Source organism: Gluconacetobacter aggeris, from assembly GCF_014174395.1.
Classification (GTDB): Bacteria; Pseudomonadota; Alphaproteobacteria; order Acetobacterales; family Acetobacteraceae; genus Gluconacetobacter; species Gluconacetobacter aggeris.
Genome location: NZ_JABEQD010000001.1, coordinates 1 through 114607, shown reverse-complemented (window position 1 = coordinate 114607; position 114607 = coordinate 1). Strand labels below are relative to the sequence as shown.

98 protein-coding genes and 6 pseudogenes (1 of these 104 cut by a window edge) are annotated in these 114607 nt (G+C 64.6%); 52 read left to right on the top strand and 52 right to left on the bottom strand.

Features of this window, described 5'->3' with window-relative positions:
- A protein-coding gene (locus HLH36_RS00520) for a LysR family transcriptional regulator (protein WP_182984577.1) crosses the window boundary here: on the top strand, positions 1-352 show its 3' end. It extends 557 nt beyond the left edge of the window; the window shows 352 of its 909 coding nt (coding positions 558-909); the start codon falls outside the window, past its left edge; its stop codon occupies positions 350-352.
- Between the two features lie 95 nt (positions 353-447).
- On the opposite strand, the gene HLH36_RS19980 is transcribed toward HLH36_RS00520, so the two are convergent.
- Genes HLH36_RS19980 through HLH36_RS00510 form a run of 3 tightly spaced genes read right to left on the bottom strand, consistent with a single transcriptional unit; the run spans position 448 to position 1738 of the window.
- On the bottom strand, positions 448-579 hold the full coding sequence (locus HLH36_RS19980) for a hypothetical protein (RefSeq protein ID WP_275943739.1): 132 nt from the start codon (positions 577-579) through the stop codon (positions 448-450).
- Between the two features lie 18 nt (positions 580-597).
- On the bottom strand, positions 598-741 hold the full coding sequence (locus tag HLH36_RS19590; protein WP_220792646.1) for a hypothetical protein: 144 nt from the start codon (positions 739-741) through the stop codon (positions 598-600).
- 52 nt (positions 742-793) lie between these two features.
- The gene (locus tag HLH36_RS00510; protein ID WP_246376257.1) at positions 794-1738 is read right to left on the bottom strand and encodes a LysR family transcriptional regulator; all 945 of its coding nucleotides are present in this window, start codon (positions 1736-1738) and stop codon (positions 794-796) included.
- Positions 1739-1808: 70 nt separating this feature from the next.
- Between HLH36_RS00510 and HLH36_RS00505 the strand changes: the two genes are divergently transcribed.
- Positions 1809-2774: a carbon-nitrogen hydrolase family protein gene (locus HLH36_RS00505; protein WP_182984576.1), complete on the top strand. Its 966-nt coding sequence runs from the start codon at positions 1809-1811 to the stop codon at positions 2772-2774.
- 48 nt (positions 2775-2822) lie between these two features.
- On the opposite strand, the gene HLH36_RS00500 is transcribed toward HLH36_RS00505, so the two are convergent.
- The gene (locus tag HLH36_RS00500) at positions 2823-4403 is read right to left on the bottom strand and encodes a Na+/H+ antiporter (RefSeq protein WP_182984575.1); all 1581 of its coding nucleotides are present in this window, start codon (positions 4401-4403) and stop codon (positions 2823-2825) included.
- Positions 4404-4707: 304 nt separating this feature from the next.
- On the opposite strand from HLH36_RS00500, the gene HLH36_RS00495 reads away from it, so the two are divergent.
- The 3 genes from HLH36_RS00495 to HLH36_RS00485 all read left to right on the top strand — a co-directional run bounded on the left by HLH36_RS00495 (position 4708) and on the right by HLH36_RS00485 (position 9298).
- Positions 4708-7161: a membrane-bound PQQ-dependent dehydrogenase, glucose/quinate/shikimate family gene (locus HLH36_RS00495; RefSeq protein ID WP_182984574.1), complete on the top strand. Its 2454-nt coding sequence runs from the start codon at positions 4708-4710 to the stop codon at positions 7159-7161.
- 73 nt (positions 7162-7234) lie between these two features.
- Positions 7235-8128, top strand: coding sequence for a transporter (locus HLH36_RS00490; RefSeq protein ID WP_182984573.1), 894 nt, complete (start codon positions 7235-7237; stop codon positions 8126-8128).
- A 228-nt stretch (positions 8129-8356) separates the two neighbouring features.
- Positions 8357-9298: a helix-turn-helix domain-containing protein gene (locus tag HLH36_RS00485; protein ID WP_182984572.1), complete on the top strand. Its 942-nt coding sequence runs from the start codon at positions 8357-8359 to the stop codon at positions 9296-9298.
- 85 nt (positions 9299-9383) lie between these two features.
- Here the strand turns inward: HLH36_RS00485 and HLH36_RS00480 are convergent, their stop codons facing one another.
- From HLH36_RS00480 to HLH36_RS00465, 4 genes are all read right to left on the bottom strand, one after another.
- A complete protein-coding gene (locus tag HLH36_RS00480; protein WP_182984571.1) occupies positions 9384-11027 on the bottom strand; it encodes a GTPase in 1644 nt (547 codons plus the stop codon).
- Entirely contained in the window at positions 11014-12795 is a 1782-nt protein-coding gene (locus HLH36_RS00475; RefSeq protein WP_182984570.1) for a dynamin family protein, read from the bottom strand. Before HLH36_RS00475 ends, HLH36_RS00480 begins: the two co-directional genes overlap by 14 nt.
- A gap of 455 nt (positions 12796-13250) precedes the next feature.
- Entirely contained in the window at positions 13251-13715 is a 465-nt protein-coding gene (locus HLH36_RS00470; RefSeq protein WP_182984569.1) for a nuclear transport factor 2 family protein, read from the bottom strand.
- A 16-nt stretch (positions 13716-13731) separates the two neighbouring features.
- Entirely contained in the window at positions 13732-13932 is a 201-nt protein-coding gene (locus HLH36_RS00465; RefSeq protein WP_182984568.1) for a hypothetical protein, read from the bottom strand.
- A 255-nt stretch (positions 13933-14187) separates the two neighbouring features.
- Between HLH36_RS00465 and HLH36_RS00460 the strand changes: the two genes are divergently transcribed.
- The gene (locus HLH36_RS00460; RefSeq protein WP_182984567.1) at positions 14188-15372 is read left to right on the top strand and encodes a PepSY domain-containing protein; all 1185 of its coding nucleotides are present in this window, start codon (positions 14188-14190) and stop codon (positions 15370-15372) included.
- A 237-nt stretch (positions 15373-15609) separates the two neighbouring features.
- On the opposite strand, the gene HLH36_RS00450 is transcribed toward HLH36_RS00460, so the two are convergent.
- Together HLH36_RS00450 and HLH36_RS00445 are read right to left on the bottom strand one after the other, a co-directional pair.
- Positions 15610-16671, bottom strand: coding sequence for an acyltransferase family protein (locus HLH36_RS00450; RefSeq protein WP_246376255.1), 1062 nt, complete (start codon positions 16669-16671; stop codon positions 15610-15612).
- Positions 16672-17041: 370 nt separating this feature from the next.
- Complete coding sequence (locus HLH36_RS00445; RefSeq protein WP_220792645.1) at positions 17042-17875, bottom strand: aldo/keto reductase; 834 nt, start codon at positions 17873-17875, stop codon at positions 17042-17044.
- 404 nt (positions 17876-18279) lie between these two features.
- On the opposite strand from HLH36_RS00445, the gene HLH36_RS00440 reads away from it, so the two are divergent.
- Positions 18280-18654 (top strand): PRC-barrel domain-containing protein, encoded by a 375-nt coding sequence (locus HLH36_RS00440; RefSeq protein WP_182984566.1) that lies wholly within the window; start codon positions 18280-18282, stop codon positions 18652-18654.
- Between the two features lie 93 nt (positions 18655-18747).
- On the opposite strand, the gene HLH36_RS00435 is transcribed toward HLH36_RS00440, so the two are convergent.
- From HLH36_RS00435 to HLH36_RS00425, 3 genes are all read right to left on the bottom strand, one after another.
- Positions 18748-22095, bottom strand: coding sequence for a GH92 family glycosyl hydrolase (locus HLH36_RS00435; RefSeq protein ID WP_246376253.1), 3348 nt, complete (start codon positions 22093-22095; stop codon positions 18748-18750).
- 223 nt (positions 22096-22318) lie between these two features.
- The gene (locus tag HLH36_RS00430; protein ID WP_220792644.1) at positions 22319-22816 is read right to left on the bottom strand and encodes a DUF523 domain-containing protein; all 498 of its coding nucleotides are present in this window, start codon (positions 22814-22816) and stop codon (positions 22319-22321) included.
- 39 nt (positions 22817-22855) lie between these two features.
- A complete protein-coding gene (locus HLH36_RS00425) occupies positions 22856-23974 on the bottom strand; it encodes an NADH:flavin oxidoreductase (RefSeq protein ID WP_182984563.1) in 1119 nt (372 codons plus the stop codon).
- A 100-nt stretch (positions 23975-24074) separates the two neighbouring features.
- Between HLH36_RS00425 and HLH36_RS00420 the strand changes: the two genes are divergently transcribed.
- On the top strand, positions 24075-24449 hold the full coding sequence (locus tag HLH36_RS00420) for a winged helix-turn-helix transcriptional regulator (RefSeq protein WP_182984562.1): 375 nt from the start codon (positions 24075-24077) through the stop codon (positions 24447-24449).
- Between the two features lie 130 nt (positions 24450-24579).
- Here the strand turns inward: HLH36_RS00420 and HLH36_RS00415 are convergent, their stop codons facing one another.
- The 3 genes from HLH36_RS00415 to HLH36_RS00405 form a co-directional block, all read right to left on the bottom strand.
- A complete protein-coding gene (locus HLH36_RS00415) occupies positions 24580-24873 on the bottom strand; it encodes a hypothetical protein (RefSeq protein ID WP_182984561.1) in 294 nt (97 codons plus the stop codon).
- A 332-nt stretch (positions 24874-25205) separates the two neighbouring features.
- A complete protein-coding gene (locus HLH36_RS00410; RefSeq protein WP_182984560.1) occupies positions 25206-25571 on the bottom strand; it encodes a hypothetical protein in 366 nt (121 codons plus the stop codon).
- A 108-nt stretch (positions 25572-25679) separates the two neighbouring features.
- The gene (locus HLH36_RS00405; protein WP_182984559.1) at positions 25680-27041 is read right to left on the bottom strand and encodes an aminotransferase-like domain-containing protein; all 1362 of its coding nucleotides are present in this window, start codon (positions 27039-27041) and stop codon (positions 25680-25682) included.
- On the opposite strand from HLH36_RS00405, the gene HLH36_RS00400 reads away from it, so the two are divergent.
- Positions 27024-27599 carry a DMT family transporter gene (locus tag HLH36_RS00400; RefSeq protein ID WP_338030359.1) on the top strand — a complete coding sequence of 192 codons (576 nt, stop codon included), beginning with the start codon at positions 27024-27026 and terminating at the stop codon, positions 27597-27599. The two genes, HLH36_RS00405 and HLH36_RS00400, sit on opposite strands and share 18 nt — an antisense overlap.
- Before the next feature lie 28 nt (positions 27600-27627).
- Here HLH36_RS00400 and HLH36_RS00395 read toward each other — a convergent pair whose 3' ends face one another.
- The gene (locus tag HLH36_RS00395) at positions 27628-28338 is read right to left on the bottom strand and encodes a CBS domain-containing protein (protein WP_182984558.1); all 711 of its coding nucleotides are present in this window, start codon (positions 28336-28338) and stop codon (positions 27628-27630) included.
- Positions 28339-28519: 181 nt separating this feature from the next.
- On the opposite strand from HLH36_RS00395, the gene HLH36_RS00390 reads away from it, so the two are divergent.
- From HLH36_RS00390 to HLH36_RS00375, 4 genes are all read left to right on the top strand, one after another.
- The gene (locus HLH36_RS00390; protein ID WP_182984557.1) at positions 28520-28903 is read left to right on the top strand and encodes a hypothetical protein; all 384 of its coding nucleotides are present in this window, start codon (positions 28520-28522) and stop codon (positions 28901-28903) included.
- Positions 28904-28994: 91 nt separating this feature from the next.
- The gene (locus HLH36_RS00385) at positions 28995-30764 is read left to right on the top strand and encodes a copper resistance system multicopper oxidase (RefSeq protein WP_182984556.1); all 1770 of its coding nucleotides are present in this window, start codon (positions 28995-28997) and stop codon (positions 30762-30764) included.
- Positions 30761-31525, top strand: a complete 765-nt coding sequence (locus HLH36_RS00380; RefSeq protein ID WP_182984555.1) for a copper resistance protein B — start codon at positions 30761-30763, stop codon at positions 31523-31525. Before HLH36_RS00385 ends, HLH36_RS00380 begins: the two co-directional genes overlap by 4 nt.
- Positions 31526-31581: 56 nt before the next feature.
- Positions 31582-31962, top strand: coding sequence for a hypothetical protein (locus HLH36_RS00375; RefSeq protein ID WP_182984554.1), 381 nt, complete (start codon positions 31582-31584; stop codon positions 31960-31962).
- A gap of 77 nt (positions 31963-32039) precedes the next feature.
- Here the strand turns inward: HLH36_RS00375 and HLH36_RS00370 are convergent, their stop codons facing one another.
- Entirely contained in the window at positions 32040-33020 is a 981-nt protein-coding gene (locus HLH36_RS00370) for an SDR family NAD(P)-dependent oxidoreductase (protein WP_182984911.1), read from the bottom strand.
- A gap of 91 nt (positions 33021-33111) precedes the next feature.
- On the opposite strand from HLH36_RS00370, the gene HLH36_RS00365 reads away from it, so the two are divergent.
- Positions 33112-33708: an SbtR family transcriptional regulator gene (locus HLH36_RS00365; RefSeq protein ID WP_182984553.1), complete on the top strand. Its 597-nt coding sequence runs from the start codon at positions 33112-33114 to the stop codon at positions 33706-33708.
- Between the two features lie 5 nt (positions 33709-33713).
- Here HLH36_RS00365 and HLH36_RS00360 read toward each other — a convergent pair whose 3' ends face one another.
- Positions 33714-34010 (bottom strand): hypothetical protein, encoded by a 297-nt coding sequence (locus HLH36_RS00360; RefSeq protein WP_182984552.1) that lies wholly within the window; start codon positions 34008-34010, stop codon positions 33714-33716.
- Positions 34011-34156: 146 nt separating this feature from the next.
- Between HLH36_RS00360 and HLH36_RS00355 the strand changes: the two genes are divergently transcribed.
- Entirely contained in the window at positions 34157-36946 is a 2790-nt protein-coding gene (locus tag HLH36_RS00355) for a bifunctional aconitate hydratase 2/2-methylisocitrate dehydratase (protein WP_182984551.1), read from the top strand.
- A 226-nt stretch (positions 36947-37172) separates the two neighbouring features.
- Here HLH36_RS00355 and HLH36_RS00350 read toward each other — a convergent pair whose 3' ends face one another.
- From HLH36_RS00350 to HLH36_RS00335, 4 genes are all read right to left on the bottom strand, one after another.
- Positions 37173-38411: a type II toxin-antitoxin system HipA family toxin gene (locus HLH36_RS00350; RefSeq protein WP_182984550.1), complete on the bottom strand. Its 1239-nt coding sequence runs from the start codon at positions 38409-38411 to the stop codon at positions 37173-37175.
- On the bottom strand, positions 38408-38722 hold the full coding sequence (locus HLH36_RS00345) for a helix-turn-helix domain-containing protein (RefSeq protein WP_182984549.1): 315 nt from the start codon (positions 38720-38722) through the stop codon (positions 38408-38410). The genes HLH36_RS00350 and HLH36_RS00345 overlap by 4 nt, the downstream gene beginning before the upstream one ends.
- 384 nt (positions 38723-39106) lie before the next feature.
- Entirely contained in the window at positions 39107-39448 is a 342-nt protein-coding gene (locus HLH36_RS00340; protein ID WP_182978299.1) for a HepT-like ribonuclease domain-containing protein, read from the bottom strand.
- The gene (locus HLH36_RS00335; protein ID WP_182978300.1) at positions 39448-39741 is read right to left on the bottom strand and encodes a nucleotidyltransferase family protein; all 294 of its coding nucleotides are present in this window, start codon (positions 39739-39741) and stop codon (positions 39448-39450) included. The genes HLH36_RS00340 and HLH36_RS00335 overlap by 1 nt, the downstream gene beginning before the upstream one ends.
- Before the next feature lie 223 nt (positions 39742-39964).
- Between HLH36_RS00335 and acuR the strand changes: the two genes are divergently transcribed.
- The gene (gene acuR / locus HLH36_RS00330; protein WP_182984548.1) at positions 39965-40579 is read left to right on the top strand and encodes an acrylate utilization transcriptional regulator AcuR; all 615 of its coding nucleotides are present in this window, start codon (positions 39965-39967) and stop codon (positions 40577-40579) included.
- Positions 40580-40598: 19 nt separating this feature from the next.
- Positions 40599-41582, top strand: coding sequence for an acrylyl-CoA reductase (NADPH) (acuI, locus tag HLH36_RS00325; protein WP_182968086.1), 984 nt, complete (start codon positions 40599-40601; stop codon positions 41580-41582).
- A 57-nt stretch (positions 41583-41639) separates the two neighbouring features.
- On the opposite strand, the gene HLH36_RS00320 is transcribed toward acuI, so the two are convergent.
- Positions 41640-42899: an MFS transporter gene (locus tag HLH36_RS00320; protein ID WP_182984547.1), complete on the bottom strand. Its 1260-nt coding sequence runs from the start codon at positions 42897-42899 to the stop codon at positions 41640-41642.
- 299 nt (positions 42900-43198) lie between these two features.
- On the opposite strand from HLH36_RS00320, the gene glgA reads away from it, so the two are divergent.
- The 6 genes from glgA to treY all read left to right on the top strand — a co-directional run bounded on the left by glgA (position 43199) and on the right by treY (position 55907).
- Positions 43199-44839 (top strand): glycogen synthase GlgA, encoded by a 1641-nt coding sequence (glgA, locus tag HLH36_RS00315; RefSeq protein WP_182984546.1) that lies wholly within the window; start codon positions 43199-43201, stop codon positions 44837-44839.
- Positions 44840-44926: 87 nt separating this feature from the next.
- Positions 44927-47134 (top strand): 1,4-alpha-glucan branching protein GlgB, encoded by a 2208-nt coding sequence (gene glgB / locus HLH36_RS00310; protein WP_182984545.1) that lies wholly within the window; start codon positions 44927-44929, stop codon positions 47132-47134.
- Positions 47135-47293: 159 nt separating this feature from the next.
- A complete protein-coding gene (gene glgX, locus HLH36_RS00305) occupies positions 47294-49423 on the top strand; it encodes a glycogen debranching protein GlgX (RefSeq protein WP_182984544.1) in 2130 nt (709 codons plus the stop codon).
- Positions 49416-51209, top strand: a complete 1794-nt coding sequence (treZ, locus tag HLH36_RS00300; protein WP_182984543.1) for a malto-oligosyltrehalose trehalohydrolase — start codon at positions 49416-49418, stop codon at positions 51207-51209. Before glgX ends, treZ begins: the two co-directional genes overlap by 8 nt.
- A complete protein-coding gene (gene malQ, locus HLH36_RS00295) occupies positions 51202-53238 on the top strand; it encodes a 4-alpha-glucanotransferase (RefSeq protein WP_182984542.1) in 2037 nt (678 codons plus the stop codon). Before treZ ends, malQ begins: the two co-directional genes overlap by 8 nt.
- On the top strand, positions 53235-55907 hold the full coding sequence (treY, locus tag HLH36_RS00290) for a malto-oligosyltrehalose synthase (RefSeq protein WP_182984541.1): 2673 nt from the start codon (positions 53235-53237) through the stop codon (positions 55905-55907). The genes malQ and treY overlap by 4 nt, the downstream gene beginning before the upstream one ends.
- Before the next feature lie 4 nt (positions 55908-55911).
- Here treY and HLH36_RS00285 read toward each other — a convergent pair whose 3' ends face one another.
- Positions 55912-56244 carry a GNAT family N-acetyltransferase gene (locus HLH36_RS00285; RefSeq protein WP_182984540.1) on the bottom strand — a complete coding sequence of 111 codons (333 nt, stop codon included), beginning with the start codon at positions 56242-56244 and terminating at the stop codon, positions 55912-55914.
- Between the two features lie 170 nt (positions 56245-56414).
- On the opposite strand from HLH36_RS00285, the gene HLH36_RS00280 reads away from it, so the two are divergent.
- From HLH36_RS00280 to HLH36_RS00265, 4 genes are all read left to right on the top strand, one after another.
- Positions 56415-57980, top strand: coding sequence for an inorganic phosphate transporter (locus tag HLH36_RS00280; RefSeq protein ID WP_182984910.1), 1566 nt, complete (start codon positions 56415-56417; stop codon positions 57978-57980).
- A gap of 9 nt (positions 57981-57989) precedes the next feature.
- Positions 57990-59459 carry a carbohydrate porin gene (locus HLH36_RS00275; RefSeq protein ID WP_182984539.1) on the top strand — a complete coding sequence of 490 codons (1470 nt, stop codon included), beginning with the start codon at positions 57990-57992 and terminating at the stop codon, positions 59457-59459.
- 157 nt (positions 59460-59616) lie between these two features.
- Positions 59617-60480, top strand: coding sequence for a polyphosphate kinase 2 (ppk2, locus tag HLH36_RS00270; protein WP_408871830.1), 864 nt, complete (start codon positions 59617-59619; stop codon positions 60478-60480).
- 352 nt (positions 60481-60832) lie between these two features.
- Positions 60833-62368 carry a globin-coupled sensor protein gene (locus HLH36_RS00265; RefSeq protein ID WP_182984537.1) on the top strand — a complete coding sequence of 512 codons (1536 nt, stop codon included), beginning with the start codon at positions 60833-60835 and terminating at the stop codon, positions 62366-62368.
- Between the two features lie 16 nt (positions 62369-62384).
- Here HLH36_RS00265 and HLH36_RS00260 read toward each other — a convergent pair whose 3' ends face one another.
- The gene (locus HLH36_RS00260; RefSeq protein WP_182984536.1) at positions 62385-63305 is read right to left on the bottom strand and encodes an alpha/beta hydrolase family protein; all 921 of its coding nucleotides are present in this window, start codon (positions 63303-63305) and stop codon (positions 62385-62387) included.
- A gap of 296 nt (positions 63306-63601) precedes the next feature.
- Between HLH36_RS00260 and HLH36_RS00255 the strand changes: the two genes are divergently transcribed.
- The gene (locus HLH36_RS00255; protein WP_182984535.1) at positions 63602-65101 is read left to right on the top strand and encodes a peptide MFS transporter; all 1500 of its coding nucleotides are present in this window, start codon (positions 63602-63604) and stop codon (positions 65099-65101) included.
- A gap of 10 nt (positions 65102-65111) precedes the next feature.
- On the opposite strand, the gene HLH36_RS00250 is transcribed toward HLH36_RS00255, so the two are convergent.
- From HLH36_RS00250 to HLH36_RS00235, 4 genes are all read right to left on the bottom strand, one after another.
- The gene (locus HLH36_RS00250; protein ID WP_182984534.1) at positions 65112-66269 is read right to left on the bottom strand and encodes an iron-containing alcohol dehydrogenase; all 1158 of its coding nucleotides are present in this window, start codon (positions 66267-66269) and stop codon (positions 65112-65114) included.
- Positions 66270-66309: 40 nt separating this feature from the next.
- The gene (locus tag HLH36_RS00245; RefSeq protein ID WP_182984533.1) at positions 66310-66909 is read right to left on the bottom strand and encodes a TetR/AcrR family transcriptional regulator; all 600 of its coding nucleotides are present in this window, start codon (positions 66907-66909) and stop codon (positions 66310-66312) included.
- 96 nt (positions 66910-67005) lie between these two features.
- On the bottom strand, positions 67006-67725 hold the full coding sequence (locus HLH36_RS00240) for an LrgB family protein (protein ID WP_182984532.1): 720 nt from the start codon (positions 67723-67725) through the stop codon (positions 67006-67008).
- Positions 67722-68102 (bottom strand): CidA/LrgA family protein, encoded by a 381-nt coding sequence (locus HLH36_RS00235; RefSeq protein WP_220792643.1) that lies wholly within the window; start codon positions 68100-68102, stop codon positions 67722-67724. Before HLH36_RS00235 ends, HLH36_RS00240 begins: the two co-directional genes overlap by 4 nt.
- Positions 68103-68266: 164 nt before the next feature.
- Here HLH36_RS00235 and HLH36_RS00230 point away from each other — a divergent pair, with 164 nt between their 5' ends.
- The 3 genes from HLH36_RS00230 (at position 68267) to HLH36_RS00220 (ending at position 70900) form a co-directional block, all read left to right on the top strand.
- The gene (locus HLH36_RS00230; protein WP_182984531.1) at positions 68267-68809 is read left to right on the top strand and encodes a flavin reductase family protein; all 543 of its coding nucleotides are present in this window, start codon (positions 68267-68269) and stop codon (positions 68807-68809) included.
- 118 nt (positions 68810-68927) lie between these two features.
- Positions 68928-70517: a flavin monoamine oxidase family protein gene (locus tag HLH36_RS00225; protein WP_182984530.1), complete on the top strand. Its 1590-nt coding sequence runs from the start codon at positions 68928-68930 to the stop codon at positions 70515-70517.
- The gene (locus tag HLH36_RS00220) at positions 70514-70900 is read left to right on the top strand and encodes a c-type cytochrome (RefSeq protein ID WP_182984529.1); all 387 of its coding nucleotides are present in this window, start codon (positions 70514-70516) and stop codon (positions 70898-70900) included. Before HLH36_RS00225 ends, HLH36_RS00220 begins: the two co-directional genes overlap by 4 nt.
- 16 nt (positions 70901-70916) lie before the next feature.
- Here the strand turns inward: HLH36_RS00220 and HLH36_RS00215 are convergent, their stop codons facing one another.
- The gene (locus HLH36_RS00215; protein ID WP_182984528.1) at positions 70917-71714 is read right to left on the bottom strand and encodes a cytochrome c peroxidase; all 798 of its coding nucleotides are present in this window, start codon (positions 71712-71714) and stop codon (positions 70917-70919) included.
- Between the two features lie 276 nt (positions 71715-71990).
- On the opposite strand from HLH36_RS00215, the pseudogene HLH36_RS00210 reads away from it, so the two are divergent.
- A pseudogene (locus HLH36_RS00210) lies at positions 71991-72345 on the top strand (transposase); the annotation flags it as partial.
- Between the two features lie 356 nt (positions 72346-72701).
- Here the strand turns inward: HLH36_RS00210 and HLH36_RS00205 are convergent.
- Positions 72702-73250 (bottom strand): cupin domain-containing protein, encoded by a 549-nt coding sequence (locus tag HLH36_RS00205; protein ID WP_182984527.1) that lies wholly within the window; start codon positions 73248-73250, stop codon positions 72702-72704.
- A 142-nt stretch (positions 73251-73392) separates the two neighbouring features.
- Between HLH36_RS00205 and HLH36_RS00200 the strand changes: the two genes are divergently transcribed.
- Entirely contained in the window at positions 73393-74727 is a 1335-nt protein-coding gene (locus HLH36_RS00200; RefSeq protein ID WP_182984526.1) for an aspartate aminotransferase family protein, read from the top strand.
- Between the two features lie 43 nt (positions 74728-74770).
- Positions 74771-75160 (top strand): tautomerase family protein, encoded by a 390-nt coding sequence (locus tag HLH36_RS00195; protein ID WP_182984525.1) that lies wholly within the window; start codon positions 74771-74773, stop codon positions 75158-75160.
- Positions 75161-75212: 52 nt separating this feature from the next.
- On the opposite strand, the pseudogene HLH36_RS00190 reads toward HLH36_RS00195, so the two are convergent.
- A pseudogene (locus HLH36_RS00190) lies at positions 75213-75413 on the bottom strand (transposase); the annotation flags it as partial.
- Positions 75414-75497: 84 nt separating this feature from the next.
- On the opposite strand from HLH36_RS00190, the pseudogene HLH36_RS00185 reads away from it, so the two are divergent.
- Positions 75498-75593: pseudogene (locus HLH36_RS00185) on the top strand (IS5-like element IS711 family transposase); the annotation flags it as partial.
- 59 nt (positions 75594-75652) lie between these two features.
- Here the strand turns inward: HLH36_RS00185 and HLH36_RS00180 are convergent.
- From HLH36_RS00180 to HLH36_RS00135, 10 genes and pseudogenes are all read right to left on the bottom strand, one after another.
- Complete coding sequence (locus HLH36_RS00180; protein WP_182984524.1) at positions 75653-76570, bottom strand: LysR family transcriptional regulator; 918 nt, start codon at positions 76568-76570, stop codon at positions 75653-75655.
- A gap of 159 nt (positions 76571-76729) precedes the next feature.
- Positions 76730-78172 carry an amidohydrolase gene (locus HLH36_RS00175; RefSeq protein ID WP_182984523.1) on the bottom strand — a complete coding sequence of 481 codons (1443 nt, stop codon included), beginning with the start codon at positions 78170-78172 and terminating at the stop codon, positions 76730-76732.
- Positions 78173-78214: 42 nt separating this feature from the next.
- Positions 78215-80551 (bottom strand): TonB-dependent receptor, encoded by a 2337-nt coding sequence (locus HLH36_RS00170; RefSeq protein WP_246376248.1) that lies wholly within the window; start codon positions 80549-80551, stop codon positions 78215-78217.
- A 96-nt stretch (positions 80552-80647) separates the two neighbouring features.
- Positions 80648-82057, bottom strand: coding sequence for an amidase (locus HLH36_RS00165; RefSeq protein ID WP_182984522.1), 1410 nt, complete (start codon positions 82055-82057; stop codon positions 80648-80650).
- A 48-nt stretch (positions 82058-82105) separates the two neighbouring features.
- The gene (locus HLH36_RS00160) at positions 82106-83398 is read right to left on the bottom strand and encodes an MFS transporter (protein WP_182984521.1); all 1293 of its coding nucleotides are present in this window, start codon (positions 83396-83398) and stop codon (positions 82106-82108) included.
- A 177-nt stretch (positions 83399-83575) separates the two neighbouring features.
- Positions 83576-83938: a hypothetical protein gene (locus HLH36_RS00155; protein WP_456305447.1), complete on the bottom strand. Its 363-nt coding sequence runs from the start codon at positions 83936-83938 to the stop codon at positions 83576-83578.
- 147 nt (positions 83939-84085) lie between these two features.
- Positions 84086-84517, bottom strand: a pseudogene (locus HLH36_RS00150) (IS5 family transposase); the annotation flags it as partial.
- A gap of 342 nt (positions 84518-84859) precedes the next feature.
- Positions 84860-85408, bottom strand: coding sequence for a hypothetical protein (locus tag HLH36_RS00145; protein ID WP_182968048.1), 549 nt, complete (start codon positions 85406-85408; stop codon positions 84860-84862).
- An 869-nt stretch (positions 85409-86277) separates the two neighbouring features.
- On the bottom strand, positions 86278-87471 hold the full coding sequence (locus HLH36_RS00140) for an MFS transporter (protein WP_182984520.1): 1194 nt from the start codon (positions 87469-87471) through the stop codon (positions 86278-86280).
- A gap of 129 nt (positions 87472-87600) precedes the next feature.
- Complete coding sequence (locus tag HLH36_RS00135; protein WP_182984519.1) at positions 87601-88506, bottom strand: LysR substrate-binding domain-containing protein; 906 nt, start codon at positions 88504-88506, stop codon at positions 87601-87603.
- 164 nt (positions 88507-88670) lie between these two features.
- Here HLH36_RS00135 and hglS point away from each other — a divergent pair, with 164 nt between their 5' ends.
- The 3 genes from hglS (at position 88671) to amaB (ending at position 93082) form a co-directional block, all read left to right on the top strand.
- On the top strand, positions 88671-90056 hold the full coding sequence (gene hglS / locus HLH36_RS00130; RefSeq protein ID WP_338030358.1) for a 2-oxoadipate dioxygenase/decarboxylase HglS: 1386 nt from the start codon (positions 88671-88673) through the stop codon (positions 90054-90056).
- A gap of 40 nt (positions 90057-90096) precedes the next feature.
- Positions 90097-91392 carry an NAD(P)/FAD-dependent oxidoreductase gene (locus HLH36_RS00125; RefSeq protein ID WP_182984518.1) on the top strand — a complete coding sequence of 432 codons (1296 nt, stop codon included), beginning with the start codon at positions 90097-90099 and terminating at the stop codon, positions 91390-91392.
- A 169-nt stretch (positions 91393-91561) separates the two neighbouring features.
- The gene (gene amaB, locus HLH36_RS00120) at positions 91562-93082 is read left to right on the top strand and encodes an L-piperidine-6-carboxylate dehydrogenase (RefSeq protein ID WP_182984517.1); all 1521 of its coding nucleotides are present in this window, start codon (positions 91562-91564) and stop codon (positions 93080-93082) included.
- Positions 93083-93153: 71 nt separating this feature from the next.
- Here the strand turns inward: amaB and HLH36_RS00115 are convergent, their stop codons facing one another.
- From HLH36_RS00115 to HLH36_RS00105, 3 genes are all read right to left on the bottom strand, one after another.
- Entirely contained in the window at positions 93154-93570 is a 417-nt protein-coding gene (locus HLH36_RS00115; protein WP_182984516.1) for an alcohol dehydrogenase, read from the bottom strand.
- Between the two features lie 210 nt (positions 93571-93780).
- Positions 93781-96201, bottom strand: a complete 2421-nt coding sequence (locus HLH36_RS00110; protein WP_182984515.1) for an autotransporter outer membrane beta-barrel domain-containing protein — start codon at positions 96199-96201, stop codon at positions 93781-93783.
- Between the two features lie 489 nt (positions 96202-96690).
- Positions 96691-97122, bottom strand: a complete 432-nt coding sequence (locus tag HLH36_RS00105) for an NUDIX hydrolase (protein WP_182984514.1) — start codon at positions 97120-97122, stop codon at positions 96691-96693.
- Between the two features lie 160 nt (positions 97123-97282).
- Between HLH36_RS00105 and HLH36_RS00100 the strand changes: the two genes are divergently transcribed.
- The 4 genes from HLH36_RS00100 (at position 97283) to HLH36_RS00085 (ending at position 99383) form a co-directional block, all read left to right on the top strand.
- Positions 97283-97891: a YceI family protein gene (locus HLH36_RS00100; protein WP_182984513.1), complete on the top strand. Its 609-nt coding sequence runs from the start codon at positions 97283-97285 to the stop codon at positions 97889-97891.
- A gap of 5 nt (positions 97892-97896) precedes the next feature.
- Positions 97897-98505, top strand: a complete 609-nt coding sequence (locus HLH36_RS00095) for a cytochrome b (protein ID WP_182984512.1) — start codon at positions 97897-97899, stop codon at positions 98503-98505.
- 4 nt (positions 98506-98509) lie between these two features.
- Positions 98510-99088, top strand: coding sequence for a YceI family protein (locus tag HLH36_RS00090; protein WP_182984511.1), 579 nt, complete (start codon positions 98510-98512; stop codon positions 99086-99088).
- 109 nt (positions 99089-99197) lie between these two features.
- Positions 99198-99383 carry a hypothetical protein gene (locus tag HLH36_RS00085; protein WP_182978335.1) on the top strand — a complete coding sequence of 62 codons (186 nt, stop codon included), beginning with the start codon at positions 99198-99200 and terminating at the stop codon, positions 99381-99383.
- A 76-nt stretch (positions 99384-99459) separates the two neighbouring features.
- Here the strand turns inward: HLH36_RS00085 and HLH36_RS00080 are convergent, their stop codons facing one another.
- Positions 99460-100059 (bottom strand): TetR/AcrR family transcriptional regulator, encoded by a 600-nt coding sequence (locus tag HLH36_RS00080; protein WP_182984510.1) that lies wholly within the window; start codon positions 100057-100059, stop codon positions 99460-99462.
- 72 nt (positions 100060-100131) lie between these two features.
- Between HLH36_RS00080 and HLH36_RS00075 the strand changes: the two genes are divergently transcribed.
- Positions 100132-101421, top strand: a complete 1290-nt coding sequence (locus HLH36_RS00075; RefSeq protein ID WP_182984509.1) for an MFS transporter — start codon at positions 100132-100134, stop codon at positions 101419-101421.
- A 69-nt stretch (positions 101422-101490) separates the two neighbouring features.
- On the opposite strand, the gene HLH36_RS19655 is transcribed toward HLH36_RS00075, so the two are convergent.
- Complete coding sequence (locus tag HLH36_RS19655; protein WP_246376246.1) at positions 101491-101955, bottom strand: UrcA family protein; 465 nt, start codon at positions 101953-101955, stop codon at positions 101491-101493.
- Between the two features lie 202 nt (positions 101956-102157).
- Positions 102158-103249, bottom strand: a complete 1092-nt coding sequence (locus tag HLH36_RS00065; RefSeq protein WP_182984508.1) for a saccharopine dehydrogenase family protein — start codon at positions 103247-103249, stop codon at positions 102158-102160.
- A gap of 111 nt (positions 103250-103360) precedes the next feature.
- Here HLH36_RS00065 and HLH36_RS00060 point away from each other — a divergent pair, with 111 nt between their 5' ends.
- The 3 genes from HLH36_RS00060 (at position 103361) to poxB (ending at position 106457) form a co-directional block, all read left to right on the top strand.
- Positions 103361-103822: an Lrp/AsnC family transcriptional regulator gene (locus HLH36_RS00060; protein WP_246376244.1), complete on the top strand. Its 462-nt coding sequence runs from the start codon at positions 103361-103363 to the stop codon at positions 103820-103822.
- A 178-nt stretch (positions 103823-104000) separates the two neighbouring features.
- On the top strand, positions 104001-104282 hold the full coding sequence (locus tag HLH36_RS00055) for a hypothetical protein (protein WP_182984506.1): 282 nt from the start codon (positions 104001-104003) through the stop codon (positions 104280-104282).
- Positions 104283-104720: 438 nt separating this feature from the next.
- Complete coding sequence (gene poxB, locus HLH36_RS00050; protein ID WP_182984505.1) at positions 104721-106457, top strand: ubiquinone-dependent pyruvate dehydrogenase; 1737 nt, start codon at positions 104721-104723, stop codon at positions 106455-106457.
- An 18-nt stretch (positions 106458-106475) separates the two neighbouring features.
- On the opposite strand, the gene HLH36_RS00045 is transcribed toward poxB, so the two are convergent.
- Positions 106476-106862 carry an MAPEG family protein gene (locus HLH36_RS00045; RefSeq protein ID WP_182984504.1) on the bottom strand — a complete coding sequence of 129 codons (387 nt, stop codon included), beginning with the start codon at positions 106860-106862 and terminating at the stop codon, positions 106476-106478.
- A 294-nt stretch (positions 106863-107156) separates the two neighbouring features.
- Here HLH36_RS00045 and HLH36_RS19650 point away from each other — a divergent pair, with 294 nt between their 5' ends.
- The 4 genes and pseudogenes from HLH36_RS19650 to HLH36_RS20230 form a co-directional block, all read left to right on the top strand.
- A complete protein-coding gene (locus tag HLH36_RS19650) occupies positions 107157-107810 on the top strand; it encodes a con-10 family general stress protein (protein ID WP_246376242.1) in 654 nt (217 codons plus the stop codon).
- A gap of 459 nt (positions 107811-108269) precedes the next feature.
- Positions 108270-108836: a DUF4142 domain-containing protein gene (locus tag HLH36_RS00035; RefSeq protein ID WP_220792642.1), complete on the top strand. Its 567-nt coding sequence runs from the start codon at positions 108270-108272 to the stop codon at positions 108834-108836.
- Between the two features lie 124 nt (positions 108837-108960).
- Positions 108961-109180, top strand: a pseudogene (locus HLH36_RS20155) (DJ-1/PfpI family protein); the annotation flags it as partial.
- Positions 109181-109285: 105 nt separating this feature from the next.
- Positions 109286-109408 (top strand): annotated as a pseudogene (locus HLH36_RS20230) (cysteine hydrolase family protein); the annotation flags it as partial.
- Between the two features lie 225 nt (positions 109409-109633).
- Here HLH36_RS20230 and HLH36_RS00020 read toward each other — a convergent pair.
- The gene (locus tag HLH36_RS00020; RefSeq protein WP_182984503.1) at positions 109634-110140 is read right to left on the bottom strand and encodes a YciE/YciF ferroxidase family protein; all 507 of its coding nucleotides are present in this window, start codon (positions 110138-110140) and stop codon (positions 109634-109636) included.
- Between the two features lie 591 nt (positions 110141-110731).
- Here HLH36_RS00020 and HLH36_RS00015 point away from each other — a divergent pair.
- Together HLH36_RS00015 and HLH36_RS00010 are read left to right on the top strand one after the other, a co-directional pair.
- Positions 110732-111058, top strand: coding sequence for a hypothetical protein (locus HLH36_RS00015; RefSeq protein ID WP_182984502.1), 327 nt, complete (start codon positions 110732-110734; stop codon positions 111056-111058).
- Positions 111059-111426: 368 nt separating this feature from the next.
- A complete protein-coding gene (locus HLH36_RS00010; RefSeq protein WP_182984501.1) occupies positions 111427-112677 on the top strand; it encodes a tyrosine-type recombinase/integrase in 1251 nt (416 codons plus the stop codon).
- Between the two features lie 674 nt (positions 112678-113351).
- Here the strand turns inward: HLH36_RS00010 and HLH36_RS00005 are convergent.
- Positions 113352-114125 (bottom strand): DUF3800 domain-containing protein, encoded by a 774-nt coding sequence (locus tag HLH36_RS00005; protein WP_182984500.1) that lies wholly within the window; start codon positions 114123-114125, stop codon positions 113352-113354.
- Positions 114126-114607 lie beyond the last annotated feature (482 nt).

Here is a 114607-nt window from a genome sequence, read left to right as displayed (position 1 = left end):
TCACCAGGCCATCCTCTACACACGCGGCGGCACAATCAAACCCACCTTCCGCCGCCCCGACGGCGCGGAAATGACCATCCCCCTCCACGCCCGCCTGCACCTCAGCGCCGCCGAAGGCATCCGCGCCGCCACCCTGGCCCATCTCGGCCTGACCATCGCCGCCGACTGGATGTTCCAGCCCGAACTGGCAAGCGGTACGGTCGTGCGGTGCCTGACAGACTGGGACCTGACACCTGTGGACCTCTGGGCCCTCTACCCAGCCGGAAGGCTGACCAGCGCCCGCGCCCGGGCCTTCTCGGACTTCGTGCAGCACATTGTCGGCACAGCGACGCAACGGCCCGAGCCCGTGTAAGCCGTGAGAGGATAGGCGTGGAAAGTCCACTTTCGAAAAACACGGCTGAAAACCGAGATCCTTTATCTTCCGCGCTGGATGCCCATGCCATTTCGTCAGATCGTCAGAACGATCTTCCCGATACTCTCATTCGTCTCCATCCGCCGATCCTCATGCGCCGTGACGAAGTCTTCCGGAATCGCCGCCGCGTGAACATAATCGAGCCCGTCAGGTATCGGCATCGCCATGCGGTAATCGAGGCGGGCCTATTCCGCATAGGCGCCGCCGCCCGTGATGCTCATCACCCGATCCCCGATCCCGAAGCCCGTTATGGCCATCTCCGATGGCAACCACGTCCCCCGCGATTTCCAGCCCGACAAGACGCGAATCTCCAAAATCAGGCCGTCCATAATGCCCGGTCCGCATCAGCAGATCGGCGCGGTTCACACCACCGCCCGGCCTTCACCCCGCATGCGGTATGCTATCCGTCTCCTCATTCAGCGCGGTCTCGAACGCATCGATCATCATGCGCCGCATCCACGGATTATCCTGCGTGCGCTGCCAGAGCAGCGACACGTTGTAGCGGCCCAGTGCGACGGGGGGTGGGCAGACGCTCAATCCCGAAAAGGCGGCAATCTGGCGGGCGGCATGCGCGGGCAGCGTCGCGACGGCGCGATGGCCGATCAGGAAGGCGGGCAGGGCCGAAAAATGGGTCAGCGCCGACTGGACCCGGCGTTTCAGGCTAAGCGTGCGCAGCGCATCGTCCACGATGCCCTCCCGCCCGGAGAAGGAGACCAGAACATGCGGCAGCGACAGATAATCCTCCAGCGACAATGGCAGCGCCACCCCGCAATGCCGGGCGTCGATCAGGCAGGCATAGCCTGATTGGCCGATATCCTCCCGCGCCAGGCCCGACCGCACGGAGGCGCCGGCCACCATGGCAAAGTCGATCTCTCCGGCCTCGAACAGCGATGTCACCATATGCCGGTTGCTCTGCCTGAACGTGACCGAGACGCCTGGGGCCTCGATGGCCAGGCGGCGCGACAGGATCGGCCCGATGGCAATCTGGAAATCATCAGACATACCAATGGAAAAATGCTGATGGCTGCTCATCGGATCGAACGGCGCAACCGGCATGAACGCCCGGCGGATCAACTCTGCGCCATTGCCCAGCGGCGCGGCCATCGCAATGGCGCGCGCGGTGGGCTGCATGCCGCGTTGCGTCCGCACGAACAACGGGTCGCCCGCGGCCTCGCGCAGCCGCGCCAGCGCGGTGCTGACGGCCGATTGGCTCAACGACAGCCGTTGCGCCGCCTTCGAGACGCTGCGTTCCTCCCACAGTGCCAGAAACGTGACGACCAGGTTGAAATCGAACCGCGCAATATCGACCAAGGTGATAGTCTGCATCAGATCATTCAATTTGTTTGATAATGCAGACAAGCGCACTCTCGCGGGCCGAGCAACAGGAGATCATCCGATGACCCAGCACCGCGTCGCGGTCGTTCAGGCGGGCACCACCCTTTTCGATACCCCGCGCACCCTCGAACGGATGGAGGCCCATTGCCGGGCGGCGGCGCAGCAGGGCGTGGAACTGGCGGTCTTCCCCGAAGCCTATATCGGGGGCTACCCCAAGGGCCTGAATTTCGGCGCCGTGGTCGGCAGCCGCTTCCCCGCCGGGCGCGAAGACTATCTGCGCTACTGGAAGGCCGCGATCACGGTACCGGGGCCGGAGACCGAGCGCATCGGCACGTTCGCCGCCGGCATGAAGGCCCATCTCGTGGTCGGCGTGATCGAACGCGATGGCGCGACCCTCTATTGTTCGGCCCTGTTCTTCGGGCCGGATGGCGCGTTGCTGGGCAGGCATCGCAAATTGATGCCGACAGGCAGCGAACGGCTGATCTGGGGGCAGGGCGACGGCTCCACCCTTCCCGTACTCGATACCCCGATCGGCCGTATCGGCGCCGCGATCTGCTGGGAAAACTATATGCCGGACCTGCGGCAGAGCCTGTACGCCCGGGGCATATCCCTGTGGTGCGCCCCCACGGTGGACGAACGGGAAATCTGGCAAAGTTCGATGCGCCACATCGCCTATGAAGGCCGCACCTTCGTGCTCAGCGCCTGCCAGTTCCTGACACGCGCCGACGCGCCCGACGATTACGACTGCCTGCAAGGCGACGACCCCGCGACGGTACTGATTCGCGGCGGCAGCATCATCGTCAATCCGCTGGGCGAGATCATCGCCGGTCCGATCTACGATCGCGAGGCGATCATCACGGCGGATATCGATCTCGATGACATCATTCGGGGCAAATACGATCTCGACGTGGCCGGTCATTATGCCCGCCCGGACATATTCGGTCTGACAGTCGATACGACCGCACGCCAGCCCGTACGCTTCGCCGCCGACAATGCAGCGCCGGGCGCGCCCGCCGAAGAATCCTGATATCCCCTGGGCGCGGTCACGCCGTCACGGCCTGCGGGGCCGCGCCCGCTACAACCGCGTCCCCGCCGCAATCTCCTGCATATCCAGATCCTGCTCCATCTCCCGCAGCACATGGTCATGGATCTGCCCATGATGATGCAGCGCCAGGATCTCGGCGCGCGCCGCCTGAATGGCCGCCAGCACCGCCTGATAATGCGCAATCTCCTCCGGCCGATGGGTCGCCATGTCCTGAGCATAATCGCGCGTCACGCGCAGGCGGTGCCGATACTGCTCCAGCAGGCGCGGATGCCGCTCGGTACCATCCGGCCGGCGCGATGCCCGCTCGATCGCCCGCAACTGCGCCTCCGCCACCCGCACCCAGGCCGTGTTTTCATCGCTCTGGATACGCGCCGCCTCGTCATCGGTCAGCTTCAGCGCCCGAACCAGCGGCTCCAGCGTGATCCCCTGCAACAGCACCGTCACCAGAATCGCGGCGAAGGCACAGCATAGCGCCAGGTCACGGCCGGGCAGGGCCTCGGGCAGCGACAGCGCCGCCGCCAGCGTGACGACACCGCGCATCCCCGACCACCCCATGACAATCGTCTCGGGCAGGGAAGGGGTGGCGAACTGGCGCGGCCACCAGCGCCGCAGCACCGCCCGCACGCCATCGGCGCCGAACAGCCACACGAAGCGCGAGACGATCATGGTCGCCAGAATGGCGGCCATCGGAATCACCAGCCGGTGCAGCAGGTCCGCCGTGCCCTCCAGCCGATGCAGCACCCCGCGCAGCGACAGGCCGATCAGGATGAACAGCACCGATTGCAGCAGAAACACCATCACCTTCCAGAACGCCTGCGCCCGCACGCGCGTGCCGGCGCTGAAATCGGCATGCTGGTTCCACCCCAGCATCAGCCCGGTGGTCACGGTCGCCAGCACGCCGGAGACATGCAGCCGGTCGGCCCCGATATAGGACGCCGCCGCCAGCAGCACGGTGGCGGTAATGATCAGGTCGCTGTCCCGCAGCCGGCGGATCAGGAACAGCCCGCCCCACCCCAGCACGGCCCCGATCGCCACCCCGCCCACCGAAACGAGACAGAACGCCCCCACCGCCGCCATCGGGTCGAACAGCCCGGTCAGCGCCGCCGCCAGCGCAAAGCGGAACAGCACCAGCCCGGTGGCATCGTTCAGCAGGCTCTCCCCCAACAGCAGCGAGGTGATCCGCCCCGGCAGGCTCAACCGCTCCATCGCCGCCTCGGCCGCCACCGCGTCGGGCGGCGAAACGATGGCCCCCAGCGTGAAGCACACCGCCCAGGGCAGCGACGGCACCGCCAGCCGCGCGGCAACGCCCACCGCCAGCGTGGTGAACAAAGTGGTGCCGACCGCCAGCGCCAGGATGCCCCGCAGGTTGCGGCGGAATTCATGCCAGGCCGTAAACCACGCGCTGCTCATCAGCAGCGGCGGCAGAAACACGACCATGACCAGGTCGGGGTCCAGCGTCAGCTCCGGCGTGCCCGGCAGCAGGGCCAGCCCCGTGCCGCCCAGGATGAAGGCCGCCGCCGGCGGCAGCGCCAGCCGCCGCGCCAGCCGCTCCAGCGCCAGGATCACCAGCAGCAGGAACAGGAAATACTCATAGCGGGCGACATCGGACATGGGGGCAATCCGCAGCGGGAGGACGTATCGATCGCGATACAGCCCCCGCATACATCATATGAAGGGGCAGGGGGAACGGTCCCATGGCCCGGCCCGGCTGGCTCCCCGGCTGGATGGGACTGTCTCAGCTTTGCGACAGTCGCGACGGGCCGGGACACGTTCGTGTGAAAGAGCTTACTGGATCGTAGCGAACCGAAAACCTTCGTGACGATAAGCACGCTGGTCGGCAATAGCCATGGGGCCGCAGCCTCACGAGTTGTTCCGGATCACGGAAACTTCAATAAAGAATAGGAACATACGCGAGATGATTACGAGTGTGTTCTCGATCGTCACCTCGATCCTGATGGCCCTTGTGGGGCTTTTTCTTTTCCTGGGTGGTGGATACCTGCTCGTCCTGGGCGGGTCCTGGTTCTACGCCCTGGCGGGCGCCGTCATGATCGGCTCCGCGCTGGCGGGATTCAAATCGCCCAAACTGGCGCTGCGGCTCTATGCCGGTCTGCTCCTGTTCGCCACCTTGTGGTCGCTCTACGAGGTCGGCTTCAACATCTGGAACCTCGAAGTCCGCCTGCTCACGCTGGTGGGCATCGGTGTGTGGATGCTGCTGCCATGGGTCTGGCGGCAGGGCGGAACCTGGCTGGCCGACAAGCGCGAAATGCTGGGCGCGGTCGGCGTCGGCACCCTGGCGCTGGTGGTCAGTTGCTTCACCGCCTACTCGATCGACGGCACGGTGCCGGCCGACCGCATGGCGGCGCATGAAGCCGCCGATTCCGCCGCCGACGGCATCCCCGCCGGCGATTGGCAGGCCTATGGCCGCACCATGGGCGGTGACCGCTATTCGCCGCTGGACCAGATCACGACCGCCAATGTCGGCCATCTGAAGCGCGCGTGGCTGACGCGGACGGGCGACGTTCGTCAGGATGGCGAGGGCACGGTCGCCGGCCCCGACCAGGGGCATGAGTTCAACCTGGAAGTCACGCCGATCAAGGTCGGCGACACGCTGTACATGTGCACGCCCCATAGCTGGGTGATGGCGCTGGACGCGGCGACCGGCAAGGTCAAATGGAAGTTCGACCCGCACCCGGCGAAGGCCGACCAGGAGAAGAACGTCTATCTCTCCTGCCGTGGCGTGACCTATTACAAGATCCCGGACGAAATCCAGACCAACTGCCGCACGCGCATCTACTCGCCGGTGGCCGATGTGCGCATCGTGGCGCTCGATGCCGAAACCGGCAAGCCGTGCGACGATTTCGGCGATCATGGCTTCATTTCGCTGCGCCAGTATCTGGGCCATGTGCCGCACGGGTTCCATTTCGTCACCTCGCCGCCGCTGGTGGCCAAGAACCGCCTGATCACCGGCGGCTGGATCTTCGACAACCAGGCCAATTTCGAACCCTCGGGCGCCGTGCGCGGCTTCGACGCCACGACGGGCGCGATCGCCTGGGCCTGGGATGCCGGCCACACGCCGGAAACCTGGACACCCGGTCCGGATGACGTGCTGACGCGCGACACGCCGAACGCCTGGGGCGTCTACACGGCCGACCCCGACCTGGGCCTGGTCTATATCCCCACCGGCAATTCGCCGCCGGATAACTGGGGCGGCTCGCGCCGTCCGTTCGACGACGCCACCTCCTCGGCGACGATCGCGCTGGATATCGTGACCGGCGAACGCCGCTGGACCTACCAGACCGTGCATCACGACCTGTGGGACATGGACATCCCGTCCGGCCCGTCGATGGTCGACCTCCCCGGCCCGAATGGCGAGATGATTCCCGCCCTGGTGCAGAGCACCAAGCGCGGCGAATTCTTCGTCCTGGACCGCCGCACCGGCCAGCCGGTCCCCGGCTACCCGGTCGAGGAACGCAAGGTGCCGACCGCCGGCGTCGCCCCCGACGACCATGTCACGCCGACCCAGCCCTACCCGACCGCGATGCCCTCGGTCTCGCCGCCGGACCTGAAAGAGACCGACATGTGGGGTGCCACGCTGCTGGATCAGATGATCTGCCGCATCCAGTACCGCCAGTCGGCCTATGACGGGCAGTTCACCCCGCCGCATATCGGCCAGACCACGATCGTCTACCCGGCCTTCTACGGCATCGTCGACTGGCAGGGCATCACGATCGACCCGCAGCGCAAGATCATGCTGGCGAATGCGAGCTACCTGCCGTTCCGCATCAAGCTCGACCACCGCCAGACGCTGGAAGGGCCGGGCATCCTGCCCAAATGGAACGGCCAGGGCGAAGAGCCCGCGGCCAAGGGTGACGCGCTGTCGGTCTCGCCGGATTACGGCACGCCCTACATCGCCTACACCAACCCGTGGCTGAACCCGCTGCAGATCCCCTGCAAGGGCCCGGTCTGGGGCACGCTGACGGCGATCGACCTGGTGACGAAGAAGATCATCTGGCAGCACCCGGTCGGCACCACCCGCGACACCGGCCCGTTCCGGACGCACGACAACCTGCCTTTGCCCACCGGCATGTATAATATCGGCGGCAACATCGTGACCAAGGGCGGCGTCGTCTTCATGGGCGCCACCGCCGACGACTACCTGCGGGCCTTCGACCTTGCGACGGGCAAGGTGATCTGGCGCGACCGCCTGCCGGCGGGCGGCCAGGCCACCCCGATGTCCTACGAGATCGGCGGCAAGCAGTATGTCCTGATCGCGGCCGGCGGCCATGGCGGCCTGGGCACGCGCAGCGGCGACTACATCATCGCCTATACACTCGACGGCGCGCAGGGAACCGGCGCGACCGCCCAATAATCAATAATAAACAGCAACAGATGCCGGGCGCGCACGATGCGCGCCCGGCATCGCCCCCAACGGAATCAAACCCATGCGTTTGACAGAACGGCCGGAATGGCTTCGGGCCCTGGTCCGGTTTTCCATCCCCGGCATCGCGTTGCTCGGCGCGGCCTCCGCGGCGCAGGCGTCGGACGTCACACTGGGCATCATCGGCCCCCACGAATACGACCTGCCGGTCGATTTCAAGCCCTTCAACGTGCTGGTGCAGTACGGCGACGGCAACGCGGCCGGCTCCTATTACAACGGCTCGGGGCAGCGCACGCCAGGGCAGGGCAGCCACACCTGGTCGGGCCTGACCAAATACGTCCATTTCCGCAGCTTCGAGGCCATTCCCCATGTGGGCTTCGCCTTCGAGATCATCCAGGCCGAAAGCTTCACCCTGGCCAACGGCAAGAACTATGGCGGCCTGGGCCCCACCATCGTCGGCCCCGCCGCCTGGTTCAAGCCGAACGCCCACAGCACTTTCGGCTTCCAGACCTTCATGCAGACCCCGGTGGGCACGCGTGACGCCACCTCGCCCAATTACTGGTCCAACATCTCCAGCTTCATCTTCGACTATGAATGGAAACATTTCAGCTTCGACGGCGACGTGGGTACCGTCGTGGGCTCGACGAAGCATATCAGGGGCCAGAACAGCTATTTCCCCGGCGTGGTCTTCTATTCCAACCTGCGCTGGAGCTGGAAGGCCACCAAACTGCTCGAACCGTTCTTCGCGCTCGACTGGCAGAACGTCACCGGCACCTACAACAACACGCACCGCACCTACGTCAAGGATTCCAGCAGCCGCGAGGTCGCGCTGGGCGTGGGCATGATGTTCAATATCGCGAAGAACTTCTCCTTCACCACCCGCTACACGCATTCGGTCGAAGGCCGCAACACGCCCGAAAGCAACGCCTATTACATCAAGCTGGTCTATCTCTGGTAACCCGCCCGCCGGTAACCCGCCTGTAGCCGGTTCCCATCATCACGACTTCTTGCCGCCGCGCCCCGTGCCGGGCATTGACCTGACGGTGGCCAGAAGATGTATATGTATTATGCGTACATTCAGGACCGGAACGTCCTGGCAGATCTTGTGGGGGCGCCGTCGCCGGCCCGATGCGGCCGGTCCGGCGCTCCATAGCGTGTTGTGAAGAAGCGGGCGCGGCGGCAGGCGATGGAACAGGCAGGTCTCCTGAGAGGCCGCACCGGCACGGTGCGAAACAGCGCCGGCGGCTTCATGGTGGAACGCTCGTGGCAGCGCTGCGCCGCCGCCCACAATGTCGATCCGGCCCAGGGCTGGGCGGCCGACATTCTCAGCGGTGCCGAATTCCGCCAGGTCAGCGGGCGCTCCGTCCCGCTGATGCGGGCGGCCCTGCCCGAAATGCGCCGCCTGTTCGACCTGGTTTATCCCATGGGCCTGCTGGTGCTGCTGGCCGACCCCGACGCCACGCTGCTGGCCCGCTGCGCGGACGAGGCCCAGTCGGCCCATTGCCGCCGGATGGGCCTGCTACAGGGCGCGATGTGGGACGAGGCCCTCGCCGGCACCAACGGCGTGGGCACCTGCGTGCGCGACGGCGATCCGATCTTCCTCGGCCAGGGCGAGCATTGGCGTTTCTGCCTGTCGCTGCTGGCCAGTTTCGCGACCCCGATCTTCGACGCCCAGGGGCAGATGGTCGGGGCGCTCAATCTCGCCGCCTTCCACGGCGATTCGTCCCGCCCCGCCGCCCCCCTGCTGATGGACACGCTCACCCTGGCCGGCCGCCGGATCGAGGAGCAATTGTTCCGCACCCGCTATGACGGGCGCAAGGTGCTGCTGCTGGACGCGGCCGATGGCTGCTCCGCCCCGCTGGTCGCGATCGACGAAGACGGGCAGGTGGTCGGCGCCACCCGTGCCGCGCGTACGCTGATGCACTGGACGGACGAGATGATCCGCGAGCAGCCCAACCTGCTCTCGGCCCTCGAAGGCGACGACTCCCCCAGCTTCCGCAAGGCGGAGGAAAGCGTCCTCCGCACGGCACTCGCCGCCACCCAGGGCAACGTCACCCGCGCGGCCCGCACCCTCGGCATCAGCCGCGCCACCTTCTATCGCAAGATGCGCATGCTCGGCATCGCATAACCGCCTGGCTTGTGGATCACAAACTCTATGTTTGTTTCGTTCCCTCACAAGCTCGATTAATATGTAACAACACCTCGCAAAAGCTTCAGGTGTAGATTTTTTCGAGTTTCCTGGTTCCCTCGGCCAGAATGGTGCGGTCATGCGCCAAAGTTTTATTTTCCTGAAGAATTTCCGCCTTGCTTTCGCGTAGAGACGCATCAATGCCCGAAAAAATCTCGATGATCTGCTCGTTCACCCACTGGGTTGCTGCGTCCTTGAACGTGGAAAGATAGTTGTCAGCAGCATCTTGGATTGCCTGCATGATCCGCTCTTTGGCTTGTCGTTCTGCCCGGTCCTGAGATATAGCGTGGCCTACTGAATACAAAGCGGTGCCAATAGCCAAGGCAGGTCCAACCGCCTTACCGATTTTCTCGGCAGCTAGGCCAATCTTCTTTTCACCAACACCCTTGAAGAGAGATTTCAGAATATTGTGTCCTGGTTTTTTGGAGAGCTCTTTGCCGTAGGTCAGAACGTTCTTCGCCACTCCGGCCATATCCTGGGAAGATATTCCCGACAGATGCTGGCCGAGACTCCTGGTCATCTCTGTAAGTTCGCCTGCCAAGGCCCCGCGGCCGCCGTCCGTACCTATATCCATGTGAATGTGACCTGCTCCAACCCTTCCAATTGAAGAGATCTCGGTCGGTTGATAGTTCTGATCGAGCTCGCGGAAGACCTCTTCGGCTTCCTTCACGAGCGATTCCAAGACTTTCTTCTCCATCTGCTCAGTAATCGCGTTGAGTTCGTCGGGTGGATATCCGACATCTTCCGCCTTCGAACGGCAATAGGCGGCCACGCGAGGCTTATTGTTGACGACCGCTGTATCGAGGGCCGTTCCTGTCCTGGTCCGGATCCTCTCCTTACCTTTGCGAACACCCTGGTCAAGCTCCTCTACATTTTTGCTTTCCCGAGTGCCTTGCTTTTCTTCCAGGCTCCGGCCGGCGGCATCGATCAGGTCTTGGACATCCTTGGCAGCGGAACGGCAGACGGTAGCGAAATCGCAGGTATCAAGAAAGGCCGCCAGCTTTTGCTCAAGCTGCTCCAGCCCACTTCGTTTGATGAGGAGATTCTTATCCTCAAGACGACCTTTGAGTGCTGTGCGGGCGTTTACGACGCTGACAGGCACCGTCTCGAGGATGTCCTGGACCCCTGCCTTGTCTGCTGCCATCTGCATGTGGGCCCGTGCGCCATCAATAACAGTCAGGAAATCCTCACTATCGCGCTCGAGACCCAGCTTGTCGTTGATGACCAGCATGACCCGGCGATTTCTGGCGACAATGTCCACCATAGCTTCCCATGTGGCATTTTCGGCTGCCGTACCTCCTGCTGCGACTACGAACAGAACCACGTCGCTCTGGTTGAGAGAGTCCTCAGTGACTTCTTCATGCTCGATCGGCGCGTCTATGCCAGGGGTATCCAGAAGAGAATATCCTTTCCAGTCATATCCCTTGACTTCTGCGGTTTCCGGGCGATCGGCCATTGAAGCCTTCTCGGCTCCCATCAGAGCATTGAGCAAAGTACTTTTACCTGCATTATAGACTCCATAGACCATGATCCGAGGCCGATCGGTCTTGGATTTGGCTGTCAGATTGGCAGCCATCTCTTCCTCTTTCTCCGGTCCAAGCCAGTATTTGACGACAGGTCTGACTTTCTCGAAAGTGGTCAGGATGTTATCGAAATCAGGGATTTCCATTAACTAGTTCCTCTTGAATGCTCAGTACGCTCTGGTTCACGCTGGCTTCAAGGCCGCGGATTTTATCGATAAAAAAAGACAGTGAGGTCTGATTTCTGTTGGTGATCCACTCGTTGAGTGTTTCCTGCAACTGTGTCCTGGCGGCTTTCGACCATTCTTCGATCTGCCGGTAGGCTCCGTTAAAGACCTCTGCCGTATTGAAACCATGGCTGACGGTAACTTTTCGGGGTCCATCCAGAAGGGAACCAGCCGCCTTGCCTATGAGGCCTCCCACAGGGGCCGTGACAAGGCTGAAAAGACCCACCCCCAAGTAACCACCGATAGCAGTACCGACCGCCGCGGTGATGTTGCTCCCAAGATGGCTCTCATGCGTGGTTGTTTCCTTGATTTCCTTATAGAGCGGTATCCCACTCGGCTTCTTCAGCTTGACCTTGAATGAACTAATTCCTCCGTCACGGCCGAAAATACCAAACAATAGCTTTCCGTTTTCTCCTAGAGAATGTCGAAAGGCCTCACGTAAGTCGTTTTTCAGCATCATATTACGCTGCTCACCGGCGTATTTGCTGACCATCTGATGCGTGATCGGCCTGAGTTCATGGTTCATCGCGGATTCAGTGGCCTGACACTCGATCCGGACTTCCTTTTCTTTCTGACGGATTTCCCTCTCGAAAAGTGCGCAAGGGGACTGATATGCTTTCAGGCTGTCGGATGTCTTGCTGAGGCATGTCTTCAGGTCATTGAGGGTGGCTTTGGACCGGCTGTCCATTCCATGGGATTTGAATTTTTCTATCAGGATCGAGAAGAACTCTTCCATCCCACTCTCACTCCACCTTTCAACTTCCGAGACCTGACCTTCAGATGCGAAACGAACTGACAAGGACAAGACCGAGAAGTCGCATGCTTCAATGCCGCTTTCTCCAACGGCACCCTCGATAAGAGCCCTGACCCTCTCACATTGTTCTCTACGGATGCTGTCGGACTTCATGAGAGTGGCCTGGATGAGTTCACCATCTGGCCCTTCGTCGTCGTCGAGAACATCACTGGCCGTAATGACAATGAGTAGCGGCTTCCCCCGACCAAGAAGCCGGACGATTTCCTCAAGATCTGATCTGCGTTCCGGACTGCTGGAGTTCAGGGTGTAGATGACAAGGTCAGCGGCATCGACGTATCGGGAAGCCAGTTTTCCATTCTCTTCGTTCACAGAATGAACACCTGGAGTATCTACCCAAGTGAAGCCGGGCAATGTGAAGCCCTGGATTGAGGACGTCGTTTCGCCGACGCCTATACCAAAACACTGCTGGCGGGCCATTTTGTCGGTGGACATTGCCTCATTGACACCGCCGCCAGCTTCATAAAAGAACTCTGGCCTTGGAGTTGCCCCTTCTATGTCCTCTTTCGTAGGCGTCGGAACCCCATAGGCGACAAAATTTCCCAATGACGACTTGCCGGCCTTCACTTTTCCAAAAACGCAGACCATGTGGCCGTGACCACGCTTGGTTGTGAACTCGCTGCGTTGCTTCAAAGACGTTAATTCATCAGACCAGATGCACTGAATATCATTTATCGCCTGTAGCCATCTCCCTCGTGCCTCGTTCAAAGGGTGGCTGGGTGGGAGTAACGCTCCCTCTTCTTTCACGCGGTCCAGAGCCTCATGAAGGGTGGACGACACGTGCGCCAGTGCTCCCGTGTAGTTCCTGGAGTTCGAAAGACCTTGAATTTTGACCATTTTGTCGACGAGACTTAAAAAATGGTGGCGGTCATTTATCATTGCAGGGCAGCCAGTTGCATCCATTTCCTGAACTACAAAATATTTTAGAAAGCCTAACAGTAACAGTTCGTTGCGGTCTATTCAAGCTGCCTCTGTTTGTTTCAAGATGACGACTGACAAGCATATCGTCATGCATGTGGACGGTCCGAAACCCTATTCAGACTTCTTCCCCACATGATAGCATCAATAGATTGTGATGTTCACTCAAGCGTGAAAGAGGCGCTTTTTTTCGAACCGTCCATCTCTGGCGATCTATCTTGTTAGTTTTTTATTCTCAGTATCGGACCGTCAGCTTGCCTGCAAAAAACGCCTGTCTGCTATGCGTGTAGACAGGCGGTATCCGCCCTCATGCCGGCCTCTGGTCATAGTCATGTCTGCCCCGCAAAGCGGTCGTTCTTCACGACCCCCGGCCGCTCCAAAGGACGTAGGGCATCGCCCCCACCCGCCCACACGTTCTACAAACCCAGTTCCGAGAGCGAGGGATGGTCGTCCGGGCGTCTCCCTTGCGGCCAGTGGAATAGGCGCTGTTCCGCCGAAATCGGCTGATCGTTGATCGAGGCGACGCGACGGCGCATCAGCCCGGCCTCGTCGAACTCCCAGTTTTCATTGCCGTGGGAACGGAACCACTGGCCCGTCTCGTCATGCCATTCATAGGCGAAGCGTACCGCAATCCGGTTTTCGCGGAACGCCCAGACCTCTTTGATCAGCCGGTACTCCTGCTCCCGCGCCCATTTGCGGGTCAGGAACAGGACGATTTCCTCCCTGCCGCAAAGAAACTCCGTGCGATTGCGCCACTGGCTGTCGGGCGTATAGGCCAGCGCGACCTTCTGCGGGTCGCGACTGTTCCAGGCATCTTCGGCCAGACGCGCCTTCAGCGCGGCGGTTTCGGTATCGAAGGGCGGAAAAGGCGGGCGAGACATGAGCGGACCTCCGGGTTCAGAACCTGATGAACGGACAGGCGGCGGCCCTGCATGCCTGCCTTTCGCGCGTGGCGGGAAGCTGCGCGATCCCCGCATGATAGCACACCAGGATCATCGACGGAGCCGTCTCGGGCCGGCCGGCACCGAACGGCGGTGGCGACGTGTATGCGAACCCGCGTTGAAAGGCCCGTGCCACCCCGGCCGGAACGGTCAGCATGAAATCGATGCCCCGTCACGCCGCCCGCCGGCCATGCTGCCATCAGGCCCGCCATGGGCTTTACCTGCGTCCGCCGCCATGCTCTCGCCAGCGTCACACCCGAATGGACGCTCCGCACCGCTGATTGCCGCATAAACTGCCGACACCAATTGTTACGATTGCACCCGATCCGACAGCCTGCAATCAACCCGCAGATCTTGCACGAACGTTGCCCGTTCGATAACGTGAGAATAATTCGCATTATCGTGGTGGCGCGTGCTTCGGAAAATTCATCGCTGGATCGGGCTGGGCCTGATCCTGCCGTTCGCGTTGCAGGGCCTGACCGGGCTCCTGCTGGTGGTCCTGCCGCTGCTGCTGGCCGGCCGTCCCGCCGTTCCGCCCCCTGGGGCGACGCCCGCGCCGGGCATCGGCGCCGAGGCCATGATCGCCGCCGCCCGCAGCGCGGCCCCCGCCGGCACGCTGCCCCTGCGCTTCGACCCGCCACGCTGGCCGGGCGACAGCGCGGTCGTCGCCTTCGGCCCGGCCGGCGAGCGCCACCCGGAATTCGAGGTGATGGTCGACCCAACCCACGCCGTAATCCTGCGCACCCACATCGTGCCGCATATCCTGCGCGTGCTGCACAATCTGCACGCCGACCTGCTGCTGCTGCCCTACGGCCAGAACGCGACCGGAATCATGGGCGTGCTGCTGAGCGTAATGGCCATCACCGGGCTGATCCTGTGGTGGCCGCATCCGGCCTTGTGGGCATCGGGCAAATGGCGCCGCACGATCACGATCTCCCCCCGCGCCAGGGGCTATCGCCTGTGGCGCGAAACCCATCTCAGCCTGGGCTTCTGGACGTCGGGGATCATGCTGTTCCTGGCCCTCAGCGGCACGGTCCTGGCCTTCCCCTTCGCCCGCCCGCTCTTCGGCATCCAGGGTGGCGACCGCCCGGCCCACACCCACACACACCATGCCGGCCACACGCCCGCCATCCCCGGCGAGCAGGGGCTGGACACCGCCATGGCCGCCGTGCAGGCCCAGATGCCCGACGCAATCCTGACCTCGGCCCGCCTGGGCGCCCGCCCGGCCGAGCAATCCTTCACCATCATCCTGCCCGCCTACGGCCCCAACCGCCCGGCCACCGTGCGCTATGACGCCGATGCCGACACGGTGCGCTTCACCCGCGATCCCGGCCGGCAGCGCACGGGCGAACTGACCTTCATATGGCTGCACACGCTGCACGAGGCCAAGCTGGCCGGCCCCGCCGTCATCGCCGGCCTGTGGCGCACCGCCGTCGGCCTCGCCGGCGCCGCCCTGTTCTTCTTCTCGCTCTCCGGCGGCGTCATGTGGGTCCTGCGCCGCCGCCACACGCAAGACCCGGGTAGCCGCCGTGCCGGACGCCGCCGGCACCCCAGACCGCATGCAGGCGCGCCACGCCCGGTCCCGCGGCGGCAATAAAAGGTGAAACGCAATCTCGAACGGGAGCGCCAGATGCAACTGGCGCGTGAGACGCTGCGGGAACAGGCGGCCGTTCAGGAACTGGCCAAGCGATAAAACGTCCGCTTGACCCGATACCGATCATAAGGCGCACGGTGCGATCGCGTGATCAGGCGGCCAGCGACGGAAATGGCGGGGGAGGGGGAAAGCACGGTTTCCCCAACAAGCGCCCTCCGTCCACAGCCATTCCCGACACATTCAACTCCGCATTTGCTGGCCGCTGTTTTTCTGCAGGCGCGCGATGGCCACACTGGCCGCCAGCAAGCTGCCAAGAACCACGGCGAACTCCGCCAGGCTCCCGGCGAACGATAGCGGCATAGCGACATGTATACCCTCGACGCGCCAGATCATCATGACGGGATAACCGAGCAGATAGACAGCAAGCGCCTTCCGCCCGGCATCGGGGGCAATGGCGTCGAGCCAGGCCGGGCGCGCGCAGGAAGCCCCAAACCAGACCAGCAGCGGCACGCCGACACCCAGCAACGGCCAGCCGATAAAGCGGGTCGTCAGCAGGAGCATGCCCATGAATGACGCGAGAACGCAGACCGGGTGGAGCTTCGGGGTGCGCGCGCCATAGCGGTCATGGAGATGCCACAACAGCGCCCCACCGAAGAACCCCAGGCTCATCCGGGGCCACCCGCCCCAATAATGCACCGTGGACCAGCCTGCATTGGGATCATGCCAGACCGCGGCCAGCACAAGGCAGACCGACACCGCACCGGCCCACACCGCGAACAGCCGTCGCGGAGAACCGGGAACGCGCAGAAACGCCAGAAACGCAAAGCCGAACAGTTCCAGCACGATGGCCCAGCTCGGCGGATTGAGCGGAAAGACCGAGCCATGGACAAGCGTCGAGAAGACCGGCAGCAGGACCAGGCCCGAGAAAAAGGCGCCGATCCAGTTCGCAACCGTCCACCCGTCCGCATTGGCGAATGCAAAGGGCGCGAAGGCGCAGAGGCCCGCGACAAGGGCTATTGCATATATCGGGTAGACATGGGCGATGCGGTCACCGACAACCCGCCACCTGTTCGCAGCCATGACAGCCGGCTGCGACAGATAACGCATCGAGAGAAAGCCCTCGATCATGAAAAAAATGTCGATCGGGATCTGCCCCTGCGGCAACAGCCGCGCAACATAGGGCTCCGACCAATGACCGATGAAAATGCTGATACCGACGAGCAGGCGCAGTATCTGCAACGTCGGATAACCCTCATTCTGTCCGCGCGCGGGCAGCCGCGCCACAGCGATCCTTGTCGTCATGCGTCCGCGTCCTTCATTGTTCCGGAGGGGCGGGCCCGGACGTCGAACATCCGTTGGAACCTGTCAGGAAATGCGCGCCGGCGGCGCGTCCCGTATACGTGTCCCGTGCTTCGTGGCGGGTGATACATTCCGGTCCGATCCTGCTCACCAGGGCATATTTCCAAACAGGTTCCTGGCCGTGCCGCTGAAAGAAGGCCGCGTCACCGGACCATCGCCTCCGCGTCCCGGGCATCCTCTGCCTCTCCAAGCATGTGCAGCAACCTGCCGGCGCGCGCTTCGTTGCGCGCACCCACAATTTCGTGAATGAACGGTTGGCGGCCGCGACTGGCAGGATTGTTCCAAACGAGCCGCCAATATTAAGCTGCTCATATTAATATGTGGACGGGTCCGGCCCGATCCGGCCATCCGCCCGATCCAGACCGGCAATCTGCCGCATATCTTCCGCATCGAGCGCAAAATCGAAGACGGCGATATTCTCGTCGAGCCGCTTCGGCGTGGCCGATTTGGGAATGACGATCAGCCCACTGTCGATATGCCAGCGGATGATCACCTGCGCCGCGGTCCTGCCGTGCTTCGCGGCAATCGTCGCAATCACCGGGTCGTCCAGCATCTGCCCCTGGCCGAGCGGGCTCCAGGATTCGGTCCTGATCCCATGTGCGTCATTGACGGCACGCAGCGCACGCTGCTGAAAACGCGGATGCAGTTCGATCTGGTTGACCGCCGGCACCACGCCGGTCGCATCGATGATACGCGCCAGGTCCTCGGCACGGAAATTCGACACGCCGATCGACGCCACCCGCCCTTCCTGGCGGAGCGCGACCATCGCCTTCCAGGTCTCGACGAACCGGCCCTCGGCGGGCTTGGGCCAGTGGATCAGATAGAGGTCGAGCCTCTCGCGGCGCAGCCTGCGCAGGCTGGCGTCAAACGCCCGCAACGTCGCGTCATAACCCTGCTCATCATTCCGGACCTTGGTCGTCACATAGATATCGGGATGGCCCGCCAGCCCCTCTCCCACGCCCTCTTCATTGCCATAGATCGCGGCCGTGTCCACGGCCAGATAGCCGGCCGCGACCGCATGCCGCACGATCGCAGCCGTCTCCCCGGCCGGCGTCTGCCACACGCCTAGGCCCATCTGGGGCATCGTCGTGCCGTCATTGAGCGGGATATGCGGCTGGGCACGCTTGCTGCCGGGCATATGGGGCATGTCGTTCATCTTCCGTCTCTCACCCTCTCTTCATGATCGTTTCACGACGCCACGGCTCATGACGCCACGGCCACTCGCGAGCCGCCTGAAACCACGTCCTCCATCCATTCTCGAATCATGGCGATTTTGTATCGTTTTATTAAAATAGGAAAACTCTTCCCAGGCAGCGCGGAAGGCCCGGGCGAGAGCGGTTTCACGCGTGCCCACCCCGCAATCCGGCAATGGCGGCGCCTGCCAATGACGATCTCACGTTTTTCAGGAAAACCCAACTCTTTCCTTTTTCTTCCAGAATCCGGTGTGTCCCGCCCCTTCAAGAGATCGTGTAAGAGAAAATCCCCTCTCCCCTTGTCCGGCGCACGATCGTGCCGACCTACCCACCGTGGTCCAAGCAACAGGAGGCCATCATGGCGGATACCACAACCAGAATTGACGAGACGCACGAACTCATCGCTTCCGACAAGGTCGAGGGCACGGCGGTCTATTCACCAGCCAACGAAAAGCTGGGAACGATCAGTCATTTCATGGTCGATAAACAGACCGGCCACGTGGCCTATGCCGTCATGAGTTTCGGCGGCTTTCTCGGAATGGGCAACAGCTACCATCCCCTTCCATGGCGGACCCTGCATTACGACGTAAATCGCCAGGGTTATGTCGTCGACCTGACACCGGATCAACTGAAGGGGGCCCCGAGTTACACCTCGGAAACCATGCCGAACTGGAGCGACCAATTATACGGTCACCAGATCGACCAATATTATGAAGGCACCCTGGGGCATTGACGCCCTTCCGGTCCCGAACGCGCATCCGGCGTGGCAGCCCGCCACGTCGGGATGCCCCTCCCGATTCAAAAAATACCCTGTGAAAGAACAGTATTAACGAATCGGAGAAGGGGACTGCCCGGGGTGCCCCAGCAGCTCGAATTCGCCGATCGTCGCCGGATGCGCCCCCTCAGGCCGCCAGCGATACAGAAGATGCGGGCGCGGGTCCGCGATCAGGAAGGGCCGGGTCTGCCGCTTCCATGCGAAATGCTGGGCCTCGCGACGGTCGATGACCGTCCAGTGTACACCATCATCCGATGCCGCAAGATCCCACGCCTGCGCACCATCGTTCAGGTCGCCGCCCGACGTGACCGTATAGGCCAGCGCGGTCGCCGCATGAGGAAACACCGCCGTCAGGCCGTCGCCCGGCACCGGCGCACTGGTCATCGCATCATTGTCGAACAGCGCGGCAGGTCCCTGTCCACGCGCCTGTTCCCGGTCTATCAGGTCCACGGCCGGTTCGGGCATGGCGCTCCCACGGGTCAGGGAGGGCAGGGCGGCATCCGCCCCCGTCCCCCACGTCGACGGCCGGTCGCCCATCGTGAAATGCAATGTGCCGCCGGCGGCAATTTCGGCATGGGACAACCACCACCGCGTCAGCTTCCTGCCGTTCAGCGTCACGGACTGGATAAATCGCCGGCGATCGCTCACGCCCGGCGCCTCGATCGTCAGGCGCCGCCCATTGTCGAAGGCAAGCTGCATCGTCTCGAAACGCGGCGCGCCGATCGCATAGGTCGGCGTGCCGACCCGCAACGGGTAGAAACCGGCGGCGCTGAACACCCACCAGGCCGACATCTCGCCATTATCCTCGTCGCCCGGATAGCCCTGCCCGATCGCCGTGCCGCGATACAGCCGGTTCATGACATCGCGGATCTTGTCCTGGGCCTTCCACGGCTGCCCCGCGAAATCGTACATATAGAGGATATGATGCGCCGGCTGGTTACTGTGGCTGTATTGTCCCATGCGGATATCGTGCATCTCCCGCATCTCATGGATAACGCCGCCATACGCGCCCACATGATAGACGCCCGGCGTCGCAAAATAGGCATCGAGCTTGCGGGCCAGCCCCGCGCGACCGCCATAGAGGTTCATCAGCCCCTGCGCATCCTGAACCGGATCGAACGCCATGGTCCAGGCATTCGTCTCCGTATAATCTTCCCCCCACGCCAGCGGGTCGAACATGTCCTTGCCGACGCGCCACGCGCCATCCGGCCGCCGCCCGACAAAGAATCCAACATCGCGGTCGAACAGATTGACATAGTTCAGCGCGCGATTCCGCAGATACCAGGCCTCCGCCTCGAAATCCGCCCGTTCCGCCGATCCCGCACGCGCCATCCGCGCCAGATCCGCCGCCATCGTGCCGATCGCGAAATCATTGAGCGTGGAAGCATCGGACCAGGACAGCGCCTCATCCGTGTCGGTGTCCGTGTACCCCCGGAAGATGGAACGCGCCAACCCCTTGCGCCCCACACCCGGATCATCCGGCACCACGGTCGCATCCTTCAACGCCGCATGGTAGAAACTGGAAATATCGAAATTCCGCACACCCTTTCCCCAGGCATCGGCAAAGGCGACATCGGCACTCGTCCCCGTCATCAGGTCCGCATAGCCCGGAGAAGACCAGCGCGCGATCCACCCGCCTTCGCGATATTGCTGCACGAACCCGTCGATCAGCGTCCCCGCCTCGCCGGGGCTCAACAGCGCATAGGCGGGCCACGCCGTCCGATACGTGTCCCAGAACCCGTTATTGACAAAGAGCTTCCCCGTCTCGACCCGCGCCCCCGTATGCGTCTCGCTGTTCGGCCCCGCCGGCGCCACGAACGGGCTGGCATGCACGAAGGACGGCACCTGTGGGCTGCCGGCATTCTCGTACGCTTCGTTCGGATAGAGATAGAGACGGTAAAGATTGCCGTAGAGCGTCTTCTGTTCGTCAATCGGCGCGCCGGGAATCGCCACCCGCGTCAGAATCCTGTTCCATTCGGCCCTTGCCGCCGCCGCCACGGCGTCGAATGTCGTCCCCTCCGGCAATTCCATCGCCATGGTGTGCTGCGCCTGGTCGATGCCGATCAGCGATGTCGCGATCCGCAGCGTCACCGGCCGGCCGCCGGCGGTATCGAACGCCGCCCATGCCTGCACATCGTCGCGCTTCTGGCCCGTCATGCGTCCCTGCGCCCTGGCGGGACGATCGAAGACGATATGGACGAACATGCGCGTCGCCCCGGTCGACAGGTCGCTGGCAACATCCGTGTAGCCATCGGCGCTCATGCCGTCCTTGGCGATGACGATGCGCCCGTGATCGCTGATATTGTCGAACGCGATCTGCCCTTCGTCACCCGTATAGGAAAAACGCATGATGGCGGCATGGTCCGTCGGCGCAACCTCCGCGACGATCCCATTGTCGAGCGCCACCCGGTAACGATAGGGCAACGCCGCCTCATGCGCGTGATCGAAACCTGCCGACCGCAGCCCCCGGTCGGCGGCGGGCGGCGCACCGCCCGGCACAGGCATGATCTGGAATGTCTGCCGGTCCCCCATCCAGGGGCTGGGCTCGTGGCTGAGCGAGATCGCCTGAAGCCTCGGCCTGTTCTGCGCGTCGTTCCGGTCCTGATACTGGTAAAGCCAGTCGGAATCGCCGCGCGTGACCGGCGTCCAGAAATTGAATCCATGCGGCACGGCAACGGCGGGAAAATTGTTCCCGCGCGAATAATGGCCGTTTGCATTCGTGCCGCGCCGTGTATCGACCAGCTCGGCAGGCGTGGCCCCTTGCATGCTTTCCGCATCGCCGATGCTGATATCATCGAAATAGACGTGATAGGCCCCACCTCCGGGCCGCCCCGCCTGCACTTCGATCGCCGCGATATGCTTGTGAAGCGCGATCGCCCCCAGGGGCACTTCGACCATGTTCCACTGGTTCGGATACAGGCTCCGTCCCTGTCCCTGCGGGGTCAGCGGCGCGCCGGCAATATCCCGCGCCCCCAGCGACGAGGCCCGGCTGCCATCGTCAAAGACGATATCGAGCGCCGTCCCGGTCGCAGGGTCGGTCAGGGACAGCGGATCATCGACGGGAAAGATCATATAGCGCAGCACGCTGTCCGGCGTGATCGCCGCCCGACCCGCCGGCGGCACCGTCTTCACGACCGCACGCACCGGCACGCCGCGCGCATCGAACCGCATCGCGTGCAGGCCCGTAAACCCGCTATCGGGATGCGCCGTCACCACCTCGTTTCTTCCCGGCCCCGCAACCAGCGAAGCTGCCCAGCCAGGACCCGAGAGGGGAGGGAAGCTGTCGGCACCATCGAAGCGCTCGGACAGGACAGGCGCCCCCTGCGCGGCAGAGACCGCACCGCATGCGGACGAAAGGACGATCAGCGCGGCATACCCCGCCCCAAAATGGCGTTTCATGGTCATGCTTCCTGCGAATGGGACCGAACGAGGCCCATTTCGCCTCTCCGTCCAGGCGCCTCATGAAAGACCGGCCACACGCAATGATCAACCGGCCGCCCATGCGGATTCAAAACATCCATTCAGGAACGATGCCCGTTCAAAAAACAAAATCCCAAAAAAGATAAGAAGTTTTTTGGTTCTTTTTTTCAAAAAAGAACAGAAACAACCGCCGCTTCCCCCCTCAGCCCCCCATATCCAGAAGCGCCTGAAGCTCCCCAATCCCGCTCTCCGCAAAAACCCGCACGCCATGGGCGCGCAACAGCGCAGTCGTCACACCCACGCCGTCATGCCGCCCGCCGCCGAAGCTCCCGTCATAAATGAAGCGGCTCCCGCAGGACGGGCTGCCATCGGTCAGGATGGCAAACCGGCACGTATGCTCCCGGGCCAGGTTCAGGGCAATTTCGGCCCCTGCGATAAAGAGATCCGACACATCCGCGCCATCGGTCGTGATCACACGGGCCGCCCCCGCCAGCACCGCCTGACCGGACTGTCCGCCCGCGATTTCGGCAGGCGGGCGCGGCACAGGGAAGCCCGCCGAAAGCTCGGGGCAGACGGGCACCAGCCGTCCTTCGGCCTGCCACCGGTCCAGGGCCGGGTGCCGGGCGGATCTGGCCCCCCCGTCATAGCGGACAGGGTGGCCCAGAAGACAGGCACTGATCAGGATCTTCGCGTTCGCCATGGCCAACTCTACCATGGCAGCGGACAGATCGTTACCGCCTCAAACGAGTTCGGCCAGTGCCGCGCGGTCGAAACCCTTCAGGTTCTCATGGTCCCCGGCCTTGACCTTCACCACCCAGTCCGGATCGCTGAGCAGCGCACGGCCGACGGCGATCAGGTCGAACTCGTCACGTTCCATCCGCGCGATCAGCGGCGCGATCCCGGTCGAATCCGCACCTTCCCCGTTAAAGGTCGCCACCATATCCCCCGACAGCCCGACCGAACCGACACTGATGGTCGCGGCCCCGGTCAGCTTCTTCGCCCAGCCGGCAAAATTCAGGCCGTTCTCGCCGTCGATTTCCGGAAATTCAGGTTCCCAGAAGCGCCGCTGCGAGCAATGCAGAATATCCACACCGGCTTCGACCAGGGGCGCCAGCCAGTCCGTCATCAGCTCCGGCGTCTCGGCCAGCCGGGCGGCGTAATCCTGCTGCTTCCACTGGCTGACACGCAGGATGATGGGGAAATCATCGCCCACGGCCCGGCGCACCGCCGCCACCACTTCGGCCGCAAAGCGCGACCGTTCCCGGATGGTGGCACCGCCATAGCGGTCGGTCCGCCCATTGGTGCCCGACCAGAAGAACTGGTCGATCAGATACCCATGCGCTCCATGAAGCTCCAGCGTGTCGAAGCCAAGCTTCCTGGCCTCCACCGCCGCCTTCGCGAATGCCGCCACGGTGTCGGCAATCGCTTCCTCGCTCATGGCCTCGCCACGCGGCGCCTCGGGGGCCAGCAGGCCGGACGGGCTTTCGATTGGCGTCTCCGGCTGCCAGCCGGTCATGCCCGGTATCGACCCGGTATGCCAGATCTGCGGCCCCATGCGCCCACCGGCTTCATGCACGGCATCGATCACCTGCTTCCACCCCGCCAGCGCGGCATCCCCATGGAAGAAGGGAATCGTGGGCTCGTTGCGCGAAGTCGGCCGATCGATCACGGTCCCTTCGGACAGGATCAGCCCCACCTCCCGCTCGGCGCGACGACGATAATAGGCGGCATTGGCCTCTCCCGGCACGCCCTCGGGCGCGAACAGCCGGGTCATGGGGGCCATGACGATCCGGTTTTGGAGTTCGAGCCCCTTGAGGCGGAAGGGGCGAAAAAGCACGCTGTTTTCGGCACGAGACATCGACAGGCTCCGTTGTGATCCGGCGCCGGACGGTATACATCGTAGACCTGACGTCAATCAGGCACCTGAAGTCGCCCAGGTATATGCAAGGAAACCGCAGATGACGGTCTGCAACCCGCAACGTTTCGCCGGCGATTGCCCCAGCCGCATACTTTTCGACCAGATCGCGGACAAATGGTCGATGATGGTGCTGGCTGTCCTCCATGCCGGCCCCCTGCGTTTCAACGCCATCCGCCGCCTGCTGGAGGGCGTGACGCAGAAGGCCCTCACCCAGTGCCTGCGCCGTCTGGAACGCAACGGCCTGGTCTCCCGCCGCGTGATCACGACCTCCCCAGTCGCCGTCGAATACGACATCACCCCCCTGGGTCGCACCCTCCAGGACCCCCTCAAGGCCCTGTACGCCTGGACCTACGCAAAAATGCCGGAAGTCGAACAGGCCCGACAGGCATTCGATCGCCGGAACGGGAAGGGGTGATGTACGAGGGATTTTCCCGATCCCGTCTTGTTCGTAACCGTCCGAAAACGGCACGCTGCGCCGCAGAGCGTCTGATTTGGGGAGGATAGCGCCCCGGCCGGTTTCGGGGGGCATGAGGGGAAAGCTGCCGCTATCCGAGCTTCTCGATAATCGTGAAGTGTGGCTCGCCCCAAGCGTAGCGCCAACGGTCGTAACGGTATCCCGTGATCGCTGCCGCGAGATCGATTGGGGCGTCGATCAGATAGTCAACCTCGCCTTTGCTTCCGCCGTGAGCATCTTGCTGTTCCTTTTGCACCGCGGCGATACCATCGAACTCTTTCGGCACGGCTCCGGTTGAGTGAATGTCGTAGATACCCTTCTGTGCATCGTGCCAGACGTTCCAGACCATCTCTCCGGCTTGCGCTGCATGACAAGAGCTAAACATTACATGCTCTTCTACATGGCACCCGAGCATCTTCGCTGCAGACGATCGGTGGATGACATCAGGCCGAGACGCATATTCGAATGAGTTTGCCCAGATAATAGACCACCCGCTTGGCAAATATGCAATCGAGAACGGCGCTTCATTGGCCTCATCCGCGCGACCTGTGTCTCGGAAGCCCATAATCTCAAGCGCGTGCGCCTTTGGCACTTGTAAGCCAACCCACGATATCGAAAACCCCATATCACGCCCCGCAGTGCTAACTCCCGATTATTGGCATCGTGGTCCGTCATTGGAAATAGCCTTGATCATGCCCGAATTGCCGTCTCCGAGCGTCAGTTGCCGTAACCAACAAGCCTCGAACCGCGATCGGACCTTTCGATCGGAAACTTGCCGAGAGGCGCGAGCAATGGTTCGATGTCGGCTCCCACTTCAAGCCACTCGATCGACCGGAGTTCCATTGGGCCAAACTCTACCGTGTCCATATATGCCAGCGGACAGGCAAGGCTTGGCGGAAACCGCATCCTTTTCGGCTCGTCGACATCGATAAACTTCACCAGCATTTCGCGGATGCCAACGCTCGCTTCGGCAATCGCTCGGAAGGCTTTCCGCCATTTGGTGTCCGACATAAACGCGGCGGAGAATCCCGCCCTAGCCGCACGGCCTGCGGCGGCGGGATCAAGCTGGTTTGAGCGGTCCATCACGTGAGCATGGCAAACTCTCGGAAGGTCTGCAATCGGGAAGAGGCTGATCCGCTGGGAACGGCCGAGTGGGGGCGGAAGCGGCCGTCAAACAGGGCTCTTGCCGCCTCACACCCCAGCCACCCCCCGCACATCCGCCAGCAGACGATAAACGGCCTCATTCTCCATCCGTGCCACATTGAAGCGCAGGCAATCGGCCGCGGTACCATTGGCGCTGAACAGATTGCCCGGCGCCAGGATCACGCCATGCGCCAGCGCGCCGCGCGCAACACGGGTGGCGTCCAGCCCCGCGGGCAGGCGGCACCAGACGAACGGGCCTGATGCCGGCTCCACCACCGGCGTCAGGCCCAGCCGTTTCAGCCGGTCCAGCACCCGCACGCGGCACTGGTCCAGCCGCGTGCGCATCTGCGCCACATGCCGCCGATAGCCGCTATCGGTCAGCACCGCATGGCAGATCCCGGCCGCCAGCCGCCCGGAGGCAATGCCGCTGGCCACGCGCAGATCCACCAGCCCCTCCACCCAGTCCGGCCGCACGGCGATATAGCCGCACCGGAAAGAGGCCGAGACGGTCTTGGAAAAACTGCCGATCCGCACCACCCGCTCCAGCCCGTCGAAGGTGGCCAGACGCGCGGCCGGCGCCGCCTCGAAATCGGCAAAGATATCGTCTTCCACCACGATGATGTCATGCGCCTCGGCCAGCCGCAGCACCCGATGCGCCACCACGGGGGAGAGGACGGCGCCAGTCGGATTATGAATGGCGGAATTGGTGATGTAGAGCCGCGGCCGGCCGGACTCCGCGACCCGCGCAAAGGCAGCAATATCCGGCCCATCGGCCAGATAAGGCACACCCACCACCCGCACCTGATGCGCCCGCAACAGCGCGAGGAAATTGAAATAGCACGGATCGTCCACCATCACCGTGTCCCCCGGCCGCAGCAGGAAACGACAGATCAGGTCCAGCGCGTGCGATCCGGAATCCGCCGTCAGGATCTGCGCGGGAGAAACCCCGACATCCTGCTCCGCCATCCGCCGCGCGACGAAGGCACGGATCGGCGCATGCCCCAGCGGCGTGTCATAATCGAACAGCGCATCCGGCGCTCCATCCCGCGCCACGGCCCGCAACGCCCGGCGCACCAACTCCTCCGGCATCCAAGCGGCGGGCAGCCAGCCGCATCCGGGCGACAGCGCAGCCGGGTCCTGCTCCAGCGACGCCCGCAGCATGCAGACCGGATCGACCATCCGCGCCGGCTCCGATGACGGCACATCCAGCGACAGCGGTGCCAGCGGGGCGGCCACATAAAAGCCCGCACCGGGGCGGGAACGGATAACCCCTTCGGCATGCAACCGGTCATAAGCCTCCACGACGGTGGATTTCGACACCCCCGCACCGTCCGTCATGGCACGGATCGAGGGCAGGCGGGCACCCGGCGTCAGCAACCGCCGCTCGATCCGGTGGCGCACCAGCCCCATCACCTGCGCCACCCGCGCGGGGGCGAGCGCCCCTCCGCCGCCTTCTGGGCGTGGTCGGTCGCCGGCGCGGCGCTGGTCTGCGGTTTTGCCGCGCGCCGGGGCGGGGCGGGGTCCTACGGCGCCGACCTGACGATGATCCTGTCCGTGATCGTCTGCGGGCTGGGCTATGCCGAGGGCGGTCGCCTGTCACGCACGCTGGGCGGCCTGCGCGTCATCTGCTGGGCGCTGGTGGTGGCACTGCCGGTGTCGGCGGCCGGCGCGGTGGCGACGGCGCCGGGCCAGTGGGGCGGTATCGCGCCCTCCGCATGGGCCGGGCTGGCCTATGTCACCCTGTTCTCGATGTTCCTGGGGTTCGTGTTCTGGTATCGCGGGCTGGCGCTGGGCGGCATCGCGGCGGTCGGGCAGTTGCAGCTTCTCCAGCCGTTCCTCGGCTTCTTCCTCGCCTTCCTGGTGCTGCACGAACCGGTCGGCGGCCAGCTCGTGCTGACCGCCATGGGGGTCGTGCTCTGCGTGGCGGGGGCGCGGCATTTCTCCCCCGCCCGCACGCCGGCCCGCTAGGGCCGGCACCCGCTTCTGCTTGACCTGCCTACAAAGGCGGCGTCGGAACGCTGGCCCCCACAAAGGGCCCGACGACGATCAACTGATTGGTCACCGACGTCACCCCCGGCGTGTTCTCCGCCGCCACCCGCGTGGCCGAGACCAGCCGCTCATCGGTCACGGCGCCGCTCAGGACAACCGCCCCATGATAGACCTCGACCTTCACGAGGTCCCGAATCCCCGCACCCAGTCCCCTTTCCAGCGCGGCCTCGACCGACTGCCGGATCACATCGTCATCGGTGGCCACGGGCGGCTCGGCGGCCAGCGGCAGCAGCGCGCGCAGCACATCGGCCCGCGCCAGAATACCGATCACCCTGCCATCCTGGAGCACCGGCAGGCGCCGGACGTGATGGACGGTCATCATGTCGATGGCGTCCGACAGGCGCGCATCCGGCTCGATGGTGACGGGCTGGTCGGTCATCACGTCGGCAACCTTGCGGCCATGGGTATGGACATATTCCTCCGCCCGGCTCCCGGGCGAGAGGAACAGGTCCTTCAGCCACGAATGCGCGCCGACCGTACCCAGCTCGTGCCGCCGCAACAGGTCGCCTTCGGTCACGATGCCGACCAGTTCCCCCTGCGCGGTGGTGACGGGCACCCCGCTGATCCTGCGCTCCAGCATCAGTTGGATCGCGTCGGAGATGCCCTGCGTCGGTTGGAGGCAGAACACCGGTGATGTCATGATGTCCCGGACTTTCATGGCGTACAGCCTTTGCTCTAGAGACTCACCGATGATGGGCACGCACCCCGGCCCCCGCAATCGCAGTCCGGATTTTGTGAAGAGTGCCCCGCGCCCACGGCAGGCGCGGGGGAAAAGGCTGGACGAAAATGCAGGTTCCGTGGAAGGTGCGGCCATGCGCGCCGGTGACGGGACGGGGAGAATGCAGGGGGTCATCTCGACAGCGACGGGACGGATGCTGGCCAGCCTGCTGCTGCTGGTCGGGCTGATGCTGCCCGCCACCCTGTCGCCCGCCACCTCCGCGTCGTTCCCCATGGCGGCCATGCCCTGCATGGACATGGGCTGCGACGCCACGGCCGCCCCCGTGCCCGACAGGCCCGTCTCCTGCCATGCCCCTGGCCGTCACCACGGCCACGCCGTCGATTCCTGCTGCCCACAGGGCGCATGCGCCGCCTGGCTCCCCACCCCGACCGCCCAGGCCCCATCCGCCCTGCACCGTGTCGCCTCGGTGCAACCCGTCCGCTCCGACCGCCGTGCCGGCCGCGTCCTTGCGCCCACCCTGCGTCCACCCAGACTCCGCGGCTGAGAACCTGTCCCTGAACGCCGCGGCGACCGGCCCACCAGGCCGCTCGCACGCGCCGGATCGCAGATCGTTCTTCCTGGCGGATGACCAAGACATGATTTCTCTTCCCCTCGCGCGGCAGCGGGCGCTGACGCGCCGCCGCTTCGTCATCGGTGCCGGCCTGGGCGGCACCGGCCTGTGCCGCGCGGGCGCTCTCGCGGCCCCGGCCACCCCTGCACCGCCCTCCTCGGGCATTCCCCCCGCCGCACCGGATACGCGCTTCGACCTCGCGATCGGCCCGGTCGGCGTCAACGTCACCGGCCGGCCGGCGCGCGCCATCGGCATCAACGGCACCACCCCGGCCCCGATCCTGCGCTGGCGGCAGGGCGACACGGTGGAACTGACGGTCACCAACCAGTTGCGCGAACCCAGTTCCATCCACTGGCACGGCATCCGTCTGCCGGCGGACATGGACGGCGTGCCCGGCCTAAGCTTCGCCGGCATTCCGCCGGGCGGCCGCTTCACCTACCGGTTCCGCCTGCATCAGAGCGGCACTTACTGGTATCACAGCCATTCCGGCTTCCAGGAACAGATCGGCCTCTACGGTGCGCTGATCGTCGACCCCAGGGCCGGCTACGCCCAACCGTTCGACCGCGAATACGTGATCGTCCTGTCGGACTGGACGGACGTGGACCCGGCCGACATCGTCTCGAACCTGAAGTTCCAGAGCGATTATTACAATTTCCGCCAGCGCACGGTCGGCACCTTCGTCCGTGACGCCGCACGGCAGGGGCTGGGCCCCACCATCGCCGACCGGCTGCGCTGGGGCGCGATGAACATGGCGCCGACCGATATTTCGGACGTGTCGGGTATCATCTATACCTATCTGATCAATGGCTGCGCCCCCGCCGCCAACTGGACCGGCCTGTTCCGCCCCGGCGAGCGCGTGCGCCTGCGCGTGATCAACGCGGCGTCGATGACGCTGTTCGACGTGCGGATTCCCGGCCTGACGATGCAGGTGGTGCAGGCCGACGGCAACGATGTCGAGCCGGTACCGGTCGACGAATTCCGCATCGCCCCGGCCGAGACCTACGACGTGATCGTCACCCCCTCCGGCCCCGGCCCCTACACGATCTTCGCCCAATCCGAAGACCGCACCGGCTACGCACGCGGCACGCTGGCCACCGCCCCCGGCCAGACCGGCCCGATCCCCCCCATGGACCCGCGCCCCCTGCGCACGATGGCCGACATGGGCATGGCTGGCATGGACACGCCCCATAGGGACATGCCCGGAATGGACATGACCGGCAAGGAACAGGGCGCCATGCCGCCCGGCATGAAGATGGACACCGCGCCCGCCCCAACGCCGTCCACACCACCCGCCCCACCGCTGGGCGTCGAAATGCAGAATATCGCCCAAATGCCCACCAGCCGGCTGGCGGAACCGGGCGCGGGGCTCGAGGGCAACGGCAGGCGCGTCCTCACCTACGCCGACCTGCGCGCCACCATCCCGGGCGCCGATCCGCGCCCCCCCTCGCGCGAGATTACCCTGCGCCTGACCGGCAACATGGAGCGCTTCATCTGGGGCTTCGACGGGCGGAAATTCTCCGAAGCCCCGCCGATCCGCCTGCGCGTGGGCGAGCGCGTGCGCTTCGTGCTGATCAACGACACGATGATGGAACACCCGATCCACCTGCACGGATTATGGAGCGAGCTGGAAAACGGCCACGGCGCCTTCCGCCCCTACAAGCACACGATCATCGTCAAGCCCGGCGAAAGGCTCAGCTACCTCGTCACCGCCGACGAGCCCGGCTTGTGGGCCTATCACTGCCACCTGCTCTATCACATGGAGGTCGGCATGTTCCGCACCGTGGTGGTGGCATGAGGGCGCGGCTCCCGGCCACCCTGGCCCTCATCCTCTGCACAGGCACCGCCCACGCGGCCGATGGCGGCACGACTGGCGGCATGGACGAAGCCCCCGTCGCCTATGTCGGCGGCATGCCGCCCGTCATGGACCACATGCTCTACAGCCACGCGCTGCTCGACGAGTTCGAAGCCCGCGCCAACAGCCATGGCGGCCAGTTCCGCTATGACGGCCAGGCCTGGTTCGGCACCGACTACGACAAGCTGTGGCTGAAATCCGAAGGCACGGTCGGCACAGACGGCCGCTTCGGCGACGGCGACCACGAAGTGCTGTACGACCGCGCCGTCTCCCGCTATTTCGACGTGCAGTCCGGCGTGCGGGTCGATATCGATGCCGGGCCGACCCGCGCCTGGGGCGCGGTGGGCGTCGAAGGGCTGGCGCTGTATTTCTTCCAGCTCGAAGCCACCGCCTATTTCAGCGATCGCGGCGCGGCGGCCCGGCTGCAGGGATCGTACGACCTGCTGCTGACCAACCGCCTGATCCTCCAGCCCCAGGTGGAAATGAACCTCTATTCCACCAACGACCGTGCCCGCGGCAACGGGCGCGGCCTGTCGGATCTCGATACCGGATTGCGCCTGCGCTACGAATGGCACCGCAAGATCGCCCCCTATCTGGGCGTGACCTACACCAGCAGCTTCGACCAGGCCGCCAGCATGGCCCGCGCGCGCGGGCAGCGGGTCCACGGCGTGAACGTCACCGCCGGAATCAGGCTATGGTTCTGACCCCGCCCGTGATCGCCCCGACGGTCTCAAAACCAGACAGAAGGAAAATCTCTCCGATGCGTCCATCCATCATCAGGACCGCCCTGCCGCTGGCCGCCCTGCTGGCCGGGCTCCACGCCGTTCAGGCAGCCGCGCAAGGCACCGCCGGCACAGCGCAGAGCATGTCCGGAATGTCCGGAATGTCCGGCATGGACATGTCCGGCATGGACCACGGGTCCATGAGCATGAAAGGACCGATGGAGAATATGCAGGGCATGCAGATGGCCGGCCCATCCCCCACACCAAACCGGACGCGGAACGCCGCCCCGCAGGGCGATTGCCGTGCCATGCCGGGCATGGCCATGCAGGGCGGCCGGTCCGGGGCAGGGTGCGCCACGCAGGGCGCGGCAGCCAACTCCGCTCCGCAGCCCATGCCCGAGGCCGTGCGCGAGCGTTGACGGGGCGGCGCTAACGCCCCACCCGCGCCAACCCGGCGCGCCTGCTCCGCGCGCCGGTCATCACCCTTGGGTCCCGATCAGCCAAACCGTTCGCCGACCATCTCCTCGCTCTCCGCCCACAGCGCCTCCGCGCGGGCCGGATCGACGGCATAGGCCCGCACCCCACCCTCGATCAGGCTGATCGGCCGGTCGTCGGGCACCACGGCGCTGACATGGCAATCCTCGCAATAATGTCCGCCCACGGCGTCGGCGTCCGCCACCACACCGGCCCAGGCCGAGGTCGCGGCCCCCTGCGGAATGGTCTTGAACCGGAAGGGCGGCTTGCCCTCGGCGGCGGCGCGCTCATTGATCTGCGCCACCATGGCCTCGATCTGCCCGGGGCTCATATGGCGGGCCAGCTCCGTGATGATCCCGCCGGGATGCACGGCCGTCGCCCGCACGCCCCGCGCCCGATGCCGCGCATCGAACGCGACCGCGAACAGGATGTTGGCGGTCTTGGACCGTCCATAGGCCAGGAACGGCTCATAGGCCGTCCGCTCGAAATTCGGATCGTCGAGGTCGATATCGGAAAACCGATGACCCGACGAGGCCAGAGTCACCAGCCGCGCCCCGTCATGCATCAGCCCGGCGATCCGGTTGACCAGCACGAAATGCCCCAGGTGATTGGTGCCGAACTGCGTCTCGAACCCATCCCTGGTATGGCCGAACGGCGTGGCCATCACGCCCGCATTGGCAATCACCAGGTCGAAGGGCAGGGCGCGCGCGTTCAGCGCGTCCGCACAGGCCCGCACGCTGGCCAGGTCCGCCAGGTCCAGTGCAACCAGCTCCAGCGCACCGCCGCCGCGTTCCGCATCCGCGCGCACCTGTGCGGTCGCCCGATGCGCCTTGTCCAGGTCGCGCGCCGCCCCCACCACTTGCGCGCCATGGGCCGCCAGCGCCCGCGCCGTCTCGACGCCGAGCCCGGCGGAAACACCCGTCACCAGCACGCGCCTGCCCGCAAGGGAAAGCCCGGAAAGAACATCCTCGGTCGTGGATGTCGCGCCAAAATCCTGTGCCATCATTGGCCTCCAGCGGGAAAGGGAGTTATGTGGAAGCATGCTCCGCTTATTGATATGCGGAGGATGACTCCGCTTAACAAGGGGCAGAGAGGTGGACGGGGAGAAAATATCGCGCCGCAAACCGCGCAGCGACGGCCAGCGCAACCGCCAGCACCTGCTGGACACGGCGAAAGCCGCCTTCCAGTCGGGCGAGACCGACATCGCGCTGGACGAAGTCGCACGCCGCGCCGGGGTCGGAATCGGCACGCTCTACCGCCATTTCGCCAACCGCGACGCCCTGATCGAGGCCGTCTATCGCAACGAGCTGGACCGCCTCGCCGCAGCCGCGACCCAGCTTGCGGGCACGCATCCGCCGGTCGAGGCCCTGCGCGCGTGGATGCTCCTGTTCGTGGACTATATCGCCGCCAAGCAGGTCATCGCCCCCGCCCTGAACGGTCTGGTCGGCGGCACGGGCGCGCTCTACGCGGCCTCGGCCGAGATCATCAAGGGCACGATCGACGGGCTGGTCTCCCGCGCGGTCCAGAACGGCGACATCCGCCCCGACCTCGACCCGCTGGATTTCCTCCGCGCCCTGGTCGGCGTCTCCAACGTCGCCGCCGCCCCAGGCTGGGAAGCCAGCGCCCGACGCCTGGTCGATATCCTCATCGCCGGATCACAGCCGCCAACCGCGTCCCGAAGCCGGACATGACAGTTCTATAGGCTGGTTTGCGGGGCCTCGGCCATGTCATCGCCGATGCCGGACAGCCGCTTCCGCCCTGTTTGTAAGAGCCTGTTTGGAAATGCGCGCTGGTGGCGATCCGACGCGCATTTCCAAACAGGCTCTGAGTCGTCGCGAATAGATTGCCAGTGCCGAAAAATTGAAATGACAAATGCTGCGTCATCGGTCAGATCGGGAAACCCAGTATGGTAGGATTGGTGATTTGTATCTTCCAATCCAGTAAGCATGTGAATTGCCGTTTTTAAGCGGTCAATGCTGAATTCAAGTGCCATTTTTGTTCTATTTTTGTTGAAATGCCCTGCCTTGTCAGTCGGCAGGGGTTGGCGTAACTGGGGTCCGAACCTTAAGCCGACTTGACCATGTCCGGTTTGCGGGGCCGCATTTCAGGCCCATACACCTCAATGACGTTGGGATTGCGATGAACGCCTATTCAGATTACCTGACCGAAATCAAGGACAGAGCAAATCAGGGGCTCGCTCCCAAGCCGATCGACGACGGCGCGCTCGTCCGTGACATCATCACGTTGATCGAGGACGCCGGTAACGAACACCGGGCAGATGCCCTCAAGTTCTTCATTTACAACACGCTGCCCGGCACCACGAGCGCCGCCGGCGTCAAGGCGGCGTTCCTGAAGAAGATCGTCCTGGGTGAGGCGGTCGTCCCGGAGATCACTCCCGCCTTCGCCCTCGAGCTGCTGTCGCACATGAAGGGCGGCCCCTCGATCGAGGTGCTGCTTGACATCGCCCTCGGCGATAACGGCCCGATCGCCGAGCAGGCGGGCGAGGTGCTGAAGACCCAGGTCTTCCTCTATGACGCCGACATGTTCCGGCTGCGCGACGCCTTCAAGGCGGGCAACGCCATCGCGAAGGACGTGCTCGAGAGCTATGCCAGGGCCGAATTCTTCACCAAGCTTCCGGATGTCGAGGACGAGATCAAGGTCGTGACCTTCGTCGCGGCCGAAGGCGATATCTCGACTGACCTCCTGTCGCCGGGCAACCAGGCGCATTCGCGCTCGGACCGCGAGCTGCACGGCAAATGCATGATTTCGCCGGAAGCCCAGCGGGAAATCGTCGCGCTGCAGAAGCAGCACCCCGGCAAGCGGGTGATGATGATCGCCGAAAAAGGCACGATGGGCGTCGGCTCGTCGCGCATGTCGGGCGTGAACAACGTGGCGCTCTGGACCGGCAAGCAGGCCAGCCCCTACGTTCCCTTTGTCAATTTCGCTCCTGTCGTCGCGGGTACCAACGGCATCTCGCCGATCTTCGCGACCACGGTCGACGTGACCGGCGGCATCGGCCTGAACCTTAAGAACTGGGTCAAGAAGGCCGGCGCGGACGGCAAGCCGATCCTCAATAACGACGGCAATCCCATCCTCGAGCAGAAATACTCGGTCGAGACCGGCACCGTCCTGAAGATCGACGTGAAGAACAAGCAGCTCCGCGACGAGACCGGCAACGAGCTGGTCGATGTCGCCGCCGCGTTCACGCCCCAGAAGATGGAGTTCATGAAGGCGGGCAGCTCCTACGCCATCGTCTTCGGCAAGAAGCTCCAGACATTCGCGGCCCAGGCACTGGGGATCGAAGCGACCCCCGTCTTCGCACCGAACAAGGAGATCACGGTCAAGGATCAGGGCCTGACCGCGGTCGAGAAGATCTTCAACCGCAACGCCGTCGGCGTGGCGCCGGGCAAGGTCCTGCATGCGGGGTCGGATGTCCGGGTGAAGGTGAATATCGTCGGCTCCCAGGACACGACCGGCCTGATGACGGCGCAGGAGCTTGAGGCGATGGCGGCCACCGTCATCTCGCCGCTCGTGGATGGCGCATACCAGTCGGGCTGCCACACGGCATCCGTCTGGGACAAGAAGGCCCAGGCGAACATCCCGAAGCTCATGAAATTCATGAACGATTTCGGCCTGATCACCGCGCGCGACCCCAAGGGCGTCTATCACGCGATGACGGACGTGATTCACAAGGTGCTGAACGACATCACCGTGGATGATTGGGCGATCATCATCGGCGGCGACAGCCATACCCGCATGTCCAAGGGCGTGGCCTTCGGCGCCGACTCCGGCACCGTGGCCCTGGCACTGGCCACGGGCGAGGCGACGATGCCGATCCCGCAATCGGTCAAGGTCACGTTCAAGGGCACGATGCAGCCGCACATGGACTTCCGTGACGTGGTGCACGCGACCCAGGCGCAGATGCTCAAGCAATGCGGCGACAACGTCTTCCAGGGCCGCGTCATCGAAGTGCATATCGGCACGCTGCTCGCCGACCAGGCCTTCACCTTCACCGACTGGACAGCCGAGATGAAGGCCAAGGCGGCGATCTGCATCTCGCAGGACGAGCCGCTGATCGAATCGCTGGAAATCGCCAAGTCGCGCATCCAGATCATGATCGACAAGGGCATGGAAAATGCCGCGGGCACGCTGAAGGGCCTGATCGCCAAGGCCGACAGGCGCATTGCCGAGATCCGCTCGGGCGAAAAGCCCGCGCTGGCGCCCGATGACAATGCGAAATATTTTGCCGAGGTCGTGGTCGATCTCGATCTGATCGACGAGCCGATGATCGCCGATCCCGACGTGAACAACCCCGACGTGTCCAAGCGCTACACCCACGACACGATCCGCCCGGTTTCGTACTATGGCGGTAACAAGAAGGTGGACCTTGGTTTCGTGGGCTCCTGCATGGTGCACAAGGGCGACATGAAAATCGTGGCCCAGATGCTCAAGAATCTGGAGAAGGCGCAGGGAAAGGTGGAGTTCAAGGCACCGCTGGTCGTCGCCGCCCCGACCTACAACATCATCGACGAACTGAAGACCGAAGGGGATTGGGAAATCCTCGAGCGCTATTCCGGCTTCGAATTCAACGACCTGCTGCCGAAGGCCACCGCGCGGACCGAATACGAGAACATCCTCTATCTGGAACGTCCGGGCTGCAACCTGTGCATGGGCAACCAGGAGAAGGCCGAAAAGGGCGATACCGTCCTGGCGACGTCGACCCGCCTGTTCCAGGGACGCGTCGTCGAGGATTCCGGCGAGAAGAAGGGTGAATCGCTTCTGGCCTCCACCCCGGTCGTGGTGTTGTCGGCGATCCTGGGCCGGATGCCGAGCAATGAGGAATACAAGGCTGCCGTCGAAGGGATCGATCTGACCACGTTCGCTCCGCCAAAGGCGACGCCGATCGATTCCTTGTCTGTCCATTACTGATACGAGGTATCTGGTCCCCGGGTCTGGCCGTTCGGCATCCGTGACGGAGTCCTGTCTGGCACGTTGCCACGCCTGATACGGATTTTCGGCTAACCCGGCCCCGTGCTGCGGCGCTCGCTTTCATCAGGGCCGCGTTCCCGATACTCGGAAACGCAACCCCGGGCGCGGCCCTCCGGGCCGCACCCGCGCACCAGCCCATATGTCCGGTCAGCCTCTAAAACGGGCCCTACGCCCAACGACGCGCGTTCGCGATCTCATGTTCGATCTGCCGGATCATCCGCTGCGGCACGTCATGATCGGTCGCGATCGCACGCCATCCGGCAAGCGACGCATCGACCTCCTCGATAATCGCATCCCGCCGCGCAGGCCTGATCCCGGCTATGTGCGCGACCCTGGCCATCGCCTCTTTCCCAGGCATGCGGCCCTCGCCGCCAACCGATATCGAATGCTCCCCCCCGGGCCCCTCCGAGAACGAGACATCATAGGCCGGGGCCAGCGACCATTCTCCCTCCGCGTTCATGAGGAACGCATGGTTGCGAACGTGATCATCCCGATTGAGCGCGCGTACATTGAACACCATGCGCCGAAAAACCTGCTCGACGGCATCCGCTCTCCCGCACAACAGCTTGGTGAGCCTGACCAGATCGATATAGTCGAGCATCCCATGCGCCATTCCGCTGTCGAGCAGCCCCGCGACGCTCGCCATATGCAGGCGCCCCGCACCCGGCCGGTCGAACCGCTCGGTCGCAAAAAAGCACTCCCGGACACCTTCCAGCGCAAACATCCCGCTGACGTCGATGCCGGCCCTCCGCATAAGGGCGCCATAGCCGATCTCCGCCTGAACGGCACCGACCGGATCGGACGAGCCGCGTCCCTTGATCAGCACCTGCCTCCACCCCTCGGAGACAGAAGCGCGATGATCCCGCAGCGTGCGCATGTCTTCATGGATCTGCGCCATGAATTTGGGCCGCGCCCCCTGGCTGCCACCCGAAATGATGCGCAACCGGGAGAGGTCCGCCGCCGAGGCACCATCCTCGACATGCGGAATGATCTCCTCGAACCAGCCCAGATCGATGACCCCGATCGGCTGACCGCCGGTCTCGGGCATATATGTCAGGGCGCCGGCACCATGGCGGCCGATCATGGCCAGCCTTTCCAGGTCCCCGATCTCCGCGCGACTGATGCCGCGTGCCGCGATTTCCCGATCCAGCAGCAGCCGGCCCCACCCATCCGGCAGGCTGTCTTCGAACAGCGCGGGCAGGCGCGCGCCACGCCCCGCATTCGGCCGCAGCAAGCCATCATAGGCAATCCTGGCGACCGGCGAGACGGGCAGGGGGCTCGCCGCAAAGCCCGCATCCCATTCAAAAGCCGCACTCCGACGGGCCTCGTCCCGACCAAGCGTTCCCACCCGGCGCGGTTCGGCGCCACAGCCGAAGTCCAGATGCACCGAAAGCCGCCGTATCATCCTTTTTTCCGCCCGGCTGCGCGACGGCGCCGCCGGGCAGAAGCGTCCAATTCATCCAGCGATTTCGCTTCGGGCAGCGGAAAAAGCGTGGAAAACCCGTCGAGCGCCTCAAGCGCTTCCGCGATGGCCAGAACCGTTGACAGGCTCGCCGGTCCGCCGCCCTCAAACCGCCGAAGCGTCGCGATCGCCACACCAGACCGCCGGGCGAGTTCGTCCTGCGTCAGATTCCTTGCCAGCCGCCGCGCCCGGGCGGACGCCGCAATCTCATCCTGCACTTCCGCAGCCGTCCTGGGTAAGCTGAAATAGCTCATATTTGATCTCTTGAGACCCTATCCACCGCATAATCGCTCATATCTGATGTATGAACCCACCATGCCGTGATCAAGTGCATACAGCGATCGAATATGATCTCTGAGAGCCTGACCGCAAATGCGGGCTGGCGGCGATCCAGCACGCGTTGCCTGCGCTTCGGTGCTCACTTCCATCAAGGCCGCTCCGCTCCGATGCTCGGAAACACACGACGGGCGCGACCTGTTCCGGGCCACTCTCGCTCACCAGCACGCATTTCCAAACAGGCTCTGACGTAACCCGGCGCCGTCACGGGCGGAGGGAAAGAACCAGACCGTTCATCCCGCAACTTTCGGGAGAAGGGACATGGTACCGTTATCTATCGAGTCGCCCGAAAGAAAGGACGATCAACGTCCTTTCAGCATGATTGTTATCTTCTCTTTCAGTTGCGGCAAATCAGTTTGAACGGTGTTCCAGACGATATCGAAGTCTGTATTGAAATATCCGTGGGTTATTCGGTTTCGGATACCGCGCATGCTCTTCAACGGAATGCCATCATCCACGAAATCCGGGAAGTCGCGCAGAATTTTGGCAGAAGTTTCCCCGATGATGATAAAGGCCAGAACCGTGGCATCCTTGACCAGCGCATTGGCCAGGAACTGTTCCCGCGTCATCCCGGCGGTATAGGCAAGCGCCTTGTCGGCACCTTCCAGAATTTGCCCGAGCAGTTCGCTGATATCCTTCCGCATCACAGGGCGACGCAATCGGACAGGATGCGCGCCCGAAGGGAAGATTTGATGTCGCCCGGCGTCAACAGGTCAACCTGTAAGCCCAGCACATCCTGCAACTGCTCCTGCAAGCCGCCAAGGTCGAACAGCGTCACATCCGGCGTCACGTCCACCAGGATATCCACGTCACTATCGGGCCGGTCGTCCCCGTGCGCCACCGAGCCGAACAGGCGCGGATTTCGGGCGAAACGGGTGGCCAGAATCATGTCCCGGATGATGTCCCGCTTGCTGGCCAATATTTCGGACGGCTTCATCGGTCAGATCCCCAAAGACCCCTCATGGGCTGGAACTATGGCACAAATCCACAGGACGGGCATCCGTCAGGTGGCATCCGGCTCCATCGGAGCCATGGCGATTCCTCCCCCCAATAGCGGGCAGAAATTTACGGGCGCCGCAGAATGCCAGCGGGCAGGCTGGCACCACTCACCCTGAAAAGTCCGCTGGCATTTAATAGACGATCGGTCTAGTAAATCCGTCATGAATGCCGCTTCACCTCCCCGCCGGCGCGGCCGCCCCCCGCGCGCGCCAGACGGCCCCGCGCAAACGCGCGAACAGCTCATCCGCGCCGGCGTCGCTGCGTTGACCGAGCAAGGGTTCACGGCCACCGGCCTGGACGGGCTCCTCCGCGCCGCCGGCGTGCCAAAAGGCTCGTTCTATCATTATTTCGACAGCAAGGAGGCCTTCGGCCTGGCGCTGATCGACAGCTACGCCGCCTATTTCACGGCCAGGCTGGACCGCTGGCTGGGCCAGGCGCAGGTCCCGCCGCTGGAGCGCGTGCGCCATTTCGTGGCCGATGCGGCGGCCGGCATGGCCCGGCACGATTTCCGGCGCGGCTGCCTGATCGGCAATCTGGGTCAGGAACTGGCGGTGCTGCCCGAGACTTATCGCCAGGCGCTGGCCACGGTGCTGGCGTCGTGGGAGGCAAGGCTGGCCGCCTGCCTGGCCGAACAGTATGGCGACCCGGCCGCGCGGCACTACGCGGCCTTCTTCTGGACCGGGTGGGAAGGTGCGGTGCTGCGCGCCCGGCTGGAACGCTCGGCCCGGCCGCTGGACCTGTTCCTGGACGGGTTCACCGCCCTGGTGCGCCTTTAGCAGAATGGGAGATCAGACAATGTTCGACGCGGTGATGATCGAGAAATCCGAAGACGGGGCACAGACGGTCCATGTCCGCTCGGTCGAGGACGCCCGCCTGCCCGATGGCGACGTGACGGTGCGCGTCGAATGGTCGACGCTCAATTACAAGGATGCCCTGGCCATCACCGGGCGCGGGCCCATCGTGCGGCAATTCCCCATGGTGCCCGGCATCGATTTCGCGGGCGTGGTCGAACTCTCGGCCCGCGCCGACATCCCGCCCGGCACCCGGGTGGTGCTGAACGGCTGGGGTGTGGGCGAACGCTGGTGGGGCGGGCTGGCCGGCCGGGCACGGGTCAAGGGCGACTGGCTGGTGCAACTGCCCGAGGCCTTCACCACGCGGCAGGCCATGGCGATCGGCACCGCCGGCTATACCGCCATGCTGTGCGTGATGGCGCTGGAACGGCAGGGCCTGACGCCGGAGCGCGGCCCGGTGCTGGTCACCGGCGCCTCGGGCGGGGTGGGCAGCGTCGCGGTCATGCTGCTGGCCCGGCTGGGCTACCACGTCGCCGCCGTCACCGGCCGGCCGGAGGAAGAGGATTACCTGCGCGCGCTGGGCGCCGCCGAGATCCTGCCGCGCAGCGGGTTCTCCACCCCCGGCCGGCCGCTGGAAAAGGCGCACTGGGCCGGGGCGGTCGATGTCGCGGGCGGCGTGGTGCTGGCCAATGTCTGCGCCGCGATGCTGCCCAACGGGGCGGTCACCGCCTGCGGGCTGGCGGCGGACATGGCGTTCCCGGCCACGGTGGCCCCGTTCATCCTGCGCGGGGTGACGCTGGTGGGCATCGACAGCGTGATGTGCCCCCGGCCCCAGAGGATCGAGGCCTGGCGGCGCCTGGCCGAACTCACCGACCCCACGCGCCTGGAATCGATGGTCACCGAAATCGCGCTGGCCGACGTGCCGCAAGCGGCGGCCGCCCTGCTGGACGGCAGGATGCGCGGGCGCATCGTCGTCCGCATCCCCTGAACAATCCTTGCAGACGCGCGTCCCGTCGCAAGGGGCCGCGCGTTCAAGGCAAGGAGATTACTCCGGCGCGCCATCCAGATGCGAGTGGTAGCGGGGCCCCGCGAACGTGGCCAGCAGGGCGATCGCGCAGCCCGCGCCCCCCACCACGATCATCAGCGCCGGGGCCAGGTCGCCCCCCAGGCCCAGCGCGATCCGGTGCTGGATCAGCCCGGTACTGGCCGCGATCAGATTGCCGCACTGATACGCCACGCCGGGAAAGGTGGCCCGCACGTCGGCGGGCGAGAGTTCGTTCAGATAGGCCGGCACCACCCCCCAGGCCCCCTGGATGCAGAACTGGATCAGCACCGCGCCAAGGGCGATCCAGACCGGCGCGGTGGAAAGCGCCCATAGCGGCAGCAGCGGCAGGGCCAGCGCCGCGGCCAGCGCAATGGCGCGCGCGCGCCCGATCCGCTCCGACAGCGCGCCGAAGTACAGCCCGCCCGCAATGGCGGCCAGATTGTACAGCACCACGATCACGGTAATGGTCGGGTGCGGCAGGTGCCGCTGCAACGCCAGGAAGATCTTCGGAAACAGGTCCTGCGACCCGTGGCTGAAGAAATTGAATGCCGCCATCAGGCACACCGCATATACCACCAGCCCGCGATAGCGCCGCAGGACCGACAGCATGGACGGCTTGGCGGCGCGGGGCATGCCCGCCATCCGCTGCTGGCTGGCCAGCCAGACAGGGCTTTCCTTGACGTACAGCGCGACATAGATGACCGAAAGCCCGGTCGAGGCCCCCAGCACGAACAGCCCCTGCCACCCCAGCGCCGGCAGCAGCAGGAACATCAGCGACGCCAGCAGGTATCCCGCCGGATAACCCGCCTGCAACAGGCCCGACGCCGTGCCGCGCCAGTGCGGCGGCACCGTCTCCATGGTCAGCGACGTGCCGACCCCCCATTCCCCGCCCAGCGCCACGCCGAACAGCAGCCGCAGCGCCAGGAAGATCGTCAGGTTGGGCGCGAAGGCCGACAGCAGCTCGATGGTGGAATAGGTCACGATCGTCGCCATCAGGATCGGGCGGCGCCCATACCGGTCGGCGGCCCGGCCGAACAGATAGGCCCCGACCGGCCGGCTGATCAGCGTCAGCGTCGGCGCCAGCAGGATCGCCTCCAGCGAGGTGCCGAAACTGTGGGCCACATTGTCCAGCGTGAACAGCACGATGAAGAAATCGCAGGCATCGAGCGTCCAGCCCAGGAAGCACGCGGCGATGATGTGCCGGGCATCGCTCAGGCTGCGGATCGGAGGTGCAGCGCCGGTCGGGGGCAGGGAGGTCATGATCGGGGCGGGTCCTTGATTGCTTTCCCCCGTTCTAGCGGCAACCGCCGCCGATGGCATGGGGGGCTGCGCGATCAGGGCGAACCGCTCCGGCCGATCGGCCGCACGCGATCGCGCCGGGCGCGAAAAGTTCGCATCACAAGTTCGAATCTCGCACCGAGTTGGCAGGACTCTTTCGAAACTATCACTTTCACGTGATAACGGTTCTCCAGCCGTCCGGCGTCGTTAGATTTTTTGAAGGGCCCGCAATCGCCGCGCTCGCGCGTTTTCCTTTCCTCCTGACCAAGAAGGGTAGTGGCATGAACCGTCACCAGCAGGAACGGGAGCCGTCGGGCCCGATCCGGGTGCTCTCCGTAGCATCCGAGATGTTCCCCTTCGTCAAGACGGGGGGACTGGGCGACGTGGTGGGCTCGCTGCCGGCGGCGCTGCGTACCGAGGGCGTGCTGGTGACGACCCTGCTGCCCGGCTACCCTGCGGTGCTGGACGCGCTGGAAGGCCCGGTGCGCGTGGCCGCGATGACGCCGCTGCCGGGCGTCGAGATCGCGCTGCTGGAAGGCTACGCCGCCGGTCATCACCTGCTGGTCATCGATTGTCCGCATCTGTTCCGCCGCAAGGGCAACCCCTATCTGGCGCCCGACGGCACCGACTGGCCCGATAACGGCGTGCGCTTCGCCTGCCTCTCGCGCGTCGCGGCCAGCATCGCCCAGGGGCATGTAGGCGGGTATCGCCCTGACCTGGTGATGGCGCATGACTGGCAGGCCGGCCTCACCGGGGCCTATCTGCATTATGACGGCCAGCCGGCCGCGCCGGTGGTGCAGACCATCCACAACCTGGCCTTCCAGGGCCGCTTCCCGGTGGCGGATCTCGAACGGTTCGGCCTCCCACCCCATGCTTTCACGATCGACGGGGTGGAATGTTACGGCGAAATCGGCTTCCTCAAGGCCGGCCTGCTCTTCGCCGCGCGCATCGTCACCGTCTCGCCGACCTACGCGCGCGAAATCCAGTCCCCCGAATGGGGCATGGGGCTGGACGGGCTGCTGCGCACCCGGGCGGACCAGCTCAGGGGGATCCTGAACGGTATCGACACCAATGACTGGAATCCCGAAACCGACCCGGCGGTCCTCTTCCCCTATCAGGTCGGCGACGTGGTGGGCCGCCGGCCCAACAAGCGGGCCTTCCAGGCGGAATTCGGCCTGCGGCAGGACCCGGATGTCTTCCTGCTGGGGCTGGTCAGCCGCCTGACGGGGCAGAAGGGGGTGGATATCCTGGCCGATATCGTGCCCCGCATCCTCGACCACCGCACGCAGCTTGTCGTGGTCGGCAGCGGCGATGTGGCGATGGAACGCGCGCTGGCCCGGCTGGCGCGCCAGTATCCCGACCGGCTGGCCTGCCATATCGGCTATAGCGAGCAGTTGGGCCACCGCATCCAGGCCTCGGCCGACAGCCTGCTGCTGCCGTCGCGCTTCGAGCCCTGCGGCCTGACCCAGCTCTGCGCGGTGCGCTATGGCTGCGTGCCCATCGCGGCGCGCGTCGGCGGCCTGGCCGATACCATCATCGACGCCAACGAGGCCGCGATGGCCAGCGATGTCGCGACCGGCTTCCTGTTCTCGCCGGTCGATGGCGAGACCCTGGCCGGCGCCATCCACCGCGCCGCCACCCTGTACCGGCAGCCGGCGCGCTGGGCGGGGCTGCAACGCAACGGCGCGCGCTACGACGTCTCCTGGGGGCGCAAGGCGCAGGAATATGCACGGCTGTTCCGCCGGGTCCTCGGCCGGCCGGAAATCGGCATGGCCGAATTCGACAATTCGTCGGTGCGGCGTCGCACGCCGCTGGCGGGGCCGGGCGGCGTCGTCCCGTCCGCGCGGGGCGTGCGGGCCGCCTGTCAGGCGGCCAGGCGCGGGCGGGTCCGCGCCAACGACCCGTTCGGCCGGCCTGGCTGACGACGCGGCGCCGGGCCGCCTGACAGGCGGCCCGCCCGTTCGTCCGCCCGTCTCCGCCTGCATTCCTGCCCGCCGGAATCCCGCCTCATGAACGTTGCCTCGAACGACAGTGCCTTTTTCCTTCCCCCCGGGACCGAAGACCTCCTGCGGGGCACCTGCCCCGACCCGTTCGCCATCCTCGGCCGCCAGGCGCACGGCCGTTCCGACATCGTGCGCGCCTTCTGTCCCGACGCGCGGGCGGTGCGGCTGGTGGTCCAGCGCCCGCGCTCGGCCCCGATCGAGCGCGCCATGCGCCGGGTGGACGAACGCGGCCTGTATGTCGGCACCGTGCCCGCCGGCGCCCGCTACCGGCTCAAGATCGGCTGGGCCGACGGGTGGGAGGAAACCGAAGATCCCTATTCCTTCGGCCTGCTGCTGGGCGATCTGGACCTGCACCTGTTCGCCCAGGGCCAGCATCGCGACCTCGACCGGGTGATGGGCGCCCAGCCGATGGTGGTCGACGGCGTGGCCGGCGTGCGCTTCGCGGTGTGGGCGCCCAACGCCTTCCGGGTGTCGGTGATCGGCGATTTCAATGTCTGGGACGGCCGCCGCCACCCCATGCGCCTGCGCCACGCGGCCGGAATCTGGGAATTGTTCATTCCCCGCATCGGCCCGGGCGAGCGCTATAAATACGAAATCATCGACGCCGAACACCGGCTGCTGCCCCCCAAGGCCGACCCGTATGCCCTGGCGGCGGAACAGCCGCCGGCCAACGCCTCGGTGGTGGCGGACACCACCCCCTTCGCCTGGACCGACGAGGACTGGATGCAGGGCCGCGCCGGCCGGCACGACGTTACCGCGCCGATGGCGATCTACGAGGTACACCTGGCCTCCTGGCGCCGCCCGGCGGGCGACCCGCACGGCATCCTGCGCTGGGACGATCTGGAACGGACGCTGATTCCCTACGTTGTCGATATGGGATTCACCCATATCGAGCTGATGCCGGTCATGGAGCATCCGTTCGACGGGTCATGGGGGTATCAGACGCTGGGCCTCTACGCGCCATCGGCCCGCTTCGGGGCGCCGCAGCAGTTCGCCGCCTTCGTCGATGCCTGCCACCGGGCCGGGGTGGGCGTGATCCTGGACTGGGTGCCGGCCCATTTCCCCGCCGACGCGCACGGCCTGGCCCATTTCGACGGCTCATGCCTGTACGAGCACGCGGACCGGCGCGAGGGCTACCACCCCGACTGGCACACGCTGATCTACAATTTCGGACGCAACGAGATTCGGGGCTTCCTGATCGGCAGCGCGCTGACCTGGCTGCGCCGCTACCATGTCGACGGGCTGCGGGTCGATGCCGTGGCCTCGATGCTCTATCGCGACTACAGCCGGCGCGAGGGCGAATGGCTGGCCAACATCCATGGCGGCCGCGAGAACCTGGAGGCCGTCGCCTTCGTGCGCGACCTGAACACGATCATCGCCGAACATTGTCCCCACACGCTGATGATCGCCGAGGAATCGACGGCCTGGCCCGGCGTCAGTTGGCCGGTGGCCGATGGGGGGCTGGGCTTTTCCTATAAATGGAACATGGGCTGGATGCACGACACGCTGGCCTATATCGGGCGCGACCCGCTCTGGCGCCGCTACCACCATTCCGAAATCATGTTCGGCCTGTACTATGCTTTTTCCGAGCGGTTCATCCTGCCGCTGTCGCATGACGAAGTCGTCCACGGCAAGGGCTCCCTGCTGGAGCGCATGCCCGGCGACGATTGGCGCAGACATGCCGGGCTGCGCGCCTATTTCGCCTTCATGTGGGGCCATCCGGGCAAGAAACTGCTGTTCATGGGCGGCGAACTGGCCCAGCCGTACGAATGGCGCGCGGATGGCGAGGTCGCATGGTACCGGCTGGACCAGCCGGAAGGGCGCGGCATGCAGGCGCTGGTCCGCGACCTCAACCGCCTGCACCGCGCCCGGCCGGCCCTGCATCGCGCCGACTGCACGTCCGACGGGTTCGAATGGCTGATCGGCGACGATGTCGACAATGCCGTCTTCGTCTGGCTGCGCCGCGCGCCCGACGCCGCCCCGGTCCTCGTGGTCTGCAACATGACGCCGGTGCCGCGCCCCGCCTACCGCGTGGGCGTGCCCTATGGGGGATATTGGCGCGAACTGCTCAATTCCGACGGAGGCGAATATGCGGGGTCCGGCATGGGCAATGGCGGCGGCGTCCAGGCCGAGCCCGAAGCCGCCCATGGCTACGACCATTCCTGCGTCCTCATCCTGCCGCCCCTCGCGGTCCTGTACCTCTCGCCGGAGTAAGCCCGTGCATGTTCAGAGCCTGACCGAAAATGCGCGCTGGCGGCGATCCAGCGCGCGTTGCCTGCGCTTCGGTGCTCATGGCCATCAAGGCCGCTCCGCTCCGATGCCCGGCAACACACACGCGCATTTTCGGTCAGGCTCTCAGACAGGGTCCGGCCGATGATGCGCTTTCCCGCCCGGCTGATGCGCGGCGCGCCCGCGCCCCTGGGCGCCACCTGGGACGGGCTGGGCGTCAATTTCGCGGTCTTCTCGGCCAACGCCCACCGCATCGACCTGTGCGTGTTCGATCACTCGGGCAGGCGCGAGGTCGCGCGGTTCGACCTGCCCGAACGCACCGATGAGGTCTGGCACGGCTACCTGCCCGACGCGCGGCCGGGCCTGCTCTACGGCTATCGCGCCTACGGCCCCTACGAGCCGCTGCGCGGCCACCGCTTCAACCCGCACAAGCTGCTGGTCGATCCCTATGCCCGCGCGCTGCATGGCACCCTGACCTGGTCGGACGCGCTGTTCGGCTATCGCGTCAACTCGCCGCGCGGCGACCTGTCGATCGACCGGCGCGACAGCGCCCCCGCCATGCCCAAGAGCGTGGTCACCAACGACGCCTTCAACTGGGGCGAGGACCGCCTGCCCCGCGTGCCGTGGGACCGCACCGTGATCATGGAAGCGCATGTGCGCGGCCTGTCGATGCGCCGCAACGACCTGATGCCGGTGGAACGCGGCACCTTCCGCGCCCTGTCCGACCCGCGCCTGGTCGACCATCTGCTGCATCTGGGCGTCACCACGCTGGAACTGATGCCGGTCCAGGCCTTCCTCAAGGACCGGTTCCTGGTCGAACGCGGGCTGACCAATTACTGGGGCTACAACACGCTGGCCTTCTTCGCGCCCCAGACCGGCTACCTGGCCGACGGCTCGCCGCACGAAATCCGCACCGCCATCCGCCGCCTGCACGCGGCCGGGATCGAGGTGATCCTCGACGTGGTCTACAACCATACGTGCGAGGGCAGCGAACTCGGCCCGACCCTGTGCTATCGCGGGCTGGACAATGCCGTCTATTACCGGCTGGTGCCAGAGGACGAGCGCCACCTGATCAACGATACCGGCTGCGGCAACACGCTCAACCTGTCGCACCCGCGCGTGCTGCAGATGGTCATGGATTCGCTGCGCCACTGGGCGGTCGATTTCCATATCGACGGGTTCCGCTTCGATCTCTGCTCCACCCTGGGGCGCGAGAGCTACGGGTTCGACCCGTTCTGCGGCTTCTTCGACGTGCTGCGCCAGGACCCGGTCCTGTCCACGCTCAAGCTGATCGCCGAACCGTGGGACCCGGGGCCCGGCGGCTACCAGCTCGGCAACCATCCGCCCGGCTTCGCCGAATGGAACGACCGCTACCGCGACACGGTGCGGCGCTTCTGGCGCGGCGATGCGCTGACGCGCGGCGACCTGGCGGCACGGCTCGCCGGCTCGGCCGATGTGTTCGACCGGCGCGGACGGCGCCCGTGGGCATCGGTCAATTTCGTGACCTCGCATGACGGTTTCACGCTGATGGACCTGGTCAGCTACGACCGCAAGCATAACGATGCCAATGGCGAGGGCGGGCAGGACGGCCATTCCGACAATCTCGGCCGCAACTGGGGGGTGGAAGGCCCGACCGACGATCCGGCGATCCTGGCGGTGCGCGCCCGGGTGCGGCGGGCCATGCTGGCCACCCTGTTCCTCTCGCAGGGTACGCCGATGCTGCTGGCGGGCGACGAATTCGGCCAGACCCAGGGCGGCAACAACAATGCCTACTGCCAGGACAACCCCGTCACCTGGCTGGACTGGCCGCTGGCCGCCTCGCCCGCCGGGCAGGCGATGACCGCCTATGTCGCCCGGCTGGCGGCCCTGCGCGCCGCCCACCCGTCCGTCCGCTGGCGCAGCTTCCTGTACGGCAAGCGCGAAACCCCCGCCGGCCTGCTCGACATCGCCTGGTACGATCCCGAGGGCCATCCGATGACGTCCGACGCCTGGAATGACGAGCACGGCAGAATCTTGGGCCTTTTGCGCTCCTGTACCGATGATTCCGGCGTCACCGATACCACCTACCTGATCATGAACGCGGGCGACGCGGACGCGGACTGCACCCTGCCGCCGATTCCGGGCGAATGGACGCTGCTGCTCGACAGCGCCGACCCGGCCCGGACCGGCTCGGTCGCGGACAGGCTGGCACGCTGGACGGTTGGCGCCCACGGCGTCGTGCTGCTCGGCTTCACCCCCGACGCACGGCATGCAAAGGGAACGGTCGATGCGTAAGACCCATGCTTTCGCCTGCAGTTTCGGCGCCACCCTGGTCGCGCCGCACCAGACGCGCTTTCGCCTCTGGGCACCGTCCAGTTCCTCGGTCGCGGTCGAGATCGAGGGGCAGGCCCCGGTACCGATGGAGCGCCATCCCCATGGCTGGTTCGAGGTCACGGCCCCCTGTGGTGCCGGCGCGCTCTATCGCTACCGGGTTGCCCCGCATCTGGCGGTGCCCGACCCGGCCTCGCGCGCCCAGCCGCGCGACGTGTCGGGCCCCAGCCAGGTGGTCGACCCCCGCGCCTATGACTGGCAGGAAAACGAATGGCGGGGCCTGCCGTGGGAACAGGCCGTCATCTACGAAATCCATGTCGGCGCGGCCGGCGGGTTTCGCGGCGTGCGCGACCGGCTTGCCCGGCTGGCGGCACTGGGAGTCACGGCCGTCGAACTGATGCCGCTGTCCGAATTCCCCGGCGGCCGCAACTGGGGCTATGACGGCGTGCTGCCCTACGCGCCGGAATCCGCCTACGGCACGCCCGACGACCTCAAGGCGCTGGTCGACCACGCCCACGCGCTGGGCATGATGATCTTTCTCGATGTCGTCTACAATCATTTCGGGCCGGAAGGGAATTTCCTCCCCGCCTACGCCGCCCCGTTCTTCCATGGCGGCCCGCAGACCCCCTGGGGCGACGCCATCGATTTCCGCCAGCCGGCCGTGCAGGCCTATTTTACCGAAAATGCCTTGTACTGGCTGATGGAATACCGGTTCGACGGGCTTCGCCTGGACGCGGTGCAGGCCATCGGCGAGCGCGACTGGCTGGTCGAGCTGGCGGCCCATGTCCGCGCCCGGACCGAGCCCGGCCGCCACGTGCATCTGATCCTGGAGAACGAGAACAACGATTCCGGCCTGCTGCGCTCGGGGTTCGACGCGCAATGGAACGATGACGGGCACAACGCCCTGCACGTGCTGCTGACCGGCGAGGACGAGGGCTATTACGCCAATTTCGCCACCGACCCCACCGGGCGCCTGGCGCGCGTGCTGGGCGAGGGCTTCGCCTTCCAGGGCGAGCTGTTTCCCACCCTCGGCCGCCCGCGCGGCATGGAAACGGGCGGCCTGCCACCCAGCGCCTTCATCCTGTTCCTGCAGAATCACGACCAGGTCGGCAATCGCGCGATGGGCGAGCGGCTGACGGTGCTGGCCCCGCCGCAGGCGCTGCGCGCCGCCTACGGGCTGCTGCTGCTGTCGCCGCAGATCCCGATGCTGTTCATGGGCGAGGAATGGGGCTCGCGCCGGCCGTTCCTCTATTTCACCAGCCATCCGCCCATCCTGGGCGATATCGTGCGCGACGGCCGAAGGCGCGAATTCGCCGCCTTCGCGCATTTCAGCGACCCGGCCCGGCGCGAGACGATCCCCGATCCCAACCACCCCGACACCTTTGCCGCGTCGGTCCCCCTGGCCGACGAGGCAGGCTCAGCCGAGGGGCGGGCATGGCAGGGTTTCTTCGCCACGCTGCTGCGCCTGCGCCACGCCCGCATCACGCCGCGCCTGCCCGGCGCCCGGGCCCTGGGCGCGCGGGTCGTGGGGCCGGGCGCGGTGGCCGCGCGCTGGCGGATGGGCGACGGGGCGATCCTGTCGATCGGCCTCAATCTCGGGCCGGATGCGGTCGACCTGCCGGACTGGGTGGCCGGCCCGATCCTGTACCAGGACCCGCCGCAGCCGGGCGGGCAGGGGCCCCTGCCGTCGCATGGCGTGGTCGTCCACCTGGCCGAGCCCCGGCCGCCTGCGGGAGCTGCCCATGAATGACCGCAGCCTGCGCATGCGGGCACGCAAGGCCGGGCTGGCCACCGCATGGCGCGATGCCGCCGGCGTTTCGCACCGTGTCGGGGCCGATACGCTGCGCGGCCTGCTGCGCGTGCTGGAAGACGGGGCGAGGCTGGAGGACGATGCGCTGCCGCCGATGGTGGTGGGGCAGGCGGGCGTGGCCACGGTGCTGCCGCTGCGTCCGTCGTCCGAACGGCTGGCCTTCCGGCTGGAATGCGAGGATGGCAGCGTCATCACGGGCCAGGCCGGCCACGCGCGCGACGGCTGCCCGAGGCTGCCCGCCATTTCGGATCTCGGCTATCACAGGCTGGAAATCGCGGGAAGGCGCACGGTGCTGGCCATCGCGCCGGCCCGCTGCCGCACGGTGGCCGACGCCACGGGCGGCGCGCGCGGCTGGGGGCTGTCGGTGCAGCTCCACGCCCTGCGCGCGCGGCATGATGCCGGGATCGGCCATTTCGGGGCCCTGGCCGATCTGGCGCGCCAGGCCGCCGCGGCCGGCGCCGACGCGCTGGCCATCAGCCCGGTCCATGCCATGTTCAGCGCCCGGCCCGCGCAGTTCAGCCCCTATTCTCCTTCCAGCCGGCTGTTCCTGAACGTGCTGCTCGCCGATATGCGAAGCTGGTTTTCCACGCACGATATCGGGGCGACGATGCGCCGGCTGCGCATCTCGCCACAGGCCGCGCGGGCGCTGGAAGACGCGCCGCTGATCGACTGGCCGCAGGCGGCCGAGCTGCGGCTGCGCATGCTGCGCGGCCTGTATGACGATGTCATCCGCCCTGCGCCGCCGGCCGAACTGACGGCCTTCGTCGCCGCCCATGGCCGCGCGCTGCATTGCCACGCGGTGTTCGAGGCGTTGCAGGCGCATCAGCTCGGCCGCGGCCCGCGCGGCGGCAACTGGCGCGCCTGGCCCACCGCGCTGCGCGATCCCGCCAGCCCCGAGGTCGCGCGCTTCGCCGAGGAACGCCATCACGACGTCTGCTTCCACCTGTTCCTGCAATGGCTGGCGGCGCGCGGCCTGCACGGCGCGGGCCAGGCGGCGCGCGACGGCGGCATGCGCATCGGCCTGATCGCGGACCTGGCGGTCGGTACCGATCCGGCCGGCAGCCAGTGCTGGGCCAACCAGGATGATTTCCTGATCGGCGGCTCGGTCGGCGCGCCGCCGGACCCGCTGGGCCCGCTGGGACAGAATTGGGGGCTGACCACTTTCTCCCCCGGCGCGTTGCGCGCCCACGGCTACCGCGCCTTCATCGACACGCTGCGCGCCACGCTCACGCGCCAGGGCGGCGTGCGCATCGACCATGTGATGGGGCTGGAACGGCTGTGGGTGATCCCCGAGGGCGCGTCGGCCGCCGACGGGGCCTATCTCTCCTTCCCGGGGCGGGACCTGATGCGGCTGGTGGCGCTGGAATCGCACCGGCACCAGGCGGTGGTGATCGGCGAGGATCTGGGCACCGTGCCCGCGGGTTTTCGCACCCGCGCGGCCCGGCGGTCGATCATGGGCATGAACGTGCTATGGTTCCAGCGCGATGCACAGGGCGCGTTCCTGCCGCCCGACAAATGGGGAGCGAACGATGTGGCCATGACGACCACGCACGACCTGCCCACGGTAGCCGGCTGGTGGCAGGCCACCGACATCGGCTGGCGCAAGAGCCTGCGCCAGTTGGCGCGCGGCACGAAGGCCGAGGACGCGCTGGCCGCCCGCGCGCATGACCGTACTGCGCTGTGGGCGGCGCTGCATCCGCCGGCCGCGCCCGATCCGCCGCCCGTCACGCCCGACGGCGCGGCCCGCGTGGTCGATGCGGCGGCGCGCTTCGTCGGCACCGCCGCCTCGGCACTGGCGATCCTGCCGCTGGAAGATGCGCTGGGCCTGCCCGAGCAGCCCAACCTGCCCGGCACCATCTCCGGCCACCCCAACTGGCAGCAGCGCTACCCGCCCGGCCCGCCGGTGCTGGAGCGGCCGGACGCGGCCCGCCGGCTGGACCTGCTGCGCACCGCCCGGAACCGCGTATGACGGCGGGCGTGCGCGCGACCGTCCGCCTGCAATTCCACGCCGGCTTCACGCTGGATGACGCGGTCCCGCTGGTCGCGTATTTCGCCGGTCTCGGGATCAGCCATCTCTATGCCTCGCCGCTGCTGGCCGCCCGCCCGGGCTCGACCCACGGCTACGACACGCTGGATTACAGCCGCATCAACCCCGAGCTGGGCGGGCGCGAGGCCCTGGCCCGTCTGGTGGCGCGGCTGCGCGCGCACGGCATGGGGCTGATCCTCGATATCGTGCCCAACCACATGGCGGTGGGCGGCAGTGGCAATGCGTGGTGGGAGGATGTGCTGGCCTGGGGGCGGGCCAGCCGGTGCGCCCCTATGTTCGACATCGACTGGTCTCCGCCCGACGACAGCCTGCGCGGCCGCGTGCTGCTGCCCTTCCTGGCCGATCCCTACGGCGACTGCCTGGAAAACGGCACGCTGGAACTGCGTTACGACGCGGCCGAGGGCAGTTTCGCCTGCTGGCATTACGAACACCGTTTCCCGATCTGCCCCGATCACTATGCAGACCTGTTCGAGGCCGAAGACACGCCGCCGCCCGACGGTCTGGCGGACTGGGCGCGCACGCCCCGGGGCGCGGCCGCCGTCGCGCGCGCGCTGGCGCGCATGGCCGGGCCCGAGGGACGGCCCCGCCTGCATGCGCTGCTCGAGCGCCAGCATTACCGGCTGGCCTGGTGGCGCACGGCCTCCGACCTGATCAACTGGCGGCGTTTCTTCGACATCACCGGCCTGGCCGGGCTGAGCGTCGAGCATCCCGACGTGTTCGACGCCGTGCATCGCACGATCATCGGCCTGTATGCCGACGGGCTGATCGACGGCGTGCGCGTCGACCATATCGACGGGCTGACCCAACCGGGCGCTTATACCGCGCGCCTGCATCGCGCCCTCGCCGCTGCCGCCTCGGCCCGCCCGCCCGGCGCCCCATCGGGCACCCCCCTCTATGTCGAGAAGATTCTGGCCGTGGAGGAGGTGCTCCCCACCGGCTGGGCGGTCGACGGCACCACCGGCTACGATTTCCTGGAACAGGTCGACCTGCTGCTCCACGACCAGCGCGGCGCGGACGCGCTGGACGATCTGTGGGTATGGGGTGCGGGCGGCGCCACCAGCTTCCATGCGGAGCAGGAAGCCGCGCGCGAGGCGGTGCTGGACGGCACGCTGGCCGCCGACCTGGCCCGCTTGGTCCACGCCCTGGCCACCCTGGCACGCCGCGACCCGCGCGCCCGCGACTTCACGCCCGCCGCGCTGGAACGCGTACTGCGCCGCCTCCTCATCCGCTTTCCCGTCTACCGGACCTATGAAGGCGATGGCGGCGAAGTGCTGCACACGGTCTGCCAGTCCGTGCGCGCCGGGCTGGTGCCGGCACAGCAACCGGTGCTGGACTGGCTGGAGCGGCAACTCGGCCCGCAAGCCCCGGAAGATGCCGCCGGCGCCATCGCCTGCTTCGCGCACCTCACGGCCCCGCTTGCTGCCAAAGCCGTTGAAGATACAGCATTTTATCGCTATGGCCGCCTGCTGTCGCGCAACGATGTCGGCACGCATCCCGGCCAGTTCGGCGGCACCGTCGCCGCCTTTCACGCCGCCAATATCGTGCGCCGCCGCGACTGGCCCCGCGCCATGCTGGCCACCGCCACCCACGACCACAAGCGCGGCGAAGACGCCCGCGCGCGCCTGGCCGTGCTGTCCGAACTGGCCCAGGAATGGGTGCGCGTCGCCACACGCTGGAGCACCTTCAACGCCCCGCTACGCCAGCGGATCACGACCCGCTCAGGCCCCTGCGCCGCGCCCGACCGCGCGGACGAACTGATTCTCTACCAGACGCTGCTGGGCGCCTGGCCGGTCGGGGACGGCCCGCTCGAGCACAGGATCACGGCGGAATTCCGCGATCGCGTGGCGGCCTGGCAGGTCAAGGCCCTGCGCGAGGCCAAACGCCACACAAGCTGGATCGACCCGGAACCCGCCTATGAGCAGGCCTGCGGGGCCTTCCTCGACGGCCTGCTCTCCCCCCATCCCGAAAACCGGTTTCCCCGGATGCTGGATGCATTCGTCAACCAGATCGCCCCGGCGGGCGCGCTGAACGGGCTGGCGCAGACACTGCTGCGCCTGACCAGCCCCGGCGTGCCGGACCTGTATCAGGGCTGCGAATTCTGGGATTTCAGCCTGGTCGATCCCGACAATCGCCGGCCGGTCGATTTCGCGGCCCGCATGGCGGCGCTGGCCGAGGGCGCCGATTTCGGATCGCTGCTGCCGCACTGGCGCGACGGCAGGGTGAAACAGGCGCTGATCGCGGCAGTACTGCGGTTCTGGGCCGCTCATCCCGACCTGTTCGCCGAGGGGGCGTACCGGCCCGTCAGGGTCAGGGGCACCCGGCGCCAGCATCTGGCCGCCTTCGCCCGCGTCACGGCAGGGGTGACGATGCTGGTGATCGCACCGCGCCTGCCCGCCGCCCTGATGCCGGACTCCAGCGACCTGTCCTGCCCCGCCATGCTCTGGCGCGGCACGGCGCTGGACTGGGACGACGCCCCGGCCGGCCCATGGCGCTCGCTGCTCTACCCGGGCCGCCTTCTCGACCGTGCGGCGATGCTGGACCTGGCCATGCTGGCCGACGCGGCACCGCTGGATGTGCTGGTGTCCGTCTGACCTGCTATGTCCGGCGTTCCAGCAGCACGGCCTGTTCCCTCCCCATGCGAATGGGACCGACGGGCAGAAAACCAGTCTTTTCCGCCACACGGAGCGAAGGGCGGTTATCGGGGGCCACGAGGCAGACCGCCCAGTAGCCGAACCCCAGCACCGGCCACAGGCCCCGATAGCGCAGCAGTCGCGCCCAGCTTTCCTGCGCCGTGGCCGGTTTGCCGCTGATATGCCGGACGACGGCCGGATCGCTCCACATCTCGGCCAGGGGGCCGAAATCGGCGCTTTCGTGCAGCGTCAGCCGCAGCCGGTCGGTTTCGACGATGTGTCCTGGGGGCTCTGGCATCGGGGTCTGCATCCTTTCATGAAGCGCACGGCAGTTTCTCTTTCAAAATAACTTCACTGTTTTTGCCCCGGGCTTTCCGCTGAGTGTGCGCTGTCATAGCGCCTTTGGCCAAGGGAGGGGATGCCTTGTCGGAGACAACCGTACCGCGCAGTCATTTTCTGCGTCCTAGAATGGACAGCGGGGGAACCCCCGCATTCAGGATCTTCTTCCTGGCCGTGCTGGCATGCGCGCTGGGCTTCGTCGGCTACAGTGTTCTGGCCGATCTGCAGGCGGCGGGCGAGCAAGGGCTGGCCGTCGGGGCGTTCGCCCTGCTGGCGCTGGCGCTGCTGATCGCGCTGGGCTTCGAATTCGTCAATGGCTTCCACGACACGGCGAACGCCGTCGCGACCGTGATCTATACGAACAGCATGCCTCCCATGGTGGCCGTCGTATGGTCGGGCGTGTGGAACCTACTGGGCGTGCTGGTCTCATCCGGTGCCGTCGCCTACAGCGTGGTCACGCTGCTGCCGGTCGAACTCATCCTCCAGGTGGGCAGTGGCGCGGGATACGCGATGATCTTCGCCCTGCTGATCGCCGCCATTGTATGGAATCTCGCAACGTGGGCGATGGGCGTGCCGAACAGTTCCTCGCACGCCCTGATCGGCTCGATCATGGGAGTGGGTATCGCCAACCAGCTAATGGCGCCTGCCGGGGCGGCGACCTACGGCGTCGACTGGTCGCAGGTTTCGAAGGTTTTCAGCGCGCTACTGTTCAGCCCGCTCTGCGGCTTCGCGCTGTCCATGATGCTGTTCTGGCTGTTCCGCGTGCTGGTGCGCAACCGGACGCTGTTCGAGACGCCCGCGGGACACAAGCCCCCGCCCCTGTGGATTCGCGGTCTGCTGATCGGCACCTGCACCGGCGTCTCCTATTTCCATGGTGGCAATGACGGGCAGAAAGGCATGGGCCTGATCATGCTCATCCTGATCGGCGCGGCACCCACCGCCTATGCGCTCAATCGCGCCATGCCGGAATCGGCCATGCCGGCCTTCGTTCAGTCGGCCGGGGACGCCGCAGGCATCTTCCGCCATCACATGACGGGCACCGAGGCCGACGACATCGCGGCGGCCCGCGCGCGCGTGACGGCGGCGCTGCGCGACAAGGCGGTCGCCGATGGCCGGGTCTATGGCGCGCTGGCCGTGCTGTCGGACGACATCGCGGGCTCGGTCAAGGGATATCGCAGCCTCAATGCCATCCCCGCCGCCCAGGTGCCGAACGTCCGCACGGACATGTATCTGGTATCGGATGCGATCCGCGTGCTTGGCAAGACCAATGCCTTCGAAGGCACCGAGGCCGTCGGCCTCAAGAATTTCATGAGCCAGCTCAACGCGGGCACGCGCTTCATCCCCACCTGGGTCAAGGTCGCCGTCGCGGTGGCACTGGGTCTGGGCACGATGGTCGGCTGGAAACGCATCGTCGTCACCGTGGGCGAGAAAATCGGCAAGACGCACCTGAACTACGCGCAGGGCGCCTCGGCGGAACTGGTCGCGATGGGGACGATCGGCCTGGCCGAGGGCTATGGCCTGCCGGTCTCCACCACCCATATCCTCTCAAGCGGCGTGGCGGGCACCATGGCGGCGGCGGGCTCGGGCCTGCAATGGCGAACGTTGCGCACCATGGCCATGGCCTGGGTGATCACACTGCCCGCTGCCATGTTGATCAGCGGTGCGCTGTTCTTTATCCTGAGGCATGTCTTCTGACACGAGGCCATGAAAGCCGAACGACCCGCCCCGGCCCTGCGCCGCGTGGCGGGCCTTCTGGCGGCACTCTACCCCTTGACGATGGGGGACGGCATTCTGGCCGCCACCCCGCCGCTGGTCACCGATGTCCTGCCTTCAGGCGTGCCGCTGCCCCCTCCGACGCCGGTGGAAGTGCAGCCGCCCGAAGACCCGGGTAGCGAACTTCTGGGAGAGGCCGGGGGCGCGCGGCCCTGGCTGGCCCGCCACGGCATCCGGATCAACATGCAGGATGTCGAGGAATTATGGGGCCTCGCTTCAGGCGGCCTGCATACCGGACCCACCTATGACGGCATGACGGCCGTGACCTTGATGTTCGACACCGAGCGTGGCTTCGGCTGGCCCGACGGGTTGCTGAATGTCAGCGCGTTGCAGATCCGCGGCCGGTCGTTGACGGGCGAGCGGCTCGGGGCGGTGAATGCCGTCAGTGGCTACGATGCCGGGCGCTCGACCCGGCTGTTCGAACTCTGGTACGGCCAGGGCTTCTTCGCGAACCTGCTGGATGTCCGGGTGGGGTCGATCGACCTCGATACCGAGTTTTTGGTCAGTCAGAACGCCTCATTCTTCCTCAATTCCAGTTTCGGCTGGCCGCTCTCGACCTCCAGTAACCTGTATTCCGGAGGGCCGTCCTGGCCCTTCTCGGCCCTGGGGGTGCGGGCGAAATGGACGCCGATCGACCAACTGGTGCTGATGGGCGCTGTCACCGACGACAACCCGACGCGCGGCCCCTTCTACAGCGCCATCGCGCCCACGCAGCGCGACCCGTCGGGCACCGCATTTTCGACCAGCGGTGGGACGCTGTTCATCGGTGAGGCCCAGCTTTCAATCGATGTCGCCCGCAGGATAGCCGATCAAGCGACCCCCAGCCTGTCGGGAACGTGGAAGCTCGGCGGCCTTTACGACACCGGCCGCTTCCCCGACCAGCGATACGACGATCACGGCGGCCTGCTGGCAGCACCGGACAGTACGGGCCAGCCGCGCTACCATCGTGATAATTGGATGATCTACATGGTGGCCGACCAGATGATCTGGCGGGCGGCACCGGGGTCGAGCAAGACGATCAGCCTGTTCGTGCGTGCCACCGCCAATGACGGCTCGCGCAACCGGTTCTCCACCGAGATCCAGGGCGGCGTGACGTTCGACGGGATGGTCCCGGGCCGGACTGACGACACGATCGGCATCGCCTGGGGAACTGGTTTCTATGGTAGCCGGGCAATCGACAATGCGCGCGATGCCATGCGTCTGGGCACCAGCCTGGCAGGCGCGCTGAAGCCCGAGCAGCATATCGAGGTGACCTATCAGGCAGCCGTGACCCCGTACCTCATCATCCAGCCCGATTTTCAATATTTCTGGCATGTCGGCGGCACGTCGTTCGACCCGCAGACGGGGCGGCCCATCGGTAACGGTGCCGTGCTGGGCGTGAACATGACCACCACGTTCTGAAGACTCGATCGCAGGGATTCATGAAAATTTCAAAGCGTTTTCCTGTGGAAAGGCCTACTTCGGCCGGTACGGCGCATGGTGCGCGGCATGGAAGGCAGCGACAATGGACGATGAGGATCTGAAGAGCCTGTCGGTGGAAGAACGCGAGCGCGTGCAGATGCGCCGCGAGCTCATCGACGATCTGGACGAGGAGTTCGAACTCTCCCTGGAGGAAGAGGCCATCGGTGGAACCCTCGACGCGTCCGAGCGCGCGTTTCGGCGCGTCTATTTCCGCGAACTGGTTCGTCTTCAGGGCGAACTGATCAAGCTGCAGGATTGGGTGAAGGCGACCGGCCATCGCCTGGTCGTGATTTTCGAAGGGCGAGACGCCGCCGGGAAGGGCGGCGCGATCAAGCGGATCACCCAGCGGCTGAATCCGCGCCTGTGCCGCGTCGCCGCCCTGCCGGCACCCAATGATCGCGAGCGCACGCAATGGTATTTTCAGCGCTACGTGGCCCATCTGCCTGCGGCGGGTGAGATCGTCCTGTTCGACCGGAGCTGGTACAACCGTGCGGGGGTCGAACGCGTCATGGGCTTCTGTACCGAGGATGAATATGAGGAGTTCTTCCGTTCGGTGCCAGAATTCGAGCGGATGCTCGTCCGCAGCGGCATCCAGATTGTCAAGTTCTGGTTTTCGATCACAGATGACGAGCAGGAGGCCCGCTTCCGCGCGCGGATCGAAGATCCGCTGAAACAGTGGAAGCTCAGCCCGATGGATCTGGAAAGCCGTCGCCGCTGGGAGGATTATACCCGTGCGAAGGAGACGATGCTCGAGCGGTCCAGCATCGACGAAGCGCCGTGGTGGGTGGTGCAGGCGGTCGACAAGAAGCGTGCGCGTCTGAACTGCATCGCCCATCTGCTCTCGCTCGTACCCTACGGGCCGGTGCCGAAGCCGGATGTGGTGTTGCCCGAACGCGTCTATCATCCCGATTACGAACGGCAGCCGACCCCGGATGCGATGATCGTTCCCGCGTGCTACTGACGCGGCCCGCGCGAGGAGCTGGAGCGCCCTGGGGTTCGCATTCTGCCGCTTGATCTGCAGCGGCCTTCCTGCTGGAAAGGCCGGCATCGTGCGAATCCTTGGTGGCGCTCTGGCGTTAGCGGGGGTTGTATCTTTTCGGGACGCGGAACAGGGTCCTGGGACAAGCGGGTTTGGAGGGATGCTGATAATTAATAGCATGACGCGACCCATGCCGGGCTGCGCTCATTCACCAGCCCATATTTCCAAACAGAATCTTAATAGGTTTCCGTTATCTGAATATTAAGTTTGTGCCCGTCAAAGTATAATGCTCCTGTCCGGCAACTTTCAATCATGATATAAGAGAGAATTATTTATGAACAATCATGATTTGTCTGACTTCAAATCCAGGCAAGATTTCGTTTCGATGAACGAAAGTGATTTTCGTTCCATCCGATCTGTTCAGGCTCTCATTGATCGAGAAGTACCGGTCGCGCTTGACAAATTTTATGCCCAGGTTCGTCAGACGCCGAAGGCGCGGAGTTTCTTTTCTTCCGAATCACAGATCGAGCATGCGAAACATGCCCAGCGGACGCATTGGAAACGGATTTCCGGTGCGCAGTTCGACGATGAATATGTCAAAAAGGTCCAGGCGATCGGTTCGGTACACGCCCGCATCGGGTTGGATCCGAGCCTGTATATCGGTGGTTATGGGATCATTCTGAACCATCTCGTTCAGTCCGTCACCGGCGATATGCTCTCGCATCGTGGTTTCCTTTCCCGGACCTCATCACGGGTGGCGCGGAACCTCGGGGATGTGATCGGCAGCCTGTGCAAGGCGGTGCTGATGGAGATCGACCTGACGGTGTCGTCGTATCTGGATGACCTCAACAAGGCGCGCGTCGCGATGCAGGCGGAACAGGACCGCCGTGCTCAGGAAGATCGTGAGGTGATTGAGATTATCGGCAGCGCCCTGACGGCGTTGGCCAATGGTGACCTGACCCATCGCATCGAAAGCGGCCGGATACCGGAGCGCCTGGATGCGCTGAAGCAGCATTTCAACCTGACGGCCGAGACGCTGGAACACAGCCTGGCCAAGATCGCGGTGAATGCGACCGATATCGTGTCGAACACCGACGGGATTCGCCAGGGGGCCGAGAATCTTGCTCGCCGCAGCGAACAGCAGGCAGCGACCCAGGAGGAAATGTCGGTGGCGCTGAGCCAGATCACGCAACGGGTCGCGAAGACGGCCGAGGAAACCCGGAAGGCCAACGAGATGGCCAACATGGCGCGCGACGATGCCGAGCATGCGGGCAGCGTCGTCCGTGGCACGATCGCAGCGATTTCGGAGATCGAGAAATCATCCCGGGAAATGGCAGGCATTATCGGGATCATTAACGAAATTTCGTTCCAGACCAATATTCTGGCCCTCAATGCCAGTGTCGAGGCAGCACGGGCTGGGGATGTGGGCCGTGGCTTTGCCGTGGTGGCCAGCGAGGTCCGCGCGCTGGCGCAGCGCTCGGCCGATGCAGGCCGGGAAATCTCGGCGTTGATCAGTCTGTCGGGCGGACAGGTGAAATCCGGCGTGACGCTGGTGCATGAGGCCGGTGATGCGTTGCGGCGTATCATGTCGCAGGTGCAGCAGATCAACGATGTCGTGTCGACCATTTCGGATTCGGCACAGGAGCAGTCTGCCAGCATCAGCCAGTTGAATATCGCCATGGGCGGGTTGGAACAGACGACCCAGAAAAATGCTGCCGTCGCTGAGGAAAGTGCCTCGGCGGTGCGCAATCTGGTGGCAACATCCGACGAACTGACGCGAATGGTCGCGGGGTTCGTCCTGTCCGGCAGAGACATGCGGCCTGCATTTCCGCGGCAAAAGCCCAAGCTGGCCCTGATCCGGACGGAGTGAGCGATCGCGCAGGCTGTCACGCGGACGGCTGGTCCGCCATCGTGCGGTGCAGGAAGGCACTGATCTCATCCGCCATGACGTGTTGAAAGCCGGTGCGGTCGAAGCCCGGCGGGTCCTGCGATGGCGGAAAATCCGGGCGTACCATGTTCGCGGGGAAGGGGCTGAGGAACGAGAAATGTCCCGCGCCGGGCACGCAGCGATTATCGATCAGCGCCGGGTCCGGCACGCCCTGCATGACGATATCGGCCAGCGCCGGCGGGGTGACGTCGTCCTTGGCTGCCGTGCGCATCAGGATCGGACAGCGGACCGTCGACAGGGCGCCGGGACCGCGGAACCACCCGGTGGCCGGGGCCAGCAGCACCAGCGCGTGAACGCGCCGGTCATGCGTGATGGCGATGCGGCGTGGCGGATCGTCCGGGCTGCGTCCGCCGCTCCATGGCTGCCCTCCCGCCGCTGCCAGTACCGTGTAGGTGCCCAGGGAATGGCCTATCAGTGCCACGCGCTCCGGCCGCAGGGCGGGGCCGACCACCGGGTCGGCGAAGGCGGCGGCGATGCTCAGGCACACGTGCCGGGGGCGGTTTTCCAGATTGGCCAGTGTGCGGGCCAGCGCGTCGTCGTTCAGGCTGTTGCCGGGGTGTTTCGGCATGGCGATCACGAAGCCGCGCGACGCCAGGGCCATTGCCAGGTCACGATAGACCCAGGGCGATCCGCCATTGCCATGAGACAGCACGACCAGCGGCCGAGCATGGCCCGCGACCGGTCCTTCGGCGAGGGGTAGGCGATAGGGGCCGAAGCGGCGCGGATATGGTGTGCCGGTGGTGGGATAGAGGATCGCCAGTTCGATCGCCGCGTCCTGCACCTCATCATGCAGCGTCAGGCCACGATAGCCCACCACATGCTCGGTGGAACCTGATGCGTCGTCGTGGCTCTGTTCCATCCCTGATCCTTTCCGCTCGTGCCATGGGTGTTCCGGCCTAGTGGCGTCAACATGCCGATATCGGATCGGGTGGGCCAGTGGCGGCGACGCATCGCTTGCGTTCCTGCGCCGAATGGGCGGCGTACCGCTTCCGCTCGATATCGAAACGCCTAAAACATGCTCGTGAAGCAGGCCTTGGCCGGACATGCTTGTCCGGCTGGGTGAACAGTCTATTGAAAACAGAAATCTATAACCATTTTCGCGCCTGGAGGGGCCGCAAGGGTCCCTCCTTGCTCTTGTCATCTGTCAGGAAGCTCATGCCATCTGCCCTTACTTCCATATCGTCGCGGCCCATCACGCGGTCTTCGTCCTTCGCTGTCGTGGTTGCGATCGAATTGTGGGAGCGGTTCGGCTATTACGGCATGCAGGCTGTTCTGCTGCTGTTCATGGTGCGGCAGCTCGGCATGGCGGATGCGCGGGCCAATCTGCTGATGGGGGCCTTCGCGGCCATGGCCTATGCCTTGCCGGTGGGTGGGGGGTGGGTAGGCGACCGGGTGCTGGGGACGCGCCGGACCATGCTGCTGGGGGCTACCTGCATGATGGGCGGCTATGCCGCGCTGGCGGTGGCGACGGTGCATGTCGGGCTGATGACGGTGGCCATGGCGCTGATCGCGACCGGCAACGGATTTTTCAAGCCCAATGCCGCCAACCTGGTGCGCCGGATCTATGAGGGCGATGATACGGCGCTCGATTCCGCCTTCACGCTCTATTACATGGCCGTCAACGTCGGCTCGACCGCGTCGATCCTGCTGACGCCCCTGTTGCAGGACCATTTCGGCCCTGCGGCGTCGTTCGCCACCTGTTCCGCCGGGCTGGCGTTCGGTCTGTGCGTCTATGCCGTCCTGCGCAGTCGGTTGCGCCATGTCGGTTCGGCGCCCGATTTTGCGCCGCTGGCCGCAGGGCCGGTGGGTGGGTTGCTGCTGGGCATGGTGGGGGCGATCGTGGGGTTGCACCTGATTCTGGATCGGCCGGCGGTGGCGCGGGCCTGTGTGTGGCTGGCCGCGCTGTCGGTCCTGGGTATCTGGGCGATGATCTATCGGCGGGCGGTGCCGGCGCAGCGGCCGGGGTTGCGGATGGCCTACATGCTGTCGATCCAGGGCATGATCTATTTCGTATTCTACCAGCAGATCGTGACCTCGCTGACCCTGTTTGCCTTGCGTGCGGTGCGTGGTGACGTGACGCTGGGCGGGGTGACGCTGTTCCATATGTCGGCCGGCCAGTTCCAGGCCCTGAATCCGATCTGGATCATGGTGGCCAGTCCGATCCTGGCCTTTCTCTACCGGCGCCTGGCCCAGCGGGGGCGCGACCTGCCGATCGCGCGGAAGTTCGTGCTGGGATACAGCCTGGTGACGCTGGCCTTCGTGATCTGGTGGCTGGGGGCGCTGTCGGGTGGGGCGGGGCTGGTTTCGCCCTGGTTCATGATTGCGGCCTATTGTGCCCTGGCGGTGGGTGAATTGCTGGTCGGCGGGCTGGGGCTGGCGGTGATCGCGCGCTATGTGCCCGCTGCCATGGGTGGGTTCATGATGGGGTCGTACCTGCTGTCGATGGGGGTGGCGATGTATGTCGGCAGCATGGTCGCCAACCTGGCGGCCGGTGCCCCCGCGCATCCGGCGGCGGGGGCGGAGGCCTATGCCGGCCTGTTCCTGACCCTGGCTATTGCCGCCGGCACGATCGTGATCCTGTTCGCGGCATTACTGCCGCTGACGCGGCGGTGGGATCGCCAGCATGTGCGGGATTCGGCTCCTTTTTCAGCCTAGTCCCTGGCTTTCAGAGGCTGGCTTCCAGAACGCGGCGGCTGACTTCCAGCGTTACGTCCTGATGTTCGCCCAGTGCGGTCATGCCGTGCTGTGCGAGTTGGCCGATCACGCCGTCGATCGTCTCGGTGCCGAGCCCGTAGGCGGACAGGCGGGTGGGGATATCCAGGCTTTCGAAGAAGGCGCTGGTGCGCGCGATCGCGCTTTCGATCCGCTCGTCCTCGGTGCCGTCGCGCAGGTTCCAGACCCGCTCGGCATATTGCAGCAGCTTGCCGCGCTTGGCGTCCTTGCGGACCCGCAGCATGGCGGGCAGGACGATGGCCAGCGTGCGGGCATGGTCGATATCGTGGCGCGCCGTCAGTTCGTGGCCGATCATGTGCGTCGCCCAGTCCTGCGGCACGCCGGCGCCGATCAGCCCGTTCAGCGCCAGGGTCGCGATCCACATCAGGTTGGCGCGCAGATCGTAATCATGCGGGCTGGCGATGACCTTCGGCCCGATTTCGATCAGGCTCAGCAGCAGCCCTTCGGCGAAACGGTCCTGCGCCATGCCGCCGGCCGGGTAGGTCAGATACTGTTCCATGATGTGGGTGAAGGCATCGGCCACGCCGTTGGCGACCTGCCGCACCGGCAGGGTGTAGGTCTTGGTGGGGTCCAGCACCGAGAAGCGCGGGAAGACGTGGGGGCTGCCGAAGGCGAGCTTCTCCCGGGTTTCCGTGCGGGAAATGACGCTGAAACTGTTCATTTCCGACCCCGTGGCGGGCAGCGTCAGCACGCTGCCGAAGGGCAGGGCGCCGGTCACATCCGCCCCATGGGTGCGCAGGATGTCCCACGCGTCGCCCTTGTAGTCCACGGCGGCGGCAACGAATTTGGTGCCGTCGATCACCGATCCGCCGCCGACCGCCAGCAGGAAATCCAGCCCTTCCGCACGAATGGTGGCGACCGCGCGCATCAGGGTCTCGTAGGTGGGGTTGGCCTCGATGCCGCCGAATTCGCGCACCGTCCGCGTGCCCAGGGCTGCGCGGACTTCGGCCAGCGTGCCGTTCTTCTCGGCGCTGGAGCCGCCATACAAGACCAGCACGCGCGCTTCGGACGGAACATGGTCGGCAAGCTGGGCGATCGTGTCCTTGCCGAAGATGATGCGGGTCGGGTTGTAGAATTCGAAATTCTGCATGGTGTCTCCTTGCCGTCGGCGTGGCCGGCGGAAGATCGGGTCAGGCGGACAGGCCGAGCATCCGACGGGTGGCCGTCATGGCGTCGTCGAACGCTTGACGGTCGCGGGTGAATTTCGCCAGCAGCGTCGCCCCCAGCCAGAGCTGGTAGAGGGCGGCGGCCAGCGGGCGGGCATCCTGCGTCACGGGCAGCGAGCCGTCCTGCTGGCCGGCCGCGATGAAGCGGGCCAGACGGTCCACGACTTCGGTGGCGCCGTCCTGCAGGATCAGGCGCATCCGCTCCGAAAGGTCGCAGACCTCGGCGCCGAGTTTGACGGCCAGGCAATGGTCGTGGACCGTGCCCGCGATATGCGCATCGCGCCACTGGGCCCAGTAGGTCATGAAACGCTGGCCGGCGGTGCCGTCGCGCTGGTCCAGCAGCGCGTCGATCCGGGCGAGATAGGTGGTGAAATACTGCTCCAGCAGCGCCTCGCCGAAGGCCTCCTTCGAGGCGAAGTAATGATAGAACGAGCCCTTGGGGATCTCTGCCGCGCAGAGGATCTCGTTGAGGCCGACCGCCGAGAAGCCTTTGCTGCCGATGATCGGCCGTGCCGTGTCCAGGATATGGCGGCGGACATCGTGATGGACGGATGCTGCGTTCATGAGGGGAGGCTATCCTGAATTAGACCGGTCGTCTAGTTGGGTGTCGATCCGCGCAGCGCGCGGCGGGTGATCGCCGGCGCGCATGTCGAACGGGCGCTAACGCCATAATGCGGCGAGGAGCGGCACCAGCAGGGCGGTCAGCAGGCCGTTCAGCCCGATGCCCAGGGCGGCGAAGGCCGCCCCGACCTCGTCGAGGGCTGCGACCTGGGCGGCCGCGATACCGCTGCCGGCGACGCCGGCAGCCAGGCCGTGTGCCCGCCAGTCGTCGATCTGGAAGCGGGCGAGCATGTGCCGGCCGATGATGGCCGCCAGGATGCCGCCCAGGATTGCCAGCGAGGCGGTGAGCGCGGGCACGCCGCCGATCTGGTCGGACACCGCCATGGCGATCGGCGTGGTGACGGCCTTGGGCGCCATGGACAGCGCGACGCTGCGCGACCCGCCCAGCAGCCAGACGATGCCCACCCCGCTGATGACCGAGGTGAGCGAGCCGGCCAGCAGGGCGAGGCCGATGCTGGAGAGATGGCGGCGGACCAGGGCGAAATTCTCGGCCAGCGGTACCGCCAGCGCCACCGTCACGGGGCCGAGCAGGAAATGGATGAACTGCGCGCCGGCGAAATAAGTGTCGTAGGACGTGCCCGTGCCCAGCAGGGTCGCCCCCACGATCAGGATCGCGATCAGCACCGGGCTGGCGAAGGGCGAGCCCCCGCAGGCTTTCTGCACCTGGCGGCCGATGACATAGGCCGCGAGCGTGACCACCAGCCAGAGCAGCGGGGTGGCGGAAAGGGGCGTCCAGAGATGATGGAGAGCGGCGTTCATGATGCGCGTCCCTGGCGATCGGTATCGTGCGCGTGGGTGGGGCGCAGGGTCCAGTGCATGACCAGCGCGGTCACGATCAGGCTGAGGATGGTCGAGCCGGCCACGGCGACGAGGATCGGCAGCCATTCCTTGCGGATGACCCCGGCCTCGGCAATGATTCCGACGCCGGCGGGCACGAACAGCAGGCCCATATTGGCGATCAGCCCCTCGGCCGCCGGTTTCAGCGGCGCGGGTGTCCGGTCATTGCCGGTGCGCCGGGCCCGAAGGCCGAGTGCGAGGGCCAGCAGGAACATGCCGATGACCGGGCCCGGGATCGGGAGCTGAAACGTGGCGCGCAGCAATTCGCCCAGAAGCTGGCATCCGACAAGAATGAGCATCGCCGACGTCATCATGGTCTCCACTGGTGTGGGCCCCTGCGGGAGAGGCCGGTCCGGACGGGATAACAACATGATCGCGAAAATGCGACAGCGGAGACGGGTTCGTGCGCCGCTGGCCTGGGGAAAACATGCTATCCTCCAACTGACGCGGAAGGATGGCCGCCATGGACGATCTGCCGATCAGCAAGGCATTCACGCTGCTGGAGCCGGGGCCGGTGGTGCTGGTCACGACCCATGACCGCCACCGGGACAATGTGATGACCATTTCCTGGACCATGGTGCTGGATTTCTCGGCCTCCTTCGCCATCACGACGGGGCCGTGGAATTATTCCTTCGCCGCGTTGCAGCGCACGAAGGAATGCGTGATCGCGATTCCGACGGTGGACATGATCGATACCGTCGTGGGGATCGGGACCTGTTCGGGGCAGGATATCGACAAGTTCGCGACATTCGGGTTGATGCGTGAGCAGGCCCATCGGGTTCGCGCGCCGCTGATCGGGCAATGTCTGGCGCATATCGAGTGCCGGGTGGTCGATTTCATCGAACGCTACAGCATCGTGGTGCTGGAGGGGGTCGCGGCCCATATGGATGCCGCGCGGCAGGAGCGGCGGACGATCCATGCCATCGGCGACGGCACCTTCGTCGTGGACGGGCAGCGGATCGACCGGCGGGAGATGATGCGGTCGAAACTGCCGGATGGCGTTTGAAGATTTCTCTTTTCAAAAAGACGGAAACGCCCGGCACACGTGATTTTGACAATCCTCGCCGCTGCCTGTCATAACGGTATCGCACTGACAGCGTAGCCGGCTGGAGAGACACGACAGGATGACGACGGGCCAGACTGCTTTCACGCGGCGGGACATGCTGCGGGCCATTGGCCTGATCGCGGGTGCGGGGGCGATGTACCAGGCCATGACGGCGCTTGGTCACGCGGCGGAATCGCAATTTACCGGCGCGCCCGACCTGTCCGGGGCGCCCCGGGGGGCGAAGGTGGTGGTGCTGGGCGCCGGCCTTGCAGGATTGCTGGCGGCGTATGAGCTGGAACGGGCCGGCTATGCGGTGCAGGTGCTGGAATACCAGAACCGTCCGGGTGGGCGGAACTGGACCCTGCGTGGGGGCGACACCTATACCGAGCTGGGCGGTGCGACGCAGACGGTCCGGTTTGCGCCGGGGAATTACCTCAATCCCGGTCCGTGGCGGATTTCGCACCATCATCGTGCCATCCTGCATTATTGCCGGGCCTTCAATGTGCGGCTGGAGCCGTTCATTCAGTTCAACAACAATGCGTTCGTCCATTCCACGCATGCGTTCGGCGGCAGGCCGCAGCGCTACCGGGAGGTGGCGGCGGATTTCCACGGCAATGTGGCGTCGCTTCTGGCCACGGCGGTCAATACCGGCGGGCTCGACCACGCCGTGACGCAGGAGGATCGAGAACGGCTGCTGGAGGCCCTGAAAGGGTGGGGGGCGCTGGACGACTCTCTCGCCTATCGCAAGGGGCTGCCTGTGTCGGGGCACCGCGGCTATGCCCGGCCGCCGGGGGCCGGGGCCGATGGCGCGCCGCTGCCTTCGGACCTGCTGCCGTTTCATGACGTGCTGGACCCGGTGGTGTGGAAGAGCATGACGTTCTTCACCAGCTATGACATGCAGCCGACCATGTTCCAGCCCGTAGGGGGGATGGACATGATCGGCAAGGCCTTTGCCAGTCGCCTGTCGCACCAGATCACCCTGAATGCCAAGGTGACGGGTATTGCGCAGGACGAAAACGGCGTGACGGTCCGCTGGGCCGACACGCGGTCGGCCGAGATGCATGAAACGAAGGCGGATTGGTGCGTATGCACGCTGCCGCTCAGTATCCTCTCGCAGATCGATATTCAGGTGTCGGCGGCCAAGAAGGCTGCGATCAGCGCCGTGCCGTATGCGTCGCACGCGAAGATCGGGCTGGAATTTCGCCGGCGGTTCTGGGAGGAGGATGAGGCGATCTATGGCGGCATCAGCTTCACGGATCAGGAAATCGCTTTGGTATCCTACCCCAATGACAATTTCCATGCCGCGGGACCGGCGGTTCTGCTGGGGGCGTTTGCCCTGGGGCGCGGGGGATATGACCTGGCGGGGATGACGCCGGAAGAGCGGATCGAGGCTGCGCTGAAACAGGGCGAGAAGATCCATCCGCAATATCGGAAGGAATTCCTGAGCGGTGCCTCCGTGGCGTGGAGCCGCGTGCCGTGGATGCTGGGGTGCCGCGCGCGCTGGAGCGAGGCCGACCGGGCCGCGCATTACCAGAATCTGGTGTCCATGGAAGGAAGGATCGTGTTGGCCGGTGATCATGCCTCTTACATGGCAGGCTGGCAGGAGGGGGCCTTGCTGTCATCGCTCGACGCCATCCGGCAACTTCATCATCGTGCGACGGCCGTATGAGGCGGTTGGTTCTGGCCCTGCTGCTGGCCTGCGCCTGGGGCGCGGCCGGCCCGGCGCGGGCGCAGGCGCCGTCGGCCGATGGGGGCGAGATCTACCGGCAGATCTGCCAGGCGTGCCACATGCAGGGCGGAACGGGCGCGATCGGGGCGGGCAGGGTGCCGGCGCTGGCGCATAATGCCCGCCTGGCGGTGGCGGCCTATCCGGCGACCATCGTGGCGCAGGGGCATGGCGGCATGCCGTGGTTTTCCGACATTCTCTCGCCCGCGCAGATCGCGTCCGTGGTGAATTACGTGCGGACCCATTTCGGCAATCATTATCAGGATGCGCTCGATGCCCAGACCGTTGAAGCGATGCTGGGGCCGAAGAAAGTGGACGATCACTGAGAGGCTGACGGGCTGATCAGGCCGGGCAGGATTCGGGGGGCAGGGCGAGGGCCGGGTCGTGCAGGAAATGCGCGTCGGTCAGCGCCCGCAGGAAGGATTCCAGAGCCGCTTCGTCGTCATCCGGGAGCGCCTGTCCGTGGGCGGCGATGGCCGCACGCAATGTGGGAGCCGTGCCGTCATGCAGATAGGGTGCAGTGACCGCCACGTTGCGCAGGGAGGGGGTTCTGATCCGGGCCGGATGGGTTGGGTCGATTGTGTGGAACCGCATGTCGGTGAGCAGGGCGCCAGCGTGGCAGGCGGCGCAGTGTTCGCGCCCGAAGAACAGGGCTTGGCCGCGCGCGGCCTCCGGCTCCAGCCTGGCTTGGCCCTGCCGGGCCTGATCCCACGCGCTGTCGCGCGAGACCAGCGTGCGTTCGAAGAGGGCGACCGCCGTTGCGATGGAGACGGCGTCGATGCGTCCCTGGGCGCGGGGGAATGCTCGGGCGAAGAGGTGGCGGTAGCAGACGTTGCCGGCGATGCGCCCGACCAGCGTGGCGCGGTCGGGCATGCCCATTTCCACGGGATGATGGCCTATCACGGGGATGAAGAATTGCCGATCAAGGCGCGTGACGTGCTGGTCGATCCAGGTCAGGGTCGAAAACGCGCCGACATTGGCCAGTGACGGCACGTTGCGTACGCCCGGCTGGTCGGTCACGCCGGGATGGGTGCGGTTGCCGTCGGCGAAGGCGTGGCGCTGGGCGTGGCAGGTGGCGCAGGACATGCTGCCATCCGCCGACAGGTCGGCGTCATAGAACAGCCGGCGCCCGAGCTGCACGCCGGCTTCCTGCGCTGTCAGGGAGGGAGTGGTTGCCCGGGCAGGATCTGGCCGACACCAACATTCACTCTACATCTCAATATGATTCTATGATTGGAAATATGTTGAGAATAACCCATAGTAAACTACCTCACTCCACCCAATAAAGAACATCGTTCGATAGATTGATCGCCTCCAATGGAATTCTACCATTTGAACACCTCTAAGAACTTCTCTGTTTGGCGTGAGCTATGGTGAAGTGATGGTGAACTGATGGTGAAATGGTGGGGATAAGCGATGGCGAGCCAGCCGGGATTTTTCGAGGTTGACGATCGGCTGGAGGCGCTGTCTGCAAAGGGCGACGCACTGGAACGTTTAAATGTCATTGTTGATTTTGAACGGTTTCGTCCCCTGATCCCGGCGATCCCGCGCCAGGAAGGAAGCAAGAGCAGCCGACCGCCCTACGATCTGGTTTTCATGTTCATGGTCCTGATCTTGCAGGCGAACCACTCGCTGTCGGACGAACGGACAGAATTTCTGATCAAGGACCGCCTGTCGTTCATGCGCTTCCTGGGCCTTGGTCTCTCTGAGCCGGTTCCGGATGCGAACACGATATGGATGTTTTCGCGAAGCACTGGCCCGTTCTGGCGTCAAACATGCCTTCACCTACGAGAAAGGGTCCGTCCTTGCGTGAGGCACATCATAGATCGCCACAAGGCCAGAAGCCGGCGCGACTGCGCTGTCTGTTTCGTCGCCCGAGCCAGAACATGAAGGGTCTCAGCACCATAATCGTCACGAAACACCAGCGCCTTGCCCATCCTCATGAATCACATTGCGCCTCTCATGTTACCCCACGAACCCGCATCATTTGTCGAAGTAAAGCCAAATTGGTATAATACCGAGTTTTATGAAAGCGCGGACCATTCCATAAATTCAGGATAGGCTCGCGATCCATTCTTTCTCGGCCGCCCTGAGCTTGGCATTCAGCGCCTCTCACGCTAATTTCTGTTAGAAGCTCGGGGGCGTGCAGGCACTGATGACCTGACACGCTTCCGACCCCACACAACGAAAGCGATGCGGACGACGGCTTTCGAAATAATAGGCATCGCCCGGCCCAAGGATCTTGCGTTCATCGTCGACCGTGACCTCCAGTCGGCCCGACAGAATAATGCCCCCCTCTTCTCCGTCATGAATCAGGGGGACCTTCCCTGTATCCGAGCCCGGCTGATAGCATTCCTTCAGCATCTGAAGACTGCGACCGAACAGATTGTCGCCGACCTGTCGGTATGAAATCGTCCCCTTGCCGATTTCCGTCAATTCCTCCGATGCGTAGAACACCCTCCTGGGACGATCGGGTTCAAGAGCAAAGAATTCGGCCAGTCCGATCGGAATTCCATCAAGAATGCGCTTCAGCGCACCCACGGACGGGTTCGACGAGTTGGACTCTATCAGTGAGATCGTCGAATTCGTGACGCCTGTCCGTTTGGCCAGTTCCCGCTGCGACAGATTATGGGCCAAGCGAAAATGGCGCAGACGATTGCCGATATCGACCGACATCTTGTTCCGTTCCCGGTGTTGAATATATCGCAAATCTAGGCATGACGCTCACGCCAATTCAAGAGGTTGCGCGCGAGGAGAAAAGGACTTGTTCACACGGCCGGAATCGTTGATCCCACAGGCTCATTCATGGGAGCCCGGCATGAGCCCGACCGCGAAAACGAATATGCCCGTTCTGGATAATTTCTGGATGCCCTTTACCGCGAACCGGCAATTCAAGGCGGCGCCGCGCCTCCTGGCCGGTGCCGAAGGCATGTATTATACCGACGTCGATGGCCATCGGGTCATGGACGGTACCGCGGGGTTGTGGTGCGTCAATGCGGGCCATGGCCGTCGGCAGATCACCGACTCCGTCACCCGCCAGCTTGCGACGCTGGACTTCGCCCCGACCTTCCAGATGGGCCATCCGATCGCCTTTGAATTCGCCGAGAGGCTGGCCGCGATCGCCCCTGGCGGCCCGGCGGCCGGGCTCGACCGCGTGTTCTTTACCGGGTCCGGCTCGGAATCCGTGGAAACGGCGCTGAAAATTGCGATCGCCTATCAGCGGGCCATCGGCCAGGGCACACGTACCCGCGTCATCGGTCGGGAAAAGGGCTATCATGGTGTCGGCTTCGGGGGTATCTCGGTCGGCGGGCTGGTGAACAACCGCCGGGTCTTTCCCCAAATTCCCGCCGCTCATTTACGCCATACGCTCGACATCCCGCGCAATGCCTTCTCGAAGGGGCTGCCGCGGCATGGGGTCGAACTGGCGGAGGATCTGGAACGTCTGGTCGCGCTGCACGGCGCCGAGACCATCGCCGCCGTCATCGTCGAACCGATGTCGGGATCGGCGGGTGTCGTCCTGCCGCCTAAAGGCTATCTGGAGCGGCTGCGCGCCATCGCCGACCAGCACGGCATTCTTCTCATTTTCGATGAAGTCATTACCGGCTTCGGGCGGCTGGGCACCCCGTTCGCGACGGATTATTTCGGCGTGGTCCCCGATCTGGTCACCACCGCCAAGGGCCTGACCAACGGTACCATTCCGATGGGCGCGGTCTTTGCCAGCCGCAAGGTCTATGATGGTCTCATGACCGGGCCGGAACAGCAGATCGAACTCTTTCACGGCTACACCTATTCCGGCCACCCGGTCGCCTGCGCGGCGGGTCTGGCGACACTCGACGTCTACGCCGAAGATGGACTCCTGACGCGGGGCGCCGAACTCGCCACCTATTGGCAGGACGCCCTGCACAGCCTGGTCGACCGGCCGCATGTCCTCGATATCCGCAATCTCGGACTGGTCGGCGCAATCGAACTGGCCGCGCGCGACGGCGCGCCCGGAGCGCGCGCCTATGACGTCTTCGTCGATTGCTTCCGCAAGGGCCTGCTCATCCGCGTCACCGGCGACATCATTGCCCTCTCTCCGCCCCTGATCGTCACGACGGATCATATCGATACCATTGTCTCGATTCTCGGCGACGTAATCACCCGCGCTGCCTGACGGAGAAGCCTTCGTCAACGTCATTCACACGAAAGGAACGCCTATGCCCCTGATGAAATTCCACGTCCTGAAGGGACGGACACCGGCAGAGATCGATCAGCTTCTCGATGCCGCCCATGAGGCGATGCTGCGTGCGTTCAAGGTACCGGCCCGAGACCGCTATCAGATCCTGGTCGAACACGAGCCCACGCATCTGCGCGCGCTGGATACCGGCCTCGATATCCCGAGAACCGAGAAATTCGTCCTGCTCGAAGTCGTCTCGCGGCCACGCAGCCGCGAGGCCAAGCTGGCTTTCTACGAGATCCTCTGTGCCGAATGGCAGGACAAATGTGGAATCGCACCGTCGGACGTTATGATCTCGTTTGTCCAGAATACCGACGATGACTGGTCTTTTGGTAACGGTCGTGCCCAGTTTGTGACGGGTGAATTGTAATCTTCCAACCATGCGCGGATGACAAGACCGATGGGAATAGCCTTGCACGGTCAAAGTGCCTGGGCAAGCGCCGCCATTGGCAACCGGTCGTGACGATATAGAGGATCACCTCCATGACGCGGCGCAAATCAGTACGTCGCGGCCTCCCCAGTCGTTTCCGCTCGGGCATCAGTGGCGCAAGCAGCGCCCATTCCGCATCGCGCAGGTCGCTTGCATACTCCAGATTGTCCTCGCAATACTGCGCACGGGCGATTTCAGTCTACGTCCTGTCTGCATTCAGGGACTTCTTTTGAATTGAAGTTCAGATTCAGGGTTGCCGATGGAGGACGAGCCTTTCCAACGCTTCCGACGGATCGCCCTGCGATGCGAAAAGACACTCACCGCCATCATGGGCTTCACCCATCTCGCATGCGCCATGATCTGGCTACGCTGAAGGCAGACAGGACCTGGGCCATCTTGATCGCATCAGGTTCTCGCAAACCCACGGATCAGTCACAGGTGATGTGACGGCAACAGGGTCGGATCTGAAAGCGATTTCCGAACCGTCTCATACAGCTGTAGCACCGGCGCGGTAAAGACATGCCGGTTGCGGGCGACCAGCACCAGTTCTCGCGCGGGCAGCATCTCGCGAACCTGAATCGGCACCAATGTCTCTGCAATGGCGCGATGCGTGAACGACGCACTGGTCAACATCGTCACGCTGTCGGTGTTCACGGTCAGGAGATGCGCCGTCACCGTGGCCGTACATTCCGTCACCCGTTCGGGAAAGCGCAGCCTCTCCTGGGTAAACAAGCGGTGGAACGGCGCGGTCACATCGTCGCGCGGATCGTGGACCACCCATTCCTGGTCCAGCAGATCACGCATCGACCGCGCCTCACGCAGCGGATGCCCCTTGCGGCAGGCCAGCAAAGAGGGAATATGCCGTAGCAGCACACACTCGTCTGGCCGGCTATAGGCAGGCATCTGTGAACTGAGGGCGAAATCGAGCGTACCGTCGCGCAGTTCCTGCATCAGCTGGCTGGGACGCATTTCCAGAACCCGTAGACGGATCTTCGGATTACGTCGGCGAAATTCTATGATACAGTCACCGACTTCCTTCATGATCGAAACGACCGGGGTGATACCGATCGTCGTCGTGATGTTCCCGGAATCCTCCGCTTCCAGCAGGTCGTCCTTCGCCCGGCGCACGCTTTCATTGATGAAGCGGGCATGCATGACCAGCCGCTGCCCCTGCGACGTCAGACGCGCCCCCTTGTTCGATCGTTCGAAGAGCGCGATGCCCAGTGACGATTCCAGTTCCTTGATCGCCTTGCTCAGCGCGCCCTGGGTGATATTCAGCGTCTCGGACGCGGCATTGAAGCTCCCGGTTTCGGCCAGCGCGACGAGTGCGCGCAAATGGTGCAGCTTCACCTGGCCCTCCTCTCGGTCGCATCGCTTGCCCTGCTCCCGCGACGACACGACAAGCCGCCGGGAGCGTAACAGAACCCTAAAGGCCCGAAGACCATGTCACAAGACACGACCGGACGGAAAAGGCGACCGTGCCACCAGCCCGCATTTTCAATCAGGGTCTCATACTTCGGGAACCAGGTCGAGCGACGGCGAGACATCCGCCGGAATCGGGCAGACATAAGAGGCCCTACGCAGCTTGTCCGCCAGAGCCGAACGGGCCGCCTCCAGCAGGCCGGGCTGGGTCAGCACCTCGATGGCGGTGGCAGCCATCAGTTTCGCCACATGGATCATCCCCGTATGCGCAAGCGAGGATTTTCCCTGGGCCACCATCTGCCAGGAATGGAGCGCCGTCCCGATGGCACAGGTCGCGCCGAGGGCCTGCACGGTCGGCACCTGCCAGCTCACATCTCCGACGTCGGTTGACCCCATCATCCCGCCGGGCGACTGCCCCTCCGGCAGCAGGGGCGGCACCACGTCACAGACCACCAGTTCTTCGCTCCCCCGGACGAGGGGCGCGAGCAGCCGGCGAGCGGTCTGCAATTCACCTTCCGAGAAGGTCTTCCGCATCTCTCGGGCAACAGCGCGATCGGCCTCCGAGAACGGCGGCGGCCCCAGGCGCTCCAGGCATCGCTGCATCGCCTGCTCCAGCGGGCGGTTGGGCAGCAGCTCCGCCATGCCGCTGATCACGCGCGACGACATCGTCGTCTCCGTCATCATCGCGGCTCCTTCCGCGATTCTCCGTACCCTTCCGGCCAATTTCAGCATTTCGTCCAGTTCCGTGGCGCGGACGGAATAGGCCAGAACGGCGCGGGACTGCACGACATTCGGCGCGGTGCCCCCCGCATCCACATAGGCATAATGGATCCGCGATGTCGGCAGCATATGTTCACGCAGGTAATTCACCCCGATATTCATCAACTCTGCAGCATCCAGTGCCGACCGGCCCAGAAAGGGAGCGGCGGCGGCATGGGCGGCCCGCCCGACAAACGTGAAATCAATCCGCTGCGAGGCCAGCGATGCGGCGGGTGCCACGCCCGCTATCCAGAACGGATGCCACGAGATCGCGATATCGACGTCATCGAACACGCCCTCACGCACCATGAACCCCTTTCCGGCGCCTCCTTCCTCCGCCGGGCACCCATAATACCGTACCCGGCCGGGCGTGCCGGTGGTCGCCAGCCACTCCCTGACGGCATTCGCGGCCAGCGCGGCGCCAGCACCCAGAAGATTATGTCCACACCCATGACCGTTGCCATCACCCGACAGGGGCTTGCGTTCCGTCGCGCCCGCCTGCTGGCTCAGTCCCGGCAGCGCGTCATATTCCCCAAGAAAGGCAATGACCGGCCCGCCCTCCCCAGATTCGGCCATGATGGCAGTCGGCAGTCCCCCCACATCGATGGTAACGCGGAAGCCTTCTTCCTCCAGCCGCCGCTTGTGCAGCGCGACCGACCGGTATTCCTTGTAATTGAGTTCCGGCGCCTCCCACACGGCGTCGCTGAGGGCGGTAAAGCGCTGGCTGCCGGCATCGACCAGCCTCCAGATCGTCTCGCAATTGTCGCTCATGACATATTCTCCTTCCAGTATTTTCTCTTTTTTAAAGAATGTTCAGAAATTGAATCCGAACCGGCCGCCGATGAAGCGCGGTGGAGAAGGCATGTAGTAATAGGTGGTGGTTTCCATGCCCGCGCTTACCTCGTAATGGCGCTGCAGGATGTTGGAGGCATAGGCGGTCACCGACCAGCGGCCGGAAGCAGGCCGGAACGTCATATGCGCACCCAGCAGGAAATATGACGGCATCAGGAACATGCCGGAGGTCACGCCGGGCGACATTGCCTGCGCGCCGCGATAACTGCCGTCGACGGCGGTGACCCATTCATATCCGTTCAACGGATTGAACCGGTATTCTGCCGTTCCACTCATGGAAAGTTTCGGCATGCCGGTATCGGTCCCGGAATAGTCGGTATAGAAGGCCTGCCACACACCACCGTGGGTCTGAGCATATGCGGCGACGGCCGTCGTGTTAAGCGTCTGGTATATCTGGTAGTTTCCACGCTGGTAACCAAGATTTCCACTAAGGAAGATATGCCTGAAAGGATGGATTTCCGTATTCAGTTCAATCCCCCAGATCTGTGATTTTGGCGCGTTCATGAACATTCCCAACGGCCCGTAATTCGGTACGAGGAGCGTCGTCAGCACCTGCTGGTCGTGGTAGTCGTAATAGAATGCGGCCCCGTTCAGGCGAAAGACATTCGGAACGATATCGCTCTTGAAGCCCACCTCATAAGCCAGCAGCGTTTCTGGCTTATAGGGTGCAAGTTGCGCCTGGATCACGGTATTGTTCGCGGTAAACCCTCCGGGCTTGAACCCCTTGCTGACCTTGAAATAGGCCATCAGGTTTGAGACAGGCTGCCACTGCACGCCAACAACGCCGCTGAACTGGTTAGCAGACGTCGCTTCATTGTTGAAGTTCAGAGTGCTGATCCCGAAATGCCTCGTGGCCAGTCCCAGAAGCTGCCGGTCGTCTGCCTCATGCGTGATGCCGCCAAACAGGGTAACGTTATGCGGAAATCTGTACGAAAGATGCGCAAACTGCGAAAATGTCTGCTGGTTCTGCTGGTACGAGGTTTCGGACAAATAGCCGCGCTGCGGCAGATATTGCGTGAAGTCCATGAAGAATTGCTGCGCCATGCGGACGCGATCGTAATAAGCCCCGATGCTCCAATGGAAGGGGCTCTGCTGATGCGCCGATTTCAGGCTGAGTTCCTGCGAGAACGTGTTGGACACGACGTTGCGGTACTGGTCGCCGGTCGCATATTGCGTGGCATCCTGGTCGGTATACTCGCCGATCCGCTCGGTCTCGAACGCGCTGATGCTGCTCAGCGTGGCAAAGCCGAGTTGCCGCGACATCTTCAGGTCGGCGCCCCAGAACGTGTTATGTTCCGAAGGCTTGATACTGGCTGAACGCCCGAACAGGGCGGCGAATTGCGGGCGCAGGTCCCATTCGGCCTGGTAGAACCCCATATTCGGGCTCGGCCCGACCGGTTGGACGTTCAGGAACGGCTTTCCCGTTACAACCTGGGAGTCGTCCTGCACCCAATGGCCCGTCAGCATGATGTCGGTCTTCTCGTCCGGCTGCCATCTCAGTTTCGCCCTCAGCGCCCCTTCGTTGGCATCTCCCAAGTGCGATCCATCCAGCGGCATGCTCTGCCATCCACCGCCCTGCTGTGCCTGCCCGGCAATGCGGAATGAGACGGTGCGCGACAGTGGACCGGAAACATGGAAATTCGTGCGGTTGCGCGCGTAGCTGGCAATGTCTTCCGACAGCCCGCCATGCCATGTCGCCGTGGGATCAGCGGTGTGGATGTTGATTTCACCGCCAGTATCGGTCTGGCCATGTTCCGTTCCGACCGGACCGGGCGTGACGTCGACCGAAGCAAGGTCGAACATCATGCCATTGCTCATCTGCCCCAGCGGAAACGCAACACCGTCGATATAGGTCATGACCGACGACATGGCGTTCTGCGTGTAATCGTTCATGCCGACGCCGCGCAGCAGGTAATTGATCGTCGAGGTTCCGTTCATGCTCTGGATCGTCACGTTCGGCAGCAATTGCTGCAAGTCGGCGATGGTGACGACATTGCGGTTGGTCAGTTCCTCGGCGGTGATGCGGGTCGCGGAATCCGCACTATGCTGCGCCTGGGAAAAGCGGAAGGCCCGGCGCGCGCCGTTGACATCGACCGTCTCGCCCACCGCGACCGGCAGGCGGGTATCCCGGGCCTTTGCTCGTGCGACGACGGTCGGCTGGCGCCCAGGTGCTGTGGTGGAAGGGTGGGCAGAGCGAACCGGCTTTTTCGGTCCCGCTGCCGCCCGTGCCGAAATATCCGACATGATCGTACAGCCGAACAGCATGCAGAAAATAGCGGCGCTTTGTCGCGAAGACATGACCTATCCTTTACCCTTAGCGAGGTTTCGCAATCCCCGAAAACGAGATGATCCGAATGATCTGGTGAATGGAGCCGAGCGAAGCTCTGCGGCGATTCAGGCGGGCGGTTTGGGCCAGGCGTGTTGTGCTGGCCGCATCAACTCCCAGGCGCGTGCCAGGCGAAGCACGCCGATATCGTCGAACCGGCGCCCGGCAATTTGCAGGCCGATAGGCAGGCCGGCTTGCGTGTAGCCACAATTGATCGCGGCCGCTGGCTGTTCCGAGACGTTATGAACGCAGGTGTAGGCGATATCGTACATCAGCCCGGACTCGGGGTTCGCACACCAGGATTCAGCGGCAAATGCGGGCACGGGCGAAACGGGGGACAGGACGAAATTGAACCGGCCGGTCACCTGCGCCGTGCGCTGGCGCATCGCCAGGACGTTTTGGTAGGCCCGATAGAACGCCTTTCCGCCGATAGCAGGCTGTTTCAGGAGGGCTTCGCGAAGCTGTGGGTGTAACCTCGCCTGCTGTTCTGGTGCCAGATCCTCCAGATCTACCGCCGCCCGGATATGCATGAAGGTGCTGAACCCGTCGCGCATGGCGGGTTCGATCCAGTTCTCGACCAGTTCCACATCGGCACCATGCGCCTCAAAGGTTCGGGCGGCGCTCGTGACGGCCGCCTCCACCTCCGGGTCCAGGCACAGGCCGCTGCCGGGGTCCAGAAGCAGGCCCAGACGCAACCCCTTCAGGCTGGCATGCGCCAGATCGCTCCAGGCCACAGGTTGGAAAGGGAGGCTCATGTAATCGCGGTCATCCGGCAAGGACATCACCTGCATCATGGTCGCCGCGTCGGCCACATCCCGCGTGATGGGGCCCGTGACACGAAAGAAATAGGGCGGCAGGTGCGGCACGCGCCCCCAGCTCGGCTTCAGTCCGAATACGCCGCAGAAACCGGCGGGAATACGGATCGAGCCGCCGATATCGGTACCGACATGCAGCGGACCGTACCCAGCGGCGGCGGCGGCGGCGGCACCGGAACTGGAGCCGCCAGGGGTCTTGCTCGGATCCCACGGGTTGCGCGTTAGCGGATGGAAGCTGGACGGCGAGGCCGCCAGCAGACCGAAATCCGGCATGGTGGTCTTGGTAACCAGAATGGCGCCGGCTTCCCGCAGCCGCGCCATCGGCGGCGCATCCTGCGTCGCCGGCACCAAGTCCGTCGCCGCACTGCCCAGCGGGGACGGCACGCCCTTGCTGGCGATGTTTTCCTTCACGGTGACCGGCACGCCATCCAGCAGACCCAGCGGCGCATGATCGCGCCAGCGGGCCTCGGAGGCGCGCGCCTCCGCCAACGCGGCATCGGCGCTCATGGCATAGGTGGCGTGAAGGGCCGGCTCCCATGCCTCGATCCGCTCCAGCACCGAGCGAACCACCTCGACGGGCGAAAGCGCGCCGCTGCGATACCGTTCCACCAGGCAAGCAGCACTCAGTTCGGCCGGCGAACCGGTCGTACATGTATCGTACATCTCAATTTCCTGAAGCTATCGTAGAATTATTATATTCGTTTTTGATTTCTATTCCGTATTTTCAGACGGAAAGAAAATGACCGTCATCATACTGACCATCATGGCCGCGAACAGATACCAGGCGGGGGCCATGACATTGTGGGTGACGGCGATCAGCCAGGTGACGATCATGGGGGCGAACCCGCCGAAAATCGTCACGCCGCAACTATAGGATATGGACATTCCGGCAGCCCGGTGGCGACAGGGAAAGGCTTCGATCATCAGGGCGGTTCCCGCTCCCGTTCCGATGGCCCCCGTTGCAAAAAATAACGCCATGACTGAGAGAATAATGAATGGCGACGCTCCCGATGCCAACAGGTGAAACAGCGGAAAGATCAGCAGCATCTGGAACACCCCAAGCCCCATTGGCAAGGATTTGCGCAGCCCCAGCCGATCGGCGAGGCGCCCACCCAGCGGTCCGACGACAAGGATGGCCAACCCGGCGATGCAGGGCACGGAAAACGCGATGGTCTGGGAAAAACCGAGCGAACGCACCAGATAAACCGGCATGTAATAGATCATGATATAGGTGGACACCGTACTCCCGGCCATCAGCAGAATCCCCTGCAACAACGTCTTCCATTCGCTGACGAAGATGCCCGACCAGCGGACGGGGACAGCCTCCGCGGGAGGCGCCGATTCGCGCAGGGTGCTGCGAATATAAAGGCCGAGCGGCCCGATCAGCAGGGCGATCAGAAACGGAACGCGCCAGCCCCAGGCCTGCATAGAGGCTTCGGACATCAGTCCATGTACCGATACACCGACCAGGGCGCCGAAAAGCGCGGCCCCGCCCTGACTTGCCGCCTGCCAGCTCACCAACTCGCACCGACGGTCACGACTGGCGCTCTCAAGCAGCAAAGTCGTGGCGGTCCCGATCTCGCCCCCCGACGAAAAGCCCTGAAGCAGACGCCCGATAACGACCAGCAGCGACGCGGCGATGCCGAATTGCGCATAGTCCGGCGCGAACGCGATGGCGGCGGTTCCCACAACCATCAGGCCGATCGTCAATGTCAGAGCCGGCTTGCGGCCATGGCGGTCGGCATAATGGCCGATGATCGCGGCGCCGAACGGCCGGGCAAAGAAACCCACGCCGAACGTTGCCAGCGCGACGAGCAACGAGAGCAGCTCGCTGCCGTCAGGAAAGAATGCCCGCGCGATATAGGTGGAGAAAAAACTATAGACGGTAAAATCATAAACTTCCAGGGCGTTTCCTAGTACAATCGCGATAATGGTGCCGATTGATGACGTCGCGGAGGACCTGCTTCGGAGGTCTGTGACCTCTGCTTCGGCGACGGTCATCATGTTGCCAATCATATCGGTGCCTTTTCATCATACTTCAATTATTGCCATATCGATATGGACTCGATGTGTCATCGTAATTTTATTCATGGGTATGAATAACGAGATCTGCCGCGCCCGATCCCCAGCGCCATCAGAGCCTCCACCACACCCGCGCGGCTGGCCAGTGGACTTGCCCCGTTAAAACGGAGAGACGTTGGTTCGATTAGCCGCCATTTTCTCGAACTGGATGGGGCTTTGGAAGCTCACCCACTCCAGCCGTGTGCCGAGATCGGCTTCCATCTGCGTCATCAGCTCGCGCGTGAAGTCTGTCAGATCCTCCATCCGGTCGGCGTCCTCCGGAGAGACAATGAACCTGAACTGATGCCGGTCCTCGGCGCCACGTTCGAGGAAGGCTTTCGCATCGGCGCGGTCGGTTTCCGCGCCATACAGGACGCCACGCTCGCCATCGCGGGAGGTGCCCTCGCGCTGGATGTAACGCAGGTGCGCGGCGACCCCGCCTCCCTTCCCGGCCTGACGCACCACCTGCGCCTTCACGGTCACACGCCGGGCACCGGACACCTGATGCCGCCAGCCGGCGATCCGCGCGCACGAACGAAGGACGCGACACGCCCGCGACCTACGCCACGGGTGGAACCGGAACGCGCCGCGCTTCCCGTACGAACGGACGCGCCAGACTCAGAGCCTGAATCAGAAAGCGGTCTGATTGATTTTCCGCAGAACTCTGCGGATATGGGCGATCATCAACCATGCGTGGGATGACGAGATTGTTGCCTCGACATCCTTCGTGAGACGGCGGCAGCGCCCGAGCCATGCAAAGTTGCGCTCCACGATCCAGCGTTTGGACAGGACGACGAAGCCTTCGGCCCGATCGCTACGCTTGACGATCTCGATCGTCCATCGGCCGAGTTCAGCCAGCGCACCACGCAACTTCTCGCCGGCATACCCTCCGTCACCGATCAGATGGCGAAGCCAGGGGAACAATGAGCGTATCCTGGTCGCTACCAGCGGCGCGCCGTCACGATCCTGAACGTCGGCGGGATGCACGACAGCCGCCACGACATGACCCAGCGTGTCGGTCGCAATATGCCGCTTGCGTCTGACCTTGCCCGCAACATGCCCTCAGTTCTGAGTTAGGGTCTGTGGGTTGCTGTATGCCTTGCTGGCGTGTTGAGCGAAAGCCTCTGGCGAAAACCCTGAACTATCCCGAGGACAGGCAGGAAGCCTCCGAGGCCATCCGCGCATTGATCGAGAAGATCGTGCTCCATCCAGGCAAGGGTCGGGGCGAAATGCACGCCACGCTGCAGGGCAAACTGGGCACGCTATTGGATTTCGCCGCCTCACGCGGTCAGGGAGCTAAAAACACGAACACTCCCGGAGCCAGGGCTTCGGGAGTGTCGGTATCGGGTATTGCGGGGGCGGGAAGCCAGAATGCGGCGAGGGGCCGCCATGCCCGGGGGCGGGTCACGGAACCGGCACCACCATGATTTCGATTTCGGGCTTGCCGCTGCCGCTGAGCTGGATGATGGCGCGCCCGGCCGGCAGCGGGAAATCGACCATCTTGCCGATTCCGCTACAGGCCGGCCCACGCTCGTGGTGGGTGGAGCCCACGGCGGCACCGTCGTGCACCAGGTCGAGCCACGCGCGGGTGCCGAGCATGATCCGGTAGGTGCCGGCCTTCGGGGCGTCGAAGGCGACCATTCCGCCGGAACTGACCGAGCCGCCGGGCTCGTCGGGGCGGAGGGCGTAGCTGACATCCGGCGTTGGTCGCAGGGCCACCAGCACGGCCTGCCCTGGCGGGAGGACGGCATGGTCGAGCGCGGATACTGTGCCGGCGGCCGCGAGGTGAGATGGGGATGCCCATCCGCGCAGATCGTCGGGCAGGGCCGGCTTGTCCGGCGTGCAGGCGGCTGGCGGCGCCGGCGGGTCGTCCGCCCGTGCGGGGGAGGAGAAGGGGAGGCCGAGCAGCAGGACGGCCAGAGGCGGGATAACGAATGGTTTCGCGGTTGCCATGATGCCTTTCCGCATTCCTCTATCGCTTTGGGTCCGTAGCCGGATTCTATACGGATATCGCCGAAACCCGAAATGAAAGCCTGCCGGCCGTTCCGGGCACGGGCCGGGCTGCACGGATTCGGCAGGACTCCAGCGCCATCGGCCGCCTGCATGGAGTCAAGCGTGAATCGTCGTCGAGCTGTGAATTGTTTGGGCCGATGGCGCCATGTGACAGTACGGTAGAATCACGGAGATTCGGCGTTGCCGCTCTTGACGGCGCATAAATGGCGGAAGACCGGGTTTTTTTTGATGGGGGGCGATGACCCGCCGCCGGCGATTATCCACAGATTCCGGGGGTACCCTTCTGGATAACTCTGTGGATTGCTTGTCCGGAAACAGGCGTGATCGCGACGAATCCCGCTTTTCTTGGTTTGTTCCGGCGTGGCGGGTGGTGCCGGATGGTTTCCCGTTTTTTTTCGATCGGCTGTGAATGATTTGCTGCCTGGGGCAGTCATAAAATTGACATGGAATCAAGACCCTTTTCAGGGGTGGATGCAATCATGCTGAAATCGGCGGAAAACCGCCATTTTCACGATGCTGTCCCGTCGTGGGGCGGCGAGGATTATCCACAGATTCCGGGGATACCCCTCTGGATAACTCTGTGGGCGGATGGAGCTGAGGCTTGAATCCGAGGGGCCTTGCCCTGTTCTTCCCGGTTTGTTCCCGCGCCCGTGTGTTCGGGCCGGTTGCGGGAGGAGGCGCTGTAAAAAAGGCCGGACCCGAAGGCCCGGCCGAGGGGGTTTTGCACAGCGGGTTGCTCTTATCCGATTGTCGGACGCGATGATTGTGAAGTAATGATTACGTCGTGATGTAAGCGGGGCCGCCCGTTTTCAGTCCTGTTCGGCGGGGGGAAGGCTGTGCGGGAAGGCGGCGGGGCTGAAGAAGCCCAGCAGGATGCCGCCGAAGGCCACCGCGATGGCCAGCGGGGTGAGGACGCCGAAGCCGGCATGGGTCAGCACCTGGCCGCCGGCCGCCGACCCGAGCAGGATGCCCACGTTGCTGGCGGCATTGATCGCGGCCCCGGCCACGTCGGGGCGGGTGGCGCGGGCGCGGATGGCCCCGGACATGACGAAGAGGATGATGGCCGAATAGCCGATGCACCACAGCCCCACGGCGCCCACCGCCGCCCAGCCGGACAGGATGTGCCCATACATCAGCCCCATGCCGATCAGCATGGCCAGGCCGCTGCCCAGCAGGCCGGCGCCGGGGTTGCGGTCGACAAACTGCCCGGCCCCCCACAGGCCGAGGATGCTGACGCCGCCCGTGAGCAGCAGGGCGATGCTGAGGGTGCCCGCCGTCAGCCCATGGTCGAGCAGCAGCGGCGCGACATAGGTGTAGAGCAGGTTGTGCGCGAAGAAGAACACGGCATCGACCGCCACCACGATCAGGAAGATCCGCATCACCCTGCGGGAGGCCATGCCGGGCAGGCTGCTGCGGACATTCGGGGGCGAGGAGACCGGCGGCAGGAAAAACGCGATGCACAATGTCAGTACCGCCGCCAGGGCCGTCATGATGAACATGGCGACGCGCCAGCTTGCCACGTGCCCCACCGCCGCCGCCCCCGGCACGCCCAGGATCGCGCCCAGCGAGGTGCCGCCATAGACGAAGGAAATGGCCCGTCCGGTCATGTTCTGGGGTACCAGGCGCGCCGCATAGGCGGACGTGATCGACATCAGCAGCGCATGCGCCAGCCCCCCGATCAGCCGGCCGGCGCATACGAGCAGGAAGGTGGGCGCCAGCGCCACGAGCAGGTTGGACAGCACATAGCCCGACAGCGAGACGAGCATCAGCCGCTTGCGGTCGATATGGGCGGTCATGATCGTGAGCGGTACCGCGCCGAGCGCCACCATCAGGGCGAAGGCGCTGACGGCCAGCCCGGCATGGCCTTCCGGGATATGGAAAGTCTGCGCCATCTCGATCAGGATGCCGACGGGAGCCACTTCGCTGGTCAGGGCCGTGAAGGTGCAGGCAAACAATGCCCAGAGGCCGATCACCGCGCTGGTCGGCAGGGTCTTGAAAAGCATGGGGACCTGTTTCGCATACGGAAATTGCGGAAAAGCGTCGATTCCTGCAAATCTTTCTGGCATTCCCCACACCGGAACGGAATAGGCTGCTTTCGAGGGGCTGGAACTCGCCCGTAGGGCGGGATGGGGTCAATCGGTTCCGTTGTCGCGGGCGGCGGTTTCCAGCAGCCAGGCGCGGAAGGCCTGGAAAGGGCCGTAGCTGCCGTGGTTCGGGGGGTAGGCCAGGTAGTAGGCGCCGTCGCTATGGAGCGTGCCGCCCGGCAGTTCGACCAGGCGGCCGCTCCGCAGCAGGTCTGATACCAGAAAACGCGGCAGCAGGGCGACGCCGGCCCCGGCTGCGGCGGCCTGTGCGATGAAGGTGAACTGGTCGCACAGCATGCCGTGGACCTTCAGCGCCTCCACCCCCTGGGCGGCAAACCATCGCTCCCACGCATCGGGGCGGGAGACCAGGTGCAGCAGCGGAGCGCCCAGCAGGTCGGCCGGGGTGCGGAAGGCGTGGCGGGACTGCAGGGTGGGGCTGCAGGTGGCGACGACCTGTTCCGGCATCAGGAAATCCATGTCCGCGCCCGTCCATTCGGCCGCGCCGAAATGGATGGCGGCATGGAGCGTGTCGCCCGAGAAATCGAAGGGCAGGGGGCGGGACATCAGGTTGACGGTGATGTCGGGATGGGCGCGCATGAAATCCGGCAGGCGGGGGGCCAGCCACTGGCTGCCGAAGGTGGGCAGCACGCCCAGATTGACGGCGCCGCCGGTGGGATTGGCGCGAAAGCCCAGGGTGGCGGTGGCGATATGGCGCAGGGCCTCGCGGACCTCGCGCGCATAGGCCTCGCCCGCCAGGGTCAGGCGCACCGTCTGGCGGTCGCGGACGAACAGGTCGGCGCCCAATTGCTGTTCCAGCGCGCGGATGTGGCGGCTGATCGCGCTCTGGGTCAGGTGCAGTTCCCGCGCGGCGGCGGTGAAGCTCTCCAGCCGGGCCGCGGCCTCGAACGAATGCAGGAGCAGGGTGGGGGGCAGGAAACGTCGCGGGGTCGCCATGTCAGCCCGTGGATGCGAAGGGGGAATGGCGCGCGGAGTGCGCGGTCATTCCAGATCCGCATGATGTCAGTTTCCTTTATCGTTTGAAAGGCGGGCCGTCGTCGCGAATGATATGGAATCGGAATAACAGGCCGCGCCAGGGGCGCCCGACAGGGTGGGGACGTGTGGTGGACAAGACCGGGATGATCGGCGCGGATGAGATCCGGGCCCGTTTCGCGCGGGCGATGTCGGAGATGTATCGCCAGGAGGTGCCCCAGTATGGCGCCCTGACGGAGCTGGTCGCGCGGGTGAATGCGCAGGTTCTGCGGGACGACCCGGCCCTGAAGGCCCGGCTGGAGGCAACCGGCGCGCTGGCGCGGCTGGATGTGGAACGGCACGGTGCGATCCGGCTGGGCACGGCGGCGGAACTGGCGACCATGCGCCGGCTGTTTGCCGTGATGGGCATGGCGCCGGTCGGATATTACGATCTGTCGGTTGCGGGCATTCCGGTGCATTCCACTGCCTTCCGGCCGGTCGATGAGGCGGCGCTGGGGCGCAATCCGTTCCGTGTCTTTACCTCGCTGCTGCGGCTGGACCTGATCGCGGACGTGGCCCTGCGCGCCGAGGCCGAGCGCATTCTGGCGGCGCGGCGGATCTTCACGCCCGGCGTGCTGGCGCTGATCGGGCAGTGGGAGGCCGAGGGTGGGCTTGGGGACGCGCAGGCGGACCGGTTTGTCCGCGAGGCGCTGGAGACGTTCCGCTGGCATCGCGAGGCAACGGTCAGTGCCGCCACCTATCGCCGCCTGCATGACGCGCATCGGCTGATTGCGGACGTGGTGTGCTTCAAGGGGCCGCATATCAATCATCTGACGCCGCGCACGCTGGATATCGATGCGGCGCAGGCCGAGATGCCGCTCTACGGCATGCGGGCCAAGGACGTGATCGAGGGGCCGCCCCGCCGGGCGTGTCCGATCCTGCTGCGCCAGACCAGTTTCGCCGCGCTGGAGGAGCCGATCCTGTTTCTCGGGGCGGGCGATGCGGGCGAGGACGGGCGCCATACCGCCCGGTTCGGCGAGATCGAGCAGCGTGGCATGGCGCTGACCCCGAAAGGGCGGGCGCTGTATGACCGCCTGCTGCGCGTGGCGCGTGACGACGGGCCGGAGGATGTGCCGTATGGGGCGCGGCTGGAACGGGCCTTTGCGCGGTTTCCCGATACCGAGGACGAGCTGCGCGGGCAGGACCTGGCCTATTTCCGCTACGACCTGACGGGTGGTGCGTCGCTGCCGCCCGGCCTGTCGGCCGAGGCGCCGATCGGGGATCTGGTGCGGTTTGGGGTGGTGGTGGCCACGCCGATTACGTACGAGGATTTTCTGCCGGTGAGCGCGGCGGGGATCTTTCGCTCCAATCTGGGTGGTTCGGGTGGGGCGGAGTATGCCGCCAGCGCCGACCGCGCGGGGTTCGAGGCCGCCCTGGGCGCCGAGGTGCTGGATGAGTGCGCGCTGTACGCGGCGCTTCAGGACCGATCCATCGCCGATGTCCGGCAATGTCTGCGTGATGCGACTGCCGCGTGATTGAAGGCCGTTGGGTCACCCGCAAGGAAAAGAGCACGCGATGAGAAACGATCCGCGCAGCCATGGATTGTGGGAACTGTCTGCCCCGCCCGCGCCCGTCACCATGGCGCTGGCTGGGGATATCGACGCCGATGTGGTGATTGTCGGTGCCGGTTATACCGGCCTGTCGGCCGCGCTGCATCTGGCCGCGGCCGGGGTTTCGGTGGTGGTGCTGGAGGCGGTGGAGATCGGGTTCGGCGGGTCCGGGCGGAATGTCGGGCTGGTCAATGCCGGATTGTGGGTCATGCCGGAGGATGTGGTCGACGGGCTGGGGCCGGTTCATGGTCCGCGCATTCTTCGGCTGCTGGGCGATGCGCCGTCAATGGTGTTCGATCTGGTCGGGCGGCATGGGATTGCCTGCGAGGCCGAGCATAAGGGCACGCTGCATTGCGGGGTCGGCCACGCGGGGCTGGCCAGCCTGAAGGAGCGCGAGCGCCAGTGGCGGCGCCTGGGCGCGCCGGTCCGGCTGCTGGACCCGGATGAGACACGTGAGAATGTGGGCAGTGGCGTGTATGCCGGGGCGTTGCTGGATGCGCGGGCCGGCACGATCCAGCCGCTGGCCTATGCGCGTGGGCTGGCGGCGGCAGCGCTGGCGGCGGGGGCGCGGATTCATACGGCGAGCCCGGTTGTCTCCGCCCGGCAGGAGGGCGGCCGCTGGCGGTTGTGGACCGAAGCGGGCAGCGTGCGTGCGGCGAAGGTGATCGTGGCGACCAACGCCTATACGACCGTGCATGCCGGCGCGTTGTGGCCCGAGATCCGGGCGGAGCTGATTCATCTGCCCTATTTCAATATCGCCACCGTAAAGCTCGATGCGGCGCAACTGGGCTCCGTCCTGCCGCAGAAGCAGGGGGCGTGGGATACGAAGGAGGTGCTGACCTCTTTCCGGCTCGACCGGGCGGGACGGCTGGTGATCGGCAGCGTGGGGGCGTTGCGGGGGGCGGGCCTGTCCGTGCATCGGCAATGGGCGGCGCGGGCATTGGCACGGATCTATCCCCAGTTGGCGGGGATCGGGTTCGAGAGCGAATGGTTCGGCAGCATCGGCATGACGGTCGACGACCTGCCGCGCCTGCACCGGCTGGCGGAGAATGTCGTGTCCATCAGTGGTTATAATGGGCGGGGTATTGCGCCCGGCACGGTATTTGGCCGCGTGCTGGCCGATTTCGTGCGCGGTGTGGTATCCGAGGCCGAATTGCCGTTGCCGGTGAGCGATGTGGTGCCGGCACGTGCCCGGCGGGTGCGGGAGGCGGTGTATGAGTATGGCTCGGCCGCCGCGCATCTGGTTGGTGCAAGGGTATAGGGGGAGGTTTCTTCTTTTGTCTTACGAAAAAGAAGCAAAAAGACTTTTATCCGTCTTGGGCCATCGCGTGTCCCCAGCACAAAATTCCTGAACGAATCAAAAGTTTTTTGGTTCTTTTTTTCAAAAAAGAACAGAAACCAGGCGCATGAAGCGAGAAAGCAGAGAAACGATGACAAACCTGATAGCTTCCGAAGTGCATGACCTGCTGGTGCGCCTGGGCGTGCCGGCCGCGCGGTTTACGGGCGGTACGCTGGCCGTGCGCTCGCCGGTGACCGGCGAGGAGATTGCGCGGGTGGTCGAGAGCACGCCGGATGATGCGCGGGGTACGATCGGCGCGGCGGTGGAGGCCTTCACGGCCTGGCGCCGGGTGCCCGCGCCGCGCCGGGGGGAGCTGGTGCGCCTGCTGGGCGAGGAACTGCGCGCGAGCAAGGCGGCGCTGGGCCGGCTGGTGACGCTGGAGGTGGGCAAGGTCGTGTCCGAGGGCCTGGGCGAGGTCCAGGAAATGATCGATATCTGCGATTTCGCGGTGGGGCTGTCGCGCCAGTTGTACGGCCTGACGATCCAGTCGGAGCGGCCCGATCACCGGCTGACGGAGCAGTGGCATCCGGCAGGTGTGGTTGGCGTGATCTCGGCGTTCAATTTCCCGGTGGCAGTGTGGTCGTGGAATGCGGCGCTGGCGTTCGTCTGCGGCGACCCGGTGGTGTGGAAGCCGTCGGAGAAGACGCCGCTGACCGCGCTGGCGGTGCAGGCGCTGTTCGACCGGGCGGTGGCGCGGTTTGGCGATGACGCGCCGGCCAATCTCGGCACGCTGCTGATTGGCGGGCGGGAGATTGGCGAGCTGCTGGTGGACGATGCGCGGGTGCCGGTGGTTTCGGCGACGGGCTCGACGCGCATGGGGCGCATTGTCGGCGAGCGCGTGGCGCGGCGCTTTGGCAAGTCGATCCTGGAGCTGGGCGGGAACAATGCCTCGATCGTCACGCCCTCGGCCGATCTGGAGCTGACGTTGCGCGCGGTGGCTTTCGGGGCGATGGGCACCGCCGGGCAGCGCTGCACCACGCTGCGCCGGCTGATCGTGCATGAAGATGTCTATGACGCGCTGGTGCCGCGTCTGGCGCAGGTTTATCACCGGATTGCGGTTGGCAGTCCGATCGAGAGTGACGCGCTGGTGGGGCCGCTGATCGACGGGGCGTCGTTCGAGGCGATGCAGGCCAGCCTGCGCGATGCCAAGGCCCATGGCGGCATCGTGCATGGTGGCGAGCGGGTCGACGTGAATGGGGACGGGTCGTTCTATGCCCGCCCAGCGCTGGTGGAGATGCCGGGGCAGGTGGGGCCGGTGCGTGAGGAAACCTTTGCGCCGATCCTGTATGTTCTGAAATACCGCGCGCTGGATGAGGCGATCGCGTTGCAGAACGATGTGCCGCAGGGGCTTTCCTCTTCCATTTTTGGAAACGATCTGCGGGAGATCGAGCAGTTTCTGTCGGGCGCGGGTTCGGATTGCGGGATTGCGAACGTCAATATGGGGCCGTCCGGTGCGGAAATCGGCGGGGCTTTTGGCGGGGAGAAGGAGACCGGTGGTGGCCGGGAATCCGGATCGGACGCGTGGCGGGCCTATATGCGGCGGCAGACGAATGCGATCAATTACGGCCGCACGCTACCGCTGGCGCAGGGCGTCACGTTCGACATCGGTTGATATGGCAGGTCGGGGCGACAGGCCCCGACCGTTCAAAAGACCTGCTTCGTGCGTCCGAAAATGCGGCGATCTTAAATCGCCGATTTCGCGCGGGCCAGAACCGCCGAGCAGGTCTTTGCCTGGCCGCTTGCATCCAGTCTGGTGATTGTCGAAATCGTGTTGCCGACGATGAATTGCCCTGCCGACCCGACCGCGTAGTCGACGTGACCGGTCTGGCCGGGCGGGACGGCATGGGTTTTGGCGTTGAGAGACGTCTGGACGGCATCGCCATCCTGATGCGAGACGAGATTGGTCTCGATACAATAATTCAGAACGCCTGCGAGATTGACCGGCGTGATGGCGCCGACCGCAGCGGCGGTGACGGGTGCGAAATCGTTGACGATCGGTGCCCTGTCTTCGGCATGTGCCGCGCGCACCGATAGGGATTGCGTCGCGAAGCCGATAGCGGCGGCAAGGATGGCGACTGCCCGCAGAGAAAAACGGATCATTGAAGACTCCTTTTATCCTCCGCCAATGTTGTGCGCTCGGCGTGCGCGGCACAACGCATCAAGATGGCAAACAGTTATTCATGATCTGGAGAGAAGCGTTTCTTTTTCGTCATGCATTACTTTCATATGTGTCATGTGGTCTTGCGCGGGGGCAGAGGGGGCGAGACGCGCGGCCGATATATTGCATGCCGGCCTTGTGCGTCGCGTCCATCAGGACAGCAGGACGGAGGAGGCTCCGGCATTGTGTATGTCGATGCCGGTCGTTCCATAAAGGGTGACGTGGCTGCTCTGTCCGGACACGAAAATATCGGTATTTCCCTGGGATGTTGAAATCTTGATGTCGGCGATATTGCCGATGCCGGTCAGGGTGACGGTTTCTTGGCCGGGATTGAAGCCATAGAGTCCCAGATGGCCTATTCTGGACATATCCGCGTCGAGCGTCGTGATTCCGGTTTCGGTTCCGAAATACGCATCCAGGTCGCCGCCCCAATCATGGATGGTCGCGCCCTCCAGTCCGCCATTGAAGGTCGCGTGCCCGCCCTGGACGGCCAGCATGATATGATTGCCGGAAATGCCCTGCGAGGCGTTGACGACAAAATCCTTCACCCCGGTATAGATATTCTGCTGCGTGGCGCCGCCATCGATAGTCGCCGTCGTGCCCTCATTATCCGAAGCGCTCATCGACGCCACGATCGTCTGGACCCCGGAGAATGTGTCCGACGCCTTGACGAGCAGGTTCACGGAATCCGCGAACAGCGTTTCGTTGTCGTTTCCGCCCGAGATGGTATCCGTGATGCCCTGGGAATGGAACGCCACCAGATCGAAGACGCCCTCGTCGCCCGTGACGTCGATCTGCCCGCCATCGGTGACGAGAAGATCGGCGGCCGATGCATTGTGGCTTCCGTTTACGGTTGTCACGCCCCCGGTCGCCCAGACGGTGGTCTTCTGAAGGTTGAGGTTGACCGTATTGTTGCCGCCTTGAATGCCAAGATAGGCTTGGGGGGTGTCGGTGCCGAAAGGGGAGAACATCGAGGGCCCGCCGGTATCGGTCCCGGCATTGAAGATCAGAGTCTGATCGCCGTTCCAGACCTGCTGGACGCCGCCGCCATCGACCGTCAGCGTATGATCCGTCGGGCCATTGGGATCAGACACGATCACTTCGACGGCGCGAGCGGTATTGCTGGCCGTCATGTCGTTGTTATTGGTAAAGACGAGCAGATTCGCGTTGGACGATGCGCTGTCGATCGTGCCGTGGCCGGCCGAGACATGCAGGCTGTTGGTGCCCGACAACAGAAGATTGAAATCGGCATTCGCATTGTCGATGATCGAGTCGGCACCGGATAGCGTTCCGTCGATCGTCGATGTGCCGGAATTCTCGATGGCGATAGTGGAGAACGCGCCGGAAGTCGTCACGCCGCCGGTGCCGTCGACTGACCGGGCGTGCCCGTTGCCGATCACCGCATCGGTAATATCTGCATTCGCATGCAGGGCGATCCGCGCCGATGTCGAGGATTCGATCCTATCGTTGGCGTTGCTGGAAACATCGACGGACGATGCCGTGCTGGTGAGGGTAAGAGCTACCCCGTCTCCTGCCTGTGTCACCACCTGGGTTGCGGATGTGACGATGGATGGTGCTGGAGAGGTTGTCGTGGCCTGGCCGGAGATCGTGACGATGCTTTGTAGATCGGCGTCATAGGAGCGGGAGAGCGTGTCGTCATGAGACACGTTGGGGTCACGGACATCGAACGAGATGGCGCCCCCTGACGGCTGCGTTCCGGCGACGGATTCCGGCCCGATGAACATGCCGGAAAGAGACCAGTTCGCGAGATTTTCGAGTGTGGCGCTGTTCTTGTCGGTACCCTGGCCGACCATCGAGGCGATCATCTGGTCGATGGCGGCATTCAGATCGATCGTGACAGTGTGCAGGGGACCGCTATCGGTGACGGCCGGAAGGTAGGCGACGGGATTATCCGTGCCGGCGTTTCCGCTTACGTTGAACATGCCGGCCCAGGTGCCGGTCATGCTGTCGTAGCTGAGGGTTGAATAGGGCTGCGGCTGTCCGCGCGTGTCGGTAATCGGGACCTGTAGAAAGATCCCGAATGTCGGAAGCGACGGATCATGATGTGCGCTGTTGGTCGCGTTGAAGGTCACCGTGAAATCGTTGCCCACATAGCCGACACCGTCCAGTGGAGCGACGGAGGGTACTCTCTCATCGGCCGAGAAGGTCATCGATTTATCGAAAGTATAGGCCGGCTGCGTCGCGGGTGCGGCTGTTTGCAGAAATACGTCGCGTACATTGCCGCCGGCCGCACTCAGCCGATACGTATACTGGCCAGGCGTTCCATAGACGACGAGACCCGATGACGCACCGGATGGCTGCCCGGTGTGCCACGAATAGTCGGCCGCCCCCAACAGGCTGTCATCGTCCTGGGATGCGCCGACAACGGGAGATGAGGGGTCGAATATTTCAGAGGCCGGTGTGCCCCATTGGGTCAGGCTCCAATCTGTATTGTCGGCACCGGAGACCGACGGAAGCTGCGATTGATATTGCTCTGCGCCGTCAAGAACCGTTCCGGTATTGAATAATATTTTCGGGCTGGCGCTGATATCGTCAAAAATTCGAATGGACATGGGGCGGTTTCGTCAAATCTCGGGATTGGAAATATTGGCGTCGCGACATTATCGTCCCGCCCGAGACAAAAAAGTTAACGTTCGTTTAATTTATGTCCAATTCAAGAAAAGATGAAATATTCATGGAGGGGTATCTTGACCAGTCTGGCCGATGTGTGTTTAGGGTTTGGGTTTTTGTTTTAATAGAATATTAATGAGTGGATTAATATCAAGATAATGAACTTCGTTCTTAATATTGTTTTCCAGGAATGGCAATAATGAAACCATGTTTGATTTCGTATCATCATTCCTCCCCGCATTGGCGGGGCGGTCGGGACATTGCTGGTGTTGGCTGGAAGGCCGAGGGAGGGGCGGCTGGTGCCTCGGCTAATAAAGTTTCCCTTATGGCCGCCGGCGCATTGGAGCGTCTCCGACGACGGACGGGAGAGGCCGCGTCGTCTGCCGCCTCTCGGGGAATCGCTGTCTGAAGCCGTTCGTAAACTGGCCTGCTCAGCGGGCGGCTCCCGTCCTCAGCATCGCCAGTGCCTGCCGGGTCGCCTCGGTCAGCGGGGTGGGCAGGGCTGTGAGGGGGAACCAGCCCCAGTCGGCGAGGGCGTGGGGTTCCTGGATGGCGGGGGTGCCGGTCTGGATGGTGGCGCGGAAGACGGGGGCGACCCAGTGGCTGGCGCGGGGGCGGTCGATCTGGTCGACGATGCAGAGCAGGCTGGTGAGGGTGATGGTGATGCCGAGTTCTTCGGCGATTTCGCGGATGGTGGCGTCGGCGACGGTCTCGTAGAGGTCGAGCTTGCCGCCGGGAAGGCCCCAATGCTGGGCTTCCGGGTCTTTTCGGCGGAGGACCAGCAGGAGTTTGCCGTCCTCGATGATGGCGGCGCCGCAGCCGACGCGGGGCAGGAGGGGGGCGGGGGGTGTGCTGTCGGTCATGGGGGCAGCATAGCCGGGTGCGAAAATGGAAACGATCCGTTTCCGTCATTTTTGTTATTGTATTTCAGGACCTCCGCTATGTCTGGATGCAGCGGAACGGTTCGGGCCGGGTGGTCCGGGTGTTCGGTGTGCATCTGTCCTGATTTTGGAGTTGTTTCCCATGAAGCGCAGCGCCTATTCGCTTTTCACGGCCTTGGCCATTGCCGCAAGCCTGCCTGTTGCCGCCCAGGCGGCGGGCAGTCCGGCCGAGGTTCAGTCGGGCCATTATGCGGTCGAGCCCGGCCATACGCAGGTCGGGTTCTCGGTCCTGCATTTCGGCTTCACCAATTATGCGGGTGTGTTCTCCAACGTGTCGGGCACGCTGGAGCTGAATGCGAAGAACCCGGCGGCGTCGAGCCTGTCGGTCACGATCCCCGTGGCCTCGGTGCAGACCACCAGTGACGTGCTGAATGGCGAGCTGAAAGGTGCCGAGTGGTTCGACGCCGAGAAATTCCCCAACGCCACCTTTGTCTCGACCAGCGTGAAGCTGACCGGCAAAAGTGATGCCGTCGTCGCGGGGAACCTGACGATCCATGGCGTGACGAAGCCCGAGACGCTGAAGGTGCATTTCATCGGCGCCGGCGTGAACCCGCTCGACAAGAAATACACCACCGGTTTCGAGGCCACCGGCACCGTCAAGCGCAGCGATTTCGGCGTGAGCAAGTATGTGCCTTATGTCAGCGACGAGGTCACGCTGCGCATTGCCGGCGCCTTCGAAAAGCAGGACTGACCGTCATGGCCATAGCCGCGCATGAAGGCGGCGGGGCCACGCGGTATACGGCCGTCGCGATCGTCCTGCATTGGGCGATCGCGCTGGGCATCCTGGTCCTGATCGCGATGGGGCTGGTGATGGACCATCTGCCGCTTGCCCCGATGCGGGTCTTCCAGCTCTACCAGCTTCATAAATCCATCGGCATCACCATCATGTTCCTGATCGTGCTGCGTGTGGGCTGGCGCCTGGCACATGCGGCGCCGGGCCTGCCGGAGAGCATGAAGCCGGTGGAGCGGCGGGCGGCGCATCTGACCCATGCCGCGCTGTATGGGTTGCAGCTTCTGTTGCCGCTCAGTGGCTGGGCGCTGGTCTCGGCTTCGGTGCTGGGCATTCCGACCGTGCTGTTTTCCGTCGTGCCGTGGCCCGACCTGCCGGTCCTGTCCACGCTGGCCGACAAGGCGCCGGCCGAGGCGGCGCTGAAGATCGTTCATCACTGGGCGGCCTGGAGCCTGCTGGCGCTGATCATGTTGCATGTGGCGGCTGCTCTGCGTCATCATGTTATCCTGCACGACAACGTCCTGCGACAGATGCTGCCGGCCTTCGGCCGCCGTACCCTGCGCCAGGGAGAGTAATCCGATGTCTTTTCCCAACAGGACGGCCTTCGCGGCCTTCGCGGCCGTCGCGGCCGCTCTGTTCCTCGCGCGGCCCTCGCTGGCGGCCGAGTGGACGATCGATGCCGCCCACAGCACGGTCGGTTTCTCCGGCATGCAGACCGGCAGCCCGTTCAGCGGGCATTTCGGCAAATTCGGCGGCACGATCTCGTTCGATCCGGCGCATCCCGAGGCGGGCCATGCCCTGATCACCATCGATATCGCCAGTGCCGTGACCGGCGACCGGCAGCGCGACGGGGCGATGCCCGGCCGCGACTGGTTCGATGTCGCGGCCTTTCCCACCGCTACTTTCGAGGCCACGCGCTTTGTGGCGACGGGAGGCAATGGCTACCAGGCCATCGGTTCGCTGACGATCCATGGTGTCAGCCGGCCGGAAACGCTGCCGTTCACGCTGGAGATCAGCGGTGATACGGCGCATGCCAGGGGGCATCTGGACCTGGTCCGTTCCGCCTTCAATGTCGGGCAGGGGCCGTGGGCGAGTGGCCAGTGGGTTGCGCTGGCGGTCGGGGTGGATGTCGACCTCTCGGCCCGCAAGGGAGGTTGAAGACGTTTCGATTATGGTATGGTGTGGAGGGCGCGGGTATCGCCATGCCCTGCTTTCAGCCATAGTCGGTCGCAGGATGGCGTTATCCGGTCGGGAAAGGGTGTCGGGCATGCGGCGTCGTGATGAAGATGGCATCGTTTCGGAAGCCGGCCTGCTTCTGGCCGAAATCCAGTCGGATGTGGAGCAGTTGAACAGGCGCGCGCAATCCGTCCCGCAGATGCCCGACAGTCTGCGTCAGGGAATCGCCGCCCTGGCGGACAAGATCGACGCGCTTTGTGACCTGAGCCGCCGATAGGCGGCGGGCCGCGCGGTCAGAGCCTGTTTGGTAACGCGCGTCGGATCGCCACCAGCGCGCATTTCCAAACAGGTTCTCAGCCCGGCCCGCACTGGGCGTCGATCAGCAGGCGCGCGCATGCGCCCACCTGCGCGGCCGGCCCCGGCGGCGGAAAGGCCTGGCCCACGACCGAGGCGCCTTCCATCAGCAGGATCAGGCCGTCGGCAAGCCGTTCCGGATTGGTGGCGCGCATCTGTCGGGCGCGGTCGACCAGCCAGTCCCGTACCTGATGCTTGAGGCGGGCGGCTTCCTGCCGCACCGGGTGCGCGCGGTCGGGATATTCGAGGATGGCGTTGGTCAGCGCGCAGCCGCGATAGTCGGCGGCGGCGGAACGTTCGGCCAGCCCGTCGAAATAGGCCAGGAGCTGGGCGCGGGCGTCGTCGGGATGTTCGGCGCGGACGAGGGCGATCCGGTCCCAGAAACATTGCTGGTAGTCGGCGAGGAAGGCCGTGGCCAGCCCGTCCTTGGAGGCGAAGGCGCGATAGAGCGACGGCTTGGTCACGCCCGCATTCCGCACGATCTCCTCCACCCCCACGGCGCGGATGCCCTGGCGGTAGAACAGGTCGCGGGCCGACTGGCGGAGCCTGTCGGCCGCCGTCGGACGTCGGGGAGGGCGCGGGGCGGGCGAGGAGCGCATGGGGAAATCCGCTTGACGATGTTACCGATCGGTACGTAACGTGGCGCGATCTTGAACTGACCGGTCAGTCATATGAGCCCGCCCCCTGTTTCCCGCAAGGTTTCCCGGCCCGCCTACGCGTTTGTGGGGGTGGTGGGGCTGACCTTTCTGTCGCTTCTGGTGTCGGCGGGGGTGCGTGCCACGCCGGGCGTGCTGATGATGCCGTTGCAGATGGATCTGGGCTGGAGCCGGGCCGGGATTTCCGCCACCGCGGCGTTCGGCATCTTCCTCTATGGCTTTGTCGGCCCGTTTTCGGCGGCGCTGATGCAGGCGGTGGGGATACGCCGCACGCTGGTCGGCGCGCTGCTGCTGATCGGCGGGGCCAGTTTCCTGTCCCTGTTCATGACGCAGCCTTGGCAGTTCTTCGTCACCTGGGGGATGCTGACCGGGCTGGGGACCGGGGCCGTGGCGATGGTGCTGGGGGCGACGGTGGTGAATCGCTGGTTCGTGGCCCGGCGCGGCACCGTCATGGGGCTGCTGGCGGCCAGCACGGCCACCGGATCGCTGTTCTTCCTGCCGGCCCTGGCGGCGCTGGCCCATGACCATGGCTGGCGCGCGCCGGTGCTGGCGGTGAGCATTGCCTGCCTGGCTCTGGCGCCGCTGGTGGCGCTGTTGCTGCCCGAACATCCCGAGCGGCTCGGGCTTCTGCCGCATGGGGCGCCGCCGGATTATGTGCCGCCCCCGCCGCCCGACCGCAACCCGCTGCACATGGCGGTGGGGGCGTTGCGCGATGCGGTGCCGAAACGCGATTTCTGGTTTCTGTTCCTGACGTTTTTCGTGTGCGGGTTTACCACCAATGGGCTGATCGGCACGCATTTCATCGCCATCTGCGCCGATCATGGGATCGGTGAGGTGCCGGCGGCGGGGTACCTGGCCATGATGGGGCTGTGCGACCTGTTCGGCACCACGCTGTCGGGCTGGCTGACCGACCGGATGGACGCGCGCTGGCTGCTGTTTTCCTATTACGGGCTGCGTGGCCTGTCGCTGGTGGCGTTGCCGTTCTGCGATTTCTCGCCGGGCAGCCTGACGGTGTTCGGCATCTTCTACGGGCTGGACTGGATCGCGACCGTGCCGCCGACGCTGCGCCTGGCCAATGTGGCGTTCGGCGAGCGTGCGGCGCCCATGGTGTTCGGCTGGGTGGTGTTCGGGCACCAGATCGGCGCGGCCTGTGCCGCGTCGCTGGCAGGGCTGCTGCGCCAGGCCCAGGGCAGCTATCGGGACATGCTGGTGCTGGCCGGCTGCGCGGGCGTGCTGGCGGCGCTGATGGCGCTGGGCATCGGCCGTGCGCCCGTGCGCGCTACTGTTCCGGCAGGGGCGCGATAGGGGGAAGATCCTGGGGCTCCCGGATCGCGGCGCAGGCATGGCCGCGCCTCCGGGAGCGGTGGGACCGCGTTAATCCTCCAGGTCGTACTGGCCTGCGGCGTAATCCACGTTGAGGTCATTCACATCCCTGACCGCACGCATCACGGCGTCGCGCCGGCAGTCCGAGCGTTCGATCGCACGGCGGAGTTCCGAACCGATGGCGGTACTGTCGCCGCAGACCGTCAGGGCCGCGCGGTCTATCCGGGCCACAAGGTCCCGGGCCCCCGGAGCGGTCGCCAGATCGGCCCGGTAAAAGGTAACGGGTATCCGCTGGACCTCTTCATCGCCCATGCCCTGGCCCTCGGCGGTGATCTCTTCGGACTGGGGGCCGCGGGCCTGGGCCCGGGCGGAATGCAGGGGTGCCAGGGACGGCGCCAATCCTGCCAGGATGAGCAGTCCGGCCCCGATGAGCCGGGCCCGATGGTGGGGGGACGTTGCTTTCGAAGTCTGCTGTCGGGTTGCCGGCTTTGCCGGGTTGGCTTCCATAGGCGCCATACCAGCCATCCATACTGGATTGGTCATGACACACGCTCCAAGATCGACCTGGAAGAGACTCAGTGCGGTCGCCCGCCGGAGATTGCCTCCGGCAGGGTCGCCTGACGCCTTATTGTGTAGGCGTGTGGGCATGGGGGAACCAGATCACATTCAGCGGGGCCTTTCCCTGTGCCACGCAATGGGTGCATGCCCCGTCGGACTGTCAGGCGGCGGGGCGGCGGCCCTGATAGACGCGCCCGAAGCGGTTTTCGAGGAAGGCGTCCAGCGCGATATCCTCCTGGCGGATGAGGCCCCGGGCGGGGAGGCGGCCGTCCTTCAGCAGGTCCAGCACGGCGCAGATGGCGCCGGCGGTGGTGATCTGGATGGCGGTGCGTGGGCGGCCGTTGACGGTCTCGCCATAGATGCGGCGGACGAAGCTTTCCTGCGTCAGCCGGCCGTCGCGCCAGCCTGACACGGTGACGAAGACCAGCACGATGTCCTGCTGCGTCACCGGCAGGGCGTATTCGAGAATATCCTTGAACAGCTCGCGCCGTTCGGCCAGCCGCAGGTCGCGCAGCAGCAGCTTCATCGCCTGGGCGTGGCCGGGATAGCGGATGGTGCGGTAGTTGAGCTCGCGCACTGCTCCGGCATAGGTCTCGCACAGCGAGCCCAGGCCGCCCGAGGTGTTGAAGGCCTCGTAGGTCACGCCGTCGACGCCCAGCGTTTCCAGCCCTTCCAGCGCCGGCACCATGCGCCGCTGACCCTCCACGATGGCCTCGCAGGGCTCGATATATTCGTTGATGACGCCGTCGGTGCTCCAGGTGAGGTTGTAGCCCAGCGCGTTGGAAGGGAATTCGGGCAGCGCGCCGACCCGCAGGTGGATCGTGTCCAGCCGGTCGAAGCGCCGGGCGATGTCGTGGGCGACGATGGACACGAAGCCGGGGGCCAGGCCGCATTGCGGGATGAAGGCGGAGGATGCGCCGGCCGCCAGCTCGCGCACCGCGCGGGTGCTGGCCACGTCCTCGGTCAGGTCCAGATAGTGGATGCCCGCCGAGGCGGCGGCGGAGGCGATCGCGGTCGTGAGATGGTAGGGTGCGGCGGAGAGGACGGCGTCGTGGCCCGCCATCAGCGGGGCCAGGGCGTCGGGCTGCGCGATGTCGGCCCGGAGGCGGCGGACCTGGGGGCCGACATCGGCGCGGTCCAGGCCCGGCTGGTCCCGGTCGATCAGCGTGACGGCGTAATCGCCGGTCGCATCGAGGAAATCCGCGATCGTGGAGCCGATCTTGCCGGCGCCGGCAACGAGTATCTTCTTCATGCCCATCGTTCCTGATCCGTATGCGATACGGAAATGGAACGAAGGAACGCGGTCGGATACAATGGGCGGAGTGACGCGCGATCGGCGCTTTCTTTCGGCAGAATGTCGGATATGATCGGCATTATGCAACCCGATGAGACGGACAAGGCCCTGCTGGCCCTGCTGGAGGGCAATGCGCGGATTTCCACCGTCGCGCTGGCCCGCCGTGTCGGCCTGTCGCGCACGACGGTGCAGAGCCGGATCGAGCGGATGGAGCGGGCCGGGCTGATTGCGGGCTATACGACCGTCACCCCGGCCCATGACGCCGATGCGGTGCGGGCGCATGTCATGATCACGGTCACGCCGCGCCAGGCGGCCTCGGTCGAGGCGTCGCTGCGTCCGATCCGGGAAATCCGCGAACTCCACGCCGTCAGCGGCATGGTGGACATGATCGCCATTGTCGGCGCGGGCTCGACCGAGACCATCAACCGGGTTATCGACCGGATCGGCATGCTGGACGGGGTGGAGCGCACGACATCGGCGATCATCCTCTCCACGCGGTTCCGGCGCCGGGGAGGGGAGCCGGCTTCGTGACCGGGCCGCTCAGGAGGCGGCTGGCGACGTGGGGCTGAGATAGGGCTGTGCCGCGGCCGGCGTGAACCATCGGGTCTGGAATGCGTTGAAAAATGTGATGTTTGTGGGAGCCGCCGGCGCGCCCCGCCTCATCCCATCGAACGGCTGCGGAGCCCCCGGCAATTGAGGAGAAGCGACCTTGAGACTTTCAGCATACGCTCCATTCGCCGCGTTCGCCCTCGTCGCCTTTTCCCTTGCCGCCTTTTCCCCGGGTGCGGCCCATGCCGCGTCGCGCGAGGAGCAGAGCGCGGCCTGCCGGGGGGATGCGATCAAGCTGTGCACCTTCGCCATTCCGAACGAAGACAAGGTAACCGCCTGCATGAAGAAGAAGGTCGACCAGCTTTCGCCGCGCTGCCGGGCGATGTTCGAACCGGCGGGGAAGAAGAAGCCCGGCCGGGGCAGGGCGAAATCTCCGTCATGACGGGGCCGGGTCCAGACAGGCTCGACGCGCCCCGGCTGTAACGGATCATCTGCATGAATCCGTAATCCATGTGCATCTGGCGATGGCAGTGGAACGGCGCGTCATCCGGATTGTCGTGCGCGCAGCCGCCGGGATTGATCCAGCGGAACAGGTAGCGGCCGTCATCCATCCAGCGGGCCGCCGTCGCGTTCAGCCGGGAGAGGAGGCGCCCGTTCTTCAGCCCCACATTGGCCACCAGGGCGCGGGCGTAGCTGAGCCGGTCGCAGGCCGTGCGGATGTCGGCCGGGGGAACTTTCGGGACGTCCACCCGTAGCGATGCACATGACAATGGACGGGTCGTGCCGACCCGTCCATGCCGATCGCCTCGACGGGGCCGCGCGCGGCTGATCCGTCCCTTCAGGCGATGGTCGATTCCATGATGCATTCGGGAGAGAGTGGATGCCTGCCGCCACCGTTGCCGACCTGATCGCGGATACGCTTGTTGAAGCGGGCGTGAAACGCATATTCGGCGTTGTGGGCGACAGTCTCAACGCCCTGACGGAGGCGCTGCGGGTTCGGCCGGCCATCGAGTGGGTGCATGTGCGTCATGAGGAGGTCGCGGCCTTTGCGGCGGCTGGAGACGCGCAGATCGTGAACCAGCTTGCCGTCTGCGCGGGGTCGTGCGGGCCAGGCAACCTGCACCTTATCAACGGCCTGTTCGATGCCCATCGCAGCCGGACGCCGGTGCTGGCGATTGCCGCGCATATTCCCTCGGGGGAAATTGGCGGCGGCTATTTCCAGGAGACGCATCCGCAGAACCTGTTTCGGGAATGCAGTCATTATTGCGAGCTTGTCTCCGATCCGTCCCAACTGCCCTATGTGCTGGAAAATGCCATTCGGGCTGCCGTGGGGCTGCGCGGCGTGGCTGTGGTGGTCATTCCCGGGGATGTCGCACTGCGCCCGGCGCCGCCTGGCGCCCATGCGGCGCGCCGGGGGCTGCTGCCGCCGGTGCCGCTGGTGCGGCCGGCGGAGGCCGAACTGGGCGCGCTGGCGGAACTGCTGAACGGTGCCGGGCGTGTCACCCTGTTCTGCGGTCGGGGCTGCGCGGGGGCCCATGGGCTGCTGCTGCAGTTGGCGGAGGCGCTCAAGAGTCCGATCGTGCATGCGCTGGGCGGCAAGGAATGGGTGGAATATGACAATCCCTACGATGTGGGGATGACGGGCTTTATCGGGTTTTCGTCCGGCTATGCCGCCATGAAGGCGTGCGACGTTCTGCTGATGCTGGGAACCGATTTTCCCTACAAGCAGTTCCTGCCGGCCGAAGCCCGGATCGCACAGGTCGATATCCGGGCGCAGAATCTGGGGCGGCGCTGCAAGCTGGATCTGGGGCTGGTCGGTGATGTGGGGGCGACGATCGCCGCCTTGCTGCCGAAACTGACGGTGAAGGCGGATCGGACGCATCTGGACGACAGCCTGGACCATTATGCCAAGGCCCGGGAAGGGCTGGATGATCTGGCGACCGGCACGCCCGGGCGCAGGCCGATCCACCCCCAATATCTGGCGAAGCTGGTCAGTGAGGCGGCGGCGGAGGATGCTGTCTTTACCGCGGATGTCGGTACGCCCACCATCTGGGCCGCGCGTTACATCAAGATGAATGGCAGGCGCCGGCTGATCGGGTCCTGGGTTCATGGTTCCATGGCCAATGCCATGCCGCATGCGATCGGCATCCAAGCCGCGCAGCCGGGGCGGCAGGTGGTGTCGCTTTCGGGCGATGGTGGCTTTACCATGCTGATGGGCGACCTGATCACGCTGACGCAACAGGACCTGGCGGTGAAGATCGTGATCTTCAACAATGGCGTGCTGGGTTTCGTCGCGCTGGAAATGAAGGCCGCGGGCTTTGTCGATGTCGGCGTCGATCTGAAGAATCCGGATTTCGCGGCGATGGCGCGGGCGATGGGCATCCATGCCCTGCGCGTCGAGGACCCGGGTGACCTGCCGGGGGCTGTGGCCGAAATCCTGGCCCATGACGGGCCGGCGCTGCTGGATGTGGTGACCGCGACCCAGGAGCTTTCGCTGCCGCCTACGCTCGAGGCCGAGCAGGTGAAGGGGTTCAGCCTGTATGTGCTCCGTGCGATCATGAGCGGCCGGGGGGATGAGATTCTCGATCTGGCCAAGACCAATCTTCTGAAACACTGAATCGGGGCGCGGTGGCGGTCAGAAGATCTGCACGATGATCAGCACGATACCGGCCGCGCCCACCAGCCATGCCAGCGTGCGGATGCCGGTAATGCCGGCGATGTAGCTCGCGGCATGGACGACCCGCGCCCCCAGGAACAGCCATGCGCCCAGCACGGTCATGCTGTTGGAGATGCCGGCGGCGTGCGCGATCAGCACGACAATGGCGAAGGGGAGCAGGTTTTCCACCAGGTTGCGGTGCGCCCGCAGGCCCCGCCCTGCCGCCCCCCTGGGCTCGGGGACGCCTTCGCGGTTGCCGATCACGCCGGCCTGTCCGATCTGGCGGGAATAGAGGGGCCCGTAGAGCACGGGCAGCGCCAGGCAGAGGATGGCGGACCAGAGCAGGGCCCAGAGTTCGGACGTCATGGCAGCTTTCCTTCCCACGCCGGACAGAAGAATGGCCACGCACCGGCCTTGGAGCGGCCGGTGCGTGCAACGCGGCCAGTCGCTGCGGGTTGCGGCTTTCATCGCGACGGCCTTTCGGGCCTGCGCGGACATGGCTCGTCGTGTGGAGCCCGGAGGGCATAGCCCCGTTCCGTCTTCTTCATGCTGGGTGGTTCATGTGTGCGTGGGAATGGCGAGGCCGGTGTTGCGCCAGGGGATGAGGTGGTGCCGATGGCCGGCTGCCCGCGAGAACGCAGGAATTGAAAAAATTATGAAATGAACGGGAAATATGGAAATTATTTCCTGCGGTCTCAGTATGTTGTGCGTGGAGTTCACGAGTGGGTGATTGGTGGTTTCGAGGGGAATCTTTCCGCCACATCAATCGGTTGGCTCATTTCATATGCGTTTGAAAATATCCTTTTTATAAAAGAAAATTTTATAAACTTGTTCCAACTGGTGTATTGGGAGGCAGGAGCCGGGCAGGTCCGTGAGGCTGCGGCGCGATGCGCGGTTCGATTTTCAAGAAAACAGGAGCATTCCATGATCTTACTGGAAAAATATCATTCGTCTCTCGTGCATGCGGCGGATAGCCGTGGGGGCGGGGGTGCCGGGCATAATCCGGGCAATTTTGCGCAGGATCATGAACGGGCGGCCGAGGCTGGCCGCAAGGGAGGCCAGCACAGCCATGGCGGGACTGCCGCACATGGCAGCGGCAACCCCGAACATAAGGGGGGAAATTTTGCCGACGATCCCGAACGGGCGGCCGAGGCAGGGCGCAAGGGAGGTCAGTACAGCCACGGAGGCCATGGGAGCAGCGCGGAGCATAGTACCGGCAGTGCCGAGAAGAAGAGCGGAAATTTTGCTGACGATCCCGAAAAGGCAGCGGAAGCGGGCCGCAAGGGCGGCCATGCGTCCCACAAGGGTTCATAAGGGCGGTTCATAAGGGCGTCGGCAGCATGCGGCATGCGTGGCCGTGATGGGCGCGCGACGGATCATGATGAAATTGCCTGCAACTTTGTCTAACCGATAAGCGTCCTTGGGCACCCGGCTGGCAGACGTCAGTCGGGTGCCTGCTTATCGATGGCGAGGTCTATGGCGTCACGGGTGGAAGGGGGATTGGCTGAGTGCCTGTCCGCAAGCGCGCGCCGGCGGCGGCCGGATGCGCGTTTCCCGTGCCCGGGTGCTGAAACCCCTCGCGGTGCGTTCTCACAAACAGGTGTAGGCATATTTAAAAAACTTATTCATTGTTAAAGACTTTTTGATTCTGCGTGACGCCGTGCGGTGTTGTCCCGGCGCGCGCAAGCGACAGCGGCGTGCCACGGAGCACCTGTCTGTGTCCTGCTGCGAATCAGAGCAGGAAACCCAATCATTCAGCCGAAGGAAGTCGTCATGTTCATGACATATCGTGCCGCCCTGGCCGCGACCGGCGCGGCGGTACTTGTCTTGCTGGCGGGTGCTGGCCCCTTGCAAGCGCAATCGGTCGGCGAACGGTCCGGCGTCAATTCGCTGCTGGGGGTCAGCCCCTCGACCGACGATTTTGTGCGGACGGTGGCGTTGAGCGACATGTTCGAGATCCAGTCGGCCAGACTGGCGCAGGAGCGCAGCATGAATGCCTCTGTGCGGGCTTTTGCCGACCGGATGCTGAAGGACCATCAGGCGACGACAGTGCAGCTCAAGGAGGCCATTGGCGGGCGCGCCGGCATCAAGGCGCCGCCTACCGCGCTGGACCAGGCGCATGAGACGAAGCTGAATCAACTGCGCAACCTCAAAGGGCCTGGCTTCGATCGGCAGTATCGCACCGAGCAGATCGCGGCGCATGAGGATGCCGTGTCGCTCTTCACACGCTACAGCGAGGGCAAGGAGGACCAGGCGTTGCGGGATTTTGCCATGCATGCGCTTCCCACCCTGAAAGAACATCTGCGCATGGCACGCGCTCTTCCCATCATGCGTGACTGACCGGCCGAAGGAGAAAGGAGATGGCGCAACTGAGCGGGCGAGCCATTGCCATTCCGGCAACCGATGGTGTGGAGGAAGTGGAGCGCGTCACGCCGGGCGAGGTACCGCGGGATACGGGCGCGCGTTCGTGAGGCATTTTGTCGAGGCCGGCAAGCCGATCGCGGCGATCTGCCATGGTGCGTGGACATTGATCGAGGCCAGGGGGGGGGGCGGGCCATCGCATGACCTCCTGGCCATCCCTGCGGACCGACCGGCTGAACGCTGGGGCGGACTGGGTGGATGAGGAGGTGGTGATGGACGGCCGGCTGGTGACATCCCGCCGGCCGGATGGTCTGCCTGCCTGAAGCGGGCCGGGCCACGTGTCGAACGCTCTCCGCTATTGGAGCGGATCGGGATGGACATGGTGGAACTGATGCCGGAATTACGCACGCTTCGTGCCGCCGGCGGAAATGGTGGCCAAGCATGTCTATTCGCCCTGGATGAAGACGGATCTTCAATCACGGCTTGTCCGGCGTGGAACGGAGACGCTGATCATCTCGGGTGGTGAGACCGATATCTGCGTGCTGGCCACCGTGTTGTCATTGCGATTGATGCGCTCTGCAGTTCTTCGGATTCCGTCCATGACGCGTCGCGGCACGTCTATTACGCGCGGTATGGGCAGCAGGTCGAAACCGCGACCGCTGACGAGATTCCGGCTGTCTGGTGGTGACGGACAACTGGCGCGGTGTCGGAGCCGACAGCGCCAGGCGAGAGCGGGCGGCGCCCTCCGGGTTTTCCGGAGGGCGCCGGGACGAGGGTCAGCTGGCCCGGAGCATGGCCTCCGGATTGCACTCCCGCTCGGCGATTTCGGTCAGGAGGGCGTCGGTCCGCTTCTCTTCTTCCAATGTTTCGCCGAGAAGTTTTTCGGCCTGGGTAAGGCCGAGGGTGGCGGCCCATGCCTTCAGCGTGCCGTACCGGGAGATTTCATAATGTTCGATGGACTGGGCGCATCCGATCAGCACCGCGTCCGCCGCTTCGGTCGAGCCGAAATCTTCGAGATCTTCTTCCATTTCGGCCAGAATACCCTGCGTTGCTTCGCAGGTCTTGGAGCGCGGCGCCTTGCCGATCAATCCGAATATCTCGTTCAGTCGCTCGACATGGTGGGCGGTTTCGCCGGCGTGTGTTTCGAACGCTTCCTTGAGGTCCGGCGCGTGGGCGGCGCGGACCGACCTCTTGAGGGCCTTCAGGATCTGCTTTTCGGCGAAATAGACGTCTTTCAGCGTCTCATAGAACGCGTCGGACAGGGTCTTTTCCTGGATTGGCATGATGAATTCCTTTCCGTTTCAAGGGGACGCGGAGCCTCGGCGGATTCATCCGCGCGAACGCCGGTTTGTGCCCCGGGAAGACCGTCTTCACGCCTGCGTTTTCTTGGCTGGGTGGGGCGGTGCTCGTGGGCTGCCGGTCGGTCGTGGACGGGGAGGTTCATCCGCCGGGGCTGCCTCGAGAGCGCCATCCGTGGTGCTCCCCCGTCGGGAGGCATGTCTGAACCTACGCGGCTGTGCCTATAGGGTTGCGGATCGGACAAAATTCTTCCGCGATCGGGTTTCTGGTGGGGTGCCGTGTTGCGGGGCTGGAGGGTGTCTTATTTTGTTTCCTGTAATGGCGGCATTTTTTCGTAGAGCCGCCAGGGTGGATGTTCCATCCTGTCGCTTGTGGCGCGCGGCTGCTGACGGTATTCGGAACCTCGCGGCGGCGGTCGTGTTACCTTGGCACATGCAATGGAAGGGTATGCCATGCATAATTTTCCAGATCGCTGCCATGATGCGAGTTCGGTGAGCGGCCGCCCGGCAGGAGGGCCAGCAGGGCGGTTTTGTAGACAGTCTCTTGCGGGCACATGGATTGCGCTGGCGGTCATTATGGCGGCACCGGTGGCCTCGGCATCGACGCAGGATGCGGGCATTCCGCCTGCGGCGCCCCGTTCGCCATCGGCCCCGGAGCCGCCCTCCAGCGGTGGCTATCTGCAGAAAGACAAGAAGGTGCCGCCTTCGGAAAAGCTGCCGGACTGGCCGCAACTGAAGCGTGACCAGGTTTCGCCGACGCCTCGGGCTCCGTGCCCTACCAAGGCCGGTTGCAAGGTCGTGCCGTTGTCGCACGAGGAGGCGACGAAGCGGCTGAAGCATGCGCCGCCCAGCGGCGATGCGTCGCAGGGCCGGCAGGGGGATGTCGAAAGGCCTCGGGATTAGGACTGTCTATCTTCCTATCTTCGGGCTGCGCGGGACATTGTCGCCCGTGCCCATGCCTGGGCAAGCTTTGGAACTCCTAGAAGATACCCCCAAACCGATGACATTGCATGGTTCGTTCGGGCTGCGGCTGGCCACACGCGTCACGTGGAAAATGGGCGGGAGCTGCGGCCTGTAGCCTATATGCGACATGATGAGTGAGCGGGGTGGCGGAGAGAGTGTCCGCCTAATCCATGTCCCCCACCGTTCCTAGGCGTCCCATATTTCATAGGATAAATAGGATATTGGGTGGCGCATTGTCTCTGGGCGTCCCTGGTTGACCCCTGAAAGCCCGGTTTCTAAGATGGGTACAAAGAGGGGTACACAACGACATGAGCCGGCGCTCACCACATCAGTTGACTGTGCGGCAAATCGCCGCGTTGAAGGATGGCGCGCTGGCAGACGGCGGCAACCTCTGGGTCGTTGCCAGGGGCGGATCCAAGGTATGGACCTTCCGCTATACAAGCCCGAAGACAGGCAAGCGCCGGGAAATGGGGCTGGGCTCGGCCGTGGACGTCAGCCTGGTGGAGGCCCGCAAGCGTTCCGCAGACTGCCGACGTGTTTTGGCCGATGGCATCGATCCTCTGGAGCAGCGGCGTGCGGAAGAGGCGGCGGCCAAGCGTGAGTTGGGTCTGACCTTCCAACAGGTGGCAGAGCGATATATTGCCGAGCAGTCGCCTGGGTGGCGGGACAAGCGGTCGGCAGCGACCTGGATGGCATCACTCGAGTTGAATGCCTTTCCGGTTTGTGGGGCTACGCCGGTGGCCGACATGGACACGGATACCGTTTTAGAGGTGCTGCGCCCCATTTGGACGAGCAAGACGGAGACGGCCAGTCGCGTGCGCGGCCGGATGGAGCGCATCCTCGACTACGCGCGGACCCATGGCTGGCGAGCAGGCGAAAATCCAGCCCGGTGGAAGGGCCACCTTGCTGCCATCCTGCCGAAGCCCTCTGCTGTAGCGAAGGTCGAGCATCACGCCGCAATTGACCGAAAGGACATCGGGAAGGTGATGGCGGCTCTGGCCGCGTCCGGCGGTTTAGCCGCGAAGGCCGTCCGGTTCACCTGCCTGACGGCGGCCCGGTCCGGCGAAGTGCGGGCGTCTGTGTGGTCGGAGATCGATTTGATCGAAGGGACCTGGACCGTGCCGGCACACAAGATGAAGGCCGGCAAGGAGCATCGGGTTCCACTGACCGACGGTGCGCTGGCCATCCTGCGCGAGGTCGAGCCGCTCCGAGACTCGAGGGCTGGGGATCTTGTGTTCCCCGGTCAGAAGCGCACCAAGCCGCTATCTGATGTGGCGCTGTCCAAGGCCCTGCACCTTGCCGCAGGGACCAAGGACGTCACCGTGCATGGGCTGCGGTCCACCTTCCGCGACTGGGCGGCCGAGGAAACCGACTACCCGCGCGAGGTGGCCAAGATGGCCCTAGCGCACGCGATTGGCGACAAGGTGGAGGCAGCCTACCGCCGCGGGGATCTGTTCGAGAAGCGCCGGCAAATGATGGAAGATTGGGTAGCTTGGATAATCTCTCCAGTCGCAACAGAGGGGCGCCGAATAGGGTATCCTGCTCTGTTGAGCATTTAGTTGTCGCCAATGTTAACTTCAGCAACTTGCTCTCTGCTGCTGTCACTGGGAAAACTGGGATGGGTAAAGGGGGACGACCCCTTTCGCGCGCCTCTCATTGCGGTGACTGGTTCTGTATCGTCCGCGCCAGCGTAGTCATTGGACCCCTAACCCACAGGAACGCGAGGGTGTCCATACCCATATTGAACGCAGTATGCATGAAACCTCCTTCTCCTAAGATGCCGGCCTGTATCAGCCAGTCAATAAGGAGCCAGGAACCCAACAACCACGGTCTGGCATTTTCGACACGAAAGCCCAGTTGCACCAAGGCTGAGGTGTAAAAATCGGGCGCATGATACCTTTCAACAATATGTTTGTCAAGGGAAATTTCTATCGTCCGGACCCGCGCCATGCAGATCTCCCAACCTGCGCCGACCTGTTCAGGCGGAAGAAGGACGATGGCCGGGCGGAGGCGGCGATGATCGGGGCATTTGCTGTGCGGACGATGCTGGCGAGTGCGCCGCGATCGCGAGTTGAGAGCCAGTTCTGACTATTTCGCCTCAATTTTCCCCTACAGGCAAGATCAATCGAACACAGAAGCTGTGATAGATCTTGACTCTGGAGACGAATCTTGATACGAAATTTCCGCCGGGAGTGCGTCACATTGCACGTTGAGACTACGGTCTCGCCCGGCGTCAATTTAAAATATTCCCCTGCCAGTTCGCTTTCGGCACCCGAGCGATCCCAAATCCGTCGATTTTTCCGGTTCTGGGGCAGCATCGCATCGCGGGCTTTAAAACGTCATACCATGTCCTGTCGTTATAGGCTTGCGCGCGCCAAATGGCCCCAGCAACCATATCTACTAATTGTATCCCGATACTCAGATGAGACGGCGAGAAAAAAAGACCTTCAATGAAATTTGGATATGATGAAGTATAATTTCCTGTCTCGCGCAAGAGACGTTCATGCCTGTGCCGCATGCTATCATCATCGCCGCGACCTCGATGGTCGGCTACAATAATACCCATCGAGTCTGTTCCAGCCTCTCTATTTATGTCCTGTAGGAAATATTGAAATCTTTCCGTTACAGGCTTGTAGGTCATAAAATACAAATCATCCTGAGAATTGCAGTTCCTCAATGCGTAAGCTGTAGTCGATTCTGATACACCCGCTATAATTTTGCATGATTTTGTTTCTGTTATAATCGAAAACACTTCTGCTCGCATACTGTTTCTAGCTGGAATATCCCAATCTTTCATGGGATTTTCATCATCTTTATTGTTTGGTGCAAAATATCTCCATTTTATTTCTCCTTTATATTTTGTTCTTCTCTTGAGCCCCACCAATTTATCTCTCATTCCAGACCATCTATTTTCTGGAATTACTAAACCAGCCATGACAAAATAACCTATGTCCTTGGCATTTTCCTTTTGCGGTGTGCCGCTTTCGTCAACAAATAACAGATACAATGTTCAGTCTCCGCGTAAAGAAAGCTACTTCGTCAAGAATCTGAAATTGCTTATTTCCGATCCAGCGCTCACGACGATTCGACGATTATTCCACAGTTAGCGTCCCAAGGGTTTGATGTAGGGTCAATCCTGCTTTTTTATCTGCCCCCGATCCAGAAGGGTCGATCAGATAGGTTTCTCGGTCAGCCAGCAAGTCTGCTCAGTCGAGACATTCGCCCCTTGGCCGCGCCAACGATTTCATCTGCCTAGCTTGCACGGCCTCCTGCATAGGCCGCTGAGCTGCGCTAGAACGCACCGTGGTTCGAACCGGCGTCGCCGCGATCGACCCCGGATAAGGCTGCCGAAGCGCCCGCTCGATCAGTTGGACGTCAGCCTCAATAGATGGCGCGGCCCAACCGAACGCATGTCAGCCCCGGCACGGTGGGCAGGTGCCGGCGGAGCGTCTTCTCGGAAATGCCGGACCTGGCGGCCAGGGCGGAGCA

What these genes read in the sequence shown, in the direction of transcription:
- HLH36_RS19980 (WP_275943739.1), bottom strand. Translation starts at nt 579, where the DNA reads ATGGCGATGCCGATACCTGACGGGCTCGATTATGTTCACGCGGCGGCG.
- HLH36_RS19590 (WP_220792646.1), bottom strand. Translation starts at nt 741, where the DNA reads ATGGACGGCCTGATTTTGGAGATTCGCGTCTTGTCGGGCTGGAAATCG.
- HLH36_RS00510 (WP_246376257.1), bottom strand. Translation starts at nt 1,738, where the DNA reads ATGCAGACTATCACCTTGGTCGATATTGCGCGGTTCGATTTCAACCTG.
- HLH36_RS00505 (WP_182984576.1), top strand. Translation starts at nt 1,809, where the DNA reads ATGACCCAGCACCGCGTCGCGGTCGTTCAGGCGGGCACCACCCTTTTC.
- HLH36_RS00500 (WP_182984575.1), bottom strand. Translation starts at nt 4,403, where the DNA reads ATGTCCGATGTCGCCCGCTATGAGTATTTCCTGTTCCTGCTGCTGGTG.
- HLH36_RS00495 (WP_182984574.1), top strand. Translation starts at nt 4,708, where the DNA reads ATGATTACGAGTGTGTTCTCGATCGTCACCTCGATCCTGATGGCCCTT.
- HLH36_RS00490 (WP_182984573.1), top strand. Translation starts at nt 7,235, where the DNA reads ATGCGTTTGACAGAACGGCCGGAATGGCTTCGGGCCCTGGTCCGGTTT.
- HLH36_RS00485 (WP_182984572.1), top strand. Translation starts at nt 8,357, where the DNA reads ATGGAACAGGCAGGTCTCCTGAGAGGCCGCACCGGCACGGTGCGAAAC.
- HLH36_RS00480 (WP_182984571.1), bottom strand. Translation starts at nt 11,027, where the DNA reads ATGGAAATCCCTGATTTCGATAACATCCTGACCACTTTCGAGAAAGTC.
- HLH36_RS00475 (WP_182984570.1), bottom strand. Translation starts at nt 12,795, where the DNA reads ATGATAAATGACCGCCACCATTTTTTAAGTCTCGTCGACAAAATGGTC.
- HLH36_RS00470 (WP_182984569.1), bottom strand. Translation starts at nt 13,715, where the DNA reads ATGTCTCGCCCGCCTTTTCCGCCCTTCGATACCGAAACCGCCGCGCTG.
- HLH36_RS00465 (WP_182984568.1), bottom strand. Translation starts at nt 13,932, where the DNA reads ATGCTGACCGTTCCGGCCGGGGTGGCACGGGCCTTTCAACGCGGGTTC.
- HLH36_RS00450 (WP_246376255.1), bottom strand. Translation starts at nt 16,671, where the DNA reads ATGACGACAAGGATCGCTGTGGCGCGGCTGCCCGCGCGCGGACAGAAT.
- HLH36_RS00445 (WP_220792645.1), bottom strand. Translation starts at nt 17,875, where the DNA reads ATGCCCCATATGCCCGGCAGCAAGCGTGCCCAGCCGCATATCCCGCTC.
- HLH36_RS00440 (WP_182984566.1), top strand. Translation starts at nt 18,280, where the DNA reads ATGGCGGATACCACAACCAGAATTGACGAGACGCACGAACTCATCGCT.
- HLH36_RS00435 (WP_246376253.1), bottom strand. Translation starts at nt 22,095, where the DNA reads ATGAAACGCCATTTTGGGGCGGGGTATGCCGCGCTGATCGTCCTTTCG.
- HLH36_RS00430 (WP_220792644.1), bottom strand. Translation starts at nt 22,816, where the DNA reads ATGGCGAACGCGAAGATCCTGATCAGTGCCTGTCTTCTGGGCCACCCT.
- HLH36_RS00425 (WP_182984563.1), bottom strand. Translation starts at nt 23,974, where the DNA reads ATGTCTCGTGCCGAAAACAGCGTGCTTTTTCGCCCCTTCCGCCTCAAG.
- HLH36_RS00420 (WP_182984562.1), top strand. Translation starts at nt 24,075, where the DNA reads ATGACGGTCTGCAACCCGCAACGTTTCGCCGGCGATTGCCCCAGCCGC.
- HLH36_RS00415 (WP_182984561.1), bottom strand. Translation starts at nt 24,873, where the DNA reads ATGTTTAGCTCTTGTCATGCAGCGCAAGCCGGAGAGATGGTCTGGAAC.
- HLH36_RS00410 (WP_182984560.1), bottom strand. Translation starts at nt 25,571, where the DNA reads ATGGACCGCTCAAACCAGCTTGATCCCGCCGCCGCAGGCCGTGCGGCT.
- HLH36_RS00405 (WP_182984559.1), bottom strand. Translation starts at nt 27,041, where the DNA reads ATGGGGCTGGTGCGCCACCGGATCGAGCGGCGGTTGCTGACGCCGGGT.
- HLH36_RS00395 (WP_182984558.1), bottom strand. Translation starts at nt 28,338, where the DNA reads ATGAAAGTCCGGGACATCATGACATCACCGGTGTTCTGCCTCCAACCG.
- HLH36_RS00390 (WP_182984557.1), top strand. Translation starts at nt 28,520, where the DNA reads ATGCAGGGGGTCATCTCGACAGCGACGGGACGGATGCTGGCCAGCCTG.
- HLH36_RS00385 (WP_182984556.1), top strand. Translation starts at nt 28,995, where the DNA reads ATGATTTCTCTTCCCCTCGCGCGGCAGCGGGCGCTGACGCGCCGCCGC.
- HLH36_RS00380 (WP_182984555.1), top strand. Translation starts at nt 30,761, where the DNA reads ATGAGGGCGCGGCTCCCGGCCACCCTGGCCCTCATCCTCTGCACAGGC.
- HLH36_RS00375 (WP_182984554.1), top strand. Translation starts at nt 31,582, where the DNA reads ATGCGTCCATCCATCATCAGGACCGCCCTGCCGCTGGCCGCCCTGCTG.
- HLH36_RS00370 (WP_182984911.1), bottom strand. Translation starts at nt 33,020, where the DNA reads ATGGCACAGGATTTTGGCGCGACATCCACGACCGAGGATGTTCTTTCC.
- HLH36_RS00360 (WP_182984552.1), bottom strand. Translation starts at nt 34,010, where the DNA reads ATGGCACTTGAATTCAGCATTGACCGCTTAAAAACGGCAATTCACATG.
- HLH36_RS00355 (WP_182984551.1), top strand. Translation starts at nt 34,157, where the DNA reads ATGAACGCCTATTCAGATTACCTGACCGAAATCAAGGACAGAGCAAAT.
- HLH36_RS00350 (WP_182984550.1), bottom strand. Translation starts at nt 38,411, where the DNA reads ATGATACGGCGGCTTTCGGTGCATCTGGACTTCGGCTGTGGCGCCGAA.
- HLH36_RS00345 (WP_182984549.1), bottom strand. Translation starts at nt 38,722, where the DNA reads ATGAGCTATTTCAGCTTACCCAGGACGGCTGCGGAAGTGCAGGATGAG.
- HLH36_RS00340 (WP_182978299.1), bottom strand. Translation starts at nt 39,448, where the DNA reads ATGCGGAAGGATATCAGCGAACTGCTCGGGCAAATTCTGGAAGGTGCC.
- HLH36_RS00335 (WP_182978300.1), bottom strand. Translation starts at nt 39,741, where the DNA reads ATGAAGCCGTCCGAAATATTGGCCAGCAAGCGGGACATCATCCGGGAC.
- acuR (WP_182984548.1), top strand. Translation starts at nt 39,965, where the DNA reads ATGAATGCCGCTTCACCTCCCCGCCGGCGCGGCCGCCCCCCGCGCGCG.
- acuI (WP_182968086.1), top strand. Translation starts at nt 40,599, where the DNA reads ATGTTCGACGCGGTGATGATCGAGAAATCCGAAGACGGGGCACAGACG.
- HLH36_RS00320 (WP_182984547.1), bottom strand. Translation starts at nt 42,899, where the DNA reads ATGACCTCCCTGCCCCCGACCGGCGCTGCACCTCCGATCCGCAGCCTG.
- glgA (WP_182984546.1), top strand. Translation starts at nt 43,199, where the DNA reads ATGAACCGTCACCAGCAGGAACGGGAGCCGTCGGGCCCGATCCGGGTG.
- glgB (WP_182984545.1), top strand. Translation starts at nt 44,927, where the DNA reads ATGAACGTTGCCTCGAACGACAGTGCCTTTTTCCTTCCCCCCGGGACC.
- glgX (WP_182984544.1), top strand. Translation starts at nt 47,294, where the DNA reads ATGATGCGCTTTCCCGCCCGGCTGATGCGCGGCGCGCCCGCGCCCCTG.
- treZ (WP_182984543.1), top strand. Translation starts at nt 49,416, where the DNA reads ATGCGTAAGACCCATGCTTTCGCCTGCAGTTTCGGCGCCACCCTGGTC.
- malQ (WP_182984542.1), top strand. Translation starts at nt 51,202, where the DNA reads ATGAATGACCGCAGCCTGCGCATGCGGGCACGCAAGGCCGGGCTGGCC.
- treY (WP_182984541.1), top strand. Translation starts at nt 53,235, where the DNA reads ATGACGGCGGGCGTGCGCGCGACCGTCCGCCTGCAATTCCACGCCGGC.
- HLH36_RS00285 (WP_182984540.1), bottom strand. Translation starts at nt 56,244, where the DNA reads ATGCCAGAGCCCCCAGGACACATCGTCGAAACCGACCGGCTGCGGCTG.
- HLH36_RS00280 (WP_182984910.1), top strand. Translation starts at nt 56,415, where the DNA reads ATGGACAGCGGGGGAACCCCCGCATTCAGGATCTTCTTCCTGGCCGTG.
- HLH36_RS00275 (WP_182984539.1), top strand. Translation starts at nt 57,990, where the DNA reads ATGAAAGCCGAACGACCCGCCCCGGCCCTGCGCCGCGTGGCGGGCCTT.
- ppk2 (WP_408871830.1), top strand. Translation starts at nt 59,617, where the DNA reads ATGCGCCGCGAGCTCATCGACGATCTGGACGAGGAGTTCGAACTCTCC.
- HLH36_RS00265 (WP_182984537.1), top strand. Translation starts at nt 60,833, where the DNA reads ATGAACAATCATGATTTGTCTGACTTCAAATCCAGGCAAGATTTCGTT.
- HLH36_RS00260 (WP_182984536.1), bottom strand. Translation starts at nt 63,305, where the DNA reads ATGGAACAGAGCCACGACGACGCATCAGGTTCCACCGAGCATGTGGTG.
- HLH36_RS00255 (WP_182984535.1), top strand. Translation starts at nt 63,602, where the DNA reads ATGCCATCTGCCCTTACTTCCATATCGTCGCGGCCCATCACGCGGTCT.
- HLH36_RS00250 (WP_182984534.1), bottom strand. Translation starts at nt 66,269, where the DNA reads ATGCAGAATTTCGAATTCTACAACCCGACCCGCATCATCTTCGGCAAG.
- HLH36_RS00245 (WP_182984533.1), bottom strand. Translation starts at nt 66,909, where the DNA reads ATGAACGCAGCATCCGTCCATCACGATGTCCGCCGCCATATCCTGGAC.
- HLH36_RS00240 (WP_182984532.1), bottom strand. Translation starts at nt 67,725, where the DNA reads ATGAACGCCGCTCTCCATCATCTCTGGACGCCCCTTTCCGCCACCCCG.
- HLH36_RS00235 (WP_220792643.1), bottom strand. Translation starts at nt 68,102, where the DNA reads ATGCTCATTCTTGTCGGATGCCAGCTTCTGGGCGAATTGCTGCGCGCC.
- HLH36_RS00230 (WP_182984531.1), top strand. Translation starts at nt 68,267, where the DNA reads ATGGACGATCTGCCGATCAGCAAGGCATTCACGCTGCTGGAGCCGGGG.
- HLH36_RS00225 (WP_182984530.1), top strand. Translation starts at nt 68,928, where the DNA reads ATGACGACGGGCCAGACTGCTTTCACGCGGCGGGACATGCTGCGGGCC.
- HLH36_RS00220 (WP_182984529.1), top strand. Translation starts at nt 70,514, where the DNA reads ATGAGGCGGTTGGTTCTGGCCCTGCTGCTGGCCTGCGCCTGGGGCGCG.
- HLH36_RS00205 (WP_182984527.1), bottom strand. Translation starts at nt 73,250, where the DNA reads ATGTCGGTCGATATCGGCAATCGTCTGCGCCATTTTCGCTTGGCCCAT.
- HLH36_RS00200 (WP_182984526.1), top strand. Translation starts at nt 73,393, where the DNA reads ATGAGCCCGACCGCGAAAACGAATATGCCCGTTCTGGATAATTTCTGG.
- HLH36_RS00195 (WP_182984525.1), top strand. Translation starts at nt 74,771, where the DNA reads ATGCCCCTGATGAAATTCCACGTCCTGAAGGGACGGACACCGGCAGAG.
- HLH36_RS00175 (WP_182984523.1), bottom strand. Translation starts at nt 78,172, where the DNA reads ATGAGCGACAATTGCGAGACGATCTGGAGGCTGGTCGATGCCGGCAGC.
- HLH36_RS00170 (WP_246376248.1), bottom strand. Translation starts at nt 80,551, where the DNA reads ATGTCTTCGCGACAAAGCGCCGCTATTTTCTGCATGCTGTTCGGCTGT.
- HLH36_RS00165 (WP_182984522.1), bottom strand. Translation starts at nt 82,057, where the DNA reads ATGTACGATACATGTACGACCGGTTCGCCGGCCGAACTGAGTGCTGCT.
- HLH36_RS00160 (WP_182984521.1), bottom strand. Translation starts at nt 83,398, where the DNA reads ATGATGACCGTCGCCGAAGCAGAGGTCACAGACCTCCGAAGCAGGTCC.
- HLH36_RS00145 (WP_182968048.1), bottom strand. Translation starts at nt 85,408, where the DNA reads ATGGCAACCGCGAAACCATTCGTTATCCCGCCTCTGGCCGTCCTGCTG.
- HLH36_RS00140 (WP_182984520.1), bottom strand. Translation starts at nt 87,471, where the DNA reads ATGCTTTTCAAGACCCTGCCGACCAGCGCGGTGATCGGCCTCTGGGCA.
- HLH36_RS00135 (WP_182984519.1), bottom strand. Translation starts at nt 88,506, where the DNA reads ATGGCGACCCCGCGACGTTTCCTGCCCCCCACCCTGCTCCTGCATTCG.
- HLH36_RS00125 (WP_182984518.1), top strand. Translation starts at nt 90,097, where the DNA reads ATGAGAAACGATCCGCGCAGCCATGGATTGTGGGAACTGTCTGCCCCG.
- amaB (WP_182984517.1), top strand. Translation starts at nt 91,562, where the DNA reads ATGACAAACCTGATAGCTTCCGAAGTGCATGACCTGCTGGTGCGCCTG.
- HLH36_RS00115 (WP_182984516.1), bottom strand. Translation starts at nt 93,570, where the DNA reads ATGATCCGTTTTTCTCTGCGGGCAGTCGCCATCCTTGCCGCCGCTATC.
- HLH36_RS00110 (WP_182984515.1), bottom strand. Translation starts at nt 96,201, where the DNA reads ATGTCCATTCGAATTTTTGACGATATCAGCGCCAGCCCGAAAATATTA.
- HLH36_RS00105 (WP_182984514.1), bottom strand. Translation starts at nt 97,122, where the DNA reads ATGACCGACAGCACACCCCCCGCCCCCCTCCTGCCCCGCGTCGGCTGC.
- HLH36_RS00100 (WP_182984513.1), top strand. Translation starts at nt 97,283, where the DNA reads ATGAAGCGCAGCGCCTATTCGCTTTTCACGGCCTTGGCCATTGCCGCA.
- HLH36_RS00095 (WP_182984512.1), top strand. Translation starts at nt 97,897, where the DNA reads ATGGCCATAGCCGCGCATGAAGGCGGCGGGGCCACGCGGTATACGGCC.
- HLH36_RS00090 (WP_182984511.1), top strand. Translation starts at nt 98,510, where the DNA reads ATGTCTTTTCCCAACAGGACGGCCTTCGCGGCCTTCGCGGCCGTCGCG.
- HLH36_RS00085 (WP_182978335.1), top strand. Translation starts at nt 99,198, where the DNA reads ATGCGGCGTCGTGATGAAGATGGCATCGTTTCGGAAGCCGGCCTGCTT.
- HLH36_RS00080 (WP_182984510.1), bottom strand. Translation starts at nt 100,059, where the DNA reads ATGCGCTCCTCGCCCGCCCCGCGCCCTCCCCGACGTCCGACGGCGGCC.
- HLH36_RS00075 (WP_182984509.1), top strand. Translation starts at nt 100,132, where the DNA reads ATGAGCCCGCCCCCTGTTTCCCGCAAGGTTTCCCGGCCCGCCTACGCG.
- HLH36_RS19655 (WP_246376246.1), bottom strand. Translation starts at nt 101,955, where the DNA reads ATGGCGCCTATGGAAGCCAACCCGGCAAAGCCGGCAACCCGACAGCAG.
- HLH36_RS00065 (WP_182984508.1), bottom strand. Translation starts at nt 103,249, where the DNA reads ATGAAGAAGATACTCGTTGCCGGCGCCGGCAAGATCGGCTCCACGATC.
- HLH36_RS00060 (WP_246376244.1), top strand. Translation starts at nt 103,361, where the DNA reads ATGATCGGCATTATGCAACCCGATGAGACGGACAAGGCCCTGCTGGCC.
- poxB (WP_182984505.1), top strand. Translation starts at nt 104,721, where the DNA reads ATGCCTGCCGCCACCGTTGCCGACCTGATCGCGGATACGCTTGTTGAA.
- HLH36_RS00045 (WP_182984504.1), bottom strand. Translation starts at nt 106,862, where the DNA reads ATGACGTCCGAACTCTGGGCCCTGCTCTGGTCCGCCATCCTCTGCCTG.
- HLH36_RS19650 (WP_246376242.1), top strand. Translation starts at nt 107,157, where the DNA reads ATGAACGGGAAATATGGAAATTATTTCCTGCGGTCTCAGTATGTTGTG.
- HLH36_RS00035 (WP_220792642.1), top strand. Translation starts at nt 108,270, where the DNA reads ATGTTCATGACATATCGTGCCGCCCTGGCCGCGACCGGCGCGGCGGTA.
- HLH36_RS00020 (WP_182984503.1), bottom strand. Translation starts at nt 110,140, where the DNA reads ATGCCAATCCAGGAAAAGACCCTGTCCGACGCGTTCTATGAGACGCTG.
- HLH36_RS00015 (WP_182984502.1), top strand. Translation starts at nt 110,732, where the DNA reads ATGGCGGCACCGGTGGCCTCGGCATCGACGCAGGATGCGGGCATTCCG.
- HLH36_RS00010 (WP_182984501.1), top strand. Translation starts at nt 111,427, where the DNA reads ATGAGCCGGCGCTCACCACATCAGTTGACTGTGCGGCAAATCGCCGCG.